The following is a 113577-nucleotide window of genomic DNA, read 5'->3' as shown; positions in this document are numbered from 1 at the left end:
TCGTTTGCGCCACCCGCCCCGTACGTCCACCCCGACCAGGTGCTGTTCGACGCGGTCGCCAAGAACGTCCTCACCGCAACCGAAGCGGAGCTGATCGGCCGGACCCGGCTGGAGCACCGCACCCTCATCCGAGGTCGCCCCAGAGCTCGGGCTCGGCATCGAGCAGGCCAAGAAGATGCGCCAGCGATGCGAGGCCCGGCTACGCCGCGCCATTGGCCGCGGACAGGTCATGGCGAGTTTGTCCCCTCAGCGTCCCCAAACCGGTCTTAGAGTCAGCGGAACGCTCGGCAAGCAGCTTCCGGGCGGGACCGGCCAACGATGACCAGCTTGGATGAAACACTGAGACTTCAGGACCACCAATGTTGCACGAAGTCAAGCAGTGGGCCGGATAGCCAGTTGACAATGAACCCGAGCAAAAACGCCAGAACCAGGAAGACGATTTGCTGTACCAGCCCTGAACGGCGATTCCCAGTAAAGTGCTGCCGCAATATCTTATTGAGCGCTTCAACCTGTTCCGGCGTTAGCGAGGCAAGCCGTTCCTGATTGTCCACCTTTTCGCTGAGCTCATTGAGTGCAGCCAGTCGCTCTTCGAGATAGAGCTCAAGCTCACGCGATACCTCTTGCGCCTCTCGGACCATGGCCTGCAACCCCATGGCTCGCTCGGTCAGTACCAGTTCACGCCTCTTCACGCGTTCCCGTCGCCGAGCTAACAGAGCAGATGCCCTCGACACAGCGCGCACCGACAAGAACCCGACCGCTACGACCCCTATCGGGAACCCCACCATCACGTATAAGAAGAACTGGTCGAGTAGCTGTCTGTACTCTGGTCCTTCCGTGGGATTGCCCGTCAGCCATGCCCCAACCAAGATGATCATCGGCACGCCGACGAAAATCCATATGGCAAGACCGCAGCCAAAGTGCCAGCCTTTTACACCCTGAGAGACGGCGGGCTCCTCACTCGGCGCATCCGGGAAAGTGGCTCCGGGCTCCTCACTCGGCGCATCCGCAGGCGGAGTGGCTGACGAACTATCAGACGGATGCGCCTCGTCCGGAGGTGAAGTCATTCCAATAGAGTGCGGCGCCTACCAGCCCTGCGACAAGCCCGCTCCGTGACATTGTCATCCAGGCGTTGTGATAGGAGATTGTCGCTGCGTTGATCAGGCGCGGACGCCTAAGATCTACGGGTGACAGGTACGCACGCTTCGCGCGGATCTCCACCTTCGACGAGGTGTCCGTGCCCGTGGCGGACATGGAGACCAGCACCGCGCGGGAGAACGGATCGGCGACCGCCACGGACGGCGTCAGGTGCAGCCACCTGAACTGCGAGCCGGGGCGGATCGCGTCGATCTCTCCCGTCACGTCGCCACCGGCGGCCAGTTCCCACGTGTCGTCGGTGACGACCGCGGCCTGCATGCGGCTGCGATCGATCCGTCGTGGTCGCCGAGCACGTCTGCGAGCAGATGGGTGAGCGCGGACTCGGCGTCGAAGCTCCAGTGCTCGGCAGCTTTTGTGGCGATGAGCTGCACCAGGTCGTCGAGGGTTGGCGCTTGAGTGGTGTTGGTCACGCTGGTAGCGCTTCCGCTATCGACTGCTAGAGGAGCTTGGCGCCCGCCGCCGGCACCTGCGGATCGAGCGCACCTGGCCCTGGGCCCATGCGTTCGTCTTGGCCTGGCAACGCGTCATCCACCTGCCGACCTCGCCTGAGGGCCGGACTCCGCCACGGCGATTCAGAAAGGAGCAGCACACCGGGCCGTGGAACCCGGCGCCCCCGCAGCGTCATGCGACGGCCCACCCCAACCACGCCGGGGACATCACAGGCAAACCGCGGACCACCCACTCAACACAACTCGCTGACAAATCGAGGATAATGGCCTGATTGCCCTCATTTTACTTGTGATAATGCCTATCAAGTGGGTGTTCAGGGAAGACTGGATATGTGAAGGTTGAGCTCTTAGCGAGACACCTTTGGGATCACAGATGAGTTGCCCAAAAACACTCCGAAAGGCAGCGATTTCATGGACACGAAACCGAATTCCATCGCAGTCACAGAGCACCTTCTCACGGCAAACGACGGTTACGACGGCGCGACAAGTCTCTCTGCGCCGACTGTACTGGAGATAGAAACGGGATATAAAGAGACGGTGGCACGCGACGGAACGCCTGGCAGCACTTTTTGGGCATTCCGCGATTTCCGGCAAAAGCGATTCTTCAGTCGCCGCTTCACCTTTGATCCAGCAGTAGTAACGGTAAACGCCTTCAGTCAAGTAGCTGCGTCACTCACCGAACTCGGTGTCGTAGGTAGCCAAGTGGTCCCGATTTCGGGAAGTGCTCACATGGTGCTCTACAATGTTACCCCGTCCACAAACGCAATAGTAGTTAAAGGAGATATAGGCTGGGAAGCCGAGCTAATGATAAGAATCAACTTCATTATAGTGAATTAGCATCACCATGAGTTCCCTGTCCACTTCGAGTGGGGAGCTACTATAGACGTGCAGGCCGACAAATCGGTTTCTGGCGGCAGAACCGTCGAGAGATTGAGTGACAAGCAGAAATGCCTCACGACGGCGCCGAGGGGATCACAGTGAGCTCTTTCAACCTGTCGCGGCAGGTCAGCATGGTGCCTTCGGGCCTGATGCCCTTGACCTGGCGCGGTAGTGGCCGCGAGTGATCGAGCCGGATCTAGAACAGGTACATCGACCCTGCTCAAGCAGTCCAACGAAGCAGGCTGAAAGGCTCAGTGAATGAAAAGATGATCTTCACAGAGCCTCCGGAGATGGCCCCCGCCTGAGGGGCGGGGGCGCGTGCGATCGGCGGCTACTGGGCTGGATGTCGGCCAGGTCCACGAGCAGGTCCACCAAAGCGGGCGAGGACACAAACGCCTCCCGGTCACGGCCCACCCGCATGTTGTCGGCCATGCTCCACATCGACGCTCACAGGCCACGGCCGTACACCTTGCCCTGGCAGAAGCCGAGCGGGAAGCCGCGTACCCACGACCTGCTGTTTCGGTGGGCGACCGACAACTTACACATCCGGCACCGCAACTACGACGAGACCGTTTGGAAGCCTGCGCTCGTCGCGGCCGGGGTGATACCGGAGCCGGTCAAAGTCGCACGGGGCCTCCGGCGGTACCTCACTACTCGACAGCAGGGCACGCACCAGCTTCGCCACTACTTCGCCAGCGTGACCCTGGCGGGTGGTGTGACGATCAAGGACTTGTACGCCAGCCCTCTGACGTGCGGAGTTTCTACCTCACGGGCAGCCCGGTAACCGCCCGCCCGATGATCAGCCGCTGGATCTCGCTGGTTCCCTCGAAGATGGTGTAGATCTTGGCGTCCCGGTGGAACCGCTCGACCGGATGGTCGCGCGTGTAGCCCGCCCCGCCCAGGATCTGGATCGCCTGCTCGGTCACCCAGACCGCCGTCTCTCCCGCGACCAGCTTGGACATCGAGCCCTCCGCCTGCTCGAACTGCCTGCCGGTCCTGGCCATCCAGGCCGCCCGCCAGGTCAGCAGCCGTGCCGTGTCGACCCGGGTCGCCATGTCGGCGAGCAGGAAGGCGATGGCCTGGTTCTCGCCGATCTTGCGGCCGAACTGCTCACGTTCGCGGGCGTAGTCCCTGGCGTACTCGTAGGCCGCGCGGGCGATGCCCACCGCCATGGCGGCGACCGAGGGGCGGGTGGTCTCGAAGGTGCGCATGGCGGCCTGCTCGCCGGCTCGTCCGCCGTTGCGGACCCTGGCCAGGCGGGCGTCCAGCTTCTCCTTGCCGCCGAGGAGGCAGGAGCCGGGGACGCGGACGTGGTCCAGGACGACTTCGGCCGTGTGGGAGGCGCGGATGCCGTGCTTCTTGAACTTCTGGCCCATGGACAGGCCCGGGGTTCCCGGCGGGATGACGAAGGTGGCCTGGCCCCGTGTTCCCAGGCCGGGGTCCACCGAGGCGACCACGACGTGGACGTTGGCGATGCCGCCGTTGGTGACCCAGGTCTTGACGCCGTTCAGGATCCAGTCGCCGTTGTCGTAGGTGGCCCGGGTGCGGATGGAGCCGATGTCGGAGCCGGCGTCGGGTTCGGAGGCGCAGAAGGCGCCCAGCTTGACGTCGTTCTCGGTGCCGAACATCTGCGGCAGCCACTCCCCCATCTGTTCGGGGGTGCCGTTGGCGGACAGGGCGGCGGCGGCCAGGCCGGTGCCGACGATCGACAGGCCGATGCCCGCGTCTCCCCAGAAGATCTCCTCGAACGCGACCGGCAGCGCCAGCCCGCTCTGTTCGAACCACTGGGTGGCGAAGAAGTCCAGCGAGTAGAGGCCGATCTTGGCGGCTTCCTGGATGACGGGCCAGGGGGTCTCCTCGCGCTCGTCCCATTCGGTGCCGGCGGGGCGGATGACGTCGCGGGCGAACGCGTGCACCCAGTCGCGCACCTCGGTCACGTCCTCGCCGAGGTCCAGGTTGAAGCCGCTCATATGGTCGCTCCCTGAAATTTCCGGTTATTGGCGGCAACCTCCCCGCCGATGGTGGCGAGCGCACACCATCATGTACGCGGCATCGCAGCTCGGAACCGTTACCAGGGGTAAAACCCTACCGGCCAGTAGCCTTGGCCGGAAGGCAGTGCAAGCGACCATCACCCTGCGGAGTGCACCATGAGCGGTCCGTCCAGGACGCCCGGGCAACGCGGCCCGTTGTTCAGCCGAGCCGGCGGCGCAGCAGGCAGAACTCATTGCCCTCCGGATCGGCCAGGACATGCCAGGACTCTTCACCGGTCTGCCCGACATCAGCGGGAACCGCCCCCACGGCCAGCAGGCGTTCGAGCTCGGCGTCCTGGTCGCGATCGGTGGCGTTGAGGTCGATGTGCAGGCGCAGCTTCTCCTTGACCTCGTCGTCGGAGGGACTGAACACCATCGTCGGCTGAAGCCCGCCGGCGCCCTCGGCGGGCCCGATCTCGACCGCCCCGTCCTCCCGGCCGAGCACGGTGAAGCCGAGCACCTCACACCAGAACGCCGCCAGGCGCTCGGGGTCGCGGCAGTCGAGCACCAGTCCAGTCATCCGGCAAGCCATGCGGATAACCTACCCGGCCCCCGGGCGGCCGCACTTCTCAGGTCGAAGTGCCTCGACCCGACACCCATACCGCCAATGCCGACAGACCCATCGCGATCGCCAGGCCGTACATGAGCGGGGTGAATGCCCCGAACGCGGCGGCGACCTGGGGGCCGACGCTGCCTCCGACCGCGAGCGCGAAGGAGAACAACGCCAGCGCGGTCCCGCGCGCCCGCCCGGCCCGGGCGGAGACGGCCTCGTTGAGGCTCGGCAGGCCGCCGGTGATCGCGGCCGCGTAGGCGGCCACCAGGAGCACCAAGCCCAGGGCGGCGGCGTCGGTGAGACCGATCGCGGCGAGGGCGAGCGCCCCGGCGGCCAGCATCGCGCCGGCGCGGATGGTCGGCGCGATGCGCCCCAGCCAGGGCATGAGCAGCGGCACGAGGACCATGGCAGGCAGCCCGGCGGCACGTAGCGCGAGCAGCTCGCCGGAGGACGGAGTGACGCCGTAGATCTGCAAACCGGTGTAAAGGGCTACGAAGCCGGTCATCAGCACGATCGTGGCCGCGTACCGGAGGAGCAGGGTGCGGTCACGCAGCAGCGCGGGCATCGCGTGGTAGGCGGCCAGGAGTCGCCAGGACCTCTTCGCCGGCGATCCGGACGCCTCCCCCCGCCCTGCCGTGAGCGGCCGCTCGGGGTCGGGCAGCATGACGGCGCGCAGGCCGAGTGCCGCCAGGGCGAGTCCGGCCGCCGACAGCAGGAACGGCCCCCGCCAGCCCGTCGCCCCCACCAGGAGCTGCGCGGCCACCTGCATCAGCAGGGCGGAGGCGAGGAACGCGCCGGTCACCGCGGAGATGGCGACGACCCGCCGTCGGGGCTCGATCCGTTCGGCGATGTACGCCAGCGCGGCGGGCGGGAACGTCGCCACCATCAGTCCCTGCAGGACTCGCGCCACCAGGGCGATCTCGGGCGAAGGGCTGGCCGCCACCAGTGCGGTGCTGACCGCCGCCAGCGGCAGGCCGAGCATCAGCAGCCGCCGGCGGCCGAACCTGTCCGACAGCGGCCCGAACACCAGGAACCCCACGCCGTATCCCACGCCGAACGCGGTCACCAGCCAGGTCAGCGTGTTCGGTCCGGCGCCCCAGCCCGCCGCCATGTCCGGCAGCAGCGGGATCACCACGTAGAGCTGGCCGCTCACCAGCACCGCGGTCAGGGTGAACGCCGCCAGCGTCCAGCCGAACGGCGCGCTCTCCGGTTCGTCGTGCCCCGGGGCGGGGGCCGCACTCCCGGCCCGCTTTGGGGTGAAACTTCGCATCGTGGTCATCATGGCCGGGACGCTACACCAACCAACTAGTTGGATGTCAACTGACTAGTTGGCTTGCAACCAACCAGTTGGTCGTAGATAGGATGAGCGGCATGCCGCCGAACGTCTCGACCGCCGCCACCCGTTCCGCCCTGCTCGCAGCCGCACGCGAGGAGTTCGCCGCGTACGGCATCGCGGGAGCGCGCGTGGACCGCATCGCCGAGCGCGCCGGCGTCAACAAGGAGCGCATCTACGGCCATTTCGGCAACAAGGAGAAGCTCTTCGACGCCGTCATCACCGAGGCGCTCGACGACCTGACGGCGCAGATCGCCCTGCCCGGCACGGATCCGGTCGACTATGTGGCCAAGCTGGCCGACTACTATCACGCCCACCCGGAGCTGGTGCGGCTGCTGATGTGGGAGGCGCTCAACTACCGGGGTCAGGAGCTGCTGCCGGGTCAGGAGCGTCGGGTCGAGCGGTGCGCCCGCAAGGCAGCCTCGATGGCCGAGCATCCCACGGCGGCGACGGCGCGGACCCTGTTCCTCCTCACCGGATTGGCCATGTTCCCGGCGATGATGCCGCAGCTCGGCCGCATCATCCTGGGCGAGGCGGCCGACTCCCCGCAGGCCCACGAGGAGATGCGCGACCACATCGCCGCCTTCGTCACCGCTTCGCTCGCCTCACGCGAGTAGGCCGACGGTGAGCATGGGCGGGCGTTCGGCGATCGAGATGTCCCGGGAGACGATCTCGGGCCCCGCGTCGGCCCGCCGGAACTGGTCGAGGCAGACCGAAGGGGCGTGACAGGAGTCGATCTTGCCCTGCCGCCTCAGGCGGGACCAGGCGGCCAGCATGATCTGACCCGCCATGCCCCCCAGGGCCTCCGTCGACTGCGGGTCGTGCTCACGGGAGCCGAGGTCCACCTGGGCGAACGCGTCCAGACCTGCCAGATCCAGCAGGTCGATGAGCAGCCCGAGCTCGACCCCGTACCCGGTGAGGAACGGCACCCGTTCCAGCGCGGAGCGGCGGCCCGCGTACTCGCCGGCGAGCGGCTGGACGAAACCGGCGAGCCGGGGCCAGTGCAGGTTGATCAGCGGGCGGGCGACCAGCTCGGTGACCCGGCCACCGCCGGTGGGCGCGCCGTCGAACGGGCGGTCGTAGCAGCCCTTGACGTAGACGACGCTGGCATCGGTGAGCAAAGGCCCAAGTACGCCACTCACCAGTGAAGAGTGAAATTTCCGGATGTCGGCATCCACGAAGGCGACGATGTCCCCGCTGGTCACGGCCAGCGACTTCCACAGCGCCTCACCCTTGCCGTCGAGCGGCTGGAGCTGCGGCAGGATCTCGTCCTGGGCGTGCACGTCGGCGCCCGCGCGCGCGGCCACGGCGGCCGTGTCGTCGGTGGAGCGGGAGTCGATGACCACGATCTCGTCCACGAGTTCGCCCAGCTCGCGCCGGATGACGCGGACGATCTCGCCGATGGTCTCGCGCTCGTCGCGCGCCGGGAGCACCACGCTGACCCTGGTGTCCCCCTTGGCGTCGACCAGTGCCTGGACCGGCCAGTCGGCGACGCGAGAGGTGCGGCGCCGCAACCAGCTATGAACTTCAGGCAGCATACGACCACCCCCGTTCATCCCGCTTTATCCCCGTTATCGGCCTCGGGTAGTCGTCAGCTCAGGGCCGCGTGCCGTTCCAGGAACGTGTAGACATCCGCCTCGTCCACGCCGGGGAACGAGCCGGGCGGGAGGGCGGCGAGCACGTGTGAGTTCGCGCGGGCCGAGGGCCAGGCGTAGCCCTCCCAGCGCTCGGCCAGCTCGGTGGGCGGGCGGCGGCAGCAGTCGCCGTTGGGGCAGCTCGACTTGGTGCGGTTGGTCGTCTCCCGGCCGCGGAACCAGCGCGACTCCTTGAACGGCACGCCCAGGGTGATCGCGAAGTCCCGCTCGCGGGAGGGATCCACGTGCGCGACGCAGAAGTAGGTGCCGGTGGGCGAGTCGGAATACTGGTAGAAGACGGAGAAGCGGTCGGGCGAGGTGAAGACCTGCCGTCCCGACCACTGCAGGCACATCCGCTGGCCCTCGATCGCGCCCTGCTCGTCGGCGGGGAAGACGATGCCGTCGTTCTCGTAGGCCTTGTAGATGATGCCGCCGGCGTCGTTGCGCACGAAGTGGCAGACGAGGTCGAGGTGGTGGGTGGCCAGGTTGGTGAAGCGGTGCGCGGCCATCTCGTAGGAGACGGCGAACACGTCGCGCAGGTCCTCCACCGACAGCGCCCGGTCCGCCTTGGCCTCCTGCAGGTAGACGGCGGCTGCCTTCTCGGGCACCAGCACCGCGGCGGCGAAGTAGTTGGCCTCGGTCCGCTGGCGCAGGAAGTCGGCGAAGTCGCGCGGCTTGCCGTGGCCCAGGGCGAGATGGCCGAGCGTCTGGAGCAGGATGGTGCGGGGGGTGTGCATGCCGAGCTGCTCGTGCTTGACGTAGATGCGGCGGTTGCGGAGGTCGGTGATGGATCGCACCGATCTCGGCAGGTCCTGGGCGGTGTGGACCGTGTAGCCGAAGTGGGTCACCAGGCTCTGGATCACGCTCTGGGACAGGGCGCCCGCCCGGTAGCCGACGGCGGCGAGCGCCTCGGCGGCGGCCTTCTCGATGTCGGGGAAGTAGTTGCCGACCTCGCGCTGCCGGCGCCGGAGCTCGGCGTTGGCCGCTCTGGCCTCCTCCGGGGTGGCGGTGCCCCTGGCCTGCCTGGCGCGCAGCTCGCCGTACAGCCCGAGCAGGTGCTCAAGCACGTCGTTGGGGACGCGGGCGGAGACCTTGAGGCGCGGCAGGCCGAGCGCGGCGTAGATGGGGTCGCGCTGCGCCTCTTCCAGGGCGATCTCGAGCTGGGCGCGCCGGTTGGGCGGCTGGCGGCGCAGCAACTCCTCGACGGGGACGCCGAGCGCCGCCGCGAGCGACTTGAGGAGCGACAGTTTCGGCTCCCGCTTGCCGTTCTCCAGCAGGGAGAGCTGGCTGGGCGCCCTGCTGACGCGCGAGCCCAGGTCCGAGAGGGTGAGGCCGCGCTGTTTGCGCAGGTGACGCAGGCGCTGCCCAAACGCGATCAGATCGAGCTCTTGCGTCAAAGACAGCGGTTCTTCGCCTAGCAAGGACGCCATACGGGCATCTTAGACGGAAATTCTGCCCATCTTCTACCCTTCGCCCGCCACCGCGGGGGCACGGAGGCGCTTTCCGGTACGTCCTCCGCGGCCGGGCCATGATCTCGCGAAGCCCAGCCGTTCACTCGTCGCATTGGTCTAGTCCAACGGGAAAACTTGCGATTTCTTCTCAGGTGAATACCGGCAGGTAGTTGGCACAAGCAGAAGAAGTTGGTTTCTTCTGCATCTGACGGGCTATGTAGGCGCGACCGCCAGGGCAGAGACTCGGCATAAGCCCCAGGGGACGACAAAGGAGTGAACAATGAACGATCGCCTCAAGGGAGCTGCTGAGCAGCTGCAGGACGAGTGGGACAACGACCCTCGCTGGGAGGGCATCGAGCGGACCTACAGCGCCGAAGACGTGATCAAGTTGCGCGGTAGCGTCCAGGAGGAGCACACGCTGGCCCGGCTCGGCGCCGAGCGGCTGTGGAAGCTCCTGCACACCGAGGACTACGTGCACTCGCTGGGTGCGCTGACCGGCAACCAGGCCGTGCAGCAGGTGAAGGCCGGCCTGCAGGCCATCTACCTGTCCGGCTGGCAGGTGGCCGCCGACGCCAACCTGGGCGGCCAGACGTACCCGGACCAGAGCCTCTACCCGGCCAACTCCGTCCCCGCCGTCGTGCGCCGCATCAACAACGCGCTGCTGCGCGCCGACCAGATCACGTGGGCGGAGGACACTCCCGACAGCCCGCACTGGCTGGCCCCGATCGTGGCCGACGCCGAGGCCGGCTTCGGCGGCGTACTGAACGCCTTCGAGCTCATGAAGGGCATGATCGCGGCCGGCGCCGCAGGCGTGCACTGGGAGGACCAGCTCGCCTCCGAGAAGAAGTGCGGCCACCTCGGCGGCAAGGTCCTCATCCCCACCGGCCAGCACATCAAGACCCTCAACGCCGCCCGCCTCGCCGCGGACGTCGCCGGAGTCCCCTCACTGATCATCGCGCGGACCGACGCCCAGGCCGCGACGCTCCTGACCAGTGACGTGGACCCACGCGACCAGGCCTTCACCACCGGCGAGCGCACCGCCGAAGGCTTCTACCGCGTCCGCAACGGCCTGGAGGCCTGCATCGCCCGCGGCCTGGCCTACGCGCCGCACTCCGAGCTGCTCTGGATGGAGACCGGCACGCCCGACCTCGACGTCGCCCGCGAGTTCGCCGAGGCGATCAAGGCGCAGTACCCGGACCAGATGCTGGCCTACAACTGCTCCCCGTCGTTCAACTGGAAGCAGCACCTCGACGACTCCACCATCGCCAAGTTCCAGCGGGAGCTGGGGCACATGGGGTACAAGTTCCAGTTCATCACGCTGGCCGGGTTCCACTCGCTGAACTACTCCATGTTCAACCTCGCCCAGGGGTACGCCACCGAGGGCATGAGCGCCTACGTGGACCTGCAGGAGGCCGAGTTCGCCGCCGAGTCCCAGGGCTACACCGCCACCCGGCACCAGCGCGAGGTCGGCACCGGCTACTTCGACCTGGTGAGCACGGCCGTGGCCCCCGACTCCTCGACGACCGCGCTCAAGGGCTCCACCGAGGAGGAGCAGTTCGCCCACTGACCCTCTCCGACACCCGCCCGCCGATCAGGCCGGGCCCAAGATCTCGCCGGACACCTCCAGGGCATGGGTAGGTTCCCCCCGGCGACGGCCGCGCCAGCCTTTCCCCCGGCCTGGCGCGGCCACTCTTTTCCGCTCGGTCCGAGACGCGCCCTGAACGGCGTGCGCGTCATGGAGACGCGGTGACCGTGGCCGTGGGGGTGGGTGGACCGGACGGCGACGGCGGGGGTGACTCGCCGGGGCCGTCCTGCGGGATCGTGCTGATGGAGACCGACGGCTGCGGGCAGTCGCGTCTGGCCGCGTTGCCGCGTCTGCTGCCGGCGGGACTCACGCAGTCCTCCGGGTCCTGGCCGCCGGGGTCGCCGTGCGGGTCGTCGTCCGCAGGAGGGATGGTGGCGCGCCGGTCCGGGCGCGGCGTCAGCACGGTGAACGGCGTCAGGGTGCGGGTCCGGGTGACCGACACCGTCGGAGTGGCCGTCACCCGGGTGCGGGCGCTCGGGATGGCGCCGGTGAGGGTGGCGGCCGGGCGCAGTGTGGAGTCGGCGGTGCCGTGCGACCGTACGACCTGCGGGTTGTCCGGCGACTGCGAGCCGCCGATGCTCAGGCCCTCGCCTCCGTACGCCGCGAACACGGTGACGGCCGCGATCGACACCGTGGCCAGCGCGGCGAAGCCGGCGTGCGACAACGGCGCCCCGCCCTTGCTCCTGCTCCCCCGCCTGGACCTGTTCGCCCTGGCTCCGGCTCCGGCCGCGCTCCCCCCTCCGGACGGGGTGCCGCCATCGCCGGCTGGGCTCCGCCCGAGCGGCTCCCGCGAGGAGAGCCGGGCCAGCGGTGAGGCCGGGTGGACGCGGTCCGCTGCCGGCGGGTGCGGGACGGGGGTCCAGGTTTCCTCCAGTACGCCGTTGACGGCCGCGCGCAGATCCCAGGGATCGCCGATCCCACCGCCCGCCAGCAGGGCGCGCAGGAGGTCGCCGGACCTGGGGCGCTCGAGTGGATCCTTGGCCAGGGCGGCCGCCACGGCGGGGCGCAGGAGGGCGGGGACGCTGTCGATGCGCGGCGGTTCCAGCAGGATGCGCCTGGCGAGCGCTTCGGGCTCACCGCCGCCGAACGGGTGGTGGCCGGTGGCGGCGAAGGCGATCAGGCAGCCCCACGCGAACACGTCCGAGGCGGGCACGGCCGGGCCACCGGTCAGGCGTTCGGGCGCCACCCAGCCGGGGCTGCCCATGACCTGGCCTGCCTGGGTGTGCGCGGCGAGCGTGTCGACGTCGCGGGCGATGCCGAAGTCGATGACCCGCGGCCCGCGCGTGGACAGCAGCACGTTGCCCGGTTTGAGGTCCCGGTGCACCAGGGCGGCGTCGTGCACGGCGACCAGTGCGGCCGCCACGCCGAGGGCGACCCCGTAGGCGAGGTCGGGGGTGAGCGGGCCGTAGGCCTGGACCACCTGCGACAGCGCGGGGCCGGGAATGTACTCCGTCACCAGGTAGGGACGGTCCCCGTCGGTGCCGTCCTCGATGACCGCCGCCGTACAGAACGGCACAACCCTCCGCGAAAAGGCCACTTCTTCTGCGAAACGGGCGCGTAGCGTGGGATCGTTGAGGTCTTCGGCATGGGGCGTCTTGAGCGCGACGATGCCGCTCCCCGGGTGTTCGGCCAGATAGACGACGCCCATGCCGCCGGCCCCGAGGCGGCCGAGCAGCAGATAGCGGCCGATCATGACCGGGTCCCCCACCGTAAGCGGTCGCACGCCTGAAGGCATGTCGCTTGCACCACGCGCCATCCGGGTTCGCCTCTCCTGTCCGGGACACTGGCCAAGCACACTGTGGCCCTCCCGATCAGGCGTTGCCGCATGACGTTCACAAGGGGTATCGGAGGTAAGGAGTTCGTTCCTTCAGGGAGAGTAAGTGGTGTGACGCAGGCGGCTTGAAGTGGTGTGCCGGTCCTGGCGTGGCGGGAGGCGACCGCGGGCCGGGCGGCGGGCCATGAACACGCCGCCGGTCACCACAGGCGGAGAGCTCAGCCGAGCTCGACGGCCTCTTCGGTCTCGACCTGACGGTTCCAGTCCTTCTTGACCGCCCGCCAGCCCTCGTCGTCCACGCCGAGCCGCCAGTAGCCGGAGATGGACAGGCGCTCCATCGGGATCCCGGACTCCACCCGCAGGTGGCGGCGCAACTGCTTGACGAAGCCCGCCTCCCCGTGGACGAACGCGTGCACCTCGCCCTCCGGGAACTTCAGCCCGCGCACCTCTTCGACCAGCCTCTCGCCGACCGGGCGGCCGTTGCGGTAGAGCCAGCTGACGTGGACGTCACCGAACGTCCTCAGCTTCAGCTCCTCTTCGGGCCCCTCCACCTCGATGAACACCTGCGCCGTCGCGCCTTCCGGCAGCGCCTCCAGAGAGGCGGCGATGGCGGGCAGCGCGCTCTCGTCGCCGACGAGCAGGTGCCAGTCGGCGGCGGGGTCCGGGGCGTAGCCGCCGCCGGGGCCGAGCATGAGCACCTCGTCGCCGGGAACGGCGCGGGCGGCCCACGGGCCGGCCAGGCCCTCGTCGCCGTGGTAGACGAAGTCGAGCGTCAGCTCGCGGCTGTCAGGGTCCCAGGCTCGCACCGTGTAGGTGCGCAGGCGTGGCCAGAATTCGCGCGGCATGGTCTCACGCACATGCTGGACGCTGAAGGGCTGCGGATAGTCGACGCCTTCGTGCGGGAAGACGACTTTCACATAGTGGTCGGTGTAGCCGGAGGTGGCGAAGTCACGCAGCCCGTCGCCCCCGACGATGACCCGGATCATGTGCGGCGAGATGCGCTCGGTGCGCAGCACCACGCCTCTATGGTGATCCCTTGGCTTCTCAGCCATGCGGACGGCTCCTTGATTAGGTATACCTAACCTACACTCTGCTTCCCCTGACTGCGGTCGCGGTGCGACAAGTCACGTTTGTCCCCCTGCCCGCGCCCTCCCGCCCGATTCCCCCGGGAGGCCTGGCGCCGCCGCCCGGCAGCCTCCACAATGATCACCCAGAGGCATCGGAGGCAGACGATGACGGCACACCCCCCACCCCAGGTCGCGGCCCGCCCCGAGCGGCGCCCGGAGCTCGACGCGCTGCGCACGCTGGTGGTGGTCGGCCTGGTGTTCTTCCACTCGTCGCTGGTGTTCGACGCGCGTGACGACTACTACGTGAAGAACGCCGAGACCACCGAGATCACCATGATCATCGCTGCTCTCTGCGTCGTCTGGGCGATGCCGCTGCTCTTCCTCGTGGCCGGCCTCGGCTCGTGGCACTCGCTGCGCCACCGGGGCGCGGGCGGGTTCGCCGTGGAGCGATTACGGCGGCTCGGCGTCCCGCTGGTCTTCGCCACCATCGTGCTGCTCCCGTTCCCGCAGTGGCTGCGACTGAAGGCGGACCCCGCCTACCAGGACTCCTACGCGCAGTTCTGGCCGCACTTCTTCGAGGTGCGGCTCGATGTCACGGAGTTCCCCTTCGTCATCCAGGGCACCTACTACGAGACCGGCCACCTGTGGTTCGTGGTGCTGCTGCTGGTGTATTCACTGCTGATCGCGGCTGCCCGGGTGCCCGGCGGGCTCGCGCCCCGGGTCCGCGACGGGCTGGGCGCCCTGGCACGACGCCGCGGCCTGGTGCTGCTGGCGCCCGCGATCCCGCTCGCGCTCATCAGCGCGCTGCTGGGGCTGGAGGAGGCCTACGCGGGCTGGAGCCGGTGGGCGTACCTGCTGTTCTTCCTGTACGGGTTCGCGCTCGCGTCCGACACGCGGCTGCGCGACGCCATGCGGCGGGACGCGATGGCGGCGGCGGTGATCGGAGGGGCGCTGATCGCGGCGGGGGTGCCGCTGTTCCTGATCGCGGGCGAGGCGCCCGGCGCGGACGCGTTCATGGACCTGTCGCCGCTGGCGACCCTGGCCCGCACGATGTACGGCGCGGCAGGCTGGTGCTGGGTGGTCGCGATCCTCGGCCTGCTCGACCGCCGCCGCCCGGCGCCGCCCTCGAACGCGCAGGACGGGCGCGGGCGGCGGGTGTACGGCTATCTGGCCGCCTCGGTGCTGCCGGTCTACATCCTGCACCAGCCGGTGGTCGTCGCCGTGGCCTACGTCGTGGTCGGCTGGAGCGCGCCCATCGCGGTGAAGTATGTGATCATCGTCGCCGCCTCGCTCGCCCTCACCTTCGTCGCCTACGACCTGCTGGTACGGCGCACGCCGGTGACCCGCTTCCTGTTCGGCATGCGCTGATCAGGCCGCCGCCTCGCCGCCCCGGGCCGGCTCGGCCACGGCCGCGAGGAAGGCGGCCATGTGGCGGAAGGCCAGGCGGGCCTCCGGCAGCACGTCGGCGAGGATCGGGAAGACGTGCGGCATCCGCCGCCACTCCTCGTAGGTGACCTGCACCCCGCCCTGCCGGGCACGGACGGCCACTCGGCGCGCCTCGTCCCTGAGCAGCTCCGTCGACCCGGTGACGATCATCAGCGGCGGCAGCCCGGTGAAGTCGCCGAGCACCGGTGACACGAGTGGATCGTGCGGATCCAGGCCTGACGTCCACCGGCGGGCCAGCCAGCGGACCCGGCCCGCCGCGAGCATGGGATCCTGCCAGCGGTTCGCGCGCCGGGGGAAGTCCGTCAGGTCGGCCCACGGCGACAGGCAGATGGCCGCCGCGGGCAGCGGCAGGCCTCGGTCACGCAGCGCCAGCAGGGTCGCCAGCGTCAGGTGGCCGCCCGCCGAGTCGCCCGCGATGATCACGTCCGCGCCATCGTACCCGCGCTTGAGCAGGCAGTCGTAGGCTTCCAGGGCGTCGCTGAGCGAGTCGGCGAGTTTGTGCACCGGGCCCTGGCGGTAGTCCAGGGCCAGCACGGGACGGCGGGCCACCACCGACAGCCGCCAGGTGATGGGCCTGTGGGTGCTGGGTGAGCACGAGAAGTACGCTCCGCCGTGCAGATAGAGCAGTACCTTGCCCTCATCCAGGCCCTCATCCGAGCCCCCGCCCAGGCCCTCGCCCGCCCGGATCCACTCGCCACCGCACGAGGAGAAGGCCGCCGGCACGATCGTCACGTGGCCGGGCGTGGCCACCGGCAGCAGCCTGACCAGCTCGCCGAGGCGGGCGGCGGCGTCGAGGGCGAGGGGATGGCGCATCAGCAGGTGCGACGCCGGCTTGAACGTGCCGTGCATGAGGCCGGTGAGCGCCCGGGCCTGCCAGCTCAGCGGGTAGTCAGGGGTGACATCCCTATCCAGGTGCATGCGAGCCCTCCGATGATCCCCTTCCCCCATAGAACATCGTTCTACCCGCGAGTAAGTAACTCCTCCCTTAAACAGATATTTCGACATTGTTCCCTCTTGGCCGATATGCCCGTTTTGGCCTGCGGCCCTTATATGCGTTGCGGAACCCCGTACGGAAAATGGATAATTTCAAGCTTCCCTTTAGGCAGGCCCGCGCCCGTGCCCGAGCCCGGGCACGTTCGGTCACCGTGCCATCACTTTCCGGAGGTGCGAGACCATGCCCCTCTACGCCCGGCTCGTCCGCTACGGCTTCCGAAAACACGCCACCTACACCGCCGCCGCGCTCGCAGGCGCCTTCACCAACAGCGTGTTCGGCATCCTGCGCGCCTACATCCTCATCGCGCTGTGGCAGGCCAGACCCGGCCTGGCCGGCTACGACGTCACCGACGCCGTCACCTTCTGCTTCATCACCCAGGCCTTCATCGGCCCGATGCAGCTCTTCGGCGGCGGCCTGACCATCCCCGAGCGCATCCGCAGCGGCGACATCGCCCTCGACCTCGTCCGCCCCGCCTCGCTGCAGCTCTGGTCGCTGGCCGAGGACCTCGGCAGGGCCGGCTACCTCCTGCTGGTCCGCGGCGTCCCGCCGATGCTGCTCGGCGCGGTCGTGTTCGGCATCGTCCTGCCCACCGCCCCGGCGCAGTGGGTGGCATTCCTCACCGGCTTCCTGCTCGCCGTCCTGGCCAGCTTCGGCTGGCGCTATCTGGTCGCGCTGTCGGCCTGCTGGCTCACCGACGACCGCGGCGTCAACGTCCTGTCCACCGTGCTCACCACGTTCTTCAGCGGCATGATGCTGCCGCTGTCGATCTTCCCCGGCTGGCTGGGCGAGCTGTCCAGAGCCCTGCCGTGGGCCGCCATGGTCCAGACCCCCGCCGACCTCTACCTGGGCAAGGCGCCGATCCTGGACACCCTGGCCTTCCAGGCGTGCTGGGCCGCGACGCTGATCGGCCTCGGCGCGCTCGCCACCGGGGCGATCCGCCACAAGGTGGTGATCCAGGGTGGTTAGGACCTACGCGCTGCTCGCCTGGACCTGGACCCGGGCCGCCGCGGCCTACCCGGCCTCGTTCGCGCTCATGGTCGTGCTCGGCTGCGTCACGGCCGCGCTGGACATCGCGGTGATCATGGTCGTCTTCGCCAACACCACGACGCTCGCCGGCTTCTCCCGTGACGAGGTGCTCTTCCTGTACGGCACCGCCGGCCTCGCCTTCACCATCTGCGACCTGCTCGTCAGCAACCTCGACCGGATCAGCCAGCACATCAGGGCGGGCACCTTCGACACGTTCCTGATCCGGCCGGTTGGCGCCTGGATCCAGATCGCCACCGACCGGTTCGTCCCCACCAGGCTGGGCCGCGTCGCACTGGCCGCGACCGTGCTCGGCTACTCGCTCGGCGCGCTGGACCTCGACTGGCGCCGGCTGTGGATGGTCCCCGTCATGGTCGCCACCGGGGTGGTCATCTTCAGCGCGCTCTGGACGCTGGCCGGGGCGCTGCAGTTCCTGCTGACCGACGCGCCCGAGGTGTCCAGCGCCTTCACCTACGGCACGCAGCAGCTCACCCAGTATCCGTTCAGCGTCTACAGCCGGGACCTGGTGCGCGGCGTCACCTACGTGCTGCCGCTGGCCTTCGTCAACTGGCAGCCGGGCCTGTACGTGCTCGGCAGGGACGATCCCTTCGGCACCCCCGGCTTCATGCGTTTCCTCGGGCCCGCCGCGGCCCTGGTCCTCGCCCTGACGGCCGGGCTCGCCTGGCGCCGGGGCATCCGCCGCTACCGATCCACGGGGAGTTGACATGATCGAGCTCGACCGCGCGGGCCGTACGTTCAAGGTGAAGCGGACCACCGTGCACGCCGTACGGGACCTGTCGTTCAGCGTCGCGCCGGGAGAGTTCGTCGGCTACCTCGGCCCCAACGGGGCCGGCAAGTCCACCACGATCAAGATGCTGTGCGGCATCCTCACCCCCAGCTCCGGCAGGGTGCGGGTGGCGGGGCTCGACCCGTCGCGCAGGCGCACGACGCTCGCCCGGCGCATCGGCGTGGTTTTCGGGCAGCGCACGACGCTGTGGTGGGATCTGCCGCTCAAGGACAGCTTCGAACTGATCCGGCTCCTTTACAAAGTAGATCACCGTACGTTCGCGGCCAGGCTGGCGGAGCTGACCGAGACGCTGGATCTGGGCGCGTTCATGCGCACCCCGGTGCGCCAGCTCAGCCTGGGGCAGCGGATGCGCGGGGATCTGGCCGCCGCGCTGCTGCACGCTCCGGACGTGCTGGTTCTCGACGAGCCGACCATCGGGCTGGACGTGGTCAGCAAGGCGAGCATCCGGGCGTTCCTCGCCCGGCTCAACGCCGAGCGGGGCACGACCGTGCTGCTGACCACGCACGACCTGGGCGACATCGAGCGCCTGTGCCGCCGGGTGATGCTGATCGACCACGGGCGGCTGGCGTTCGACGGCACGCTGGAGGAGCTGATGGCGTCGGCGCCCGGTCACGCCACGATCGAGGACGTGGTCACGCACCTCTACACGAGCGCGAGCGCCGACGGTCAGTAGTAGCTGCCCTCCGGGGCCTGCTCGTAGTCCTCGTCCTCTTCGTCGTGCCTGCGCGACCAGCGCGACGGCATCAGCACGGGGATGAACATGGCCACCCCGAGCAGGGCGAACACACCGCTGGTGAGCAGGGTCTTGTCGCCGGCGGCGGCCTCCCTGACTAGCTGGTTCACCGACGGCTCGTCCGGCAGCAGGGACAGCGCCCGGTTCACGTCCAGGGCGTAGACGACGGTCCAGGCGAGCAGCACCATCGAGGGGATGAACGTCGCCACCGGCGAGATCCGCCCCGCCACCACGAGACCCACGACCAGGCCGACAGCGGCCATCGCGCCGAGCGCGATCCACAACTGCTGCCCGCCCGCGGGGCTGCCCTGAGAGCCGGCCATGGCCTGCTGGACAGCCCAGCCACCGCCTCCCAGCAGGGCCGCGGTCACCACGACTCCAACGAGCAATCCAGCTAAGTGCCGCAACGTTCTCACCTCTATGTCGACGTGGTCGGCACCGACCCTAGCGACAAATGCCGTAAATCAACCAGCGTTGCGCAGTGTGGGCTTCCAGGTCTCCCGCGTCCCCTACCCGTGAGAACATGTGCCAGACCCATGCGCGCGCACCTGCCACTCAGACTCACCAGGACGGCGGCCTTCGCCGCCGTCTGCGTGACGCTTGCCGCGCTGGCCCACTCGCTCGGCGGCGGCACCGGGCCCGATCCCTGGGCCGCGGGGGTGGGCCTGGCCGTGGTGTTCGCGCTGGCCATGGCGCTGTCCGGCACGGAGCGCTCGACGACCACCATCAACGCCACGCTGGTCGTGACCCAGCTCGGCCTGCACGAGCTGTTCGGCGGCGACGGCAGCGCCTACGTCGCCGCGCACCAGCACGGCCGGGGGCTGGGCGACGCGCTCGGCATGCTGCTGGCGCACCTGACGGCCACCCTCGTCACCGGCTGCTGGCTGGCGCGCGGCGAGGCCGCGCTCTGGGCGATGCTGCGCCGCCTGGCCCGCCGGCTCGTGCTGCTGCGCCCGGTGGCCACCGCGCCGCTTCCGCCGGCCGCGCCGATCGCGCACGTGCGCGACGTGCCCCGCCGCCTTCTCTTCCGTCACTCCGTCGCCAGGCGCGGTCCTCCGCTTCCCGCCTGAGCTCTGACACCCCCGTCAACCCCCCTGATCACCCAAGTGGAGTTCCAGCATGTCCATCCTTCGCCGCGCGGCGACCGTGCTCGCCGCCACCACCGCTCTCACCGCCGGCCTCGCACTGCCCGCACTGGCCCATGTCACGATCAATCCGGGCACCGCCGTGCAGGGCAGCTTCACCAAGGTCGCCTTCCGGGTGCCGAACGAGCGCGACGACGCCTCGACGGTCAAGATCGAGGTCTCCTTCCCCGTCGACCACCCGCTGGCCTTCGTCTCGGTCAAGCCGGTGCCGGGCTGGAGCGTCAAGGTCACCGAGGGCAAGCTGCCCAAGCCGGTCACCACCGAGTTCGGCGAGCTCACCGAGGCCGTCACCAAGGTCGTCTGGTCCGGCGGCAAGATCGGCCAGGGCGAGTTCCAGGAGTTCGAGGTGTCCATGGGCAAGCTGCCCACGGGCGTCGACCAGCTCGCGTTCCCGACCAAGCAGACCTACTCGGGCGGTGAGGTCGTCGACTGGGCCGAGGTGCCCAAGGAGGGCGGGGCCGAGCCCGAGCACCCGGCGCCGGTGCTCAAGCTGACCGCGGCGACCGACGCGGCCGCCCCCGCCGCCACGCCGGCCACCGCCCCCGCCTCCGCGGCCGCCCCCACGGTGGCGCCGGCCGCCGCGAGCTCCGACGGCACCGCCCGCCTCCTTGGCGGCGCCGGCCTCGCCGTGGGCGTCATCGGCGTCGTGATCGCCGCCCTGGCGCTGCGCCGCCGCTCCACCTGACGCCTCCTGCCCAGCCCGTACGGGGTCGGACCCCGTACGGGCTCCTAGGAGGTGATGTCCTTGCCGGAGAAGCGCGCCCACGCGATGGACAGCGACAGCGTGATGTAGGCGCCGAACGCCAGCAGGCCGCTCGTCAGCGCGCCGGTGTCGATCGGGCTGCGCAGCACCGCGTCGAATCCGGTGAACCGGGTCGGCAGCAGGTAGGGCGCCAGGGCGTCGAGCTCCGGGATGGCCCGCAGCACCTGGCAGACGATGACCAGCACCATGGTGCCCGCGATCGCGCCGATGGACACCTCGGTGAAGACCGACAGGGCCAGCGCGACCGCGGCCAGGGCGGCCATGCCGGCACCGATGTAGCCGACGCTGATGAGGATGCGCAGGAGCCCTTCGGCCATGCTGACGGTGGTGCCCGACAGCAGCGTCACGGGCCCGGCCGGGAACAGGATCAGCCCGGTGACCAGCCCCGACAGGGCGACCACGGCGGTGACCGCGTAGCCGAAGACCACCGCGTTCAGGTATTTCACGGCCAGCAGGCGGGTGCGGCCCGCGGGCGCGGCCAGCAGGTAGCGCAGGGTGCCCGTGCCGGCCTCCCCCGCGATCGAGTCGCCCGCCACCACGCTGACCGTGATCGGCATCAGCAGCAGCACCAGGAACGAGAACGAGACGAACGTCAGCATGAGGCTGTTGCCCGCCACGTCCGCGATCATCCCGCCCACGCCGTCGTCGTCCGCGACGATCCGCAGCGTGACGCCGACGATGACGGGCACGGACGCCAGCACGGCCAGCATCACCAGGTTGCGCGGCCGCCTGAAGGTCAGCCCCAGCTCGGAGCCGAGCAGCCGCCAGAACGCCCACGGCATGCGCGCCGGCCGCACGTCCAGCCGATCCGGCTCCGGCTCCGGCGGGCGGCGCTCGGCACTGCTCAGGGTCTCGGCCACGGGCACCAGCCCCGGTGTCCGCCGGGGCCGCGCCTCGGTGGCCGAGGTCTCAGCCGTCGACATCGAATCCCTCTCCCGTCAGTCCGACGAACACGTCTTCCAGACTCGGCCGTACGACCGCGAACCCCCGCACGGCCACGCCCTCGCCCACGAGGGCGGCGTTGACCTGCTCCGGCGCGAGCCCGTCCAACTCGGCGCTCACGTCGGCGGCGACCCGCACGTCCGCCAGGCCGAGCTCGCTGAGCACCCGGGCGGCGTCGGCGACGTCGGGCGTGTCGATCCTGACGCGGGTGGCGCGGCCGCCGCTGAGCGAGGCGATCGTGCCCTGCGCGACCAGCTTGCCGGTGCGCATGATGGCGCCGTGCGTGCACATCTGCTCCACCTCGGCCAGCAGGTGCGAGGAGACGAAGACGGTGGTGCCCCCGGCGGCGATCTCCTTGACCAGCGCGCGGACCTCGCGGGTGCCCTGCGGGTCGAGCCCGTTGGTCGGCTCGTCAAGGATGAGCAGCTCGCGCGGGCCGAGCAGGGCGGCGGCGATCGCCAGCCGCTGCCTCATGCCCAGCGAGTAGTTGCGGTAGCGCTTGCCCGCGGCCGCGGTGAGCCCCACCCGCTCCAGCGCCCGCTCGATCCGCCGCGTCGCGGTGCCGGCCGGCGCGGTGGGGTCGGCGGCGTCGAAGCGCCGCAGGTTGGCCTCACCTGACAGGTAGGGGTAGAAGGCGGGCCCTTCGACCAGCGCTCCGACCCTCGGCAGGGCCTCGGCCAGCGGCAGCCCGAGCAGCGAGCACTCCCCCGCGGTGGGCGCGACCAGGCCGAGCAGCATACGGATGGTGGTGGTCTTGCCCGAGCCGTTCGGTCCCAGGAAGCCGAAGACGGACCCGCGCGGAACGGCCAGATCGAGCGTGTCGACGGCGACCTGGCCGCCGCGGAACCGCTTGGTCAGGCCCTTGGTGACAATGGCTGCGTCGGAGGGCGGGGCCGCCCCGAAGGGCGCCCCCGCTTCCTGTGTGACGGTCGTCACCTGACGCCCGCCGCCTTCGTGATCTCCTCCGGGGTGACCGCGCCGACCAGCAGGCGGCCGTCGTCGGTCAGCAGGGCGGTGGCGAGCTTGGTCTTGACCAGCTTGCCGGAGCCCCACGGCCCGCTCACCGTGGTGGCGGACTTCAGCACGCTGTCCACCAGCGCACCCGGGTCGGCGCCCTGGTCGAACGGCGACTTCTCGCCGGACGGGGTGGCGCCCTCGGTCGGCCGCGCGGTCAGGTCGCTCAGCGACGCGGGCAGCACCACGACGCTCGTCCAGCCCTCGCCGACGACCTTGATGTCACCGGCCGCCTTCCTGGCCTCCTCGGCGTGCTCCTTGCTGATCTCCTTCTGCTTCTCGCCGCCGATCACCTGCTCCTCCACCTTCGCCCCGGCGGGCGGGGTGAACGTGAAGTTCTCGGCGGCGGGCGGGGTGAAGGTCACCTGGGTGAAACCGACCTGGAAGGCCGGCTCCGCCGACCCCTTGGCGAACACCTGCACCTGCAGCGGGACGTAGTTCTCCCCGTCGATGGCCAGGCGCACCTCCTGCACCAGCGAACCCGCGGCCTTCGGCTTGAGCACGAGCTGGTAGGCCGGGCGGCCCGCCACCTCCGCGGTGTTGGTCACGCTGATCGCGGTGTGCTCGTCAGCCCGCGACAGCACCTTCTCCGCCACCGCCTGCGGGGTCAGGTCCTGCGGGCGGGGCGTGGCCAGGTCGTGCGGCCGCTCGCCCTCGTGCTGAAGCTTCACCCGGGTGGCCGTGTTGCTGGCGCTGTCCCAGTACCACGTCTGGTCGCCGTTGACGATCAGGTTGGTCTCGTTCAGCTGCGTGGGCATCGCCACTCTCAGCTTGTCCTGCGAGCCGTACCAGACCTTCACCTCGTGCGAGCCGGACACCAGGCTGAGCGGCGAGCTCGCACCGGTCTGCGGCAGCGCCGGCAGGCCGAGCGACGCCGTCTGCTGGACGGTGCCGGACATCGGCGGCAGGCCCTCGGACTTCTCGGTGGCCGCCACGGCGTCGGCCAGCAACTGCTGTGCCGACCGCTGCGGCAGCACGGGATCGCCGCTCACCGCGGCGATCACCGGGCCGGCGCCGATCGCGGCCCCGATCACGGCAGCCGCCGCGATCGGCACTCCCCACCTCACGAACGTGCCTCTGCGCATCTCACTCCTTAACGGTATGCCGGTGTGTCCGACATGTACGCAGCCTGCGTCATGCATCCTTAGGCAAGCCTGAGACAGCCTGAGACTCCTCTCAGCCTTCTCAGCTCGGTCTCAGGAGGAGAACGGGAGAATCGCCACATGAGAGTACTTGTCGTCGAGGACGAGCGGCGGATGGCCGCAGCGCTCCAGCGGGGGCTGCAGGCCGAGGGTTTCGCCGTGGACCTCGCCCACGACGGCGAACAGGGGCTGCACGAGGCCAGGCACGGCGAGTACGACGTGGTGGTGCTCGACATCATGCTGCCGAGGCTGTCGGGCTACAACGTGTGCAAGCAGCTGCGCGCGGAGGAGAACTGGGTGCCGATCCTCATGCTGTCGGCCAAGGACGGCGAGTACGACATGGCCGACGGGCTGGATCTGGGCGCGGACGACTACCTGACCAAGCCGTTCTCCTACGTGGTGCTGGTGGCCAGGCTCCGCGCGCTGCTGCGGCGCGACGCGGGGCGGCGGCCGGCCGTGCTGAGCGCCGGGGACCTGTCACTGGATCCGGCGCGGCGCAGGGTGTTGCGAGGCGAGACGCCGATCGAGCTGACGCCCCGGGAGTTCGCGCTGCTGGAATACCTGCTGCGCAGGCGCGACGAGGTGGTGTCCAAGGCGGAGATCCTGGAGCACGTGTGGGACACCTTCGACACCGACCCGAACGTGGTGGAGGTCTACGTCGGCTACCTGCGGCGCAAGGTCGACGTCCCGTTCGGCAGGAACGCGCTGCAGACCGTGCGCGGCGCGGGCTACCGGCTGGCCGGCGACGGTGGCTGACACTCCGCTGGCCTGGTGGCGGCGGCAGGGGCTGCGCTTCCGGCTGACCGCGGTCGCCGCGGCGGTGCTCGCGCTGGCCCTGGCCGTCTCGGCGTCGGTGCTGCTCACCGTGCTGGACCGGGCGCTGATCGACACCGTGGACGAGTCGACCAGGCAGCAGGCGCAGACCGTCCGCGTGCAGGCCGACGGGGGCACGCTGACCAGCCCGATCACCACCCACGACGGCACCATCGTGCAGGTCGTCGACGCGAGCGGGCGCATCACGCACGTCACCTACGGGGCCGACCGGCTGGTGCCGCTGCTGGACGCGCCGGCCAGGGAGCGGGTGCTGCGGGAGGGCGACGCCACGTTCCTGGACGGCAGGCCGCATGCGATCCCCGGGCCGCTGCGGGTGGTGGTGCTGCGCGCCGACCGCGGGCAGAGCGTGATCGCGGCCAGGCCGGTCGCGGAGATCCAGACCAGCCTGGGCACGGCGGGCCGGGTGCTGCTGGTCGGCACGCCGCTGCTGATCGTGCTGCTGGCCGTGGCGAGCTGGCTGGTGATCGGCCGGACGCTGCGGCCGATCAGCGCGCTGCGCAGGGGCGCCGCGGAGATCACGCACACCGCCAGGTCACGCAGGCTGCCGGTGCCCGAGTCGAAGGACGAGGTGCACTCGCTGGCCACCACCCTCAACGACATGCTCGCCAGGCTGGAAGAGGCCGAACAGCGGCAGCGGGCGCTGGTCTCCGACGCCTCGCACGAGCTGCGCAGCCCGCTGGCCAGCATCCGGCTGCAGCTCGAGGTGGCGCTCGGCCACCCCGAGGGCCAGGACTGGCGGGAGACGGCCGAGGGGGTGCTGGAGGACACCATGCGGCTGTCCAAGCTCGCCGAGGACCTGCTCGCGCTGGCGCGGCTGGACGAGCGCGGCGGGGTGCCCGCCAGGCGGGAGCCCGTCGACCTGGACGAGGTGGTGCGGTCGATCGCCGACCGCTACGGCGACGCGCGGCTGATCGCCTGCGAGCCGCTGGTGGTGCGCGGTGACGCGCTCGACCTGAGCCGGGTGCTGACGAACCTCGTCGACAACGCCGTCCGGCACACCACGTCGAAGATCGAGGTGGCGCTGACCGGTGACGGCACGCTGACGGTGACCGACGACGGGCCCGGCATCCCCGAGCAGGACCGGGAGCGCGTGTTCAACCGCTTCACCAGGCTCGACTCCGGCCGTGGCCGCGACGAGGGCGGGGCGGGCCTCGGCCTGGCGATCGTCCGCGAGACCGTACGGGCGCACGGCGGCACGGTGCACCTGGAGGACGCCGCCCCCGGGCTGCGGGTGGTGGTGTGGCTGCCCCGCCTGTGACGGGGTGAGGCGCGCGCATGGGTGGGGGGCACTGACCGGCGGTCGCGACCCTGGCGCGCCGTCCTTCGCCGCCACCATCACCTGCAACTGTCGGCGTACAGGTAGAAGTACAAACTTGCGTACGAGCACAGATGGGCGAGGCGTCGGTGATGTCTTCGGGTGCCGTCCATGGGCTCGTAGTGGCGGGTGTGCGGTACGGCGCTTGCGTGAACAAGATCGCATCACGGGTCAAGGAGTCCGGTGTCGTGGGCGCGGGCGACGGCCTCGGTTCGGGTGGCGACGCGGAGTTTGACGAGGATCCGCGCCACGTGTGTGGCCACGGTGTTGGCCGTGATGAACAGCTCTGTGGCGATCTGCGAATTCGACCGGCCGCGGGCGAGCACTCGCAGCACCTCGAACTCGCGGCGGGTGAGGCCGAAGTCGTTGCGCACCGGGACCTCCGTGGCGTCGCCGAGCCGGCCGCGAGCGGTGAGGTCGTCGATCTGTGCCAGCAGCGGCGCGGCGCTCAGCTCGGCGGCGAGGGCGCGGGCCTCGCGCAGCCGGGAGCGGGCGCCGGGCCGGTTGTTCGAGGCGAGCGCGAGGCGGGCGGCGCCGGTCAGGGCGAGCGCGGTCTCGTGCCGGTTGCCGAGGTCGCGCCAGGCCGTCGCGGCCGCGTCCCAGGAAGGCAGGTCGCCGGAGCCGGCCTCGGCCTGGAAAGTGAGCCGGTAGGCGGTGAGCGCAGGGGTGGCGGCGCGTACGGTGTCGGTCACGCGGGCCAGCTCCGTGAGCCGGTGGGCGCTCTCCGCGGCGACCCGCCGGTTCCGCGGTGCGGCGGCCCGCCGGGCGCGCTGGACCCGGGCTCCGAGCACCGCCAGCCGCAGCACCTCGTTCGTCGGCCAGGTGGCCGGTGCGACCGCCAAGTGCTCGCCGAGGATGCGATCGGCCGAGTCCGCCTCGCCCCGCTCAAGTGCCCAGGCGATGCGCTGCATGGCGATCTCGGCCTTCGCCTCGGCCGCCCCAACGGCGTGTCGGGCGAACTCGCTCACCTGGCGGAACAGCAGCTCGAACCGGTCGGTCTGACCCCGGCAGCGGGCGATGTCCGCGGCCAGCAGGCGCAGGAACGCCGCATACAGCGGTGGCGGCCCGCCAGCCAGGGCATCCTCGACGATCTCCACGGTCTCGTCCCACCGGCCCAGGAAGCGCAGGTGGTTCGCGCGGGCCACGGCGAGCATGCTGCCGCGGGAGCGGGCCCGGCCGAGCCGCTCGGCGGCCTGCTGGCCGACGTGGGCAAGCTCGGCGGCCTGCTCGTACTGGCCGACGGCCTCGATGAGGCCGGCCTCCCACTGGAACGTGGTCAGGAACGTGTGCTCGTCTCCGGCTGCCTCCGCGGCCCGGCGGGCTTCGGCGTACGTGCCTCTGGCCCGTTCGAACCCGCCGTCCATGCCGTCGAGCGCGGCGAGCACGAGCAGCGCGGGAGCCCGCAGGCCGTCGTCGCCGTGCCGCTCGGCCAAGGCCAGGGCCTCGGCCGCGTACCGCCGGCTCTGCTCCAGGCGGTGCGCGCCGACACCGACGAAGCCCAGCGCGGACATCAGGCTGCTGCGCAGCGCGTCCGATGAACCCGGCGGCACCAGCGCGACCGCGTGTTCCAGATCGTCCCATCCGGTGCCGTCGATGCGGTTCTGCGACTGGCCGCGCAGGCCGAGCAGCCGGGCCACCCGCAGTGGCTCCATCTCCGGGTCCAGCTGGTTCAGCGCGGCGCTGCTGTGCGCGACGCCTGCTGCGGATTTGCCGGCCGCGAAGGCCGCCGCGGCGGCCCTTTCCAGCACGGTCGTGCGGTCGGCGTGGATGAGGCGGGTTGGATCGGCGACCTCTGCCCATCGTGCCAGGATGAGTTCGAGCAGGTGGAGCTGCTCGTCGTAGGCGTTCTGCCGGCCCGCGCGCTCAGCCGCGCGCCATGCCGTGGGAAGGGCCTGCTCCAGCTGGCCGGCTGCTGTCCAATGCCCGGCCAGGGCCATGCCGTCAGGGTCGCGGGCGGCGAGCCCGGCGGCGAATCGGGCATGCGTACTCCGCCGCTGTGCTGGTAGCAGAGAGGCGTACACCGCCTCCCGGATCAGGTCGTGCCGGATCGCGTACCCCTCGTCACCCACCATCACGAGATCTCGCCCTGCCAGATCGTCGAGAGCGAGCCGGAGCCGCGTGCCCGGCATGCCGGTGACCTCGCACAAGACCTCGTCGGTCAACTCCGCGGCGGCGACGGCCAGGACCGACAGCACCTCGTGAGCCGGATCCGGCAGGTCGGTGATCCGGTCGAGCAGCAGGGTTCGCAGGTCGGCGGCCGACGCCTCGTCCGCGGTGCTCAGTGCCTCGACGAACAGCGGATTGCCGCCGCTGCGCCGGTGTATCGCGCCGCTGCGGGACCGGTCCGGCGGCCGGCCGTCAATGGCTTCCAGTAGCTCGGCCACGTGCCGGTGCTCGAGAGGGCGGAGGAGGAGCCGTACCAGATCGCGGTTGCGGCCCAGCTCGGCGAGCAGCCGCCGGTTCGGATGTCCCCTGACGAGCTCGCCGGTGCGGACAGTGCCGATCAACAGGACGGCGGCATCGGCCAGGTTGCGGACCAGGTAGGCGAACAGCTCGCGGCTGGACGCGTCGGCCCAGTGCAGATCCTCCACGATCAGGACGACCGGCCGGGCCTGCGCGACCCGGCTGATCAGGGCCAGCATCTCCTCGAGCAGCCTGGTCCGCGTATACCGCGCCGGGGGTGGACCGAGGTCGGGCAGCCAGTCACCGAGTGCGGTTTCGGCCACTGGCAGCAGCGACACCACCTGGTCACGGCCGAGCCGGCGTACGAGGTCGCGCAGGATGGCGACGAACGGTACGTACGGAGCGCCCTCCGAGCCCAGTTCAAGGCAGCCGCCCGACAGGACCAGCGGGTCGCGGGGGAGGGTGCGCACCACGGTGGTCACCAGCCGGGACTTGCCGATGCCCGCCTCACCGGAGACCAACACCGGGACCGGCCGCCCCGACCGAGCCCGCTCGTAGGCCTCCTGCAGCGCGGCCACTTCGACCTCCCGGCCGACCAGCAGCGGGCTGACGGCCGAACCCGCCATCGGCTCACCTGTCCCTTCAAACCCGGACCCGATCTCACCAAGTCTGACGACGACAGCCCGCCACCCCCGGCGACACCCTTGGTCCTGTCATCCAAACGCCTCGAACGGCTCGAAAAGGAGCCAGCAATGACCGTTCAGCAGCGTATCGTCGTCGCCAATATCTCTCTGTCCCTCGACGGACGCATCGCCGGCCCCGGCGGCGAGTACGACATGAGCTGGATCGTCCCCCATGCCGTAAGTGACGGCGCCCGCACGCACATGGTGAACGTCACCCGCACGGCCACCACGGCACTGCTAGGTCGCAAGAACTACCAGGGCTTCGCCGGCTACTGGCCCGCCGTGGCGGACGACGACAACGTCCACTCGGACGACGGCGCCTTCGCCCGTTGGCTCGACGACGTCGAGAAGATCGTCTTCTCCACCACCCTGGACCGGGTGGACTGGGACGACGCTCGCCTGGCCACCGCCGACCCCGCCACCGTCGTCAAGCAACTGCGGCAGCGAGAAGGCGGCGACATCGTCGTCCTGGCCAGCAGCACCGTCATCCGGCAACTGCTCGACGCGGGCGAGGTGGACCGGCTGAGCATCACTCTGTGCCCGGAACTCCTCGGCGGCGGTGCCCAGCTGTTCACCGAAGGCCTGGCCGCGTCCTCCTGGTCGCCCATCGCCACAAGTACGACCGCCAGCGGCGCGCTCTGCCTCCTGTACGAGCGGATCAGCGCCGGTCGTCAGCAACGAAACCATCCCTTCTCCAACCGACCCTGAACACATCCAATAGGAGGACTCCATGAGTCAGACACAGCCCGTAACCGCCGACTCGCCTACCCCGACAACCATCCGCAAGCACGCTGGAACGGTCGCTCTCTGGGTCGGGCAGGCCCTCCTCGCCATCCAGTTCGCCCCGGCCGGCATCCTCAAGGTCACGAGTGATCCGATGATGGTGGAGATGTTCGCCGCGATCGGAGCCGGACAGTGGCTCAGATACGCAGTGGGCGTCCTGGAGATCGCCGCAGCACTCGGCCTCCTGGTGCCCAGGCTGTGCGGGGCGGCCGCACTTGGCGTGGCAGCCCTGATGATCGGCGCGACCCTCACCAACATCTTCCTGCTCGCTGCCCCGCCATGGATGCCCATCGGCTTGCTGGTGGTGAGCGCGCTGATCGCCTGGGCGCGCAGAACCCAGATCAAGTCCCTTCTGTAAGACCAGACGGTCCAAGATCCCATCACTCAGGATCCGCGTCGCCTTCGTCAGCCCGGAACGCGACGACCAGATCGCCCGCCGCCCGCCGCCCGCCGCTCGGCGGGCGGCGGGCGGCGGGCGGCGGGCGCGGACGGGTGATCAACCGGCTCAGCGACCCGGTATTCCGGACAAGTCGCCTGCCACCAAGCCGAACTCACCATCGAGACGATCATCGTCTGGCTTCGATGAACTACCGGACACCTCCCAGATGACCAAGCAAAGGAGATTCGAGATGGGCAAGACGATCATGAGTTGTGCGGCGGTCTCGCTGGACGGCTTCATCGCCGACGACCACGACAAGATCGGACCGCTCTTCGACGGGTACGGCAACGGAGACGTCAGCTGGTCCTTCCCGGGCAGCGGCGACGAGTTCCGAACCACGCAGGCGACAGCCGACTTCATGCGCGCGCACTACCGGGATGTGGCCTGCGTGGTCCACGGCCGGCGGCTGTTCGACATGACGAACGGCTGGAACGGCAAACCCGCCGCAGGCGAGCACGTCTTCGTGGTCACCCACGAACCGCCCAAGAACTGGGAGTATGCCGACACGGCGCCGTTCACGTTCGTCGACGGTGTCGAGGCGGCCATCAGCGCCGCTCTGGACTACGCCGGCGATGGGATCGTCGACGTGGCCGCCGGCGAGATCGGAGGCCAGGCGCTGCGGCTCGGCCTCATCGACCAGATCGTCGTCAATGTCGTGCCCGTGGTGTTCGGCTCGGGCCGCCCGTTCTTCGCGACGGGCCCGCTGGGCGATCCGATCCTGCTCGACAACCCTTCGCAGGTCATCCGCGGGGACCGCGTGACGCACCTCGTGTACGACCTCGCGAAGAGGTGAGCAGTCCATCCGCGGCAAACCAGAATCGGCCCTCCAGGTAGCCGACTACGAAGGCTGACTACCGTACGGTGGCCGCCGCGCCCGAAGGCGGGGCCGCCGGCCACCAGTACCAGCACCACGAGCATCGGCGCTGCTGTCGGCGGACCTGATCGACCGGCTGCATCCCATGATCTTCCCCGAGATCGCCGGGGGCGGGCAGCGGCTGTTCGACGACGGCCTGCCGGCTTCGAAGTGGACGCTCGCGCAGCAGCGGGCCGGCCAACTGGGTGAGATCGCCATGGTCTACGACCGAGTCCGCTGAGCCGGCCGGCGCACTCAGCCGGCGAGGTGACCCCGGCTCGAAGCCTCGATGGTCGCGTCACGGCGGTCGCGCCGAGCTCGCCGTGAGGCGACCCTGCCAGAGCTCGTTGGGGTCCCGGACGAGATCAGCGACGTGCATCGGTACGACCACCCCGCCAAGCCGGCACGGGCGGCCGCAACCCGTGCTCGGCGAGCGCATCGAGCATCTCCACCGCCATCGTCCACTTCGGACGGTGATGCTCGCCTGCGGCATCCCGCGGCGGCGGCGCCGCGCTTCCACGCCGGGGCGGATGTCAGCCTCGACGGCTTCGCGCACGGAGAGCCCGTGCCGTCCTGGGGAAAGCCGGTGTCGTCGGCCACCCACGCCGCCGGCTCGACGAGGTCCGCTGCCCGGCGGGCCAACCTGAACCGCACCGCCTGGAACAGAGTCTCTGCTAGGCGGCGGTGCCCTTCTCGGCCGTCGCCAGGAAGTCCTGGGCGATCAGCGGGAGGCGGCGGCGGGCGTGCACCACGGCGATGACGCGCCGCACGGCGGGCTCGAGCGAGCGGACCACCAGGCCCGCCCGGCCGGCCTGCTCGGCCATGCCGCGATACCACAGCAGCGACGCCTGGCCGGTGCGCACGGCGTTCAGCCAGCCGTTGCGCTCGTCGGTTTCGAGCACCACGACGGGGCTGACCGCGTACTTGCCGAACATCGCGTCGAGCTCCCTGCGCCGGACGCTGCCGCGCGCGGGAAGGGCCAGGCGCATGCCGTCGAGCCTGCGCATCGGGACGGGGTTGGGCAGTTCGAGGCCGGGAGGGGAGATCAGCACGATCTCCTGGCGTTCGAGGGGGTGGGTGACCAGGTCGCCGGGCACCGGCAGGTCCGTCAGGCCGAGATCGGCCCGCTGGTCCCTGATGGCGCTGACGACGGCGTCACGGCCGTCACAGCGCACGATGTGCACGCGGACCCCGGGATGTTCGGCGGCGTAGGCGGGCAGGAGCCGCCCGGCGAGGCCGGGTTCGAGGCTGGGTGTGGAGGCGATGCGAAGCTCGGCCTCGCCGGCGCCGCCGTGGTTGGCCAGGCCCTCGATCTCGTGGACCGCGTCGAGCGCCTCCCTCGCCAGCTTCACCACCCGGCGGCCCTGCGCTGTCACCACTACACCGCGCCCGGAGCGAGCGAAGAGCGTCATGCCGAGCTCGCGCTCCAGATCCCGGATCGCACGAGAAAGCGCAGGTTGTGCGATGTAGAGCGACCTGGCCGCGTCGGTCATGGTGCGGTGCTCCGCAGTCGCGACCACATAGCGGAGCTGCTGGAGGTTCATGCCAAAGAAGCTAGGACAACGCCTGCCACGCGGTCCGGAACATAGCGGAGATCACCTCGAATGATTTCGGACTGTAACCGAGTACCGCTACATCCGTGACGGGTGATAAATCAGTATGCTTCTGCCCCAAATTTGGCAAAGGCGCGACGAGTGGCTCACCACGTCGCTCATTACGGACAAAACGTGTAAAGGGGCGACACGGTGACAGGCAACGGGCAGTACCCACCCCCGCCACAGGGGCCAGGACAGCCCCAGCGGCCCCCCTCGCTGCCCTGGCCCCCACCGGGGCACCACCAGCCACAGCCACAGGCGGGCGGCGGCCACCCGCCCGGTCCGGGACAGCCGGGAAATCCGTACCCGCCCGGCCCTCCGATGCCGCCGCGGGGCAACCCGTACCCGCCACCGCAGGGCCACCCCTACCCGCAGCGGCCCGCACCTCCTCCCCCGCCCCCGCGGTGGCCGCAGCAGCAGCCTCCGCCACCTCCGCCGCCTCCCCCGCCCATGCCGCCGCGGCAGGGGCCGTACGGGCAGTGGCCGCAACCGCCGCGGAAGAAGCCGGGCATGGGGGTGGCCGGCATCCTCGGCACCGTGTTCGGCTCGATCGCGGCGCTGTTCGTGCTGATCGTCATCGGCGTCGCGATGATCGGCGGGGCCAAGGAGTCGCGGACGACGACGCCGATCGCGATCCCGACACTGTCGCCCTACGACGAGCCGAGCGACCGGCCGAGCACCGACTCCAGCCGGGAGCCGACGCAGCGGCCCACCCCGACCCGGACCGAGGAGCCCGACGAGGAGCCGGACGTCGACCCGCCGGCCCGGGCGACGCTCAACACGACCCTGAAGAACAACACCGTCTACAGGGCGGGCGCGTTGCCGAGGCTGAGCTGCCGGGCGGGCAACGCGAGCATCTTCAGCCACAGCCAGCTCAAGTCGCTGATCCTCAGGACCGGCAGGTGCATGGACAGGGCCTGGGGACAGATCCTGCAGAAGCAGGGCATCCCCTTCAGCCCGCCGAACTACGCGATCGCCGCCGGACGCGGCAGGGGCGCCTGCGGCGACTACCCGGCGGCGGGGAGCATGGTGCCGTACTACTGCCCGCGCAACAACACCATCTACGCCTCGACCTCGGCCATGGCCAGGGGCAACGGCAACGCGCGCGGCTACGGCCAGATCATCTCCTGGCACGGAGGGATCATCAGCATGATGGCCCACGAATACGGCCACCACGTGCAGAACATCACCGGGCTGATGAACTCGTGGTGGGCGCAGACGCTCGACTCGACCGGCAGCAGCGGCAAGCTGGCCCTGAGCAGGCGACTTGAGCTGCAGGCCACCTGCTTCGGCGGCATGTGGATGCGGTCGGTGGCCGGCACCTATCCGATCAGCACGGGCAACCGCGGCAGGCTGTTCTGGTTCTACGGCCAGGTGGGCGACTATCCCGGCTTCCCGCGCGACCACGGCTCCCGGGTGAACAACAACCGGTGGTTCAGGCAGGGCTGGCTGAGGGGCGAGGCATACCAGTGCAACACCTGGATGGCGGCCTCCTCGACGACGTCATGACCGTCACCTGGCGTTCATCTCAGCTTAGGCACATGTCTTCGATGTCCATATATGGGGGCTAGAATCCTGGCAATCTTGTTGCCGACGGGGGGCAAACCCGCGGGTTCTGCCTGGTAGGCGTGTGAAGGAGCCGGTGTGAGCAAGCGCGATGGGGTAGACGCCGTGCCCGGTGGCAGGAAACGCCGTCCCCCTCGCCGCCCACGCCCCGCCGCGAACAAGGCGCCCGCGCCCGATCCGGGCAGCGCGGCAGCCGCCGGCAAGGCCGCAGGTGCGGGAGGCTCCGGGGTTCTCGGCCGGCTCACCGCGGCGCTGGGCGGCGGCAAGGCCGGTGACAGGGGCAGGGCCGGTCGGCCGGGAAACACCGCACCCCGCTTCACCAAGCCCGTCAACCTCGCCTCCGTCCTCGGCTGGACCGTGCTGTCGATCCTGGTCCCCGGCGCCGCGCACCTGCGTGCCGGGCATCGCCGCACCGGCCTGATCCTGGTCAGCGTCTACGCGGCGGTGCTGCTCGGCGCGCTGGCGTTCGTCCTGCTGAACCTCGACAACCTGGGCATCTTCGTACGCGGCAGCCTGCTCATGACGGTGACGGTCATGGCGGCGCTGGCCGCGCTCAGCTGGTTCGCGCTGGTGATCTCCTCCTACGTCTCCCTGCGCCCCAACAGGCTGAACCAGCAGGCCCAGATCGTCTCCGGCATCGTGGTCGGCGTCCTGTGCGTGGCGGTGATGGCGCCGTTCGCGCTGGCGGCCACCGCCCTGCAGACGACCAAGGACGCGATCGAGCAGATCTTCCCCAGCGGCAACACCGACCCGGACATCGCGCCGATCAAGGAGGAGGACCCCTGGAACGGCAAGGACCGGGTGAACTTCCTGCTCATCGGCGGTGACGCGGCGAGCAACAGGACCGGCGTGCGCACCGACAGCATGAACGTGGCCAGCGTGCACATCCCGACCGGCACCACCGTGCTGTTCAGCCTGCCGCGCAACCTGCAGCATGTGCGCTTCCCCCCGTCCTCGCCGCTGCGCAAGCAGTTCCCCAACGGATACATGGCGGAGTTGCACCAGGGCGGCCTGCTCAACGAGGTGTGGCAGTACGCCAACGACCACCCGGACCTCGCGGGCGGCAGGAACAAGGGCCCGCGCGCGCTGATGGACGCCATCGGCTACACCCTCGGCCTCAAGATCGACTACTACGCCATGATGAACATGTACGGCTTCGCCGACCTGGTGGACGCGATCGGCGGCCTCAAGATCCGGGTGGAGGAGGACGTCAAGTGGGGCGGCCTCTACGGCACCGCGGGCACGATCAAGGCGGGCTATCGGCGGCTGTCAGGTGAAGAGGCCCTCTGGTACGGCCGGTCCCGGGTGAACAGCGACGACTTCAACCGCATGGGACGCCAGCGCTGCGTCATCGGCGCGTTCGCGCAGCAGGCCACACCGGACAAGATCCTGACGAACTTCACCGACATCGCCAGGGCGACCAAACGGCTGGCGCAGACCAACATCCCGAAGGAGCTGGTCGAGCCCCTGGTGAGCCTGGCGCTGAAGGTCAAGAACGCGAAGATCAGCAGCCTGCAGTTCGTGCCGCCCGAGTACTGGCCGGGCAGCGCCGACTGGCCCAAGATCCGCCGGGCGGCGACCAAGGCCGTCCAGGACTCGCTCAAGCCGGCCCGGCGCGCCCGGACCGCGGACGTGACCGCCTCCCCGGGCGCTCCGACGGCCACGGCCTCGCCTACGGGCGCCGTCGCCGCCAAGCCGACGGCGACGCCCACCCGCAACAGCCAGAAGGCCGGTGCCAAGTCGATCGAGGAGCTCTGCGGGCTCTGACCCGGGCGGGCCGTCCAACGCCGCAGGCGGCCCGTGGGGGCCGCAGTGGGCGGAACCCGGAACGCCGCGGCGTGGGTGCGGGCAGGTGCCGGCGCGGGCGCCCTCATGCTCGAACAGGTGCGGCCCGGTCGGCGGGGTCGGCGTCCCCTCATGGAGACACGCTGACCCCCGCCGTCCGGGCCGCTGGTCCGCCGGCGTGCCCTTTCCCGGGCACGCCGGCCCTCGACCGCAGGACGGCCGTCGATCAGGTCCCGGGGATCACTTGCGGCCCAGGGCGCGCAGCTGGTCGATGGTGAGCGCGGACACGTTCTGGTCCACGGGGTTGTCGGAGTACTGGTGGATGGTCCAGGACTTCCAGTCCGCGGGCGTGCTCACGGTGCCCTTGGCCTTGCCGTAGTGGGCGACCCAGAGCGGGTACTCGCTCAGGCCCTTGCCGTACTGGTCGGCGAAGGTGTAGCCGCTGTAGAACAGCGGCTTGACGCCGGTCTTGGCCTGCACGCGCTCCAGCCACTTCTTCGCCCAGGCGTTCACGTGGGCGGTGGACTGGCCGTCGCTGGTCTCCAGGTCGAGGGCGAGCAGGTCGCCCGACTTGGCCGGCTGGCTGTTCACGGCCGACAGGAAGAAGTCGGCCTCGGCGACGGGGTCGTTGGAGGGGTGGCCGAAGTGGTAGGCGCCGCGCACCACGTTGTGCTTGTCCAGCTCCTTCCAGTGGCGGGCGAAGGTCGAGTCCTTGAAGGTCAGACCTTCGCTGGCCTTGACGATGCCGAAGTCGGCGCCGCTGGTGGCCCAGTTGTGCTGGGGCTGGAAGTTGGAGACGTCCTGACCGTAAAGGAAGTTGTCCGCGTGCGCGGGGCCGGTGAAGCCCACGGCCGCCACGGCGGTGGCCATGGCCAGCAGGGCGCCGGCGCGGAAGGTGCGCAGGGTGCTGGAGATGGTCATGCGAGATCCTCCTGGATATGGGGCATCGCGGGGCACGGTAAGCGGCCATGCGCACACGAAGAGCTACAGCGGGACACCTCGCCGGGGCACGCGGCCACGCTGGGGCAGAGGTGCTGGATGGGAGTCGCCGTGGTCGCTCGGTCACCGGAAGGAAAGTCGCGGGCCGGACTCGGGCGCTCGGATATCTACAACTGCGAGACTACCGCCATCATTCCCAAAAGGCCAGGTCAAGCGCTATGTAGCCGGGTAAAATCGAGCCCGGGTACCCGGCAGGCCCGGCCCAGCAGGGCCTCAGGCGAGCGCTCGGCGGGGCAGGAGGGCCAGCGCTCCGAGGTAGAGGACGCCCGCCACGATGAGCAGGGCCTGATAGCCGATCACCAGCGCCAGGTATTCCAGGCAGCCGCCCACCATCGCCCCCAGGAGGTTGGCTCCGAAGGAGGTCGTCGCGTCCGCCGAGTCGGCGAACCGCTTGGCGAACACCACGTTGGCCGCGAAGATCGGAAGGAAGGCGACCGTCACCGCGACGACCGCGCGCAGCGGCAGCGGCAGTGACAGCAGCCACGAATTCGGCACGAGCCAGGCCAGCACGAGTCCCGCGAACAGCACGCCGTACATGACGGGTAGCGGCGGGGTGCGGAAGCGTCGGGTCACCTCCACGGCGGCGAGCACGGCGACGAGGACCCCGGCGAAGACGATCGCGTTGACCACCCAGGTGGTGCCGAACAGCAGCGCGAAGCCCGTCACGCTCTTGGTCTCCAGGAGCAGGAACGCCACCCCGAGCAGGAACAGGTCGGCGTAGGGCCGCATCCGGCGGTAGGGGCCGGCGACGAGGCGCACGGCCAGCAGGCTGACCAGGAGGATCAGGCCGAGCGTGATGAGGTAGAGCCCCGGGATCGTCCGGTCCTTGAGGTAGAGGAACGGCCGGTCGTCACCGGCGGGCGGCGGGCTGCCGGCCGCCGCGCCCGGCCAGTCGGCGGCGCAGCGCTGCGCGGCCGGGGTCGCGCCCGCCGTGATGACCGCCTGCTGGCCGGCCGTGCTGACGACGTCCACGCACGGCTTGTGGCCGAAGGCGTTCTGCACGGTCGAGGCGAGCCGGTCGACCAGCCAGCTCTCGCGGTAGTAGTTGTACATCGAGAAGGCGCCGCCGGGCTTGAGATGCTCGCGGGCGGCCTGCATGGCCTCCTCGGTGAACAGGTAGCTCTCCAGCCGCAGCGAGCTGGCGCCGGACACCAGCGTGAGCGAGTCGGGCAGCGCGAACAGGATGAGGTCGTACTTACGATCCGTGTGCTCGAGGAAGGCCCGGCCGTCGGTGATGTGGGTGGTCACGCGGGGGTCCTGGTAGGGCTTGTCGGGGTGCATGGATGCACCGAGCTCGCGCAGCTTGGGGTCGATCTCCACGGCGTCGACGTGGCGGGCGCCCTTGGACAGCGCGATCGCCACGTCGGTCCCGCTGCCCGCGCCCACGATCAGCACCTCGTCGGGCGAGGCGACGGCCCGCTGGTAGGGCAGGCCGTACTGGGCCTCCAGCCGCAGCCGGGCGTCGGCCGGCACGGCCCGCTGGTGCGGGATGCCGTTGACGGAGATGTCGGTCACCGGCACGTCGAGCTCCACGAACTGCCTGGTGGTGACCTTGTAGTAGGGCGACCAGATGGCTCCGGCGGTGAGGGTCTCGGCCAGCAGCAGGCCGACGACGGCGAGCGAGGGGACGGTCACGAGCGCCAGGTAGTGCAGCCGCGGCCGCGGCACGAGCAGCATCCCGTACGCGATGGCGGCGATGAGCCCCCAGAAGACGGGCGGCGCGCTGAGGAACGACAGGGCGGTGAAGGCGGCGATGCCGGTGAGGCTGCCGATCAGGTCGTAGCGGTAGGCCTCCAGGCGCGGCAGCTCGGGGAAGCACCGGCCGACCAGCTCGGCGGGGCCCATGAGCACCACCGCGGCGGCGCAGAAGATCACCGGCAGGATCAGCCACGCTGGCGGGCCGGTGGTGCCGAGGCTGGTCCAGTAGAGGATGCCTTCGGTGTCACGGTCCACGGTCACCGGGAACATCGTGACGATGACCACCAGGGCGAACAGCACGATCGGCGAGTAGTAGGGCTGCCGTCTGGACCTGCCGACGCGCAGGAATCCCAGCCCGATGCCGAGGAACGAGCCGAGCAGCACGAAGTTGGTGAAGTAACTCAGGTGCACGATGTTGGATCCGGTCCACCGGATCAGCGCGAGCTCGAGGAAGAGCATGAAGGCGCTGGCGAGGATCAGTCTCGGGCGCACCGCCAGCCAGTGAGGGCTCGAGCCGCCGTCTTCGACCGCCTTCTGCTCCAAGAGCGTCATGGTGACTCACCGTATTGAGCTACTCCCCCGCTCGCAAGGGTGCCGCTCACGGTGGCCGCTTTTCCGGAATGCGCCGCCTATTTACAGCGGTGCGCAATTCGCAGGGAAATCCGCGCCGCCCGGGAACCGGACCGGGCGCGGAGTCCGCGCCGACCGCAGCGGGGGTCGCGCCGCACGCGAAACATTTGCTACTCAATTCGCGGGAGTTTATGGCGTTTTCGCAGCCCAGGTGCCTTAAGTGATGGTGGACGCGGCGGGGACGGGTGACGGAATGTTGTGAGGTTCCTTCCCTCCATATCGCCTCGGTGGTGACTCATGCGGGTCCTGATCCAGCTTCGCCCCTCCTCTGACCTGGTCGCGGCGGTCGCCGATCCCGGCCGGACGGCCACCGCGGCCGATGTCGCCGACGGCCTGCCCGGAGTCGAGCTCGACACCGGCTTCGCCCCGGTGGCCCTGCCACGCCCGGTCCCCGCGGCGGCGGGCGGAGACCCGCTGTCGCTCAACCAGCCGCTCGACTTCTCGCTGGCCGCCGAAGACGCCTCCGTCCTGGTGCGCGGCACGATCTCCGACGACGAGCCGGCCACCCGGGTGACCCTGCTGCCCACGCTCCGCCCCGACGTGGTCGGCGTGTTCGCCGACCCTGTCGTGGAGTCCGCGCTCGTCTGCGGCGGTGACGCGCCCGTGGGCTCCTGGCACGACGTCGAGCGGCTGCTCAACGTGGCCGGCCTGCACGCCGAGGGACTCGACGGCGCGGGCGTGCCGCTGGCCGTGCTCGACACCGGCATCAACACCGCCCACGTGGCCAAGCACTCCGGCAGGGACGTCACGCTCGACGCCGCCCGGAGCTGGAGCCCGGCGGGCGTGCCGAGCAGGCCGGGCGAGGCAGAGGTCGACCACGGCACGATGTGCGCCTTCGACGCGCTCATCGGGGCCCCGCGCGCGTCGCTCATCGACATCCCGCTGCTGCGCTCCACCCGCCCAGGCGGCTCGGCGCTCGACGGGCTGCTGTCCGACGCGGTGGCCGCCTTCGCGCACCTGCGCGCGGTGCTCGCCGCGCAGCCCGCCGAGTCCAGGTCCCTCGTGATCAGCAATTCGTGGGGGTCGTTCTCCCCCGAGTGGGACTTCCCCGTGGGTCACTCGGGCAACTACTCCGACAACGCGGCGCACCCGTTCAACCTGATGGTCGCGAGCCTCGACCGGGCGGGCGCCGACGTGCTGTTCGCCGCGGGCAACTGCGGACGCGACTGCGTGGACCGCCGCTGCGCCTTCCCCGACCGGCCCATCACGGGCGCCAACTCCCACCCCAGGGCGCTGTCCATCGGCGGGATCGACGTCAACGGCCGGCGGGTCGGCTACTCCTCACAGGGGCCCGGACGGCTGACCGCCCGCAAGCCGGACCTGTGTGCCTACACCCACTTCTCCGGGTCCAAGGCCTACGGTGACGACCAGCCGGACTCGGGCACCTCGGCCGCGACCCCCGTCGCCGCCGGGCTCGTGGCCGCGGTCCGCACCTTGTGGCCGTCCTCGCGGCTGTCGCCCGCCCAACTCCGCGCGCTGCTGCGCCGCACCGCCGAGGACCGCAGCGAGGTGGGATTCGACTACGACTACGGCTACGGGACGGTGGACCCCGCCGGGATCATGGCGGCGCTCCAGCGCAGGGCGGGCGCGAGTCACTAGCCGACGCCGGCGTCATCGCCCTGTCCTCGTGCACCGGCGGTCTGCCGGCAGGCCGGTGACCGAGCCGGGCCCCCTCGGCAGGGGCCCTGCCGGTGGCGTCCGGCTGCGAGTCCGGCTCGGTCACCGCCGGCCGCTAGGCGGCCTCCCGGTTGAACACCCGGGTGCCGACGGTGAGGCTGAGCGCGGCGAATCCCACGGTCACCACCACCCCGGCCAGGACCGTGCCGGTGAGGTAGTGGCCGCTGAAGAGCTCGCGCAGCGCCTCCAGGGCGTAGCGGAACGGGCTGACGTGCGAGAGCGCGTCGAGCCAGCCCGGCGCCATCGCCATCGGCAGGAAGGCGCCGGACAGCAGGACCAGTGGGATCACCGCGGTGCTCATCACCGGTGCGAACAGCTGCTCGTTCATGGTCAGCGCGATCGCGTACGACAGCGCCGCCAGGCTCACGCCGAGCACCACGATCAGCACCAGGCCGGCCAGCAGTCCGCCGACGGGGGCGCGCAGGCCGAAGGCGTAGCCGGCGGCGACCAGCAGCACGACCTGGATGATCAACGTGACCGCGTTGGCGAGCACCCGCCCGAGCAGCAGCGCCAGGCGGCTGGCCGGGGTGACGCGCATCCGCTCCAGCACCCCGGTGCGCTTCTCGAAGACCACGCCGAACCCGGCCATGCCGGTGCTCATCAGGCCGAGCTGGATGATGAGGCCGGGCACCAGCGTCTCCCAGGTGCCGATCGTGGCGAAGATGGGTCCGAACAGCACGAGGAAGAACAGCGGCTGGATGGCGCCGAAGATCAGGCCCACCTTCTGGCGCAGCGTGATGCGCAGGCTGTGGCGGAACAGCAGCCAGGTGTCGCGCAGCATCAGACCCCCGCCTCCTCGCGCAGTGACCTGCCGGTGATGTCCAGGAACGCCGCGTCGAGCGTGCGCCCGCCCGCCTTGAGCTCGGCCGGGGTGCCCTCGGCGACGATCTCGCCGTGGTCGATGATCAGCAGCCGGTCGCAGAGCGCGTCCGCCTCGTCCAGGTAGTGGGTGGTGAGGAAGACCGTCACCCCCTGCTCGTCGCGCAGTGAGCGGATGTGGTCCCACAGGTTCGCCCTGCTCTGCGGGTCGAGCCCGGTGGTCGGCTCGTCCAGGAACAGCAGCACCGGCTGGTGCAGCAGCGCGAACGCGATGTCGACGCGGCGGCGCTGGCCGCCGGAGAGCGCGCCGCCCAGCCTGGACTCCATCCCCTCCAGATCCAGCATGGCCAGCACCTGGGCGATCCTGGCCCGCGCGTCGGAGCGGCTGAGGCCGTACAGCATGCCCTGGAGCTCGAGCTCGTCGCCGAGCGGGACCGTCGGGTCGACGGCGCCGCTCTGCGAGACGTAGCCGATGCTGCGCCGTACCTGCCTGGGGTCGCCCAGCAGGTCGTGGCCGGCCACCGTGGCGGTGCCCGAGGTGGGCCGCAGCAGGGTGGTCAGCATGCGCATCGTGGTGGTCTTGCCGGCGCCGTTGGGGCCGAGGAAGCCGACGATCTCGCCGGGCTCCACCGAGATGTTCACGCTTCTGACGGCTTCGACGCCGCCCTTGTAGATCTTGCCGAGATCCGCGGTCTTGATCAATTTCATCGCCTCCAAATTTAGAGTAACTCCAATTTTGGAGTGACTGCAAGTTGGGTACGATGAGGACATGGACGAGACGCTGCGGGAGCGTAAGAAGCGCGAGACCAGAGAGCGCATCGCGGACGTCGCGATGGGGCTGTTCCTGGCACGCGGGTTCGACAACGTGACCGTGGCCGAGGTGGCGCGGGCCGCTGACGTGTCGGTCAACACGGTCTTCAACTACTTCGGCACCAAGGAGGACCTCTTCGCCGACCGGCAGGAGCTGGCGGTGGACCTGCCGCAGCAGGTGCTGCGCGAGCGGGAGCCGGGAGAGGGCGTGGTGCGGGCCTTCCGCCGTGACTTCCTCGACGCGCTGGACACGCGCCACTGGCGCTATGGCTTCAACCTGGGCGGCGACATCTTCGCCCGGCTCGTGAGCGAGAGCCCGGCACTGACCGCCAAGGTGCGCGAGCTGCACGTCGAGCGGGAGCTGGGGCTGGCGCGAGCGCTGGCCGAGGAGCTCGAGGCGGACCCCGACGACCTCGCCCCGCACGTGGTGGCGGCTCAGATACTCGACACCACCAGGATCCTGTCCGGCTACGCGTTGACCAGGATGCTCGCGGGAGAGGCGTGGGAGACGATCGCGCCCGACCTCCGGACTCAGGCCGAAACGGCGTTCGGCCTGCTGGAGTCGGGCATCGGCGGCTACTGCGTGCGGCCCCTACAGGCCGCTGGTTAGGGCCGCGCCGCCGATGATGAGGAAGACCACGGCGTAGAGTCCGACGACGGCGATCATGATGCAGGTGCTGACGATGCCGCAGATGCGCCCGGCCTGGACCATGCCGCGGTTCTCGTAGACGTAGCCGCTCTCGTCGATCTCGCGCAGCGCCTTGGTCCCCATGTTCCAGGCGAACGGCCCGAGGATCGCGCAGATCACCAGGCTCAGGATGCCCAGCACCAGGATCGTGGTGCCGTTGGGGTGGGTCTGCGGCGGCGGCCCGTAGTAGGAGGGCCCGTAGTTGGGATAGGACATCTGCGCGAGACCCCTCGTCGGCTGGCGATTAGGTGGGTTTTATACCACAGCGATCGAGAGCGTCGCAGGTGATCGGGCGCTTGCTACACTCCGCCCATGATCCGGTCACTCATGCCCTTCTTCCAGCGGCTGGCGGGGACCGACTGGTTCATGAGGGTGGGGCCGAGGCTCATGCCGAAGCTCGACCGCACGCTGCACCGGCTCACCCGGGGCAAGCTGGTCAGCAGCGGGCTGCTGCCCACCCTGGTCCTCACCAGCACCGGCGCCAGGAGCGGCCTGCCGCGCACCACCCCGCTGGCCTGCCTGGCGGAGGCGGACGGCGCGCTGCTGGTGGTCGGCAGCAACTTCGGCCTCGACCACCACCCGGCCTGGACAGCCAACCTGATCAAGACGCCGGAGGCCGCGGTGAGCTTCAGGGGGCGCGACTTCGGGGTCACCGCGGCGTTGCTGAGCGGCGACGAGCGCGCGGCCGTCTGGCCCGCGCTGATCGAGCACTGGCCGGTCTACGACCGCTACACGGAGAAGTCCGGGCGGCAATTGCGGGTCTTCAGGCTGATTCCTGCGCGTTGATCGTTTTGCGCCATCATGGACGGGCCGTCCTTCCGTCCTGAGGAGCCTGCCCCCTTGCGTGAACGCACCCGTGCCGTCCTGGCGCACCGGCGCTTTCAGCGATTCATCATCGCCGTCATCCTGGTCAACTCGGCCACCCTCGGCCTGGAGACGATCCCCTCCGTCGTCGAACGCCACGGCGCGCTGCTCACCCTCATCGACCACGTGGCGCTCTACATCTTCGTGGCCGAGCTCGCGGCCAAGGTGTACGTCGAGAGGTGGCGTTTCCCGCGCGACCCGTGGAACGTCTTCGACACCGCGATCGTCGCCATCGCGCTCGCCCCCGCCACGGGCGGGCTGTCCGTGCTGAGATCGCTGCGCATCCTGCGCGCGCTGCGCCTGCTGTCGGTGGTGCCGAGCCTGCGCAAGGTGGTCTCCGCCCTGCTGCGCGCGATGCCCGGGATGAGCTCGATCGTGCTGCTGCTCTCCCTGGTGCTCTACGTGGCCGCCGTCCTGGCCACCAAGCTGTACGGCGCGACGGCGCCGGACCGTTTCGGCAGCCTGCCCACCTCGCTCTTCACCCTCTTCCAGACGATGACGGGCGACGACTGGGGCAACATCGCCAGAGAGGTGATGACGCGGCACCCCTCCGCCTGGATCTTCTTCACCATCTTCATCCTGGTCTGCACCTTCGTGGTGCTCAACCTGTTCATGGCGGTGGTGGTGAGCGCGATGGACGAGGAGTCCGCGTCCGAGCGGGCCGAGCTGGAGGCCGAGATCGAGGACGTCTCCGCCGCCTCCACGCAGCGGATCCTCGACGAGCTGGCCGAGCTGCGCAAGGAGGTCGCGGAGCTGCGCGGGCACGTCGCGCCCGGCCGGGGGCCCGGCAAGGGGCGGCCGTCCCGGATCAAGGGGCGCACCACCGCCTGACGGCCTGGACGATCCGGGCCGCCTCCCCGGCGGTGACGTCGGTGAAGCGCTCCTGGGCGTTCTGAATCACCTCGGTGTCCGGCCTGCCGCGCACGATGTCCGAGCACGTGCCGCGTGCCCGCGGCACCGACCGGCCCTCCTCCGCCACCAGCCACGGGGCGATTCCGGTCAGCCGCGCCAGGTACGCCGAGCGCTGCTCCCGCGTCGGCGTGGGCACGCCGGCCATGCTCTGCGCGCCTCCGGCCGGGCTGGACGTGGCGGTGAGCGCGTCCGGCGGCGGCGCGTCCGTCAGGCTGCCCGCCCCTTGCGCGATGGAGGTCGCGGGCGGCGCGGCGTCGGGGGACGGCGCGAGTGTGGAGGCCGCCAGGCCTCCGGCCCCCAGCAGGGCGGTGACGCCGGCGCCGATCAGCGCCGAGGTGACAGGCCCGGGCTTGCGCGACCCGGCCGGCGCGACCGCCTGCGGACCTTCTCCGCGGGCGGCACGCGGCTGTGGAGAAGGGTGAGGTGCGTGGTGCGGCTGCGGAGGACGCATGGTGCGCACATTACGCCGCGTTCCGCATCGTTCGCCCGGTTGCACGGAGACGTGCCGCCCGAAAAGGACGGCACGCCCCATCCCAAATTCGCTAGCGCGAGTAGAACTCCACCACGAGCTGTTCGTCCACCGGGACGACGATCTGCCCGCGCTCCGGCCTGGCCGTCAGCGTGAACGTCAGGTTCGCGTGGTCCACCGAGAGGTACGGCGCGATGCGCTCGTCGGCGTGCACGCCCTCGGCGGCGGCCACGAACGGCTGCATCCTGCGCGACCGCTCCCGGACGGCGATGACCTGCCCGGGCTTGACCAGGTAGCTGGGGATGTCCACCTTGCGCCCGTCGACGGCGATGTGGCCGTGCGTGATGTACTGCCTGGCCGCGTAGATCGACGGCGCCAGACCTGAGCGCAGCACGAGCGAGGCCAGCCGGGTCTCCAGGAGCGTGACGAGCTCGGCGCCCGAGGCGCCCGGCTTGCGCACGGCCAGATCCCAGTAGCGGCGCAGCTGCCGCTCCGACACGTCGTAGTACCAGCGCAGCTTCTGCTTCTCCATTAGCCGCAACCCGTAGTCGCCACTGCTGCGGCGGTTGGTCTTGCGGCCGTGCTCGCCCGGAGGATAGGGGCGCTGCTCGAAGTAGCGGACTGCCTTCTTCGTCAGCGGCACGCCCGCGCGACGCGACAGTCGCACCTTGGGACCGGTGTAGCGCACGTTCACCTCGTGTGGTTAGGTAGTCCTTACTTAGGCGAGGCTAACCTACATTCTGATGAGATCTCAAGGAGACACCCATGCTGCCGATCCCGGAGCGGATCCGTACCCTCGCCGCGACCGCCGGTGTGGCGAGGCTCTCGGTGGACGACGCCCCGTCGCCCGCGCGCGGCGGTGTCGACGAGCGTGGCCGGCCGGTGCTGCTGGTGCGTCAGGGCGAGGCGCTGCACGGGCTGCGCGACGACGCGGTGGCGGCGGTGCACCTGACCGCGATGCGCCGCCTCGGACAGGAGGAGCACCCGCGGGGGCTGCTGGAGGTGCAGGGCTGGGTCCAGGCCGTGCCGGAGCCGGAGGCGCGTTCGGCGGCGGTGGCGGTGGCGGCGCACGACGCCGACGAGGCCCTGTTCGACGCGCTGGAGAGATACGGCGCGCCGGACGCTCCCCGGCTGCTCCGGCTGGACGTGGCCCAGGTGGTCTATCTGACCGGGCAGGAGTCGGGGGTGCTGGACGCCGACGAGTATCTCGACGCCGAGCCGGACCCGCTGGCCGAGACCGCCGAGCGGGTGCTCGCGCACGTCAACGCCGCGCATCGGCCGCAACTCGCGAACGGCGTGGCCAGGCAGCTCGGCCAGCCGGCCGCGGAGGTGTGGCTGTGGGAGCTGGACCGATTCGGGGCGACGGTGCGGGCGGACGGATCGCTGATCCGCTTTCCTTGGCCCGCCCCCGCCAGCACCGGGCTCAGCCTGGAAAGCGCGCTGAGCGGCCTGTTGTGCACATGCTGAGGGCCGGATCACAGAGCCTTACTTGATCACGATTCCCGCCAAGTTGCTCCTTCAACTGTTTCGCGTGACTATCATCGGCCTCTGTGAGACAGACGGAACGGCGCCGGCGGATGCTGCTGACCGCCGGCGCGCTGACCGGCACCCTCATGCTCGTCCTCGCGGGGGTCCTGGCGAGCGGCGGGCCGGCGAGCACCTCGCTCACCCCTGCCAGCATGCCTGACCTGGGGGAGATCGCCCGGCCGTCCAGACTGGGAGCCATCGAGTCCGCACCCACCGGCGTCCGGGCCACCGAGCCGTCACACCGCCCCCTGCCCCGCCGCGACGTCGGCGCCACCCCGCCCCCCTCCGCCTCGCCGTCGCCCTCCTCGCGCTCCCCCATGCGGTCCTCCGTACGCGCCACCGTGCGCCCCACCACGCGCCCCACCACGCGCCCCACCGTGCGCCGGTCGTCCGGGCCGCCGTCGTCCGCGCCGCACCCGTCGGGTACGCCGGAGCCGCTGGTCAAGCCCACGCGCAGCCTCACGATGACGCACGCACCGGACCCGAACACGGCGAGCCTCCTGGAAGGGCGGCCGCCCTCCGGCACCCCGGCGCCCTCCGCCGAACCGACCGCCGTCACGACCAAGCAAGGAAAAGCCGGCAAGCGCGTGCCCGGGCAGCGGTAGACACCCCGCAGGCAGGGTCACGGCCCCCTTGACCCGCCCCTACACGCAGGTTTCGGCGTAGGGCGTGTTACGCGCACGAAAATTCTTCCGAATCGCCCGCTCTGCCTGGGCATACAGAACGTGCCGACGAGCGAACGCTGCGCATTTATGGCCCGTTCCATCCGGATTTAGGCCGCATAACCCTATATTTCCGGACATGAAAAACTTGTGTGGATTGCGGCTTTCGTTACTTGCGTAACAGCTATGGTGATCACGTTCTCCGTCAGGATGCCTCAAGGAGGTCCTTTGTTATCCCATCGACGGGCGTCGCTCGCCGCCTTCGTCGCCATCGTCTGCGCCGCCACCACCGGCATGGCCGCGGCCTCGGCCTCCGTAGCGCCGGTCGACGTCTCGGTCTCCGCGGCCGACGACGTGTTCATCAGCCAGGCGGCTCCCTCCACCGTCTACAGCGACGCCGAGTGGATGTCGGTGTGCGTGAAGACGTGCAACGGCAAGACCGACGGCGAGCGCCGGGCCCTGACCTCGTTCAAGGTGGCCGGCATCCCGGCCAATGCCACGAACGTCACCATGACCCTGCAGGTGCGATCGACCAGGACGACCGACACCACGGTCTCCGCGCACAAGGTGACCGGCACCTGGTCGGAGTCCACCACCTCGTGGAACAACCGGCCGACGTTCGGCTCGGCGCTGACCACGCTCACCGGCTTCACCGCCGACAAGGTCGCGGCCTTCGACGTCTCCAAGGGGTACACCGGCAACGGCACCTACTCCTTCGGCCTGACCGCGTCCAAGGGCGTGGTGGCGGTGCTGTACTCCTCGCGCACCTCGGGCAAGGGGCCGACGCTCAAGATCAGCTACACCACGGGTACGGCCACCCCCACGGCCAGCCCCACCGGCACGCCCAAGCCGACCGCCACGGCGACCCCGACGCCGAGCGCCACCCCGACGGCGACCCCCACGACCAGTGGTGAGTGCCTGCCGTTCGACAAGCCTTCGGCGTCCGCGCTGCGCGCCTACGGCAAGAAGGTCTTCGCCTTCTACTTCCCGCCGTACCCCTTGTCGGTGGACAACAAGGACCCGGCCAAGGACCAGCACGCCTCCTGGCTCGACCCGCTCGGTTCGGGCGGCATGTACGCCGCGCAGGGCGGGCACTCGCGCGACCGGCCCCTCCCCCGGCCGATCCGCACGGGTGACTGGCGGCAGGCCGACTTCGAGGTGGAGGTGCGCCAGGCCATCGCGGCGGGCCTCGACGGCTTCATCTACGAGCACCACACCTCGGCCTCGGACCAGCGCTTCAACCAGTTCCCCAAGATGCTGGCCGCGGCCAAGGCGGTCGACCCGGGCTTCCGGATCATGCTGAGCCCTGACTTCCCGACCGCCAAGGGGGCCGCGCACGACAAGGTGATCTCCGACATCCTCATGGCCAAGGGACACCCGTCGCTCTACCACCTGCCCGACGGCACCATCCCGCTGGCGCCGTTCTACCCCGAGCGCCAGGCTCCGGCCTGGTGGGACGAGCTGCGGACGAAGCTGGCCGCGCAGGGCATGAAGACCGTCCTCGTGCCGATCTTCCTGGACTGGAGCGGCTCGGGCAAGACCGAGTGGAACAACTCGGTGGCGGGCTACTCCTCCTGGGGCGTGCGCTGGCAGAGCTCGACCGACGGCTACCGCAAGTCCGGCATCGAGGCCACCAAGCGCGGCAAGTTCTACATGGCCCCCGCGGCCCTGGAGGACGTGCGTCCGCGTGACAAGCGCTACTGGGAGCCGTCCAACAGCGGCACCCTGCGGCAGTCCTTCGTCAAGGCACAGGAGGGCGGCGCGGACATCATCTCCCTGCTCACCTGGAACGACTACGCCGAGTCCTGGCTGGCCCCCTCGGTCGAACGCGGCTACGCGCCGATGGACCTGGTCGCGTACTACACGACCTGGTTCAAGACCGGCAAGTACCCGGCCGTCGAGCGGGACGCGCTGTACTACTTCCACCGCAGCCACCACACCGACGCGCCGTTCGACAAGACGAAGCAGACCATCGGCCCGATCGCCATCCCCTACGGCGACAAGGCCACGAACGACGTCGAGCTGGTCGCGTTCCTCAAGGAGCCCGGCACCATCAGCATCAAGCAGGGCACCGACGTCCAGACCAAGGAGGTGACCACCGCCGGCATGGTGTCGTTCAAGGCGCCGCTGAAGCCCGGCACCACGCCCGTCTTCGAGCTGAAGCGGGGCGGCAAGGTCATCCAGACGGTCAAGAGCAACACGCCGATCAAGGAGAGCCTGGTCTACCAGGATCTGATCAACCACGCGGGTGGCGGCTTGTCCTGCAAGCGCCCCCTGTAAGCAGACAGCTGTAACAAGGAGAGCGGTCCTCCCGAATCCGGGAGGACCGCTCTCGTCTTACCGGGTGGCGCGCGTCGCCATGCTCTCGTCGACGGCGTCCGGTGACAGCACGTGGTCCAGGACCATCACCGCGCACCCGCTGATGCCCGCCGCCGCGCCGAGCCGGCTGGGCTCGATGCGCAGCCTCCTGGTGGCCAGGGCGGTGGAGCGGCGGTAGACGACCTCGCGGATGCTCGACACCAGCGGCCCGAACGCCTCCGCCATGTCGCCGCCGAGCACCACGACCGACGGGTTGAGGATGTTGACCGCGCCGGCCACCACCTCGCCGATCCTGCGCCCGGCCTCGCGCACCGTCGCCATCGTCTCGGCGTCACCGGCCCGCACCAGCGCCGTCACGTCGGCGATGGTCTTGACGTCCTTGCCGACGGTACGCAGGTCGCGCAGCAACGCGGTGCCGCTGGCCACGGAGTCGACGCAGTCGATGTTGCCGCAGCGGCACAGCACCCCGCCGCCGTCGCGCACCGGGATGTGCCCGATCTCGCCCGCCGCGCCGAGCGCGCCGCGCAGGATCTCGCCGCCCGCGATGACCCCCGCGCCGATGCGCGTGGAGACCTTGACGAACATCAGGTCGCCGAGCTCCGGATAGGCGCCGCGGTGCTCGCCGATGGCCAGGACGTTCACGTCGTTGTCCACGAGCACGGGGACGGGGAAGCGGGCGCGGATCAGCGGCGGGATCACCACGCCGGTCCACGAGGCCATCACCCGGGCGCTCTCGGTGCGCCCCTGCGCGAACTCGACGGTGGCGGGCACGCCCATCCCGACGCCCTTGACCGTGTCGCGCGGCCGGTCGCCGAGCAGCTCGTCCCAGGTGTCCATGACCAGCGGCAGCACCACGTCGGGGCCCTGCTCGACGTCGATCGCGAAGTCCTGCCCGGCCAGCTCGCGGCCGGCGAGGTCGCAGACGGCCACCCTGGTGCGGCTCGCGCCGAGCGCGGCCACGAGCACGACACCGCCGCCGGCGTTGAACTCCAGCCGGACCGGGGGCCTGCCACCGGTGGACGGCGCGTCGGTGCGCTCCACGACCAGGCCGCGCTCCACCAGCTCGCCGACGCGCAGCTGCACCGCGGGCCGCGACAGGCCGGTGACCCGGCCGAGGTCGCCCCGCGTCACGGCCTCACCGGTGCGGATGAGGCGCAGCACCTCGCCACTCGTGGCGAGGGTCGCGGCGGTACGTCGAGGCATCGGCTAAGTGAACCACAGGAGCTTCTGTCATGAAAAGTCACGACTTTTTCATCTCAAATGCCAAAACTCAGCTTGTGCATGACCCAAACTCTGACTAGTGTCCGTTCTGTCCCTGCTTTGGTAGATCATCGGAGTTCTTGCCGTGTCTCCCCTCTCGTCTCCCCCGGCCGCACACACCGCCGACCTCGTCGTCTTCGGCGGCACCGGCGACCTGTCCATGCGCAAGCTGCTGCCCGCGCTGTTCCACAGCGACAGGGACGGACGGCTGTCCCCCGAGACGCGCATCATCGCGCTGTCCAGGGGCGGGCTGACCGACGCCGACTTCCGCGGCAAGGTGGACGCCGAGGTACGCGACCAGGTCCCGGTCGACGATCAGGCCATGTGGGAGCGCTTTCTCGGCCGCCTGCACCACCTCACGGTCGACGTGGGCGGGCAGGACAGGTCCGGCTGGAGCCACCTCGCGCGGCTGCTGGCCGGGCACGAGGAGCGTGACCGGGTGTTCTACCTGGCCAGCCCGCCGATGACGTTCGGCCCCTTCTGCCGCGAGCTGGACGTGGCCGGCCTGGTGACGCCCAACTCGCGCGTGGTGCTGGAGAAGCCGCTCGGCCGCGACCTGCCCAGCGCGCAGCGGATCAACGACGAGGTCGGTGCCATCTTCGACGAGCGCCAGATCTTCCGCATCGACCACTACCTGGGCAAGGAGACCGTGCAGAACCTGCTCGTGCTCCGCTTCGCCAACGCCTTCCTCGAGCCGATCTGGAACTCCCTCTGGATCGACCATGTGCAGATCACCGTGGCCGAGACCGTCGGCACGCCCGGCAGGCGCGGCTACTACGACCACGCGGGCGCGCTGCGCGACATGGTGCAGAACCACCTGCTCCAGCTCCTCACCCTGACCGCGATGGAGCCGCCCGCGCGCAACGACCGCGAGGCGATCCGCGACGAGAAGGTGAAGGTGCTGCAGTCGCTGCGACCCATCACCGGCACCGAGGCCGACCGGTTCACCGTGCGCGGCCAGTACACCGAGGCCGGCGGGATGCCCGGCTATCTGGCCGAGCCCGGCTCGACCCCGCCCACCGAGGCCTCGAACCGGGTGGAGACCTTCACCGCGATCCGCGCCGAGATCCGCAACTGGCGCTGGGCCGGGGTGCCGTTCTACCTGCGGACCGGCAAGCGCCTGCCGCAGCGGCGCTCGGAGATCGTGGTGCAGTTCAAGGACGTGCCGCACTCCATCTTCCCCGGCGGCGCGCCGAACCGCCTGGTGCTGCGGCTGCAGCCGGAGGAGGGCATCGAGCTGCACATCATGGCCAAGGAGCCGGGAGCCGGCGAGGTGATGCTCAAGCCGGTGCCGATGAGCCTGAGCTTCGGCAAGACGTTCACCGCCCGGGTCCCGGAGGCGTACGAGCGGCTGCTCACCGACGTGCTGGCCGGCAACCCGACGCTGTTCATGCGCCGGGACGAGGTGGAGGCCGCCTGGCGCTGGATCGATCCCATCCTGGACGCCTGGGAGGCGTCCCCCGACCTGCCCGAGCCCTACCCGGCCGGCTCGACCGGCCCCGCGGGCGCCCACGAACTGCTCGGCCGCAGCGGTCGCGCGTGGCACGAGGAGGAAGCGTGAACCCCGTCATCCAGGAGATCACCGACCGGATCGCCGAGCGCAGCGCCGCCAGCCGTGCCGCGTACCTGGAGCGGATCCGCCGTGACGGCGAGGCCGCCCGCGCCGAGGGCCCGGCCCGCGCGCACCTCGGGTGCGCGAACCTGGCGCACGGCTTCGCCGCCGCCTCCGCAGAGGACAAGCCCCTCCTGAGGGGTACGGCCAAGCCCGGCGTGGCCATCGTGACGAGCTACAACGACATGCTGTCGGCGCACCAGCCGTACGAGACCTACCCCGGCGAGCTGAAGGCCGCCGTGCGCCGGGCCGGCGGCGTCGCGCAGGTGGCCGGCGGGGTGCCCGCGATGTGCGACGGCATCACGCAGGGCCGCGCCGGCATGGAGCTGTCCCTCTACAGCCGCGACGTGATCGCCATGTCGACCGCGATCGCGCTGTCGCACGACATGTTCGACGCCTCGCTGCTGCTGGGCGTCTGCGACAAGATCGTGCCGGGGCTGTTCATCGGCGCGCTGCACTTCGGGCACCTGCCCGCGATCTTCGTGCCGGCCGGGCCGATGGCCTCCGGCCTGCCGAACAAGGTCAAGGCGCGCACCCGCCAGCTGTTCGCCGAAGGCAAGGTGGGCAGGGCCGAGCTGCTCGACGCCGAGTCCGCGTCCTACCACTCCCCCGGCACCTGCACCTTCTACGGGACCGCCAACTCCAACCAGGCGATCATGGAGGTCATGGGCCTGCATCTGCCGGGCTCGACGTTCGTCAACCCGCACACCGAGCTGCGCCACGCGCTGACCGAGGCGGCGGGCCGCCGGGCGGTGGAGATCACCGCGCACGGCTCCGAGTACACCCCGATCGGCGAGCTGGTCGACGAGAAGTCCATCGTGAACGCCTGCGTGGCGCTGCTGGCCACCGGTGGCTCGACCAACCACACGCTGCACCTGGTCGCCATGGCCGCGGCCGCGGGCCTGGTGCTGACCTGGGACGACCTGGCGTGCCTGTCGGCGGCGGTGCCGTCGCTCACCAAGATCTACCCCAACGGCCAGGCGGACGTGAACCACTTCCGCGACGCGGGCGGCATGCAGGTGCTCATCGGCGATCTGCTGGACGAGGGGCTGCTGCACGCCGACGTGCTGACCGTGGCCGGGCCTGGCCTGGACCGCTACCGCACCGCGCCCGAGCTGCGCGACGGCGAGCTGGTCTGGGAGCCGGTGACCGGCGGCAGCGCGGACCTGGACGTGCTGCGGCCCGCGGCGGACCCGTTCTCGTCCGACGGCGGCATCCACATGGTCTCCGGCAACCTCGGCACCGCGGTGAGCAAGGTGTCGGCGGTCAAGCCCGAGCACCTGGTGATCGAGGCCCCGGCGAGGGTCTTCGACGACCAGCTCGACCTGATGCGCGCCTTCGAGGCGGGCGAGCTGGACGGGCAGGACTTCGTCGCCGTCATCCGCTACCAGGGGCCGAGCGCCAACGGCATGCCCGAGCTGCACAAGCTCACCTCGCCGCTGTCGGTGCTGCTGGACCGGGGGCAGCGGGTGGCGATCGTCACCGACGGCCGCATGTCGGGCGCCTCCGGCAAGGTGCCCGCGGCCATCCACCTGTCGCCCGAGGCGGCCGACGGCGGCCCGATCGCGCTGGTCCGCGACGGCGACGTGATCAGGCTCGACTCGGCGGCGGGCACCCTTTCGATGCTGGTTCCGGCCGAGGAGCTGGCCGGGCGGACGCCCGGGGGCCGGCCGCTGAGCGACGCGCAGTGGGTCGGCACCGGCCGCGAGCTGTTCGCCGCGTTCCGGCGGATGGCCGGGCACGCCGAGCAGGGCGCGGGCATCTTCGGCGTCAGCGGCGCCGAGTCCCCGCACCACGGCCCGGGCCTCGCCTTCCCCGCCGAGTCCGGCTACTCGCACCTGGAGACCGGCGGGGTGCCGGACACCCGGCGCGCCGGAGCCTCCAGGTGACCCCGGCGGCGGGTCGCGTTCCCCTCGGCGCGCGCGCTGCCGGAGGCGAGTCGTGAACGCCTTCGACCTGCCCTGGCTCGTCGCCGACATCGGTGGGACCAACGCCCGGTTCGGCCTGGTCACCTCGCCGGGCGCGCGGCCGTCACACGTCGCCGTCCTGGCGGGAGCCGCGTACGACACCCTCCCCGAAGCCGTAGCCGCCTACCTCGCAGAACATGCGGGCGGAGTGCGACCGGGGGCGGCGTGCCTGGCCGTGGCGGGACCGATCGACGGCGACGGCTATCGGCTGACGAACTCGGCCTGGGCCGGATCGGTCCGCGACCTCGGCGTGCCGTTCGCGGGCCTGCTCAACGACTTCGAGGCGCTGGCCGTGTCCCTGCCGCACCTGGATGGCGACGACGTGGTCTCGCTGGGCGGTCCGGAGCCGGGCCACGGCGTCAAGGCCGTGCTGGGACCCGGCACCGGGCTCGGCGTCGGCGGCCTGGTGCCCACCGGGCAGGGCTGGACGCCGATCCCCGGTGAAGGCGGTCACGTCACGCTGTCCGCCAGCGACGACAGGGAGCTGGAGATCGTCCGCGTGCTGCGGGCCGGGGGGCGGGAGCACGTGGTGGCCGAGGACGTGCTGTCCGGTCCCGGCCTGGTCCGCCTGCACCGGGCGCTGGCCCAGGTCAACGGGGTAGACGCAGCCGATCTGACGTCCTCCGGCATCGTGGCGCGGCTCGACGACCCGCTCTGTGCGGAGACGGTCGAGGTCTTCTGCGGGATGCTGGGCGGCTTCGCCGGCAACGTGGCGCTGACTCTCGGCGCCCGAGGCGGCCTCTACCTGGGCGGCGGGATCCTGCCCCGTATCGTGGACCGTGTGCGTACCAGCGACTTCCGCGCCAGATTCACCGCCAATCCCGATATGTCGGGTTATCTGTCGGCCATCGCGACCATGCTGATCGTCGCGCCGCAGCCGGCGCTGACCGGTGCGGCCGCCTGGCTGGCCCAGCGCGCCACCAAGGAACTGGCCGCCTGATGACAACCGGCCCGCGAGCGGGCCTTCGTGAGGAGAACACCGTATGAGCCTGCTCGATCTCGCCCCCGTGATCCCCGTCGTGGTGATCGAGGACGTGACGACCGCCGTTCCGCTGGCGCGGGCGCTCGCCTCCGGCGGCCTGCCCGTCATCGAGGTGACGTTGCGTACGCCGGCCGCGCTGGAGGCCATCGCCGCCATCGCGGCAGAGGTGCCCGAGGCCAAGGTGGGCGCCGGGACGATCCGGACCAGCGACGACATCGCGGCCTCGCTGTCGGCCGGCGCCACGTTCCTGGTCTCGCCGGGAACGACGCTGTCCCTGGTGGAGGCGATGGACGCGAGCGGCCTGCCGTACCTGCCGGGCGCGGCGACCGCGTCCGAGGCGATGGCGCTGGCCGAGCGGGGGATCAAGGAGCTGAAGTTCTTCCCCGCCGAGGCCGCGGGCGGCGTGCCCTACCTGAAGTCGCTGCAGGGGCCGCTGCCTGACGTGCGGTTCTGCCCGACAGGCGGCATCCGGCTCGCCACCGCGCCCGACTACCTGGCACTGCCGAACGTCGGCTGCGTCGGCGGCACCTGGCTCACCCCGGCGGACGCGGTGACGTCGGGCAACTGGTCCCAGATCGAGAAGCTCGCCGCGGAGGCTGCCGCTCTGAGGTAGTAATGGCCCGGTGGCCCTGGAAACAGCAGCCCTGGGACTGGGCAAGGCGGTCGGCGAACGCGCCCTGCGGACGGTGCTCACCTCCCGGGCGAGCGCGGAGAGCCAGAGCAAGGACCTCGTCGAGCTGATGCGGGCCCGGTTCCCCGACCACCTGGTGCGGCGCAAGGCCGAACGCCAGCTCGGGGACATCGCCGACGCGGTGACCGCGCGCGTGCTCAAGGTCTGCGCGCACGAGTTCCCCGGGCTCGGTGAGGACGATCGCCTGGTCGTGCTCGCGGAGGTGACCGGCGCGCTGACTCGCGCGGACCTCTCCGACAGCGCGCTGCTCGCCGCCGACGCCGACCCGGTACGCCTGGCGAGAGCAGTGCGGGAGAGCCTGCCCGCGCCGGAGGACCTCGGCGAGCCGGCCTCCCGGCTCTACGAGGTCGTGCTCGACGAGTGCTGCGACTGCCTGGTGCGGATCGTCCGCCACCTGCCCGAGTTCGGGCCGCGCGCGGCCGCCGAGACGCTGGCCCGCCTTTCCGGCGTGGGCGAGCAGATCGCCACCGTGCTCGAACGGCTGCCGGTGCGCACGCTGGAGGCGCCGGAGGGCACGGACCGGGACGCGGAGTTCCGGCGCCGCTACCTGGAGCACGTCTCCCAGACGCTCGACAATCTCGAACTGCTGGGCGTTCGGGTCGAGCGGTTCCGGCCGCGCACGTCGCTGAGCGTGGCCTACATCAGCCTGTCGGTGTCGGCCCTGCGTCCCAGGACCGCGCACGAGTCCTGGCACGAGGTGCCGGACGAGCCGGCGACGATGCGCGTGGAGAGCGCGCTCGGCCAGGGGCGCAGGATGCTGCTGCGGGGCGAGGCCGGCGGCGGCAAGAGCACGCTGCTGCGCTGGCTGGCGATCACGGCCGCGCGCGGCGGCTTCGAGGGCGAGCTGACCGGATGGCATGGCTGCGTGCCCTTCCTGGTGAAGCTCCGCAGCTACGCCGACCGCGACCAGTGGCGCGAGGTCGTGGTGATGGCGGCCGGGCACGCCAACGGGCCGCTCAGGGAGGAACTCCTCGGAGGCCTGCTCACCCGCATGGCGCGTGAGCCTCGATACGCGCGGCGGCTCAAGGTGCTGGTGTGCGCGTGCCTGGAGACCCTCCCGTCGGTGCCCGAGCGGCTGGGCGAGGCGGTGGACGGGTGCCTGAGCGATCTCATCCCCCCGCGCGACGTGGCCTCGGCACGGTCACTGGCGACGGCGGGACAGATCGTCCTCGACCGGCTCCCACGCGACGTCAGCGGGCTCTCTCCCGCCGCCGCCCGCGCCTGTGTCCGGACCGCGTGGCTGGTCAACGGCCCGCTGGCCCTCGACGTGCTGTCCGGGTACGCGCACGACGGCCGGGTGGAAGTCGAGCGCGAGCTGATCGAGGGCTGGCGCTACTTCGAGCCCGGCCTGTACGCCCAGCGCGTGCTCTCGTCCGTGGGGACGATCGGGGAGAGACTCGTGGTGCACACGTCCGGGCAGTTCGACGCCTTGCGCCGGCTCCCTCCGCAGAGCAGCGTCACCGTTCGCGTCCCCGCGCCGGCAGATCTCAGCCCACTGCTCGCCCATCGCGAGTCTCTCCGCCGTCTCTGGCTGAACCCCACGGTGAGCACGGCGGCGCTGCGAACTCTCCGCCACCTCACCGGCCTGACCAGCATCACTCTGCGGCAGGTGGAGGAGATCGGCTTTCTCTCCGGCCTGCGCGGCCTGGTCGAGGTGGAACTCGGCGACGCGTCCCGGCTGACGGACTTCACCCCGCTGCGGGACCTGACGGAGTTGAGGCATCTCCAGCTCCTGGAGGCGGCCCACCTGACCGGCTGGGACATGCTGCCGCCACTGGACGGCCTCCTCACGCTGCATCTCTCCGGCGCGCCGGTGGTGACCTCCGTGCGCGACATCGTCGAGCGCGCTCCCCGCCTGCTGTCGCTGGAACTGCAGGACTACGAGCGGCTCGCGGATCTCGACGCGCTCCCCCGGCTCGACCTCACCAGGCTCGTCCTGTGGGGCACCAGAGAGCTCGAGGACATCTCCCCTCTCGCGGGGTGTGTCTCGCTCGTCTCACTGGACCTCGACGGAACCCGGGTGCGCGACCTGCGCCCTCTCGTCGGCCTCGAACGGTTACAGTTCTCGATCTCCGCAACTGTCTCCAGCTGGAGGATCTCTCCCCCTTGGCTCACCTGGGCCGGCTGCGCAACCTGTGGCTGACCGACATGGCCCCGGGCATCGACCTCGCGCCGCTGGCCGGAAGTTCGCAGCTGATCGTGCACGTTCTGGCGGGGCAGGACGTGCGCAACGGTCACCTGCTCGGCAGGCGGCTCAAGCGGATCAAGGTGTGAGCGGGTGGCGGCGCCACCGGGAACGGGCGTCCCGTCCAGGCTTTCGTCGACGACCCGGCCCACGCCCTGCCCCGGGGCGGCGTCAGCTCCAGATGGACACGTGCACTGGCGGGCGGAAGCGGTTGCGGGGGATGCCGTCGTCCGGGGTGCGCATGATCTGGGTGGCCGCCGGCGTGGTGAGGAAGCCCAGGAACGTCCCGGCGGCCGCCGACCGGCTCTCGGGCTCCAGGGCGGTGGCGTACCAGTAGGCCGCCAGCGGGGTCGCCGCGGTCTCGACCGCCACCAGGTCGCCGCGCCGTAACTGGGAGGCGACGAGGTGGGCGGTGGCCGGTGCGACGCCCGCCCCCTCGGCGGCCGCCTTCCACGCGGCCGTCTGGTTGGCGAAGACCCGCACGTGCGACTCCGGCACGCGCAGCAGCCGCAGCAGCCTGCCGCTGTCGCTGGCCGGGTCGGTGCCCGACGGGCCGACCAGCCAGTGGTCGCGACGCCCGTGCGGGGCGCCGACGGCGATGAGCAGGCAGCGCAGCACCGGCCTGCTGACCAGGCCCGGGGCGCTCACCTGGGCGCCGATCGCGACGTCGGCCAGCCGGCTGGTGAGCAGCAGCGGCAGCTCCGCGGTGGCCGCCACGCCGCTGGTGGCGTCCATCGCCTTGCGCTGGTTGAACAGGCAGATCAGCGGCCCGGCGACGTGCTCGGCGAGCACGCCGTCCATCACCACGTGCAACCTGGCGGGGCCCGGCTGGACGGCGGCCATCGCCTCCGCGCCGAGCGCGACCATCTGGGAGGCGATGCCGAGCAGTCGCCTGCCACCCTCGGTGAGCACCATCCGGTCGCCGACGCGGATGAGCAGCGGGTCGCCGAGGTGCCTGCGGAGCTGGGCGAGCGACTGGGAGACGGCCGGTTCGCTCACGCCGAGGGCGCGGGCCGCGGCCTTGACGGTGCCCAGGCGGGCCACGAAGACGAAGGCGCCGAGCTGGCTCAGGGTCACCCCCTCTTCATAGATCGTCGAACCAGATTAAGGAATCCCTTATTTGCGGATTGTCGCGACAAATCGGTGACAGCACTGTGCACTCATGCAGGTTCCCGCGACGTTCGAGTACGAGAGAGCCGACAGCGTCCCGCACGCGCTCGAGCTCCTGGAAAGGTACGGCCCGGAGGCCCGGGTCGTCGCCGGCGGCCACAGCCTCATCCCGATGATGAAGCTGCGCCTGGCCCAGCCGGAGGCGTTGATCGACATCAACGGCCTGGCGGAGCTGGCGCGGCTCGCGGTCGAGGGTGACGAGCTGGTCATCGGCTCGCTGGTGCGCCATGCCGAGCTGCTGGCCAGCACCACCGCCACCGACCTTTTCCCGATATTTCGGGATGCGGAGCGGGTGATCGCCGACCCGATCGTGCGCAACCGTGGCACGGTCGGGGGCTCGCTCTGCCAGGGCGACCCGTCGGAGGACCTGGCCGCGGTGTTCGCCGCGCTGCGTGCCACCGCGGTCATCCAGGGGCCGGGCGGCACCCGTACCGTCCCGGTCAGGCAGTTCCACCAGGGACCGTACGAGACCGCCGTCGGGCCGGGCGAGCTGCTCCTGCGGCTGCGGGTGCCGATCGCGCCCGGCAGCGGGAGCGCGTACGAGAAGGTCGAACGCCGGGTCGGCGACTGGCCGGTGGCAGCGGCCGGAGCTCTGCTCCGGCTGGACGGCGGGGTGATCGCGCAGGCGGGCATCGGCCTGACCGCGGTGGGCGCCGCGCACTTCTGCGCTCCCGAGGCGGAGGAACACCTGCTCGGGAAGGCGCCCGGCGAGGAGGTGTTCGCGCAGGCGGCGCGGATCGCCGCCGAGCACTGCGACCCCCACTCCGACCAGCGCGGGCCCGCCGACTACAAGCGCCACCTGGCCGCCGAGCTCACCCGCCGAGCGCTGGCCACGGCCGCGGGAAGGATCTGACATGCGGATCACTGTCACGGTGAACGGGCAGCCGTACACCAGGGACGTGGAGCCCCGGCTGCTGCTCGTCCACTTCCTGCGCGACGAGCTGGCCCTGACCGGCACGCACTGGGGCTGCGACACCTCCAACTGCGGCGTCTGCACGGTCCAGCTCGACGGGGTGCCGGTCAAGTCGTGCACGGTGCTCGCCGTGATGGCCGACGGCCACGAGGTGACCACCGTCGAGGGCCTCGAGAAGGACGGCGAGCTCGACACCGTGCAGAAGGGCTTCGTCGAGTGCCACGGCCTGCAGTGCGGCTTCTGCACGCCGGGCATGCTGCTGACGGCGCGCTGGCTGCTCGACCAGAACCCCAACCCCGACGAGGGCCAGATCCGCGAGGCCATCTCCGGACAGCTCTGCCGGTGCACCGGCTACGAGAACATCGTTCGCTCGATCCGCTGGGCGGCGGAGGCGGACGTCCAGGAGGCGAAGCCATGAGCTACGGACGCATGCACCGCAAGGAGGACGCCCGCTTCATCCGGGGCCGCGGCAACTACGTCGACGACGTGAAACTCCCCGGCATGCTGCACGGGGCGGTGCTGCGCAGCCCGTACGCGCACGCCCGGATCGTCTCCGTCGACACCTCGGCGGCCGAAGCGCACCCCAAGGTCAAGGCCGTGATCACCGGCACCACCCTGGCCGGGCTGAACCTGGCCTGGATGCCCACCCTGTCCAACGACGTGCAGGCCGTGCTGGCCACGGACAAGGTGCGCTTCCAGGGGCAGGAGGTCGCGTTCGTGGTCGCCGAGGACCTCTACTCCGCGCGCGACGCGCTGGAGCTGATCGAGGTCGACTACGAGCCGCTCGACCCCGTCATCGACGCCAGGACCGCGCTCGATCCGGCGGCCCCGGTGATCAGGGACGACCTGGAGGGCAGGGCGGACAACCACATCTTCGACTGGGAGGCGGGCGACAGGGCGCGCACCGAGGCGATCTTCGAGCAGGCGGAGGTGACGGTCGCGCAGGACATGATCTACCCGCGCGTGCACCCCGCGCCGCTGGAGACGTGCGGCGCGCTCGCCGACTTCGACAAGGTCACCGGCAAGCTCACCGTCTGGTGCCCGACCCAGGCGCCGCACGCGCACCGCACGCTGTACGCGATGGTGGCCGGGCTGCCCGAGCACAAGATCAGGGTGATCTCGCCGGACATCGGCGGCGGCTTCGGCGGCAAGGTCGGCATCTACCCCGGCTACGTGTGCGCGATCGTCGGCTCGATCGTCACCGGCAAGCCGGTGAAGTGGATGGAGGACCGCTCGGAGAACCTGATGAGCACCGCCTTCGCCCGCGACTACCACATGCGCGGCGAGGTCGCCGCCACCCGCGACGGCAGGGTCCAGGCGATCAGGGTCAAGGTGCTGGCCGACCACGGCGCGTTCAACGGCACCGCGCAGCCGACCAAGTTCCCCGCCGGCTTCTTCCACGTCTTCACCGGCTCGTACGACATCGAGGCCGCCTACTGCGAGGTCACCGGCGTCTACACCAACAAGGCGCCCGGCGGGGTCGCCTACGCCTGTTCCTTCCGCATCACCGAGGCCGTCTACCTGGTGGAGCGGATGATGGACGTGCTGGCGGGCGAGCTCGGCATGGATCCCGCGGAGCTGCGGATGCGCAACCTGCTCAAACCCGACCAGTTCCCCTACACCTCGCCCACCGGCTGGGAGTACGACTCCGGCGACTATCCCAAGGCGCTGCGCCTGGCGATGGACATGGCGGGCTACGACAAGCTCCGCGCGGAGCAGGCCGACAAGCGGGCCAGGGGCGAGCTGATGGGCATCGGCATCAGCTTCTTCACCGAGGCGGTCGGCGCGGGCCCGCGCAAGCACATGGACATCCTCGGCCTCGGCATGGCCGACGGCGCGGAGCTGCGCGTGCATCCGACGGGCAAGGCCGTGCTGCGGGTCTCCTGCCAGTCGCAGGGGCAGGGGCACGAGACCACGTTCGCCCAGATCGTCGGGCAGGAGCTGGGCATCTCCGCCGACGACGTCGAGGTGGTGCACGGCGACACCGACCAGACGCCGTTCGGGCTGGGCACCTACGGCTCGCGCTCCACGCCCGTCTCCGGAGCCGCCACGGCGATCGTCGCGCGCAAGGTGCGCGACCGCGCCAGGCTGGTCGCCGCCGCCATGCTCGAGGCCAGCGCCGACGACCTGGAGTGGGGCGACGGCAAGTGGTCGGTGGTGGGCGACCCCGCCACCGGCAAGACGCTGGCGGAGATCGCGCTGGCCGCGCACTCCAGCCTGGAGCTGCCCGAAGGCGTGGAAGGCCACCTGGACGCGACCACCGTCTACAACCCGCCGAACCTCACCTATCCGTTCGGCGCCTACATCTGCGCCGTCGACGTCGACCCCGGCACCGGCCAGGTGAAGGTGCGCAGGTTCGTGGCCGTGGACGACTGCGGGGTGCGGATCAACCCGATGATCGTCGAGGGGCAGATCCACGGCGGCCTGGCCGACGGCATCGGCATGGCCCTCATGCAGGTGATGGCCTTCGACGAGGACGGCAACCACCTGGGGGCGTCGTTCATGGACTACCTGCTGCCGACCTCGATGGAGTGCCCGTCGTGGGAGCTCGGCGAGACCGTCACCCCCTCGCCGTTCCACCCGATCGGGGCCAAGGGCGTCGGGGAGTCCGCCACGGTCGGCTCGCCCGCAGCCGTGGTCAACGCCGTCGTGGACGCGCTCAAGCCGTACGGGGTGCGCCACGCGGACATGCCGCTCACCCCGGCGAACGTGTGGCGGACCATCAACGGCGACCCGTTCCGCACCGATCTGGCGATCCCGTGACCGAGTTCATCGGCATGCCGGCCCCCCGCCCCCGCGGGGTGCCGGCGCCGCCTCGTGATCTCCAGGCCAGGGCCGCCGAGCTGCGATCGGGGCGGGAGCCGTACGTGCTGGCCACCGTCGTGCGGGCGCAGCGGCCGGCCAGCGCGAAGGCGGGCGACCGGGCGCTGGTGCTGCCGGACGGGACCATCGAGGGGTTCGTCGGCGGGCACTGCGCCGTCGACACCGTGCGGGCGCAGAGCCTGCGCCTGCTGCGCACCGGCCAGGCCACGCTGCTGCGGATCACCCCGGAGGTGGACCAGCCGCGCGAGGAGGAAGGGCTGGTCGCGGTGGGCCAGCCGTGCCTGTCCGGCGGCACGCTGGAGATCTTCCTGGAAGCCGTCCTGCCGCCGGTACTCGTCCACGTGTACGGCGAGAGCCCGATCGCGCGCGCGTTCACCGCCATCGGCCAGGCGATGGGTCACCAGGTGGCGGCCGCGGCCGACCCGTGGGCCGCGATCGCCCCGGACACGACCGCCGTGCTGGTCGCCTCGCACGGGGTGTCGGAGGAGCCCGTCCTGCGGGCCGCGCTGGCGGCGGGCGTGCCGTACGTCGGTCTGATCGCCAGCCGCAGGCGGGGGGCGGCGGTGCTGGCGGCGGTGGAGGGCGGCGACCGGGTGCACGTGCCCGCCGGCCTGGACATCGGCGCCACCACTCCAGGGGAGGTGGCGGTCTCGGTCTACGCGCAGATCATCCGGCTCGGCGTGCGCCGGCTGCCGTAGCGCCGGCCCGCCCGGCGGGGGCGAGGCCGAGGGCGTCACGTCGCCACCGGCGCGCGCCTTCCTCCGTTAGAGTCTGGGGTGGAAAAGGGCGTGCCGGGCGGAGGATCGGCCGGTTGAGTCGACGCGACGACGACGGCGAGAGGACAGTGACGTTGGGGCAGCAGGGGCGCTCCGCTGGCACTCCGCTGACGCCAGAGGATCCACCGGCGATCGGCCGCTACGAGCTGGTCTCCCGGCTCGGGTCGGGCGGCATGGGCACCGTCTATCTGGCCAAGGGCGCCGACGGTGAGCTGGTGGCGCTCAAGGCGATCCGCCGCGACTTCACCGCCGACCCGGTCTACCGGGCGCGCTTCAACGAAGAGGTCTCCAACGCCCGCAAGGTCGCCTCGTTCTGCACCGCCCGCGTGCTGGACCACGGCGAGCACGACGGCGTCCTCTATCTCGTCACCGAATACATCGACGGCGTCTCGCTGGAGGACCACCTCATCCAGCAGGGCAGCCTGACGCCGTCGATGCTGCACTCGGCGGCCGTCGGCGTGGCGGCGGCGCTCACCGCGATCCACGCGGCCGGCCTGGTGCACCGCGACCTCAAGCCCGCCAACGTGATGCTGACCCTCGCCGGACCGCGGGTCATCGACTTCGGTCTGGCACGTTCCTCCCATGTCGGCTCGCGCCACACCAACGCCGGCATGGTGATGGGCACGCCCGGCTGGATCGCGCCCGAGCAGGTCTTCGAGGGCCGCACCAGCCCGGCGGGCGACGTGTTCGCCTGGGGTTCGCTCATCGCGTACGCGGGGCTGGGCGGGCACCCGTTCGGCGAGGGCGACGCCTACGTCATGGCGGCCCGCGCCCGCACCGCGCCACCCGACCTGCGCGGCCTGCCCGCCCCTCTCGACCGGCTGGTGGCCGCCGCCATCCATCCGGATCCGGCCCGCCGCCCCACGGCCAAGCAGCTGCTGCTGGAGCTGGTGAGCGCGACGGACGAGCCCGCCGCGCAGCTCGCCGCCACCCGCCACCTCACCGACGCCTGGAACCCGGCGGAGTTCCCCCCGCTGGCGCAGCCCCGCCCGCACCCGCAGCAGGCGCCGCCCGCGCAGGCGCCGCCCAGGGGCGTCCAGCCCGCACCCGCCTCGCGGGCCCCCGGCTCGCAGGCTCCGGCGGCCCATCACCGGCATGCCGCCCCTCCGTCCGGCCAGGCGCCGCCGCCGGGCCCGGGGCAGGCGCCTCCCGGGGCGGTGCCGCGCCCGCCCGAGGCCGTCAAGGGTCCGCGGGCGCACCGGACGGGGCAGGTGCCGCTGCCTCCTCCGGCCGTGCAGGCTCCCCTCGCCCATCAGACCGGCCAGGGTCCGCTCCCCCATCAGACCGGTCAGGGTCCGCTGCCGCCTCGCCGCGGCATCCCGCCGCGGTTCCAGCCGGCCAGACCGGCCAGAAGCGTGCTCACGGGCTGCCTGGCCGCGCTGGTGATCACGCTGGTGTTCCTGGCCCTGCTGATCGGCGTGCTCACCTGGCTGTCGCGCGGCCCCGCCATCGGCGCGGACAGCGGCCCCGTGCAGGACGGCAAGCTCGAATTCGCCGTCGCGAGCACCAAGTGCGCCAAGCCGGCCAAGTCCGCCACCACCCGCACCTGCCGGGTCACCATGAAGGTCAGCAACATCGGCCCGGAGGCCAGGGTCCTCTATCCGGGCCAGCAGATGCTGCTCGACCAGGACGACCTCCCGCACGGCGCCACCAGGCTGCTCGACAAGGAGGGCGCGGAGATCACGCCGATCAGCATCGGCCCCGGCAGGTCCTTCACCGGCGCCCTGCTGTTCGAGCTGCCCAAGGACGCCGAGCCGGCCGAGCTGGAGCTGCACGACTCCGCCCTGAGCACCGGCGTCCGGCTCGTCCTCGACTAGCACGGCGTCACAGGGAGCGCAGGAGCGCCGCCTCGGTGATCGGCGATTCGTGGGTGCCGGGGATCGTGCAGGCGTGGGCTCCGGCTGTCGCCCCGAGCCGGACGCACCGCTCCAGCGGCATGCCGTGCAGCGTGCCGTACAGGAAGCCGGAGACGAACGCGTCGCCCGCGCCGTTGCTGTCGGCGACCGGTCCGGGCAGCGGCGCGGCGGGGAAGGCGCGCACCTCGGCGTCGCGGGTCAGGACGAGACACCCGTCGGCGCCGCGGGTGCAGACGACCGTGTGAGCGCGGCCTCTGGCGAGGATGTCGCGCATCGTCGCGGCGGGGTCCCGCAGCGCGGTGGCCGAGAGGAAGACGAGGTCGGAGCGGTAGGCGAAGTCCTTGTGGTAGTCGTCGCGGCCGTCCCAGTCGTGGAGGTCGGTGGAGATCGGCATGCCGTCCAGGTCCGGGTAGGCGTGGCGGCAGAAGTCGTTGATCGACACGTGGACGTGGCGGGCTCGCACACCGGTGTAGAGCTCGCGGGGCAGACGTTCGTCCGGGGTGGCCTTGGGGTCGTGGAGGGAGGTGCGGCGGCCGTCGGGGCCCACGAGCAGGACGCTGCGCCGGGTGCCCGCCGCCGAGACGCCCCAGGCGCAGTCGACGTGGCGCATCGCGTGGCGGATCAGCGCGCCCTGGGGGTCGTCGCCGATCAGGTCGGCGAAGGTGACGTCGAGGCCGAGCGCCGCGCAGCCGAGCGTCACCCCGGACCCGGTGTTGCCGATCCGGTCGATCACCGGAGGCACGTGGTAGGTGTCCTGGTAGGGCAGGGGCAGCGCCGGGACGTAGACGGTGGTGTCCACTCCCGATCCGCCGAGCACCAGCACGTCCCGCGTCATCGGTTCACCAGGGGGCCGGAGCCGGTGGAGCCGCGGACCACCAGCTCCGGCTGGAAGACGAGCTCCACGTGTTTGGCCGGAGCGCCGTTGATCTCTTCGAGGAGGGTCTGCACGGCCGCCGACGCCATCGCGCCGATCGGCTTGCGCACGGTGGTGAGCGGCGGGTCGGTGAAGGCGATCAGCGGCGAGTCGTCGAAGCCCACCACCGACACCTCTCCCGGCACCGACAGCCCTTTCTCCCTGCAGGCGCGGATCGCGCCGAGCGCCATCAGGTCGCTCGCGCACACGATGCCGGTGCAGCCGCGGGCCAGCAGTTGCGCGGCCGCGGCCTGGCCGCCTTCGACGGAGAACAGGGAGTGCGCGACGAGGTCGTCGACGTCGGTGGCGCCGAGCAGTTGCGCCATCGCCTGCCTGTAGCCCTCGATCTTGCGGATCACCGGCACGAACCGGCGCGGGCCCAGGGCCAGCCCCACGCGCTCGTGGCCGAGGTCCACCAGATGCTGCACGGACAGGCGGGCGGCCATCCGGTCGTCGGGCGAGATGAAGGGGGCGTCGATGCGCTCGCTGTAGCCGTCGACCAGCACGATCGGCAGCCCGCGGTCGGTGAGGCGGGTGTAACGGTCCATCCGCGCGGTGGTGTCGGCGTGCAGCCCGGAGACGAACACGATGCCGCTGACCCCCCGGTCCACGAGCAGCTCGGTGAACTCGTCCTCGGGTGCGCCGCCGGGGAGCTGGGTGCACAGCACCGGGGTGTAGCCGTGCTTGGTCAGGGCCTTCTCGATGGCCTGCGCGAACGCGGGGAAGATCGGGTTGTCCAGCTCGGGGGTGACCAGGCCGATCAGCCCGTTGCTGCGCTGCCGCAGGCGGGGCGGCCGCTCGTAGCCCATGAGGTCGAGCGCGGTCATGACGGACTGCCGGGTGGCGGCCGAGACGCCCGGTTTGCCGTTGAGGACCCGGCTGACGGTGGCCTCGCTCACGCCGGCTTGGGCGGCGATGTCGGCGAGGCGGGCGTGACCATTCATGCCTGACACTTTACTTTCCGCCGTGCGGCCGAATCGGGTCCCATCACCGTTCCCATCAGCGAAGCTGCGTACGTGCCCGGGGAGGTCGCGGCGCCGTGCCGGCGGGCGCACACGCTCCGCCCCCAGGGAAGTCTCGACCATTGAAAGCCCTTGCCGCAAGTTTACGCAAGCACTTCCAGATAACACCTATTCGGAAATTTCGGCGTACGGACACCCAAAACTCCTGACCGAAACCCGGTGGATAGAGATCTTTTATGTCAAGGGTGGACACATGGTGTTAATGCACGATGTACTACCCCTCCAATCAGCCCCCGTCACAGGTGACACGCGTGCAAGGTGTGGGCCCATGAGCTCGGTCGTTCTCGACAAAGTGACCAAGGTGTATCCGGGCGGCCACCTCGCGGTCGACCGGCTCAGTCTCAAGGCCCAGGACGGCGAGTTCTTGGTCCTCTTAGGCCCTTCCGGATGTGGCAAATCCACCCTTTTACGCATGATCGCCGGGCTTGAAGAGATCACCGACGGCGAGCTCTGGCTTGACGGCCAGATGGCCAACCACCTGGCCCCGCGCGAACGTGACGTCGCCATGGTCTTCCAGAACGGCGCCCTCTATCCGCACCGGACCGTGCGCGGCAACATCGCCTTCCCCCTGGAGATCGCCAAGTCCGACCCGGCGATGGTCCGCGAGCGCGTCACCGAGCTGTCGAAGGCGCTGCACATCGACGAGACGCTCGAACGACGCCCCGGCACCCTGTCCGGCGGCCAGCGCCAGCGGGTGGCCATGGGCCGTGCGATCGTCCGCCAGCCGAAACTGTTCCTCATGGACGAGCCCCTGTCGAACCTCGACGCGGGCATGCGCACCGAGCTGCGGATGGAGATCTCCGCCCTGGTCAGATCGCTCGGCGTCACCACCATCTACGTGACGCACGACCAGGTCGAGGCCCTCACGCTGGCCGACAGGATCGCCATCCTCAACAAGGGCGTCCTGCAGGACGTCGGCACCCCCGCCCAGATTTACAACGATCCAGCCACGGCCTTCGTGGCGGCGTTCCTCAACTCGCAGCAGCTGAACCTGCTGGCCGCGACGGTGCGCACGCCGCAGAACCAGTACGTGCTGCTCGACTTCGGGCCGCACCGGCTGACGATCCCGTGGAGCGATCCGCGCGCCTACGCCATCTCGCAGCACACCGGAGGCCAGGTGCTGGTGGGCATGCGGCCCGACGGCCTGGCGCCGGTGCCGGAGTCGTACGAGGGGCCGTCGTTCTTCGGGCGGGTGCGCGCGCTGGAGTATCACGGCCACGAGTGGCTCGCCTACATCGAGTGCGGGGTCCCCGCGGTGCCGGTGCCCGAGCCGCCGGACCGGCGCCCGCTCGGTAACGGCCACCGCACCGAGGCGGGCGGCGTGAGCGCGCTGGTGCGGCGCCTGTTCCCGCAGCGCCCGGCACCCGAGGAGCAGGAGCAGGAGCAGGTCGGCCAGCACCCGGGCAGCGGCAGCGGCATCCACCGTCGCGCGGACCTGATCGTCCGGCTCGGCGGCCGCCCCGCGTGGCGCGCCGGCGACGCGGCCAAGGTCGGCGTGGACCCCAACCGCCTGATGATCTTCACTCCGGACGGCGCCCGCATCGACCCTCCGCGCCGCTGACATCCTCCTTCGACCACTGGCACGGAGACCTCCTTCAGCGCTGCCTTGACTAAGCGGACTGCGGTCCATATTGTCGAGCCAGACAAACGGACCGCGGTCCGCTATGAAGGGAACACTCATGAGCCGGTTGTTGCACGTATCCGCCTCCCCCCGCGGGGCGGAGTCCGTCTCGCTGGGCATCGCGGAGACGTTCGCCGAGGAGTACCGGGCGACCCATCCCGGCGCCGAGGTCGATCACTTCGATCTGTGGGACGGGACGCTGCCCGAGTTCGGGCCCGCCGCGGTGGCGGCGAAGATGGCCGTGATCGGCGGCGCCGAGCCCGCGGGCGAGCAGGTCGAGCCGTGGCGGGCGGCCGTGCGCACCTTCGAGCGGTTCGACTCCTACGACCGCTACCTCTTCACCGTGCCCATGTGGAACTCCGGGCTGCCGTACAAGCTCAAGCAGTTCATCGACGTGGTGAGCCAGCCCGCCATGATCTTCGACCTCGGGCCGGAGACGGGCTACCGCCCCCTGCTCACCGGCAAGCGGGCCGCCGTCGTCTACACCAGCTCGGTGTGGGGGCCCGAGGCGGGCCCGGCGTTCGGCAGCGACTTCCAGTCCACGTACTTCGGAGACTGGCTGAGGTGGACCGGCATCACCGACATCCAGGAGATCCGCCACCACCCGACGCTGACCGGGGACTACGCGCTCGAGCGCAAGCGCGCCGGCGAGCGCGCCCGCCAGGTCGCCCGCACCTTCTGAAACCCGTCCGGAGGACGGTGCACGCCGCAGGCCGGCAGCCAGGCCGGCACGGCGGCTTCGCCCGCGAGCTGACGTCACCGCGCCGTTCACCGGCTCTCTGTGCAATCTGCATGTTCGGCCGGTGCGAACGCCAGCCGTACCGGTGCATGAGGCACTGTCCGCCCGGATCGTCACGGACGAAGCTGGTGCATGTCAGCACCGAACCAGAAGGAATCTCGTGAGCGACGAATGATCAAGCCGTTCCGTATCGACATCCCGCAGGCCGACCTGGACCACCTGCGGGACCGGCTGGCTCGCACCCGATGGGCGGACGAGCTGCCTGAGGCGGAGGTGACCGACGGCGTCCAGAACGGCCGCTTCCTCAGGCCGCTTCTACTACGAGAACCACCACGCCGAGCGGGCCACCGAGCCGACCACGTTCCCGATCGGCCTGGCCTCCTTCGCCTACGACTTCCGCCCGTTGCGCCGCTTCGCCGAACGCGACCACCACAACATCGTCCGGTGGAGCGAGTTCGACCGGGGCAGCCACTGGGCCGCCCATGACGCCGCCGACCTGCTCGTCGACGACATCCGCGCCTTCTTCGGCAGGCTCTCCTGATCCGGCCCCCGGCCCAGGGGTACGGCAAGGGCGGTCACCGTCCCTGCCACAGCCGAGATCACATCGGCAGGACGCGCACCTCATGAGCCGGGGCGTCGGCGGCGGCGAAGTCCAGCAGGCGCGCTCCCTCCCGCTCCAGCTCCGCGGTGGCGGCCGAAGGGACGGGCCGGAACGTGCGGATGGTCAGAACCGCGCTGTCGCCCTGCCGGTCGATCGTCCATTCGCCGCTGGTGAAGCCGTCCACCAGGACGAACCCGGGGACCGGCCGGCGTTTGAGGTAGTTCTGCGCGAGATGCTCCTGGGTGATGACCCGTCCGCGGTCGGCGAAGGACAGCAGCAGGTTGTCGAAGTCGTACAGCAGCCTGACCGGGGCCGGGACGTCGGGGGCCGGCCGGGGCGCGTCGGGCAGGTCGAACAGCTCCTGGCCGTCCTCACCGGTGAACCTGGCCAGGCGGGGCCGGATCCCCTCCACGACCTCGCGTAGCCGGGTCAGGCCCGACCACGTCTGCACGTCCTTCACCGTGGCCGGTCCGAACGCGGCCAGGTAGCGCACGACCATCGTCTCCAAAGAGGCGTCAGCCGCCAGCGGAACGCCCAGCCACGCCTGCGCCGTCGTGTGCGCGATGGCGCCACCGGCCCCCCACACGCCGCGCGGCGGAACCTGCACCAACGCCATCCGGTTGCGGGCGGCGTAGGCCAGCGACGCGGGCGCGCGTTCACCCCACCCGGCGGCGCGGCCATGCTCGGCCAGCAGCGCGCCGAGCTCCTTCGACGTGCGGGGCTTCTCCTCCAGCAGCGGCCGGGCGGCCTCCACCAACTCGTCCATGTCCAGCCCCTCGACGGGCTTCCTGTGGGTGAAGTTGGAGAACAGATCGCGATCCAGCACCGGCTGGACGAGCGGACGCAGCCACTGGCAATCACGAGCGCTGACCAGATGGATGGTCGACCGCATCAGCGCGATGCGCACGACCTCACGCCGCACCAGCAGGTCCGCCACCTCCTCGGGCCGGACATCCTCCAGCCGCGCCGCGAGTCCCGCGTACCACGAATGCGGCGTCTGCGCCTGGAGCCCTACCAGATGCTCCACCGCCGCCACGACCGGCATCCGTGCCCGCCTGAGCAGCAGTTGCCGCTCCAACGTCGCACGGTTGAGCTCGCGCCTGCTCAGCACTGTCATCGTTCCTCCAGGGATCGCCAGGCGACATCGTACGGCCGGCCGATCCGGCCACCGCCATCGCCGCCGGGGGCCGGATCCCCGGGGTGTGGCCGGTTACGGCCCGCGACGCCTGGCCGGTCTCCGGGCGCCTGCCGCATCCGAGAGCGGCGGATCAGCAGGGCGGGGCGGTGGTCCAGCGAGGGCCGTCGGGGGTGTCCTCCACCGCGACCCCGCCCGCCAGGAGCGCCGCGCGCAGCGCGTCCGCCACCTCGTAGCGGCCCTGGGCGCGCAGCTCGCCGCGCAGCGACAGCAGCGGGCCCATCAGCGAATGGAGCCCGGCCGTGGCGGCGAGCTCGCCGAGCTGGGCGATCAGCAGCCGCATCAGCTCCCTGGCCTCGTCGACGCCGCCCGCGTCCTCCTCGGTGTCGGCCGCCCATTTGACGACCTCCGCCTCCAGGTCGAGCACCACGCGGGCGGCCGTCACCATGTCGGCCCGGGCCGCCGCCTCGCCGAAAGCCCGCTCGCACGCGTGGGCGGTCTCCTCCAGCGTGACCTGGGCCGGCACCGGGGACTTGGGGCGCGGCGGCGCCGGGGTGCCGGTGCGGCCCTCGGCGAGGCGGCGCAGCTCGGGCAGGTCGATGCGACTGCCCGCGGGCAGGACCGTGCGCGAGCCGGGCCGCCGGACGGTCACGCCGCCGCGACCGGCCACCTCGACTGCCTCGCTCTCCAGATCGACGACGAGCGCGGTGTGCTCGTCGACGCCGAGGACGGCGGTCCCCGGCGGCAGCTCCTTCTCCATGCGCGACAGCCGCCGCTCGCCGAGGTAGCAGTAACGGGTGTCGTGGGTGCCGCCCTCGGCGTTGTCGAAGTGCGGGATCAGCACGGCGCGCAGCCCGAGCGCCTCCAGCACGTCGATGCCCTCGCGCCAGTGGGGCTCGGCACCCACCTTGTAGATCTCGTAGACGGGCACGGTCGCCAGGCCGGCCGTGCAGGCGGCGGCGGAGGCGAGCACGGTCACCCCGCTGCGCGCCCGCACGCGGGCGCGCAGGTCGCCCGACACCCCGGAGTCCGCCCACCGGTCGAGGGCGTACGTGGGGCTGCCGGGACCGGAGAACACCCAGTCGGCCCCCGCCACACCGGGCGCCACCTCGACATCCAGCCCGACGCTGTGGGCGAAGTATCGGCGGGCCCGGGCGGAGATGTCGGCCGTGTTCTCCTGGAACGCGTACGGCGTGTCGAGCAGGACGGCCCGCGCACCGGCCCGCAGGCTGCGCGCCGCGGAGCGGTGTACCTCCACCATGGTCGGGCTCGTCTCGCCCGACCCCATCAGCACCAGCATTCCGGGCATGGCTGTCCGCCTCTCTCGCACGCCCTCGACTACAGCCACGCGCGGCCCGTTCCCTCAAGAGCGAGAACACACATGCGAGAAGAATGTTTCTGCACACAAGTGGCAGTAAGCTGCTGGCGGTGACGGGAAGACACGTGGTCTCGATCGAAACGCTCATGCTACGGGCGGGCAGCGACAACCGCTGGTCCTACCGGCGTGTCGTCGCCTCCCCCGATCCGGGCCAGAGCCCGGACGAGGCTGCGCGCCTGGCGTGCGGGATCGCCGCCGACGAGCCGTCCACCGTCGTGCACTCCACGAGCTGGCGCCACCGTCCCGGCGAGATCGTGCTCACCTACGCGGTCTGTCCCGATCCCGAGCCGTGGCGGGCCGCCACCGAGCTGACCGACCTGGAGCCGGCCAGAGGGGCCGCGCCCGCCACCCCGGCGCCCGAGCGGATCGAGGTGGCGCACGTGGCGGCGCACGCCATCCGGCACCTGGCGTTCCTCATGGCCGAGGACCCGGTGGTGCGCGCGGCGCTCCGGCGCCATCCCGAGGTCGCCGGTGCGCTGGAGGCTACGGGCGCGAACGGGCGAGACGGTGACCGAGCGACTGCATGGGCCGCTCCACCCAGCGGTAGGTCAGCGCGCTGACCGCCAGCACCACGGCCGTGGCCAGGACCGCCATCGCGAGCTGGAGCGGCACCGGCGCGCGACGCAGGTCGCCGGTGAGCTCGGTCAGGTATTTGAGCAGCGGGTGGTGCACCAGGTAGAGGGAGTAGCTGATCAGCCCGAGCCAGGCCAGCAGCCGTGGCACGCGCCGTTCGCGCAGCGCCATGCCGCCCGCGAACGTGGCGGCGGCCAGCGCGACCGTGATGATCCACACGTCGGGCCGCACCCACCACCAACCGGCCATGATCGCCCAGATGGGCGCGAGCACCACGAGCACCGCGGTGACCGCGACCGGCCACAGGGCGCCCTCGCCTCGCTCCCACCGGTAGATCGCGGTCCCGGCGAACATCAGCGCCACCACGGCCACGCCCAGCCACGGCACCCGGCTGTTGAGCACCAGCAGCGCCAGCGCCATCAGCCCGAGCGCGCACGCGGCGGTCCGGCGGAACCTGCCGGTGATCAGGCAGGCCAGCCCGGCGGCGAACATCGCGCACGAGACGTACGCCACCCAGTCGCCGCTCAGCGCCACCCGGCTCATCACCAGCCCCACCACGACCGAACCGGCCGCGAACAGCATGGCCAGCAGGCCGCTGCGGTCGTGCAGCCGGAGCACGAACAGGGCGGTGACCAGCAGGTAGAAGACCATCTCGTAGGAGAGCGTCCACATCGTGTCGGCCACGCCCGCGACCCCGGCCACGTCGAGCAGCATCGTCGCGTGCCCCGCGACCGCCGCCCCGTCGCGTGACACCTCCGGCCGCACCGGCACCCACCAGGACAGCGCCAGCACGGCGGCGGCCACGGCGAGATAGAGCGGATAGAGGCGGAAGACCCGGCTCACCCAGAACGCCCGCACGTCGCCGTGCCGCTCCAGAGATGCCGGGATGATGTAACCGCTGACCAGGAAGAAGACGAAGATGCCGTAGACGCCGAGGCTGAACCAGTAGGGCCGCGCCCAGGGCAGATACCACGGCAGCAGGTGCTCGGCCACCACCGCCAGCGCTCCGATGCCGCGTAGCGCGTCCAGCCACGCCAGCCTGGGCCGGCCTGCCCGGACGGATGCCGTCGTGGTGGAGGTGGTGGGGGCGATCGACACCCGCCCCAACCTACCCTGACTCGCCCGGGAAATGCCCTGATGTCACCGATGCGTGGACAGCGGAGCGTGATGATCGGCGTCCGCGGGACCGTACGGGTCGGTGTGCACCGTGGCGGCGCGCAGCCGCGGCAGCTTGTGGATGAGCCGGTGCTCGGCCTGCACCGCGACCGCGTGCGCGGCCACGACCGTGAGGTCGTGCCTGACGAGGATCTCCACCTCGGCGTGCAGCGCGTGGCCGATCCAGCGCATCCGCACCGAGCCGACGCGCTCGACGCCGCCGACGGTGCCCAGGATCTGCTCGGCCTCGTCCACGAGGCCGGGGTCCACCGCGTCCATCAGCCGGTGGTAGATCTCCCTCGCGGCGTCGCGCAGCACGAACAGGATCGCGACCGTGATGAGCAGGCCGACGATCGGGTCGGCGATCGGGAAGCCGAGCGCGGCGCCGCCCGCGCCGAGGAGCACGGCCAGCGAGGTGAAGCCGTCGGTCCTGGCGTGCAGGCCGTCGGCGACCAGCGCGGCCGAGCCGATCTCGCGTCCGACCTTGATCCGGTAGCGGGCCACCCATTCGTTGCCGAGGAAGCCGACCACCCCCGCCGCGGCCACCCAGCCCACCGCCCTGATGTCCTGCGGGTCGAGCAGGCGCTTGACCGCCTCGTAACCGCCCAGCGCCGCCGAGGCGGCGATGATCAGCACGATGACGATGCCGGCGAGATCCTCGGCCCTGCCGTAGCCGTAGGTGAACCGCCTGGTGGCGGCGCGCCGGCCGACGGAGAAGGCGATCGCCAGCGGCACCGCGGTGAGCGCGTCGGCGAGGTTGTGCAGGGTGTCGCCGAGCAGCGCGACAGAGCCCGACAGCGCGACGATGACCGCCTGGACGGCGAAGGTGGCCATGAGCACGGCGAAGGAGACGGCGAGCACCCGCATGCCGCGGCTGCTGCTCTCCAGCGCCGCGTCGATCTTGTCGCCGCTGTCGTGGCTGTGCGGCGCGACGGCGTGCCGGATGCGGGCGAACACCCGCCGCCGGCCGTGCCCGTGCCCGTGCCCGTGCTCGTGCTCGTGGTAGCTGCTGTGTTCAGGCTCGCCCGCCATGACGCTCTCCGCTCGCGCGACCGGCCGCCACCGGCGTGCTCACCAGCCCACCCTGCCCTTGCCGGAGATGAGCGCCCGGGCGATGACCAGCCGCTGCACGTCGTTGGTGCCCTCGCCGATCGCCATCAGCGGCGCGTCCCGGTAGAGCCGCTCGACCACGAACTCCTGGGAGTAGCCGTAGCCGCCGTGGATCCGCATGGCCTCCAGCGACGCCTTCAACGCCACCTCGGAGGCGAAGTACTTGGCCATGCCCGCCTCCATGTCCACCCGCTTGCCGCCGTCGGCCTGCGAGGCGGCCCAGTAGGTCAGCAGCCGGGCCGCCTGGATCTCGGTCGCCAGGTCGGCCAGCTTGAGCTGGATGGCCTGGAACTCGGCGATCGGCTGGCCGAACGCGGTGCGCTCGCGGGCGTAGCTCAGGGCCGCGTCGTAGGCGGCCTGGGCGACACCGACGGCGCGGGCGGCGATGTTGACGCGGCCGATCTCCAGCCCGCCGAGCACCTGCTGCATGCCACGCCCCTCGACACCGCCGAGCAGGGCGTCCGCGGGCACACGCACGCCGTCGAGCACCACCTCGCACGTCTCCGTGCCCTTGTAGCCGAGCTTGGGCAGGTCGCGGCTGACCGAGAACCCCTCGGCCGACGGGTCGACGAGCAGCACCGACATGCCCTGGTGCGCCGGCTCGGTGATCGAGGTCTTGACCAGCACGGGGAGCGGGTCGGCGTGGCGGGCGTTGGTGATCCAGGTCTTGGTGCCGGTGACGACGTAGTGGTCACCGTCGCGGACGGCGCGGGTCGAGATGCCCTGCAGGTCGGTGCCCGCGCCCGGCTCGGTGAGCGCGATCCCGGTACGGCGCGCGCCGGTGGCCAGGTCGGGCAGGTGGCGGCGCTTCTGCTCGTCGGTGCCGTGGCGGGCGATCATCCAGCAGGCCAGCGAGTGGGAGCCGATCGTGCCTGCCACCCCCATCCAGCCCCGGGCGATCTCCTCGAAGACCAGCGCGAAGGAGACCATGTCGGCTTCCAGCCCGCCGTACTCCTCCGGCACGCTGAGCCCGAACAGGCCCATCTGCTTCATCTTCTCGACGATCTCGGTCGGATAGCGGCCGGAGTGCTCCCACTCGGTGGCGACGGGCACGATCTCCTTGTCCACGAAGGCGCGCAGCGTCTCCCTGAAAGCCCTCTGCTCGTCGGTCAGCTCGAAGTCCATCGCTCACGCCTCCTGGGGGCCGGCCGTCAGGGGACCGGCCTTGGCCTGCGGGAAGTAACCCTTGTCGTGCGGGGCGTCGCGCCGGTAGACCATCACGGTCCGCGTCCACGACATGATCTCGTCGCCGTCCTGGTTGAGCCCGCGGGTGCGGCAGGTGACGATGCCCGCGTACGGGCGCGACTTCGACTCGCGCTTGGCCGTGACGACGGACTCGGCGTAGACGGTGTCGCCGACGAACACCGGGTGCGTGAGCTTGATCTCCTCCCAGCCGAGGTTCATCAGCGCCGTCTGGCTCACGTCCATCACCGACAGCCCGAGGACGATCGCGACCGTCAGGCCCGAGTTCACGATGATCTTGCCAACCGGGGCCTTCGCGGCGAAGTGGGCGTTGAAGTGGTTCTGGTTGGTGTTCATCGTCAGCAGCGTGAACCACGTGTTGTCGGCCTCGCTGATCGTGCGGCCCAGCGGATGCTGGTAGACGTCGCCGATCACGAAGTCCTCGTAGTAGCGGCCGATGCTGGCTTCGTGAACGGTCACGGGCGGCTCCTTCAAGCGCTGCTCAGACCGCTCACGTTAATCAGCTGGAGTTTTGCCGGTCAATGATCGGCGATCACGCGCGGGCGGCCAGCGTCGAGACCACGTCCACGATGCGCACGGCGCGCTCCAGCTCGGCCCGGTGGAACACCGGCCCGTCGGCCCGCGCGACGAGCACGTACAGCTTCTGCGCGGCCACCGGCAGCAGCATCAGGCGCAGCTTCTCCGTGTCGAGGGTGGCGGCCCTCGGAGGCGGCTCCGGCAGGTCGATGTAGTCGGGCGCGGCCATCGAGGCGTGCCGTACGGCGCCGTCGGCGTAGGCGACCGACCACTCGGCCCCGCACAGCATCGGCAGCGCGTCCACCAGCGTCGCCAGGCCCCGTGCCGGTTCGGCGGCGACGTGCATGAGCAGGTCGTAGTCGGGCGCCGAGCCGGGCATCTCCCGCGTCGGCCACACGCCCTCGACCTTCACGCCGGGTATGGCGGTGAAGCGCTCGCGCACCTCGCCCGTGCTCGCCGGGCCCGGCCAGGAGACGATGAAGTCGTCCACCGCCCTGCCGCCCTCGCGTTCGAGCACGGTCACCTGCAAGATGTCGGCGCCCAGCGTGCCGAGCACCTTCGCCACCCCGCCCAGTCCACCGGGCCGGTCCGGCAGCGACACCCTCAGTCGCAGCAGCATTGCCGCCCCCTTTCCAGACGCTCTCACAGTGCCGTGGAAAGGTTTCCAGCATGTTCCACGGACATGTCACAAATGCTGCGGTATTTCCCAGCATGGATTGACAAATCCGACTTGTCGACCAGTGCACGGCAAGCACTACCTGCGGTTTCTCCCTGAAGTCCCCGCGAACCATCTTCCCTCCCGCGAACACGCTCAAGCGGAAACCCGGCGAGATGTCGATTTCGCTCCCATCTGTACGACACGTCACCGAGAGGGTCTGCCGAAGAAGGCTTCCTGATGAGCACGGTCGTCTTCAGAACCAGCGGGTCGCCGGACGGGTTCATGGCCGCGGCCGGCGCCGGGACGGACGCGCCGACGGGCGCCGACGGGAATGGACGGGCGTCACCCACGAGCCCCCGGCCGGTCACGACCCCGGCGTCCACACCTTCGTCACCGGCGGCGTGCACGCCGCGCCACCGGCAGACCGTGGCTCCGGCAGGCCAGGGCGACGGCCGGAGACAGGGCTGTGACCGGCGGTGGGAGCACGGTCCTGGCCACCCGGCTGCGCCCCCCGGGTGATCCGCTGACGCCGTCAGGCGAACACGTCCTGCTGGTAGCGGCCGCTCGCCTCCAGCTCCGCCAGCCAGGCGGCGCCGTCCTCGCCCGTGCGCTCGTGGTGCATGGCCAGCAGGACCCGCCGTACCGCCGGCGCCATGCGCAGGCCGTCGCCGCACACGTACACGTGCGCGCCGTGCTCCAGCAGCTCCCACACCGTGTCGGCCTCGGCCGCGAGCGCGTCCTGCACGAACCGGTGCGGATGGCCGGGTACGGCGGAGCAGGCGGTGTGCACGCGGGTGTTCGCGGCCCGCGCCCAGCCCTCCACGTCCTCGCGGTACAACCAGTCGTGCTCGGGATGGCGGCAGCCGGCGAACACCTCGGCCCGCCCGGTGGCGCCGGTCAGCGCCCGTTCCTCCAGGAAGCCGCGGAGCGGCGCGAAGCCGGTGCCGGGCCCGACGAGGATCACCGGCGTGCCCGGGTCTGCCGGCAGCCGGAACGGCGGCGCGGGCTCCCGGATGTAGCCGTAGAACACCTCGCCCTCGGTCAGCCCGCCGAGGTAGGCGGAGCACATGCCGCGGTACTCGCCGCTGCCCGACCACGCGGGCCCCTCCACCAGCCCGACGGTGATCCTGACGAGGCCGGGATCGGCGAGCGGCGAGGAGGAGACGGAGTAGTAGCGCGGCTTGATCGGCCCGGCCAGCTCCAGGAAGGCGGGCAGCGGCAGCTCGATCGCCGGGAACCGGTCCAGGAGCGCCAGGGGTGACAGCCGCTTGGCCAGGACCTCGTCGGCGTAGTCGGCGGCCAGGGTGGCGAGCTGACCGCTGGTCCACGGGCAGCCCGTGTGCGCGGCCAGCGTCTCCAGGTCCGCCCGGGTGGCGACCTCCTGCAGCTCGGCGAACTCCGTCAGCAGCAGCCCCGCGGTGACCGGCGTGTCCACCGGCAGGTGGGTGCCGCCGCGGGCGCGGAGCCGTACCACCTGGTCTCTCGGCACGCGCAGCAGGCGCAGTGCCCACTCCACCAGCTCGGGGTCGTTCTTGGCGAAGACGGCCAGGTGGTCGCCCGCCGAGTAGGTGACGCCCTCGGGCAACGTCGCCACGATCGAGCGCACGCCGGGGCGCGGCGGCTCCAGCGAGAAGTCCCACAGCCCGGCCGGGTCGCCGGTCAGCTCCTCGCTGGACACCACGGTCAGCGGGAAGGCGCGCGCGGACACGACGGCGGGCCTGACCTCGGCCTCGCTGAGGACCTCCAGCTCGTAGCGGGGCCCCGCGTCCTCGGCGGAGGCGCTGTAGACCTCCGCCACGGCCGCCCACAGCTTCGCCGTCCAGGCGGTGACGTCGCCGTCGAAGTCTCCGTCGGCGTCGGCCTCGCCGCGCTCGACCAGCGGCGCCGCTCCCGCGGCGACCAGCTTGTCGTACGCGCGGCGCGGGAAGTCCTGGTAGGTGGGCCACTGGGTGTTGCCGCAGCCGAGGACGGCCAGCCGCACGCCCGTCAGGTCCGGCAGGCTCTCCAGGGCGTCGAAGCGCTGGGCGTTGTCGGGCGCTCTGCCGTTGTAGGAGGAGGCGACCACGACGAGCAGCCCGCCGGCGGGCGGGTCCAGCTCGTCCAGGGGCGTCAGCCTCGTGGCGAAGCCCGCGCGCCCGGCCCGCTCGGCGAGCCGCTCGGCGATGTCGGCGCAGGTGCCGAGGTTGGAGCCGTAGGCGACGGTGAGGGCGACGCCGGTGACGGCGATGTCGTGCTGCTCCGCCTCGGGCGCCGGCTGCTCGATCGTCGTGCCGCGCTCGTGCGGCCGGCGCTCGCGCACCCGGACGGTGAAGCCCTCGGGCTTGACCGTGAGCGTCTGCTTGATCTTCATCCGGTAGACGGCGGTGTCGGAGACGGCGAAGCGGCGCAGGATCATGGCGAGCGCCAGCCGGGCCTCGGTCAGCGCGAACTGGCGGCCGATGCAGGCCCGCTCCCCGTTGCCGAACGGCTTGTAGGCGCCCGGGTGGTGGTGCTTGCGCCTTTCCGGCAGCCAGCGGTCGATGTCGAACTCGTCCGGCCGCTCCCACGCCTTCGCGTCGCGGTGCAGCGGCCCGAGCAGGACGGCGAGCTTGGTGCCCGCGGGAATGTCGTAGTCGCCGATCGTGGTGTCGCGCATCGCGCTGACGCCGAACACCGGGATCGGCGACCACAGCCGCAGCGTCTCGTCGAGGATGCGCGGGATCACGTCCAACTTCATGATCGTCTCGTAGGTGGGCGGCTCGCCGCCCGGCAGCAGCCTGTCGACCTCGTCGTACGCCCTGGCCAGGACGTGCGGCTCGCGGAGCAGGTTGTACAGGGCGAAGGAGAGCAGCCCGCTGGTGGTCTCATGGCCGGCGATCAGAAAGGTGATCACCTGGTCGCGGATGTTCTCGTCCGACAGTCGCTCGCCGGTCCGCGGGTCCGACGCCTCCAGCATGAGGCCGAGCAGGTCGCCGGAACCGCCGCCGTCCCCGCCGCGGCGCTGCCTGATCACCTCGTCGACCAGCTCCCGCATGACGCGGATGTCGTGCTGGTAGGCCTCCTCGTGCCTGCGCTTGAGCTTGGTGACCAGGGGGAGCTGCCGGCTGCGCAGCATGGCCTCGGTCAGCGCGCCGCCCATGGCCCGCAGGAACGGGTGGAGCTCGGCGGAGGCGAAGGAGTCGAACCGGTAGCCGAACCCGGTCAGCGAGATGGTGTCGAGGGTGAGCCGGGTCATGTCGTCGGCCACCGGCAGGTCCTCGCCCTGGCGGCCGGCCCACGACTCGGCGAGCCGGTCGGCGACCTCCAGCATCTGCGGGAAGTACGCCTTCATCGAGCGCTGGCCGAACGCCGGCATCAGGATCCGGTGCGCCTGCCCCCAGACGGGGTCGTCGAGTTCGGCGGTGAACAGGCCGTCGCCGGCGAAGTCGCGGACGATCGACAGCGGAGGGTCGATGGTCTTGACGAAGCGCGTCTCGTCGCACACCTCGGCCACCAGGTCGGGGTCGTAGACGAAGACGACCTTCCGCCCGACGATGTCGAGCCGGAAGAGGCCCTGTTCGTAGCGGCCGGCGAGCTCCCCGAAGTACTGCGTGGGCGAGTGCGAGGGAATCTGCAGCGTGTTGCCGACGATCGGCATGCCCTGGGGGGCCGGGATCTCCGTCATGAGCGCTCCCATGAATCTAGCCATACACCGTATGGCGAGTAACATACAGCGTATGGCCACCGGTGCGCGCAGAGGGACTCCGCTGACTCCCGAAGAGATCTACTCGACAGCCCTGCGCCTGGTGGACGAGGGCGGCGTCGATGCCCTGTCGATGCGCAAGCTCGCCGCGGAGCTGAAGGTCAACCCGATGTCGCTCTACCACCACGTCGACAGCAAGGAGGCGCTGATCACCCAGATCTGCGTCACCATGGCCGACCGCCTGGAGCTCCCCCCGGACGACGGCGCGCCCTGGCAGGACCAGCTCAGGATGCTCGCGCTGGCCTACCACACGCTCGCGCGCACCTACCCCACCCTCTACGCCTACATCCACGCCCACCATGAGGTCATCGCCGACCGCAGCGTGGGCATCTGGGTGGTGCTCTACCGCATCCTGCGGGCGGCCTCCATCCCCGAGCCGGACCTCAAGCGCACCAGCGACGTCCTGCACGCCTTCGTCTCGGGCTTCGTGGTGGCCGAGGCCCAGGGCCAGGTCGGCGACGCGGCCGACCCCGCTGAGGCCGACCGCGCCTTCGACACGGCCATCGACATGATCATCCACGGCCTGGCCGGCCGCTGACCGTCAGGCCCGCTCCTGGAGGACCCACCCGTTGCCGTCCAGGTCGTTGAAGAACACGAACGCGTTCCAGCGGCCCCCCTTCCCCTCGGCCAGGCCGCCGTCCTTGTCGTAGTGCTTGACCGTGCTGACCTCGACGCCCCGCTCGGCCAGCCGTTCCCGCGCGGCGTCGATGTCGTCCACCACGATCTGCACCCCCCGCACCGAGCCCGGAGGCATGCCGGTGGAAGCGCCGAGCACGATCGAGCAGCCGGAACCCGGCGGTGTCAGCTGCACGATCCGCGTTTCCTCGCTCACCCGCGTGTCATGGTCCACCACGAACCCCATCCGCTCGCTGTAGAACACCTTCGCCTGCTCCACGTCGGTCACCGGAACGGGGATCACTTCGATCTTCCAGTCCATGGATCCGCCTCCTGTCGTCATCTGGACGTCGTACGGGAAGCCGGGGGATCGACAACCCTGCCTGAAGTCATTTTCGGAAGATTTTTCGGACCAAGCATGTCGTTGGCCCGATCCGCCGCTCGTCGCTGACAAATACGCAATCATTGATCCCGGCTACGGAGGGTGGCCGACGGGAAGACGTGCAGAGAGCGCGGTGTGGTGAGGCGCAGCAGAAGATGGCCCGGCTGGCTGCATGTCGGTGTCCTGGAGCACCGGCTGACCCGGATGTGGGAGCCCGGCACCTTCCCGCCCGCCGAGTCGCTCCTGGCCATCATGACCCTCGCGGCCGTTCCCCGCGCCGTCGGCCTGCGCCTGGCCGACCACCTCAGCGGCGGCCTCGTCGTCGGCCCCGGCGCCGTGCCCGACCTGCCCGACTTCGAGAAGCTCCGGGCCATCCCGCTCCCCCAGCAGGACGGCACCTGGGAGCGCAGCGCCGGCGTCTACGACCCCACCCTGCGGCGGATCGCCGTCGGCAGCGTCCCCTCGCCGTCGGTCAGCGTCTGCGGGCACGAACTCGGTCACGCCATCGACGACTGCGACGGGCGCCCCTCCGCGGACCAGTGGTGGATCATCCTGCACGCGCTGCGCCGCCCCCACCTCGCTCCCCCGTACCAGCAGGACGTCTCGGAGCTGTTCGCGGAGAGCTTCGCCTGTGTCCTGACCCGGCGGGCCACCCGCCTGATCCGCCTGCTCGGCGACGAGCACACCGCCCGGCAGGTCTACCAGTGGATGGCCCACCGCTACGGGATCGGCTGACCGCGACCCGTCTTCCGCACCGGCGGCTATGCTGGCAGGCGAGCCATGGCCGACGCGCAGAAGGGAACGCCCATGAACGTGCTCATGCTCCCGGGCGGCACCCTGCGCGTCCCCACTGTCACCGTCCTGGACGACGGCACCCGCGTCCACGGCACCCGCGACGTGCCGCCCGACACGGGCGACTACGACCGGTGGCTGCCGTTCGCCGACGACGAGGAGCGGACCTGGCATGCCGGCCTCGACGACGAGGCCATCCTCTCCCGCTGGCAGTCGGCCTGACCCCTTGCGGGTGCGCGTTCCCGGCCGGGGAGGTCGGGCACGGCGGAGCCGCGTGTGGTGCCGGTCAGCCCTGGTACGCCCCCGCGTGCGGTGCCGCGGGCAGGGGCTTGCCCGTGAAGTCCTTGGCGAGGGCGGCGCCGCCGAACCACGCGGGCGTCAGGCGGACCGCGCGTCCCCGGGCCGGGGAGCCGGGCCGCAGGCGCAGGTTGGTGCGGGAGACGAACTGCGGGTCGGCCATGACGGACCTGGCGCCGAGCCTGAACTTGGCGGTGCGCGCCCGGTAGACGCTGCTCGCCTCGTCGGCGCCCTTGCCGTCCGCGTAGCCCGCTTCGCCGCCCACGACGATCACGTTGTTGCGCAGCCTCAGGATCGACGGGGAGCAGCCGTCGTGGCAGGACCAGCCGATCGTCTTCCTGGCCGGCATGTAGACGGAGTTGTGCACGGCGACGGTGCCCTTGACGGGGCCGACGATGTGCTTGGGGCCCCGGGTGACGAGGAAGGAGCCGATCTTGAGCGAGGAGGTGACGACGTTGAAGGCGAACAGGTTGCCGGTGGCGGTGTCGCCCTTCTTGGCGCCGAGCTCGGAGAAGGTGTTGTTGTTGTGCGACTTGTTGTGGGTGACGCGGTTGCGGTTGCCGCTGAAGATCTCGATGGCGGCGCCGTCGATGCCGTAGTCGGAGCTCTTGGCGTGGCTGCCGGTGATGGTGTTGCGGGTGACGAGGTTGTCGTCTCCGTTCAGCAGGATGCCGAAGGCGCCGGAGTCGTTGTCGCCGCCGGCGTCGTTGACGCTCATCCGGTTGTTGTCGGCGAGCGTGCTGCCCTTGATGGTGTTGCGGGAGCCGGTGGGGGTGACGGTCACGCCGGAGATGTTGTGGTCGGCCTGCACGTCGGACAGGACGTTGTTGTCACCGGCGAGCTCGAAACCGGACCACTGGCAGTTGGAGGCGCGCAGGCCGCTGATGCGCCAGTGGTTGCCGTTGACGACGACGCAGCCGGAGTCGCGGCCGCTGATCTTGGCGTGCGGGCCCTTGCCGTAAGCCTGGATGACGATGGGCTTGGCGGCCGTGCCGCTGGCCGACAGCGTGAGCGAGCCGGTGAAGGAGCTGCCGCGCTTGAAGCTGACGGCGTCGCCCGGCTTGATGTCCGCCGCGTTGACGGCGTCGAGCGACTTCCACGGCTTGGTGGCGCTGGTGCCCTCGGCCGCGTCGTCTCCCGCCTTGGAGTCGACGTAGTAGGTGGTGCCGGCCTGCGCCGCGGCCTCCAGCGGTACGGCGACGGGCAGGAGCGAGGCCATGACGGCGACTGACAGGAACCTCATGCGTGACACCACTATCTAGTTGAATCTGGAATCGGGAGACGCCAACCGTAGCGTGATCAGCCGTTGAGACGCCAGATGCCGAACGCGGGTCCGTCGCCGGGCAGCACGTCCCCGTCCAGGGCGTTGTAGAGACCCTCGGCGGGCCGGTCGAGCCGCAGTGGTGTGCCGGGGGCGCGGCGGGCGCACACCAGCAGCGACTCCCGCTCGGTCTCCCGGGCGAACACCAGGCAGTCGGCGTCGGCGTGCAGCCAGCGCAGGCCCCCGTGGCGCAGGGCGGGCTCGGCGCGGCGCAGCCCGAGCAGGTCGCGGTAGCCGGCCAGGGTGGCGAGGTCCTGGTCGGCGGGGCGGTTCCAGGGCATCGGGGTGCGCGAGTGCTCGCCGTTGATCCCGGTCAGCCCGAACTCGCTGCCGGCGAAGACCATGGGCGTGCCCGGCAGGGTGGCCTGCAGGCCGAGCGCCACCAGATGGCGCTCGCGGGAGCCGGTGACGGTGCGGATGCGCGGGGAGTCGTGCGAGTCCAGGAGCTGCCAGGAGTGCACGAACGAGCGCCACGACATGTGCGAGGCGAACGAGCGGAACGTCGCCAGCGTGCCCGGGCCGTCGCGGAGCGGGACGCCGCCGGGCACCCCGAGGAAGTGGTCCAGGTCCAGGTCGTCACCGCGCAGCCAGGCCCAGACGGGACGGGTGAAGCCGCCGTAGTTCATGGTGCCGTGCCAGCCGTCACGGTCCAGGTCGAGCGAGGCGTCGTGGTTGTGCTCGGCGATGAAGGCGGCCGAGGCCGGCAGCGCGCGCCGCAGCATGGCGGCGGCCTCGTGGTTGTGGTCGCCGGCGCCGAGCCTGCCGGTCATGTTGGCCACGTCCACCCGCCAGCCGTCGAACGGCGGGAGCCATCCGGTCAGCACGGCGCGCATCCGCCTTCGGACGAGATCGCTGCCCCAGTTGAGCTTGGGCAGCGTCTTGACGCCCCACCACGCCTCGTAGTCGCCGGTGTCGGGGTCGAAGTGGTACATCTCCCGCTCGGGCGCGTGCACGTCGGACACCGCGGCGGTGAACCACGGGCAGGAGTCGCCGGTGTGGTTGGTGGTGACGTCGCCGAGCAGTCGCATGCCGCGCGCGTGCAGGGCGCCGGAGAGCCGGTGCAGCGCCTCGTCGCCGCCGAGCAGCGGGTCGATCCGGTCGAAGCCGGCGGCGTCGTAGCGGTGGTTGGACCGGCCGGGGAAGACCGGCGTCAGGTAGACGGTGTCGGCGCCGAGGCTCCGCACGTGGTCCAGGCGCGCGGTGATGCCGTCGAGGTCGCCGCCGTAGAACTGCTCGGAGGTGCCGGGCCCGCTGGGGATGACGGGGTCGTGGTCCCAATCGCGCGGCAGCGCCCAGTCGGGCACCTCGCGCACGACTCCTGACCTGGCGAAGCGGTCGGGGAAGATCTGGTAGACGATCGAGTCCCGCATCCACGCGGGCGGCGCCTCGTGGCACACGAGCCGGAAGTCGCTCGCGTCGGTCAGGTCGTGCGCCGCCAGGCCGGCCGCGGTCAGCCACACCTGGCCGCGCGGGGTGGTCAGCAGGAAGCGGTAGCGGGTGACCGGATTGACGGCGATGATCTCGGCCTGCCACCACACGTCCGTCCGGCCGTACCCGCCGGTGGGCCGGGAGGTCCTGACGGGGTCGACGCTCGCGGGCGCGTAGCGCGGCTCTCCGTCGTGTACGGCGCGTACGAGCACGCCGGTGACTCCGGCTGCCAGCGGGGCGCGCAGCCGGAGGGTCACCGGCGAGCCGAGCGCGGGCGTCTGCGTGGAGACGTAGAGGGCGGAGCCGTCGTGGTGCGGCTCGTCCAGGAAGCGCAATGAACCTATCCCTTGACAGCTCCGGCGGTGAGTCCGGAGACGATGTACTTCTGCAGCCAGAGGAAGACGCCGACGGTCGGGATCGCGGTGAGCAGCGTCCCCGCGGCGAACATGCCGAAGTTGGCGTTGCGCTGGTCTCCCGCGATCATCCCGTACATGCCCACGGCGAGCGTCTTGCTCTCCGGATCACGCAGGAACACGCTGGCCATGATGAACTCGCTCATGATCCCGATGAACGCCAGCAGCGCGGTGACCGCGAGGATCGGCGTGACCAGCGGCATGATGACCCGCCAGAAGATCTGCGCGTGCGTGGCGCCGTCGACGGTGGCGGCCTCGTCGAGCTCCTTCGGCACGGTGTCGAGGAAGCCCTTCATCAGCCAGGTGTTCACGCCCAGGGCGCCGCCGAGGTAGAGCAGCATGAGCCCCCAGGCGGTGTCGAAGCCGAAGGCCGGGTAGAGCTCGGTCACCCTGGTGAAGATCATGAAGATCGTCACGATGGCCAGGAACTGCGGGAACATCTGGATCAGCAGCAGCGCCAGCAGCCCCACGCGGCGCCCGGCGAAGCGCATCCGGCTGAAGGCGTAGGCGGCGAACATCGACAGCAGCAGGCTGGCGAAGGACGACAGCAGCGCGATGAACACCGAGTTGAAGAACCATTTGGGGAACGGGTAGACGTCGGAGGTGAACAGGTCGCCGAAGTTGGCCAGGCTCGCCCCGTTGGGCAGCAGTTCGGTGGAGGCGAGGGTGCCCAGCGGGTTGATCGCCGCGGAGATCACGAAGAGGATGGGGATCAGCGCGAACGCGCAGACGACCAGCACGAACACGTGCCTCAGTGCGAGTCTCACGCGTACACCTCTTCCTGCTTGCGCGTCCGCCTGAAGGCCACGGCCGAGATGACGGCCACGATGGCGAAGATGAACACCGAGACCGCGGCGGCGAACCCGTACTGCGCCCCGCCGGTGCCGAAGGCCAGCCTGAACGTGTAGGTGATGAGCAGGTCGGTCGCTCCCACCTGCGGGTTCTCGGCCGGGAACGGGCCGCCCTCGCTGGTGAGCGCGATGGCGTTGAAGTTGTTGAAGTTGAACGCGAACGACGAGATGAGCAGCGGCGTCAGCGCGACCAGCAACAGCGGCAGCGTCACCCGGCGAAACCCCTGCGACGCGGTGGCGCCGTCGATGGAGGCGGCCTCGGTCAGCTCGCGCGGGATCGCCTGCAGCGCGCCGGTGGTGACCAGGAACATGTACGGGAAGCCCAGCCAGAGGTTGACCAGGATCACCGCGAGCCTGGCGGTGAACGGCTGGCCCAGCCAGTCGACCTCCAGCCCGAAGAACTGGTTGATCAGCCCGAAGTCGCGGTTGAACATGTCCCGCCAGACCAGCAGCATCGCGAACGAGGGCATGGCGTAGGGCAGGACGATCGCGATCCGGTAGAACCTGGTGCCGCGCATCCGGGGATGGTGCAGGGCCAGCGCCACGGCCATGCCGAGGGCGAACGTGCCGACGACGGAGGCCAGCGCGAACACCGCGTTCCAGCCGAACACCCCGAGGAAGTAGCCGGAGATGGTGGGGTTGGTCAGCACCCGGGCGAAGTTGTCGACGCCGACGTTCACCTGCCAGCCCTGGGCCAGCACCTCGCCCGAGGCGTTGACGAAGTAGCCCTGGCCCGGGTCGGCCGTCCAGGTCTGCCCGTCGCCGCGCACGCAGTCGCATCCGGAGTCGTAGACGAGCGCCGCCTTGCCCTCGACCGCGCGGCTCAGCCCGTTGGCCTTGATCGCTCCGTCGGCGGTGGGCACCGACAGGGCGGAGATCTCCTCACCGCGGGCGGCCGCCTGGGGAGCGGTGAGCACCGTGAGGCCGGGCGCCCGCAGCACCTTGCCGGTCACTCCGACCTGCGCGCCGGGCAGCGGCGACAGGCTCTCGGCGGTGCCGAGCCGGACCTGCTTGGTGTCCGGGTCGACGAGCAGGAACACCAGTTCCTGCCCGCGCAGGGCGACGGTCAGGTTGTACTCGGGCGAGCCGGGCGCCTGCCGTACCGAGCCCGTCTCGATGGCGGAGATGGCCGCCTGCTTGTCGCTCCGGTGGCCGTCGCCGAAGTTGGTGAAGGCGGTGCTCACCGTGTAGAGCACGGGGAAGATCTGGAAGGCGATGAGGAAGACGGTGCCGGGGATGAGGTACTTGGCCGGGATGAAGCGGCGCGTCAGGTAGAGGTAGCCGATGGCCGCGGTGGTGACGGCGAGCACCCCGAGCCCCGTCCAGGACCGGGCGGCGATCAGCGGCGGCGCCGCGTAGAGCAGGAGTGCGCCCGCCACGGCGAGCACCGCGATCCTGCTCACGACGAAGGCGGTGGTGATGTTGCGGCGTGGCCGCGGAGCCTTGACGCTCTCCGCGGCCTCGCGCACGTCCAGAGCCATGACGGGTCAGTTCTTGAGCGAGCCGTCGATGGCCTTCTGCGCGGCTTCGGCTGCCTTGGCGGCGTCGCCGCCCTTCACGACCGCCGTCTCCGCGATGCCGAACGGCTCCCAGACGGCCTGCATCTCGGGGATGGCGGGCATCGGGAAGCCGTCCTTGCCGGCGTCCATGAACTTGCCCGCGTCGGCGTCGGCCGCCTTGACCTCTTCGAGGGCCTCGGTCAGCGCCGGAGGCCGCGGGTCGGCGTCGTACAGCGCCTTGGCCACGTCCTTGTTGGTGACGTAGTTGGTGACGAACTCCTGAGCCAGGGCCTTGCTCTTGCCCTTGGAGGCGACGAAGAACGACTGCACGCCGACGAACGGGGTGGCGGGCTTGCCGTCCTTGAACGACGGGACGGGCGTGATGTCGTAGCCGAACCCGCCCTTCTTCACGTCGCCCATCGCCCACGGGCCGGAGATCAGGAACGCGCACTTCTTGTCGGCGAAGCTGGCGACGTAGTTCTCGTTGGTGATGGACGTCTTGAGCGCGCCGTCCCCCTTCTCCCCCAGGTCCTTCAGCTTGCCGAAGGCCTTGACGGAGTCGGCGGAGCCGAGCAGCACCTGCTTCGGGTCGGGGTCGCCGCCGGCCGTGGTGCCGAACAGCGAGCCGCCACCCGCGGCGAAGATCGGGTAGGCGTGGAAGGCGTCGCCCTTCTGCCCGACCGGCAGGCAGAGCACCTCCTTGACCTTGCCCGCCTTCTTCAGCTCGGCGCCCTTGGCGACCATGTCTTCGAGCGTCGCGGGCGCGTCGGGCGCGAGGTCGGTGTTGCGGATCAGCGCGATGTTCTCCACCGCGTACGGCGCGGCGTACACCTGGCCGTCGAACGTGACGGCCTTCATGGCGATCTCGGGGAAGGCCGCCTTCTGCGCCTCGGTGAGGTTGACCGGGTCGATGGCGCCGTTCTGCACCAGGTTGCCGATCCAGTCGTGCGCGCCGATCATGACGTCCGGGCCGCTGCCCTGCTGGGAGGCGGTGAGGAAGGTCTGCTGGTTGTCCTTGCTGATCTCCTTCACCTCGACGGTCACGCCGTTCTCGGTGCCGAACTGGTCAGCGAAGGGCTTGAGCGCCTTGACCCGGTTGGGGTCGGCCCAGATGACGAGCTTGCCGCTGCCCTTGTCGGCTGCGGGGGCCGAAGCCGATCCGCTGGGCGCCGCCGAGGGCGCCGCGGGGTCGGAGCCGCCACAGGCCGTGGCGGCGAAAGCCAGAGTCGCGAGAGCGGCCACACCCAGAGCTCGCTTGCGCATGAGACCTCCTGAGGTCACGGAGGGAGCGGCGCCGCACGCGCCACCGCCAAAAGATCCAATCCTGACCGCTTTCGCGGCTTATGTTTCCGGGACGTTAGCGAGTCTTTGCAAGAATTGGAAGAACTTGCAAAGAGCGTTACCCGATCCTCACCGTGCGGGCGTGCTGGAGGAGTTACTCGCCTGCAACAGGGGGATCTGCAAGTTTCCGCAACTTCCACTTGACCTCTCGCAAGAGCTCACGCGATCCTGCACCAGACATCACGGACATCCCGGGGGAAGGACAACCATGCTCGAGAACGACGACTGGTGGCGGGACGCCGTCGTTTACCAGGTCTATCCGCGCAGCTTCGCCGACTCCGACGGCGACGGCGTCGGAGACCTGGCAGGTGTGCGTGACAAGCTGGCCTATCTGGGCGAGCTCGGCGTCGACGCCATCTGGCTGAGCCCCTTCTACACCTCGCCGATGGCCGACGGCGGCTACGACGTCGCCGACTACCGCGCCGTCGACCCCATGTTCGGCGAGCTCGCCGACTTCGACGCGCTGATCGCCGACGCCCACGCGCTCGGCATCCGGGTGATCGTGGACCTCGTCCCGAACCACTCCTCCGACCAGCACCCCTGGTTCCAGGCGGATCTGCGTGACCGCTACATCTTCCGCGACCGGCCCAACGACTGGGAGTCGATCTTCGGCGGGCCGGCCTGGACCCAGGTCGCCGACGGGCAGTGGTACCTGCACCTGTTCGCGCCCGAGCAGCCGGACCTCAACTGGGAGAACCCCGAGGTGCGCGCCGAGTTCCGCGACATCCTGCGGTTCTGGCTGGACCGCGGGGTCGACGGGTTCCGGATCGACGTGGCGCACGGCATGATCAAGGCGGACGGGCTGCCCGACGTCGGGCCGAAGGAGGGCCGCCAGGCCGAGATGCTCGGCGACGAGCAGCTGCCCTACTTCGACCAGGACGGCGTGCACGACATCTACCGCGAGTGGCGGCCGATCCTCGACTCCTACCCCGGCGGCCGGATGGCGGTGGCCGAGGCCTGGGTGACCTCCCCCGAGCGGCTGGCCCGCTACGTCGGGCCGGACGAGCTGCACCAGGCGTTCTCGTTCGAGTTCATGATGGCCGACTTCCACGCCAAGTCCTTCCGTACGGTCATCGAGAAGGCGCTGGCCGAAGCCGAGATGGTGGGCTCGCCCACCACCTGGGTGCTGTCGAACCACGACAAGCCACGCCACGTCACCCGGCACGGCGGGCCGGCCCGCGCCCGGGCGGCCACGCTGCTCATGCTCGCCCTGCCCGGCTCCGCCTACCTCTACAACGGCGAGGAGCTCGGCCTGCCCGACGTCCTCGACCTGCCCGACGAGCTGCGGCAGGACCCGGCGTTCAGGCGCAGCGGCGAGAGCCGCGACGGCTGCCGGGTGCCGCTGCCGTGGACCGCCTCGCCCGGATGCGGCTGGCAGGACCCGTGGCTGCCGATCCCCGACTCCTGGCGGCTGCTGTCGGCCGAGGCGCAGCAGGACGACCCCGACTCCACGCTGAACCTCTACCGGGCCGCGCTGCGCATCCGCAGGGAGCACCCGGCGCTCGGCGGCGGCACGCTGAGCTGGCTGGACTCCGCCAAGGACGTGCTGGCCATCGAGCGCTCCCCCGGCCTGGTCGTGGTGCTGAACACCGGCGAGGAGCCGGTGCTCCCCGAGTACGGCGGCCGGGTGCTGCTGTCCAGCGGCCCGCTGGGCGCCGACGGCGCGATCCCGCCGGACACCGCGGTCTGGCTGCAACGGTGATCAGGTGACAGCATGGGGCAAACTTTCCCTGCATGCGGCATATGGCGGTGACACCGGTTAGTAGCCTCGGTGCGTGTCACGCCTGTGGGCCCGCTCTCTGCGCGGACGCGTCACCCTCGTCGCCACGGCCGTAGCCGCCCTGGTGCTGACGCCCGTGGCGATCGGCGGGGTGATCGTCGGCAGGGCCCTGGTGGCGAGCACCGTCTGGAGCGACACCCGCCAGGTCGCGGAGGCCATCGGCGCCGAGGCGCGCGAAGGCAGGCTGCCGTCGCGGGACGCGCTGCCCATGACCAACGCCTCCGTCGACCTGATCCAGCTCGTCGCCCCCGGCGGGAAGGTCCTGGCGGCCAGTGACGCCGCCAGGAACCTGCCGCCTCTGAGTCATGTGCAGCCGGCTCCGTACGACGGCATCATCGACACCACGAACTGCCTGCCTGACATGTGCGTGCACCTGACGGCGGTGCGGGTGTCGCCCGCCCCCGACTCTTCCGTGGTCTACGCGGGACGCCGCACGCCGTCGGTGCTGTCCACCCGGATCATGGAGATCATCATCTTCTCCCAGCTCCTGGCGCTCGTCGTGCTCGCCGCCTGGGCCACCTGGGTGGTCACCGGCCGGGCGCTGCGCCCGGTGGCGGCCATGCGCGGCGAGCTGGACGACGTCAACGCCAGCGACCTGAGCCGCCGGGTGACCCAGCCGCCGGGCGACGACGAGGTGGCGCAGCTCGCCCGTTCGGTCAACGGCACCCTGGCACGCCTGGAGCGCTCGGCGCTGCAGCAGCGGCAGTTCGCCTCCGACGCCTCGCACGAGCTGCGCACCCCCATCGCCGGGCTGCGCGCCCAGCTGGAGAGCGCCCAGCTCTACCCCGACGACACCGACCTCCCGACGCTGGTGGAAGGCGCCCTGCGCGACACCGACCGGCTGGAGGCCATCATGACCGACCTGCTTCTGCTGGCCAGGATCGGCTCGCGGGTGGACGTGGCCATGGAGCCGGTGGACCTGGCCGAGCTGGTCCGCCAGGAGCTCGCCGCGCGCAAGGACAAGCTCCCCGTGCGATTGGAACTGGCCGACGACGTGGTGGTCCAGGGGGTCAGGATGCAGCTCGCCAGGGTGCTGACGAACCTGCTGGACAACGCCCAGCGGCACGCCGACAGCGAGGTGCGGGTGACGGTGTCCGAGGAGGGCGACCAGGCGGTGCTGGCCGTCGAGAACGACGGCTCGCACATCCCCGAGGAGGACCGGGAGCGCGTCTTCGAGCGCTTCACCCGCCTGGACGCCGCCCGCAGCCGGGATCAGGGAGGCGTCGGGCTGGGGCTGGCCATCGCCCGCGATGTGGCGATCGCGCACCGGGGGACGATCCGCGTGGAGGACTGCCCCGACTGCACCCGCTTCGTCCTGCGACTCCCGGCCCTGTGATCCCGCCGGCCGTCCGGAGTCGCTCCACCTGATCCCTCCGGAAAGCGGATCCCCCCGGAAAGTTAATGACGGGGACGCTGCCAGTTCAACCGGTCCCTCTAGCTTCTGGATGCAACCCGGAGCACTAGAGGAGTCACGTTGCGAGTCCTGGCCGTAGTTCCCGCCCGTGGAGGTTCGGCGGGCGTACCACTGAAGAACCTCGCGCCTGTCGGAGGCATCCCGCTGGTGGCCCGCGCGGTGCGCGCCTGCCTGAGGGCCGAGCTGGTGGACGAGGTGGTGGTCAGCACCGACCACGCGGGCATCGCCGAGGCCGCCGCGCAGGCGGGGGCGCGGGTGGTGGACCGCCCGGCGGAGCTGAGCGGCGCGACGGCCTCCAGCGAGTCGGCGGTGCTGCACGCTCTCGACGAGCTCGGCGACGACCCCGAGGTCGTCGTGCTGGTGCAGTGCACGAGCGCGTTCATCAATCCGGACGACCTGTCCGCGGCCGTGCGCACGGTGCTGGACGGACAGGCCGACGCGGTCTTCTCCGGCCTGCCGACGCACGAGTTCCTGTGGACCACGACCGGCGCCGGGATCAACCACGACCCGTCGCTGCGCCCGCGCAGACAGGACCTGGAAGCCCAGGTGAGGGAGACGGGCGCGTTCTACGTGATGCGCACGGCCGGGCTGCGCGAGCACGGACACCGCTTCTTCGGCGAGGTGGCCGTGCAGGAGGTGCCGTCGCGGCACGCCGTCGAGGTGGACACGCCCGAGGACCTGGAGATCGTGCGGGCGCTCGCCCCGTTCGTCGACGTGCCCGAGCCGATCGACGTGGACGCCGTCATCACCGACTTCGACGGGGTGCACACCGACGACCGCGCGTACATCGACTCCGACGGCCGCGAGATGGTGCTGGTCAGCCGCTCCGACGGGATGGGCGTGTCGCTGCTGAGGCGCTCCGGGGTGAAGGTGCTGGTCATGTCCACCGAGCACAACCCGGTGGTGGCCGCCCGCGCCCGCAAGCTGGGCGTGCCGGTGCTGCAGGGGCTGGCCGAGAAGCGGACCGTGCTGCGCGACTGGCTGACCATCGAGGGCCTCGACCCGGCCCGCGTCGCCTACGTCGGCAACGACGTCAACGACCTGGGCCCGATGGCCGAGGTCGGCTGGCCGATCGCGACGCCCGACGCGCACCCGCGCGTGCGCGCCGCCGCCCGGGTGGTGCTGACCAGGCCGGGCGGATCCGGCGCGGTGCGCGAGCTGTGCGACCGCGTCGTGGCCGCGCGTCCCGAGCAGCCCGTCGCCGAGACCCGGGCGCGGCCCAGGCTCGGCCCGGTGGCGATCGGCGACGTGCTGGTCGGCGACGGCGAGCCCGTCTACGTGATCGGCGAGATCGGCATCAACCACAACGGCGACCTCGACCTCGCCCGCCGCCTCATCGACGTGGCGGCCGGCGCGGGCTGCCAGGCGGTCAAGTTCCAGAAGCGCACCCCGGCGATCTGCGTGCCCGAAGAGCAGAAGGGCCAGATCAGGCAGACGCCGTGGGGCGAGATGACGTACCTGGAGTACAAGGAGCGCACCGAGTTCGGCCGCGACGAGTACCGGCAGATCGCCAAGTACTGCGACGAGCGCGGCCTGCACTGGTTCGCCTCGCCGTGGGACGTGCCGTCGGTGGACTTCCTGGAAGAGATGGACGTGGCGGTGCACAAGGTGGCCTCGGCCGGCGTCGCCGACCACGAGCTGCTGCGCGCCCTGGCCGCCACCGGCAAGCCGATCATCCTGTCGACCGGCATGTCCACGCTGTCGGAGATCGACCGGGCCGTGGAGATCCTCGGCACCGACAACCTGATCATGATGCACGCCACCTCCACCTATCCCCTCCCGCCGGAGGAGGCCAACCTGCGGACGATCACCACGCTCAAGGAGCGGTACGGCGTGCCGGTCGGCTACTCCGGGCACGAGCGCGGCCTGCAGATCTCGCTGGCCGCGGTCACGCTCGGCGCGGTCTGCGTGGAGCGGCACATCACGCTCGACCGCACCATGTGGGGCTCGGACCACGCGGCCTCCCTGGAGCCCGCCGGGTTGGAGCACCTGGTGCGGGACATCCGCGTCATCGAGCAGGCCATGGGCGACGGCGTCAAGCGCGTCTTCCCCGGCGAGGAGGCCCCCAAGGCCCGCCTGCGCCGCGTGACCGTCTGACCGACCCCGGCCTGTGCGGGCCCGTCCCGCACGTGGAGACCCACATTGATCACTCTCTCGGTCGTCGTGCCGGTGCGCGACGGCGAGCGGTTCCTCGCGGACGCGCTCGCCTCGCTCTGCCGCAACGCCCGGCACGACTTCGAGTTCATCGTGGTGGACGACGGGTCGGTGGACGCGACCGGCGACATCGCCGAGGACTTCCGCGCCGACCTGCCCGGCCTGGCCGTGCTCCGCAACCCGGCGCCACTGGGGCTGGCGGACGCGCGCAACGCCGGGCTGTCGGCCGCGTCCGGCCGGTACGTCACGTTCATGGACGGCGACGACTGGCTCGCCCCCGGCTATCTGGCACGGCTCGTCGAGGCTGTCGACGGGCTCGGCTGCGACTTCGTACGCGCCGACCACGTACAGGTCGAGGGGCGCAAGCGGGTCGTGCACCGGGCCCCGCTGGCGCGGCGGGGCGCGGTGCACGACCCCCGGTCGGCGATCCTGCCGGCCGGGGTGCGGACCATGGTGGACTACCCGTACGCGTGGGCGGGCGTCTACCGCCGCTCGCTGGGCGACCTGCTGCGCTTTCCCGGCTCGCTGCACACGGCGGAGGACCGGCCGTGGATCTGGCGGCTGCACCGGGAGGCGGCGTCGTTCGCGGTGGTGTCGCTGGCCGGGGTGTTCTACCGGCGGCAGGTGTCCGGCTCGCTCACGCAGGTCGGCGACGAGCGGCAGCTGCATTTCTTCGACGCCTTCGACCTGGTGTTCAAGGATCTGGAAGAGGAGTTCCTGCCCAAGGCGGTGCGGAACTTCTGCGCGCTGCTGGCCCACCACCTGGAGATCGCCGACCGGTTCACGCCGGCGCTCCGGGCCCGCTTCGAGGAGCGCGGCGCCCAGACGGCGGGCGCGCTGCCGGCCGAGCTCGTGACCGAGGCGGTGTCGGGGATGTCCCCCGAACGCGAGGCCGTGCTGCGGGCGCTGCTGCCGAGCCTGCCCGGGGACTCCCGCAGGCACCGCGTCCGGGAGGACACATGACGACCGTCTTCTACGCCTCGACCCTGTTCGGCGCCATGTCGCTGGCGGCGGCCATCGACGACGGCGCCTTCGGCGAGGGCCGCAGGGTCCTGCTGGTGTCGAACAACGCGGTGATCCCGGAGGTGGCGGTGCCGCTCGACGGCGCCCCCGGCTTCTCGGCGCTGCGCTCCCGCTTCGACGAGGTGCACTCCTGGAATGACCTGATCGCCCCGCTGCACCCGTCGGACTGGCGGGCCCGGGTGATCGAGGTGCCGATGCTGGAGCGCCTCGTCAACGCCCGGCTCGGGCTCGGCGCGGTGGACGAGCTGGTGCTGGAGTCGATCGCGGTCCCGCCGGCCCGCACCATCGCGGGCCTGGTGCGCGACTGTCCCATCACCGTCTACTCCGACGGCCTGATGAGCTACGGCCCGACCCGCGACCCGCTGCCCGCCGAGATCTTCCGCCGGATCACCCGCCTGCTGCACCTGGACCTCGTTCCCGGCCTGACGCCCCTGCTGCTCAGCGAGTACGGCGTCCCGGCGGCGACGATCTCCGAGGCGGCCTTCCTGGCGGTGGTGGCCGAGGTCACGGCGACCGCCCCCGACATGCTCGCGGCGGAGGCGATGATCCTCGGCCAGTATCTGTCGGCGCTGGAGATCGTCACCCCCGAGGAGGAGGCGGCGCTGCACGAGTCGATGCTGCGCGGCCTGGCGGCCCGCGGCCACCGGACCGTCGTCTTCAAACCGCATCCGGCGGCGGGCCGCGGGCACGCCCGGCTCCTCCGGGCCGCGGCCGCCCCTCTCGGCGTGCGCCTGCTGGTGGCCGGGGAGAGCGTGCCCGCCGAGGCCTGCTTCGCTGCGCTCCGCCCCGAGCTGGTGGTCGGCTGCTTCTCCACCGCGCTGGTCACGGCCGGCCGCTACTTCGGCCTCCAGGTCGCCACCCACGGCACGGACCTGGTCCTGGAACGCCTGACGCCGTACGAGAACAGCAACAGGATCCCGGTCACCATCGTCGACGCCCTCCTGCCCCGCCTGTCGGCCGACGGCCCCGTCGACCGGCCGTCGGAGCCGGACATCCAGGCCCTCGTCAGTACCGTCGGCTACTGCATGCAGGCGGACGCCTACCCCGGCCTGCGCCCGGACGCGATCGACTTCGACCCGCGCTACTTCAAGCGCAAGCGCCTGGAAGCCCTGGACCTGCTGCCGAAACCGACGGCGCTGAGCCGCTTCCGCAAGCGGCTCAGGTCGGCCCTCTAGGTGAGCACCTTCAGGTAGCGGCGGACCCGCCGGCCCGCGCGGAGCATGGTGGGCGGGATCTCCACGCGCAGCCGGGCCCGGCGGCGGGCGGCGGCGTGCTCGGGCCCGTCGAGCAGCGACCTGGCGGGAATCCGGGGCCGGGAGATCGTCAGCCCGGCCAGCAGCCCGGCCCAGTCGTTCCGCGCGGCGGGATGGAAGTAGTTCGCGGCGCACCACGCCGGCTCGGCCTCGCGGAAGCCGCCCACGGCCAGCTCGTCGAGGGTGCCGAGCAGGCCGCTGCCCTCGAACACCAGGTTGATCATCTCGGCGCTGACGCCGAAGTCGCTCAGCACCAGCAGCGGCACGTCCTGAGCGATGGCCTCCAGCGCCGCGGTGGAGCTGACGGTGACGAACCCGGCCGCCTTCGACAGGTGCTCGCGCATCGAGCCCGCCTCGAACCGCAGCCTGCCCGGCTCCCCCAGCTCGCGCCAGAGCCGCTGGTAGTGGTGGCGCTCGCGGTGGGTCTGCTGCTCGTCCTCCAGGGCGCGCAGCTTCACCACCACGTCCAGGTCGGGCCTGCGCTCGGCCAGCTCGGCCAGCGAGCGCAGGATGCGCTCGCGGTCGTCGCGGGCGCGCGGCACCTTGGCCTGGGTGGCGAACACCACCCGGTCGCCGTCGGCCCGCTCCGCGCCGGGGCGCAGGAACGGCAGCCTGGCCAGTCCGATCGTCCCTCCGCCGCCCAGCCGGGAGGCGATGGCGGCGAACTCGGCCACCTCCCGCTCGCTGTGCACCACGAACAGGTCACAGCCGCTGCGGAACAGCCACGCCTTCTCGGTGGCGGGCACCGAGATGCCGGGCAGCCCGGTCACGAACACCGGCCTGGGCCGCAGCCCCTCGAGCACCTCGGCCACCAGCACGTCCACCACGGGCCCGGTACAGGCCACCAGGATCACGTCCGGCCTGGACCGTTCGGCCGCGCGGCGCACCGCCCGCGCCGACAGCACGGGCGGTACGGGCCGGCCGCCCACGGCGGCGGCGATCTGCGCCGCCGACGGGGCGATCGGGGTGCGCACCACCAGGAGCTCGCTCTCGCAGCCCTCCGGCAGGTCGCCCAGCAGGCAGGCCGCCCATTTCAGATACGAGTCGGAGTCGGCGACCGCCAGCACTCTCACCCCGTCACTCCTGTCATCCGTGTCACTTGCGTGAGATGTGAGCGCAGCGCGGGAGCCGCCCTGCTGGTCCACCAGTCATCGGGGACGTCGACGGGCTCCACCGCGACGCCGCGCGGGCCGAGCAGCACCCGCAGCGAGGAGATCGCGGTGGAGGGCAGGCTGACCACCCGCTGGCCGGGGTCGAGCCCGCGCAGTCTCAGCTCGGCGGGCACGCCCGCGTCGTGCACGGTGATGCCGGGACGCTCCCGGATCAGCGCCACGTCCACCGGGTCCTCGCGGCGGTGCGGATAGTAGGCGAGCGGCTCCCGCGAGGCGAGCTCCATCAGCCAGGACAGGTAGCGGTCGCGGCGCACCAGGCCGTTCCTGACCAGCGAGGTGCCGAGCACGACGGTCCGCTCGGCGGGGCCCGGCTCGCCGAGCGGCTGCCCGCGCAGCCAGGTGAAGTCGTGGCGCACCAGCTCGACGCCGGCTTTCCGGACGGCGTCGGCCAGGTCGCCGGGCACGGGCAGGGCGGTGAACACCGTGACGCTCCCGGCGCGCAGCCTGACGGCCGCGGCCAGTCCCAGCGCCGCCCGGAGCGCTCCGGGCTCGGCCCGCGCGCGCAGCAGCGGCCGGTACGGTCCCGACGCCAGCAGCTCCAGCAGCCGGATCGTGGCCAGCCCGTCGTCCACGACCACGATGCGGCCGGGCAGGGCGGTGAGCCAGCGCAGCTGGACCTTGCCGGAGAAGGCGTCGCCGACGGCTCGGAGCCGGTGTGGCATGCGTTCGCACGGTTCGGCCAGCTCAAGCCCCTCGGGCAGGGCGAGGCGGCTCAGCTCCCGCCGGGTCGCCTTCAACGCGCGCAGCTTCGCCCGCGGCACCACGGCGGTGGCAGGCCCCATCAGCCCCGCGTGGTGGGCCTCGACGGCGCACAGCATCTGGAGCGGGGACTCCACCCAGGCCGACGCCTGTTTGACCACTTGTTCTCCCAGCCAGGTGATGGCCCGTTCAGGACCGCTTCAAGCTAGCCCGGGCTGCTTAAGCCGCTCGGAACGGGACGTGAACAATGGAGGGTATGAACTCGCTACGGCTTTACAGAGACGGCGTAGAGATCCCTCAGCTCGGCTTCGGCGTCTGGCAGGTGTCCGGCGCCGAGACCGAGCGGGTGGTGAAGACCGCGCTGGACATCGGCTACCGCCACATCGACACCGCGACGATCTACGGCAACGAGGAGGGCGTGGGGCGGGCGGTGCGCGCGTCGGATATCCCGCGGAGGAAGGTCTTCGTCACCACCAAGCTGTGGAACGACGACCACGGCCGGGTGCGGGGGGCCTTCGACGAGAGCCTGGCGAGGCTCGGCCTGGACTACGTCGACCTCTACCTGATCCATTGGCCGGCGCCGAAGCAGGACAGGTACGTGCAGGCCTGGCGCGAGGTGGAGAAGATCTACCGGGACGGCCAGGCCAAGGCCATCGGCGTGTCCAACTTCACGATCGACACGCTGACGCGGCTCATGGACGAGACCGACATCATCCCCTGCGTCAACCAGATCGAGCTGCACCCCTACTTCCAGCAGAAGCAGATGCGCGAGTTCCATGACAAGAACGGCATCCTCACCGAGGCGTGGGGTCCGCTGGGCCAGGGCAAGGGGCTGCTGGAGGACCCCGCGCTCACGGTGCTGTCGGAGAAGCACGGCAGGACGCCCGCCCAGATCGTGCTGCGCTGGCACATCCAGCTCGGCAACGTGGCCATCCCGAAGTCCGTCACCCCGTCGCGGATCAAGGAGAACTTCGAGGTGTTCGACTTCACGCTCGACCATGAGGACATGGCGGCCATCGGGGCGCTGAACCGCGGGCGGCGGCTCGGCGCCGACCCCGACCAGTTCGGGTGAATCGGTCAGATACCGCATGAGCGGATATATCAGTACGATCTCCGCGTGCGAGATCTGACGTGGGGCATAGCGGCAACAGGTGGCATCGCTCGGACCGTGGGCGCGGCGATCGTGGCCGAACCCGGGATGCGGGTGGCCGCCGTCGGCTCCCGCGACCTCGGCAGGGCCGAGGCGCTGGCCGCGACGCTGGGCGCCGAGTCCGCCTACGGCTCCTACGCCGAACTGTGCGCCGACCCCGCGGTCGACGCCGTCTACGTGGCCACCCCGCACGCCCAGCACCTCGAGGTGGCCGAGGCCGCGATCGCGGCGGGCAAGGCGGTGCTGTGCGAGAAGCCGCTCGCCGCCACCGTGGCCGACGCCGAGCGCATGGTGCGCCTGGCCCGCGAGGCCGGGGTGTTCCTGATGGAAGCGATGTGGATGCGGTTCAACCCGCTCATCCAGATGCTGGCCGCCGACCCCCGTTTCGGCGAGATCCGCTCGGTGCACGCCTCGTTCGGGTTCGCGCTGCCCTACGATCCCGCGCACCGGCTCTGGGCGCCGGAGCTTGGCGGGGGCGCGCTGCTCGACCTGGGGATCTACCCGCTCGGGCTGGCTCAGCTCCTGCTCGGCATGCCGTCGGGCATGCACCTGACGGGTTCGCTGGCGCCCTCGGGGGTGGACGCGGAGGCGGCCGGGGTGCTGCTCTACCCGGGTGGCAGGCGCGCCCTGGTGGACGTCTCGCTGCTCGGCCACTACCCCAACTCCGCCAGCGTGGTGGGCACCGAGATGCGCGCCGACATCGACGCCCCGTTCTGGGCGCCGCGGCGGGTGGTGCTCAGCGGGCCGTCGATGGAGCCGGAGGAGCACGTGCTCGATCCCGCGGACAACGGCTACGCCGGAGAGCTGCGCGAGGTCAGGGCCTGTTTGGTAAAGAATCGGACGGAGAGCGCGATCATGCCTCTTGACGAAACCCTTGCCATGATGGGACTTCTGGCCGACGCTCGCGGGCAAGTCCCCTAACTGGCGGTTTATGCGCTTGTAATCCTCTTGCCGTGTGTATTACCTTGTGGGGCATTCGAGGCATACGTCCGGTTTATCCGTTCGTTGCCAAACCATCGCAATGTACGCATCACAGGATCCCCCTGTGACCGCTGAATCCGCCATGTGCGGAACCGGGGACCCACGTCCTTTGGGGTGAATCGGCACCATCGGTGCCGTAGGGCAGCTTCCACGCCCGAACCCGTCAGCTAACCCGGTAAGCGGCATGGAAGCAAGGAGTTAACCCCCTCGATGGCGAAGCACCGTCTTGCTCGTGCCCTGAAGTCAGACCACCTGCGCGCCGCCCTCGGCGCGACCATCATCGCCACCGCGCTGGGCACCGCCGCCGTTCCGGCCTACGCGACCCCCGCCGTGCAGGATAACGTTTCCAAGCAGAACAAGCCCGACGACGCGAACAAGATCAATGTGACCGCCTCACAGGTCCTGGAACTGGCCAGGCAGCAGGTCGGCACGTCCGAGAACGCCCGCGGCGGCGGCACCAAGTTCCAGCAGTGGTACGCCCGGTCCCCCCGCGCCATGGAGACCGTCCGGCGCGACGGGGGCGACCCCACCGCCTACCTGAACGCCGCCTGGTGCGCGATGTTCGTCTCCTGGGTCGGCGAGCAGACCGGCGCCCGTCCCCAGGTCGGCTGGGACGCCTACACCGTGACGCATGCCAGGTGGTTCAAGAACAACAACCGCTGGGGCACCGTCGCCAAGCCCGGAGCCGTCGTCTTCTTCTCCTGGAACGGCGGCAAGAGCATCGACTCCATCCAGCACGTCGGCTTCGTCGTCAAGGACAACCGGAACGGCACGATCTCCACGATCGAAGGCAACACCGGCAACGGCAAGGTCGAGGAGCGCGTCCGTCCCAAGTCGCAGGTCGTCGGCTACGGCTACCCGCGGTACGCCGCCTGATAGCGGCCACTTCACCCCGCAGTACTTTGCCCCGTCGAGAGCGCGCATCCCGGTTGCGGATGCGCGCTCTCCACGTTTCCGGAAAAATCTCCACACGTGTGTCGATCCGGCCGCCGGTGGTTCGACGCGTCGATGAGGGCCCCGCAGGGAGCCGTCCGGACGAGAGGGAGATCGCACCGTGAAGTTCATGATCGTGGGCAAGGCCAGCGAGGAGACCGAGGCCGGCGTGATGCCCAGCCAGGAGCTGGTCGACAACATGATGGCCTACAACGAGGCCCTGGTGAAGGCGGGCGTGCTGCTGGCGGCCGAGGGGCTCTACCCGAGCTCGCAGGGGGCGCAGATCGCCTACAGCGGCGGCAAGGCCAAGGTGATCGACGGCCCGTTCGCCGAGGCCAAGGAGCTCATCGCCGGGTTCTGGCTGATCCAGGTCAAGTCCCGGGAGGAGGCTCTCGAATGGGCGCTGCGCGTTCCGGTGCCGCCGGGACATGACGGCATCGGACTCGACGTCTGGCAGGTCTTCGACGCGACGGACATGCCCGAATCGTCGCTGAGCCCCGAGACGGCCCAGCGCGAGGCGGCACTGCGCGAGACCCTGGAGGACAGGCAGGAGTCCTGAGCGACCTCCGCGGAGCACGGCGCAGCTGAACGCGCCGTCCCCCCGCGATGCCCGGCGTGGCGGCCAGTGTGGCGGCCGGCGTGGCGCGCGAGTTGCGCCGGGCGGCGCGGGCTGTTGTCATGGGCCGGTGACTGCTTCCGAGACGCATCAGGCGATCGAGGCGGTGTGGCGGATCGAGGCCGCCAGGCTCATCGCCGGGCTGACCCGGCTGGTGCGCGACATCGGCCTGGCGGAGGAGCTCGCGCAGGACGCGCTGGTCGCGGCGCTGGAGCAGTGGCCCGAGTCCGGGGTGCCACGCAATCCGGGCGCGTGGCTGATGGCCGTGTCGAAGAGGCGGGCCATCGACATGATCCGCCGCCAGGAGCGGTTCGAGCGCAAGCTGGTCGAGCTCGGCCGCGCCGAGTTGGCCGAGCTCGGCGACGAGGGCCACCAGCCCGAGGTGGACGAGATCGAGGACGACCTGCTGCGGCTGGTGTTCATCGCCTGCCATCCGGTGCTGTCGACCGAGGCGCGGGTGGCGCTCACCCTGCGGGTGCTGGGCGGGCTGTCCACCGACGAGATCGCCCGGGCGTTCCTGGTGCCGGAGCCGACGGTCGCGCAGCGCATCGTGCGGGCCAAGCGGACGCTGACCGCCCAGCAGGTGCCGTTCGAGGTGCCCCAGGGCGAGGAGCTCGCCCGCCGGCTCTCGTCCGTGCTGGAGGTCATCTACCTGATCTTCAACGAGGGCTACGCCGCGACGGCCGGCGACGACTGGATGCGGCCCGGGCTCTGCGAGGACGCGCTGCGGCTCGGCCGGGTGCTGGCCGGGCTGATGCCGAAGGAGCCCGAGGTGCACGGGCTGGTGGCGCTGATGGAGATCCAGGCCTCGCGCTCCGCCGCGCGCGTCGGCCCGTCCGGCGAGCCCGTCCTGCTGCTGGAGCAGAACCGGGCCCGCTGGGACCGGCTGCTCATCCGCCGCGGCCTGGCCGCGCTCGATCGGGTGGAGGGCCTCGGCGGCGCCATGGGCCCCTACGCGCTGCAGGCCGCCATCGCCGCCTGCCACGCGCGGGCGTTCACCGCGGCGGAGACCGACTGGCCGCGCATCGCGGCGCTGTACGAGTCGCTGGCGAGGATCTCGCGCTCGCCGGTGGTCGAGCTCAACCGCGCGGTCGCGCTGAGCATGGCCTACGGCCCCGCCGCCGGGCTGGCGCTGATCGACCAGATCGTGGACGATCCGGCGCTGAAGGGCTACCACCTGCTGCCGAGCGTGCGTGGTGACCTGCTGTTCAAGCTGGGCCGCACGGCCGATGCCAGGGCCGAGTTCGAGCGGGCGGCCACCCTGACGCGCAACGAGCGCGAGCGCGCCCTCCTGCGGGAGCGCGCCGCCGCCTGCGACTGACACCGGCCCGAATGGCTGGGGTTCGACCGGAGTGGGGCAGAAACGGTGCGCATGGGATGGGAGCGCTCCCAAATAGCTCTATGGGCGATTCTCGCCCGGAAATCCGCTTCTCGGACACCAAATCACCACCCAGGTAACGGTTGAGTTTCGGGACGTTGACGCCCGGACGCCGTACGGGCACTCTTTGTGGGAGCGCTCCCAAACGACCTCCTAATCGCGGGACTGTCGCGATGCACCTCCCACGATCCACACCCAAAAGGGGTACGGAATGACGAACCACAAGCGCTTTTTTGTGACCGGAGTCGTGGTCACCGCGCTGGCCGCCATGACAGCCGCGTGCGGTGGCGACCCGGCGACGCCGGCCTCCACGGCCGGCGCGACGGCGGCGGCCGAGCCGGTCACGATCAACGTGCACACCTTCGGCGCCGGCGAGAACTTCGGCTATGACGAAGCCGTCAAGAAGTGGAACGCCGAACACCCGAACATCCAGGTCAAGTACTCCAACCTGACCGACAGATTCGAGGACGTCTACCTGCCGCAGCTGCTTCAGCGCCTTCAGGCCGGCAGCGGCGCCGGCGACATCGTCGGCATCGACGAGGGTGCGATGGGCCTCCTGGCCGCCCGCCCGCAGTTCTTCACCGACCTCGGCGAGCACGGCCTGCAGGACCGCAAGGCCGACTTCCCCGCCGCCAAGTGGGAGACGGGCGTCAACGCCGACGGCAAGCTGTTCGCCCTCGGCACCGACATCGGCGGCATGACGATGTGCTACCGCAAGGACCTGTTCGAGAAGGCCGGCCTGCCGACCGAACGCGAAGAGGTCGCCAAGCTGTGGCCCGACTGGAACGCCTACCTGGAGACCGGCAAGAAGTTCCAGGCCGCCACCAAGGACGCCAAGTGGATGGACGGCCCGAACACGATCTACAACGTGATCCTGTCGCAGGAGGCGCCGAAGAACGGCAACATCTCCTACTTCGACAAGAGCAACCAGCTCGTGATCGAGACCAACCCGGCCGTCAAGACGGCCTTCGACTGGGTCCAGAAGTTCAGCCAGGAAGGCATGACCGCCAAGCTGCAGGCCTTCAGCCCGCCGTGGACCAAGGCCATCAAGGGCGGCGACTTCGCCACCATGGGCTGCCCGTCGTGGATGCTCGGCGTCATCTCCGGCGCCGCCGGTGAAAGCAACAAGGGCAACTGGGACGTCGCGGCCGTGCCCGGCGGCACCGGCAACTGGGGCGGCTCCTGGCTCGCCGTCCCCAAGCAGACCAAGCACCCGAAGGAAGCCGCCGAGGTGCTGAACTACCTCACGGGCAAGGAAGGCCACATCGCGGCCTTCAAGGAGGCGGGCGCCTTCCCGAGCTCCATCCCCGCCCAGCAGGACCCTGAGGTCGCCGGCCTGAAGAACGAGTACTTCAACGACGTGCCGACCGGGGAGATCTTCTCCACCTCGGTGAAGGACCTGCAGCCGGTCTTCCTGGGCGAGAAGCACGCCCAGGTGAAGACCTCGGTGGAGAAGGTGATCGAAGGCATGGACCAGGGCGCGGTGAGCTACGCGGAGGCCTGGTCGAAGTTCACGGCCGCGGGCGTCAAGGCAGCGGGCTGACCGCTCGCCGCCCTCTGGAACGGGTGGCGCCTCCCCATCCCCCCGGGTGGGCGCCACCTCCTCCCGAACCGGCTCGAAAGGCTTCCATGACTCTCCAACTAGCGCCCCCGCGGCATGCGTCCGGGAAGCGGACGGCGCCGCGCCGGCGGATGGCGCGCTTCGACGTCAGGGGTATGCCCTACCTCCTGGTGTCCCCCTATTTCCTCCTCTTCGCCATCTTCGGGATCTTCCCCCTCGGGTACACCCTCTGGCTCTCCCTGCACGACTGGGAGCTCGCCGGGGACAAGAGCTTCACCGGCCTGTCGAACTACACCGAGCTCATCGCGGACGCCGAGTTCTGGAACGCGGTGTTCAACACGGTCGGCATGTTCGTCATGTCCACCATTCCCCAGATCGTGCTCGCACTGCTGCTGGCCAACGCGCTCAACAAGCGGCTGCGCGGCAGGCTGCTGCTCCGCCTGGGCGTGCTGCTGCCGCTGGTGACCTCGGTCGTGGCCGTGGCGGTCATCTTCAGCGGGCTGTTCGCCCGCGACTACGGCCTGTTCAACTGGATGCTCGGCCTGGTCGGCATCGAGCCGATCGCCTGGCAGAACGAGAAGTGGTCGTCCTGGGTCGCCATCTCCACCATGATCGACTGGCGGTGGACGGGCTACAACGCCATCATCCTGCTGGCCGCCATGCAGACGATCCCCAAGGATCTCTACGAGGCCGCGGCGCTCGACGGCGCGTCCGCGCGCAGGCAGTTCTGGCAGATCACCATTCCGATGCTGCGGCCGACCATCGTGTTCGTCGTCTTCATCTCCACCATCGGCGGCCTGACGCTCTTCACCGAACCGGTGATGTTCGAGGGCAACCCGCAGATGACGGGCGGCACCACCGGCCAGTACCAGACGGTGGCGATGTTCGTGGTCGAGGCCGCCTTCCGCAACTACGAGATGGGTTACGCCTCGGCGGCCGCCTGGCTGCTGTTCGTGCTGATCCTGATCGGGACCGCGGCCAACTACTGGTTCACACGTCGTATCGGGGGTTCGCGATGACGACCGTCCAGTCCGGAAGCCGCATGTGGGACGCAGGGGCTCTCACGAAGGCGGTGCTGGCACTGGCTCTGCTGCTGTCGGCCTTCCCGATCTACTACATGTTCATCATGGCCACCCGGTCCAACGAGGAGGCGCTCGACGTGCCTCCGCCGCTGCTGCCCGGGGGCGAGCTCGGCGAGAACGTCCGCCGGCTGCTGGCGACCGAGGACGCCTACTTCGTGACGGGCCTGGTCAACTCCGCGATCGTGTCGGTGACCGTGACCGTGTCGGTGGTGCTCATCTCGACGCTGGCCGGCTTCGCCTTCTCCAAGCTGCGTTTCCGCGGCTCCAAGATCCTGCTGGGACTGATCCTGGTGACGATGATGGTGCCGCTGCAGCAGATGGGCGTGGTGCCGCTGTACGAGCTCATGGTGACGCTCGGCTGGACCGGGCAGCTCCAGGCGGTGATCCTGCCGTTCCTGGTGAACGGGTTCGGCGTGTTCATGATGACGCAGTACGCCTCCCAGGCGGTGCCCGACGAACTGGTGGAGGCGGCCAGGGTCGACGGCGCCACCACGATGGGCATCTACCGCAAGGTCATCCTGCCCGCTCTGCGGCCGGGCATGGCGGTGCTGGCACTGCTGGTGTTCATGCAGACGTGGAACGAGTTCATGTGGCCGCTGATCGTGCTGCTGCCGGAGAACCCGGTGGTGCAGACGTCGATCGCGGCGCTCAACCAGGCCCACGGCACCGACTACGTGATGCTGTACACCGGCACCGCCGCCTCGGTTCTCCCTCTCTTCGTGGTTTTCGTGCTGTTCGGCCGCCAGATCGTCGGCGGCCTGATGGAAGGTGCGGTCAAGGCGTGACGACTCAGGAGGAGCAGACCCGCTCCCAGCTGCGATTCCCTACCGGGTTCTCGTGGGGTGCGGCCACCTCGGCCTACCAGATCGAGGGCGCGGTGACGGCCGACGGCCGTGGCACGTCGATCTGGGACACGTTCACCAGAACGCCTGGCAGGGTGGTCGGCGGCGAGCACGCGGAGGTGGCCATCGACCACTACCACCGTTACCGGGACGATGTCCGGATCATGGCGGACCTGGGCCTGAGCGCCTACCGCTTCTCGGTGTCCTGGCCGCGCGTCCAGCCGGACGGGTCCGGGCCGGTCAACCACAAGGGCCTCGACTTCTACAAGCGCCTCACCGACGAGCTCCTGTCGCACGGCATCGACCCGTGGCTGACCCTCTACCACTGGGACCTGCCGCAGTCCCTGGAGGACGCCGGCGGCTGGCCGAACAGGGACACCGCGCTGCGCTTCGCCGACTACGCGGCGGCGGTGCACGAGGCGCTGCACGACAGGGTGCACACGTGGAGCACCGTCAATGAGCCGTGGTGCGCGGCCTTTCTGGGTTACGCCTCGGGCGAGCACGCACCGGGACGCCGCGAGCCCGAGAACGCGATCCGGGCCGCGCACCACTTGAACCTCGCCCATGGCCTGGCCGTACAGGCCATGGACGCGCGGCGGGTGGGGGGCTGCGTGAACCTGTACGCGGTCACCCCGGCCACCACGAGCGAGGCGGACCTGGACGCGGCGCGCCGCATCGACGGGCTGCAGAACAGGTTCTTCCTCGACGCGCTGCTGACCGGCCGCTATCCCGAGGACGTGCTCGACGACCTCGGGATGGACATGTCCTTCGTCGAGGACGGCGACCTCAAGACCATCAACGCGCCGATCGACCTGCTGCTGGTGAACTACTACAGCCGCTTCACCGTCTCGGGCGCGCCCGGCGACGGGCGGGCGTCCGCCGCCGCGGCGCCGGTCGAGACGGGCTCGCCGTGGGTCGGCAGCGAGCACGTGTCGTTCGTGGAAGGGGGCCGCCCGGTCACCGCCATGGGCTGGGAGATCGACGAGAGCGGCCTGGTCGAGGTGCTGCGGACGGTGGCGCGCGAGTACCCGCCGATCCCGCTGGTGGTCTCGGAGAACGGCGCGGCCTTCGAGGACGTGCTGGAGGACGGCCAGGTGCACGACGCCGAGCGGCGCGCCTACTTCGACGCCCACCTGCGCGCCTGCAAGACCGCGATCGATTCCGGCGTTCCGCTGGAGGGCTACTTCGCCTGGTCGTTGATGGACAACTTCGAGTGGGCCTGGGGTTACGGCAAGCGGTTCGGGCTCGTGCGGGTCGACTACGAGACCCAGGAGCGCCTGCTGAAGGACAGCGCGATCTGGTATGCCGAGATCATCCGGCAGAATAGGCGCCATGAACCGACCGACTCTTGAGGCAGTCGCAGCTCGGGCCGGGGTCGGCCGAGGCACGGTGTCGAGAGTCATCAACGGCTCGCCGAACGTCAGCGAGAAGGCCCGCGAAGCCGTGCAGCAGGCGATCCAGGAGCTGGGTTACGTCCCCAACCGGGCCGCGCGGGCGCTGGTCACCCGCCGCACCGACACGGTCGCGCTGGTCGTGTCGGAGTCGGAGGGCCGGCTGTTCGACGAGCCCTACTTCGCGGGCACCATCCGGGGCATCGGCTCGGCGCTCACGGAGACGGGCCTGCAGCTGATCCTGGCCATGGCGCGCTCCCGCGCGGAGCACGCCCGGCTGGAGCACTACCTGACGGGGCAGCACGTCGACGGCGTGCTGCTGCTGTCGCTGCACGGCGCCGACCCGCTGCCGGGCAGGCTGGAGGCGATGGGCGTGCCGACCGTGCTGGGCGGCAGGCCCGTCGGCCTCACCCCTTACAGCTACGTGGACATGGACAACAGGGCGGGGGCGCGGCAGGCGGTCAAACACCTGCTGGGCCTCGGCCGTTCCCGGATCGCGGTCATCGCCGGCTCCCAGGACATGGGCGTGGGCGTCGACCGGCTCGCGGGCTACCGCGACGCGGTGCTTCCCTCCGGCCTGCCCGAGCTGGTGGCCTACGGCGACTTCTCCGAGGAGAGCGGCGCGTCGGCGATGGCCGAGCTGCTGGCCGCCCATCCCGACCTCGACGCGGTCTTCGCCGCCTCCGACCCGATGGCGCTGGGCGCGATGCGGGTGCTCAAGGCGGCGGGCAGGGCCATCCCCGAGGACGTCGCGGTGATCGGCTTCGACGACTCGAAGGCGGCGCTGCACGCCGACCCGCCGCTGACCACGGTCCACCAGCCGACCGAGGCGATGGGCCGCCAGATGGCGCTGCTGCTGGTGGCCCGGATCAACGGCGAGGAGCTGCGCCAGCCCGTGGTGATACTCGACACTCACCTGGTGCGCCGCGAATCCGCGTGACCTGGACGATCGGTGCTGCCCGGCAGCACAATCAGATCCCGTGGACAGCAGGACGAAACGCCGTTTATCCCCCGCCGAACTCGACGCTCTCGCCCGCCGCGCCCTCGGCGCGGGCGTGGCGGGCCACACCGAGCTGACCGACGGCTACGCCAACGCGGTCTGGCGGCTGCGCCTGGACGACGGCCGCGAGGTGGTGTGCAAACTGTCGCCGCCGCCCGAGCTCGAGCAGCTCAGCTACGAGCGCAACCTGCTGCGGATGGAGGCGTCGGCGTACGAGCTGGCGGCGGGCGCGGGAGTGCCGGTGGCGAGGCTGCTGCGAGCCGGGTTCGACGATCCGGTGCTGGGCGGCGACTACCTGATGCTCGGCGCGCTCGACGGCGTGTCCTGGAACGACGTCAAGCCCACCGGTGAGGACGAGCTCCGCCGCGAGCTGGGCCGGCTCCTGGCGCGGTTCAACGCGGTGACCGGCGAGGTGTTCGGCTACCCGCACGCCGGGATCACCGGCTCCACCTGGCGGGAGGCGTTCCTCGCCATGGTGGGCGCGCTGCTCGGTGACACCGAGCGCTACCCGACCCCGCTGCCGGAGCCGCCGGCGCGCATCCGCGCCGTGCTGGAGGCGGCCTCCCCCGCGCTCGACGAGGTGACCACGCCGCACCTGGTGCACTTCGACATCTGGCCGGGCAACGTCTTCCTGGACCTGACGGGCGTCCCGCGGATCCAGGCGATCATCGACCACGAGCGGGCCTTCTGGGGCGACCCGCTGGCCGAGTTCGTCACGCCGACCATCTTCGGCGAGCTGCGCGAGGACGACCCGCTGCTGACCGGCTACCGCGAGGTGACCCCGCTGGAGCTCACCCCGGCCGCGCGTGTCCGGCTCGACCTCTACCGCGCCTATCTCTACCTGATCCTGCTGGTGGAGAACGGGCCGCGGCAGTATCCCGAGTCGGAGTACGCGCGGGTCCGCGATCAGGCCTTCACCTCACTGGGGGATGTTCTGGACCGCCTCGTACGCCTTGCCCCTGGGGCCGTCGGGTAGCTCGCGGCACTGCCCGCCGCTCGCGCCGGTGACCTCGTTCGGCACGCCCAGGTCGGCGGGCGCGGGCGTGTTGCCGGTGCAGGCCAGCGCGCCCCTGACGGTGGTGCCCGACACGATCGGGGCGGTGTTGCCGGTGAGCAGCGCCGCGCCGCGCACTTCGGCGCCCACGATGGCGAGCGTTCCGGTGCGGTCGACGGCGAGCGCGCCGTCGAGGCGGGCGCCGAGCAGGTGCACGGCGGCGGCTCTCGAGGCGGTGAGCGGGCCGGAGACCCGCCCGCCGGTGACGACGAGCGACGCGCCGGCGCGCACGGTGACCGGTCCGGTGACGTGCGCTCCGGCCAGGCAGGTGACGCCGCCGGTGACGGTCAGCGGGCCGCGGTGGGTGCCGGTGACCGTCCGGGTG

General features: G+C 70.8%; 103 protein-coding genes, 1 pseudogene and 1 riboswitch (2 of these 105 only partly in view). Of the genes and pseudogenes, 60 read left to right on the top strand and 44 right to left on the bottom strand.

Features of this window, described 5'->3' with window-relative positions; genetic code table 11:
• Window positions 1-270, top strand: partial view of a hypothetical protein gene (locus V5E28_RS49435; protein ID WP_442945773.1) — the 3' portion only. 897 nt of this gene lie to the left of the window's left edge; the window shows 270 of its 1167 coding nt (coding positions 898-1167); its start codon lies off the left edge, out of view; it ends in the stop codon at window positions 268-270.
• Between the two features lie 77 nt (window positions 271-347).
• On the opposite strand, the gene V5E28_RS05360 is transcribed toward V5E28_RS49435, so the two are convergent.
• Window positions 348-1064: a hypothetical protein gene (locus tag V5E28_RS05360; protein WP_336205235.1), complete on the bottom strand. Its 717-nt coding sequence runs from the start codon at window positions 1062-1064 to the stop codon at window positions 348-350.
• Window positions 1030-1413 (bottom strand): hypothetical protein, encoded by a 384-nt coding sequence (locus tag V5E28_RS05355; RefSeq protein WP_336205234.1) that lies wholly within the window; start codon window positions 1411-1413, stop codon window positions 1030-1032. The genes V5E28_RS05360 and V5E28_RS05355 overlap by 35 nt, the downstream gene beginning before the upstream one ends.
• 602 nt (window positions 1414-2015) lie before the next feature.
• Between V5E28_RS05355 and V5E28_RS05350 the strand changes: the two genes are divergently transcribed.
• On the top strand, window positions 2016-2441 hold the full coding sequence (locus tag V5E28_RS05350; RefSeq protein ID WP_336205233.1) for a hypothetical protein: 426 nt from the start codon (window positions 2016-2018) through the stop codon (window positions 2439-2441).
• 803 nt (window positions 2442-3244) lie between these two features.
• On the opposite strand, the gene V5E28_RS05345 is transcribed toward V5E28_RS05350, so the two are convergent.
• The 3 genes from V5E28_RS05345 to V5E28_RS05335 form a co-directional block, all read right to left on the bottom strand.
• Window positions 3245-4453, bottom strand: coding sequence for an acyl-CoA dehydrogenase family protein (locus V5E28_RS05345; protein ID WP_336205232.1), 1209 nt, complete (start codon window positions 4451-4453; stop codon window positions 3245-3247).
• 220 nt (window positions 4454-4673) lie between these two features.
• Window positions 4674-5045, bottom strand: a complete 372-nt coding sequence (locus V5E28_RS05340; protein WP_336205231.1) for a VOC family protein — start codon at window positions 5043-5045, stop codon at window positions 4674-4676.
• A 37-nt stretch (window positions 5046-5082) separates the two neighbouring features.
• The gene (locus V5E28_RS05335) at window positions 5083-6336 is read right to left on the bottom strand and encodes an MFS transporter (RefSeq protein WP_336205230.1); all 1254 of its coding nucleotides are present in this window, start codon (window positions 6334-6336) and stop codon (window positions 5083-5085) included.
• 101 nt (window positions 6337-6437) lie between these two features.
• Here V5E28_RS05335 and V5E28_RS05330 point away from each other — a divergent pair, with 101 nt between their 5' ends.
• Window positions 6438-7016, top strand: a complete 579-nt coding sequence (locus tag V5E28_RS05330; RefSeq protein ID WP_336205229.1) for a TetR/AcrR family transcriptional regulator — start codon at window positions 6438-6440, stop codon at window positions 7014-7016.
• Here V5E28_RS05330 and V5E28_RS05325 read toward each other — a convergent pair.
• Both V5E28_RS05325 and V5E28_RS05320 read right to left on the bottom strand, forming a co-directional pair.
• The gene (locus V5E28_RS05325) at window positions 7005-7937 is read right to left on the bottom strand and encodes a glucosyl-3-phosphoglycerate synthase (RefSeq protein ID WP_336205228.1); all 933 of its coding nucleotides are present in this window, start codon (window positions 7935-7937) and stop codon (window positions 7005-7007) included. The two genes, V5E28_RS05330 and V5E28_RS05325, sit on opposite strands and share 12 nt — an antisense overlap.
• A 53-nt stretch (window positions 7938-7990) precedes the next feature.
• A complete protein-coding gene (locus V5E28_RS05320; protein WP_442945772.1) occupies window positions 7991-9463 on the bottom strand; it encodes a helix-turn-helix domain-containing protein in 1473 nt (490 codons plus the stop codon).
• 301 nt (window positions 9464-9764) lie between these two features.
• Between V5E28_RS05320 and aceA the strand changes: the two genes are divergently transcribed.
• The gene (gene aceA / locus V5E28_RS05315; RefSeq protein WP_336205226.1) at window positions 9765-11051 is read left to right on the top strand and encodes an isocitrate lyase; all 1287 of its coding nucleotides are present in this window, start codon (window positions 9765-9767) and stop codon (window positions 11049-11051) included.
• A gap of 166 nt (window positions 11052-11217) precedes the next feature.
• On the opposite strand, the gene V5E28_RS05310 is transcribed toward aceA, so the two are convergent.
• Together V5E28_RS05310 and V5E28_RS05305 are read right to left on the bottom strand one after the other, a co-directional pair.
• The gene (locus V5E28_RS05310; RefSeq protein WP_336205225.1) at window positions 11218-12792 is read right to left on the bottom strand and encodes a serine/threonine-protein kinase; all 1575 of its coding nucleotides are present in this window, start codon (window positions 12790-12792) and stop codon (window positions 11218-11220) included.
• Window positions 12793-13061: 269 nt separating this feature from the next.
• Window positions 13062-13895, bottom strand: a complete 834-nt coding sequence (locus tag V5E28_RS05305; RefSeq protein ID WP_336205224.1) for a siderophore-interacting protein — start codon at window positions 13893-13895, stop codon at window positions 13062-13064.
• A 180-nt stretch (window positions 13896-14075) separates the two neighbouring features.
• Between V5E28_RS05305 and V5E28_RS05300 the strand changes: the two genes are divergently transcribed.
• Window positions 14076-15278 (top strand): acyltransferase family protein, encoded by a 1203-nt coding sequence (locus V5E28_RS05300; protein ID WP_336205223.1) that lies wholly within the window; start codon window positions 14076-14078, stop codon window positions 15276-15278.
• Here the strand turns inward: V5E28_RS05300 and V5E28_RS05295 are convergent, their stop codons facing one another.
• Window positions 15279-16274, bottom strand: coding sequence for an alpha/beta hydrolase (locus V5E28_RS05295; RefSeq protein ID WP_336205222.1), 996 nt, complete (start codon window positions 16272-16274; stop codon window positions 15279-15281).
• A gap of 256 nt (window positions 16275-16530) precedes the next feature.
• Between V5E28_RS05295 and V5E28_RS05290 the strand changes: the two genes are divergently transcribed.
• From V5E28_RS05290 to V5E28_RS05280, 3 genes are read left to right on the top strand one after another with little or no spacing between them, the layout of a single operon-like run.
• Window positions 16531-17316 carry an ABC transporter permease gene (locus V5E28_RS05290; RefSeq protein ID WP_336205221.1) on the top strand — a complete coding sequence of 262 codons (786 nt, stop codon included), beginning with the start codon at window positions 16531-16533 and terminating at the stop codon, window positions 17314-17316.
• Entirely contained in the window at window positions 17309-18097 is a 789-nt protein-coding gene (locus V5E28_RS05285) for an ABC transporter permease (RefSeq protein ID WP_336205220.1), read from the top strand. The genes V5E28_RS05290 and V5E28_RS05285 overlap by 8 nt, the downstream gene beginning before the upstream one ends.
• Window position 18098: 1 nt before the next feature.
• Window positions 18099-18854: an ABC transporter ATP-binding protein gene (locus V5E28_RS05280; RefSeq protein WP_336205219.1), complete on the top strand. Its 756-nt coding sequence runs from the start codon at window positions 18099-18101 to the stop codon at window positions 18852-18854.
• On the opposite strand, the gene V5E28_RS05275 is transcribed toward V5E28_RS05280, so the two are convergent.
• A complete protein-coding gene (locus V5E28_RS05275; RefSeq protein ID WP_336205218.1) occupies window positions 18848-19285 on the bottom strand; it encodes a hypothetical protein in 438 nt (145 codons plus the stop codon). The two genes, V5E28_RS05280 and V5E28_RS05275, sit on opposite strands and share 7 nt — an antisense overlap.
• Window positions 19286-19450: 165 nt before the next feature.
• On the opposite strand from V5E28_RS05275, the gene V5E28_RS05270 reads away from it, so the two are divergent.
• Window positions 19451-19984, top strand: coding sequence for an MFS transporter (locus tag V5E28_RS05270; protein ID WP_336205217.1), 534 nt, complete (start codon window positions 19451-19453; stop codon window positions 19982-19984).
• 49 nt (window positions 19985-20033) lie between these two features.
• Window positions 20034-20744, top strand: coding sequence for a YcnI family copper-binding membrane protein (locus tag V5E28_RS05265; protein WP_336205216.1), 711 nt, complete (start codon window positions 20034-20036; stop codon window positions 20742-20744).
• A gap of 44 nt (window positions 20745-20788) precedes the next feature.
• On the opposite strand, the gene V5E28_RS05260 is transcribed toward V5E28_RS05265, so the two are convergent.
• From V5E28_RS05260 to V5E28_RS05250, 3 genes are read right to left on the bottom strand one after another with little or no spacing between them, the layout of a single operon-like run.
• Window positions 20789-21745, bottom strand: coding sequence for an ABC transporter permease (locus V5E28_RS05260; RefSeq protein ID WP_336205215.1), 957 nt, complete (start codon window positions 21743-21745; stop codon window positions 20789-20791).
• Window positions 21732-22700 carry an ABC transporter ATP-binding protein gene (locus V5E28_RS05255; protein WP_336205214.1) on the bottom strand — a complete coding sequence of 323 codons (969 nt, stop codon included), beginning with the start codon at window positions 22698-22700 and terminating at the stop codon, window positions 21732-21734. The genes V5E28_RS05260 and V5E28_RS05255 overlap by 14 nt, the downstream gene beginning before the upstream one ends.
• On the bottom strand, window positions 22697-23863 hold the full coding sequence (locus tag V5E28_RS05250; RefSeq protein WP_336205213.1) for a LolA family protein: 1167 nt from the start codon (window positions 23861-23863) through the stop codon (window positions 22697-22699). Before V5E28_RS05250 ends, V5E28_RS05255 begins: the two co-directional genes overlap by 4 nt.
• 138 nt (window positions 23864-24001) lie before the next feature.
• Here V5E28_RS05250 and V5E28_RS05245 point away from each other — a divergent pair, with 138 nt between their 5' ends.
• Together V5E28_RS05245 and V5E28_RS05240 are read left to right on the top strand one after the other, a co-directional pair.
• A complete protein-coding gene (locus V5E28_RS05245; protein ID WP_336205212.1) occupies window positions 24002-24676 on the top strand; it encodes a response regulator transcription factor in 675 nt (224 codons plus the stop codon).
• Entirely contained in the window at window positions 24669-26012 is a 1344-nt protein-coding gene (locus V5E28_RS05240; protein WP_336205211.1) for a sensor histidine kinase, read from the top strand. Before V5E28_RS05245 ends, V5E28_RS05240 begins: the two co-directional genes overlap by 8 nt.
• A 221-nt stretch (window positions 26013-26233) precedes the next feature.
• Here the strand turns inward: V5E28_RS05240 and V5E28_RS05235 are convergent, their stop codons facing one another.
• On the bottom strand, window positions 26234-29098 hold the full coding sequence (locus V5E28_RS05235) for an ATP-binding protein (protein ID WP_336205210.1): 2865 nt from the start codon (window positions 29096-29098) through the stop codon (window positions 26234-26236).
• A 126-nt stretch (window positions 29099-29224) separates the two neighbouring features.
• On the opposite strand from V5E28_RS05235, the gene V5E28_RS05230 reads away from it, so the two are divergent.
• From V5E28_RS05230 to V5E28_RS05215, 4 genes are all read left to right on the top strand, one after another.
• Window positions 29225-29863, top strand: a complete 639-nt coding sequence (locus V5E28_RS05230) for a dihydrofolate reductase family protein (protein ID WP_336205207.1) — start codon at window positions 29225-29227, stop codon at window positions 29861-29863.
• A gap of 22 nt (window positions 29864-29885) precedes the next feature.
• Window positions 29886-30296: a DoxX family protein gene (locus V5E28_RS05225; protein ID WP_336205206.1), complete on the top strand. Its 411-nt coding sequence runs from the start codon at window positions 29886-29888 to the stop codon at window positions 30294-30296.
• 271 nt (window positions 30297-30567) lie between these two features.
• A complete protein-coding gene (locus tag V5E28_RS05220; RefSeq protein ID WP_336205205.1) occupies window positions 30568-31170 on the top strand; it encodes a dihydrofolate reductase family protein in 603 nt (200 codons plus the stop codon).
• 130 nt (window positions 31171-31300) lie between these two features.
• A complete protein-coding gene (locus V5E28_RS05215) occupies window positions 31301-31471 on the top strand; it encodes a hypothetical protein (RefSeq protein WP_336205425.1) in 171 nt (56 codons plus the stop codon).
• A 433-nt stretch (window positions 31472-31904) separates the two neighbouring features.
• Here V5E28_RS05215 and V5E28_RS05210 read toward each other — a convergent pair whose 3' ends face one another.
• The gene (locus V5E28_RS05210) at window positions 31905-32774 is read right to left on the bottom strand and encodes a LysR family transcriptional regulator (protein WP_336205204.1); all 870 of its coding nucleotides are present in this window, start codon (window positions 32772-32774) and stop codon (window positions 31905-31907) included.
• 561 nt (window positions 32775-33335) lie between these two features.
• Here V5E28_RS05210 and V5E28_RS05205 point away from each other — a divergent pair.
• Both V5E28_RS05205 and V5E28_RS05200 read left to right on the top strand, forming a co-directional pair.
• Entirely contained in the window at window positions 33336-34334 is a 999-nt protein-coding gene (locus tag V5E28_RS05205; protein WP_336205203.1) for a neutral zinc metallopeptidase, read from the top strand.
• A gap of 135 nt (window positions 34335-34469) precedes the next feature.
• Window positions 34470-36158, top strand: a complete 1689-nt coding sequence (locus V5E28_RS05200) for an LCP family protein (protein ID WP_336205202.1) — start codon at window positions 34470-34472, stop codon at window positions 36156-36158.
• Window positions 36159-36416: 258 nt separating this feature from the next.
• Here V5E28_RS05200 and V5E28_RS05195 read toward each other — a convergent pair whose 3' ends face one another.
• Together V5E28_RS05195 and V5E28_RS05190 are read right to left on the bottom strand one after the other, a co-directional pair.
• Window positions 36417-37097, bottom strand: coding sequence for a glycoside hydrolase family 25 protein (locus V5E28_RS05195; protein WP_336205201.1), 681 nt, complete (start codon window positions 37095-37097; stop codon window positions 36417-36419).
• Between the two features lie 291 nt (window positions 37098-37388).
• Entirely contained in the window at window positions 37389-39425 is a 2037-nt protein-coding gene (locus V5E28_RS05190; RefSeq protein ID WP_336205200.1) for a spermidine synthase, read from the bottom strand.
• Between the two features lie 315 nt (window positions 39426-39740).
• On the opposite strand from V5E28_RS05190, the gene V5E28_RS05185 reads away from it, so the two are divergent.
• Complete coding sequence (locus V5E28_RS05185) at window positions 39741-41102, top strand: S8 family peptidase (protein WP_336205199.1); 1362 nt, start codon at window positions 39741-39743, stop codon at window positions 41100-41102.
• Window positions 41103-41235: 133 nt separating this feature from the next.
• Here V5E28_RS05185 and V5E28_RS05180 read toward each other — a convergent pair whose 3' ends face one another.
• Window positions 41236-41961: an ABC transporter permease gene (locus V5E28_RS05180; RefSeq protein WP_336205198.1), complete on the bottom strand. Its 726-nt coding sequence runs from the start codon at window positions 41959-41961 to the stop codon at window positions 41236-41238.
• A complete protein-coding gene (locus V5E28_RS05175; protein WP_336205196.1) occupies window positions 41961-42707 on the bottom strand; it encodes an ABC transporter ATP-binding protein in 747 nt (248 codons plus the stop codon). Before V5E28_RS05175 ends, V5E28_RS05180 begins: the two co-directional genes overlap by 1 nt.
• A gap of 61 nt (window positions 42708-42768) precedes the next feature.
• Between V5E28_RS05175 and V5E28_RS05170 the strand changes: the two genes are divergently transcribed.
• Window positions 42769-43419, top strand: a complete 651-nt coding sequence (locus V5E28_RS05170) for a TetR/AcrR family transcriptional regulator (RefSeq protein WP_336205195.1) — start codon at window positions 42769-42771, stop codon at window positions 43417-43419.
• Here the strand turns inward: V5E28_RS05170 and V5E28_RS05165 are convergent.
• Window positions 43402-43713 carry a DUF4190 domain-containing protein gene (locus V5E28_RS05165; protein ID WP_336205194.1) on the bottom strand — a complete coding sequence of 104 codons (312 nt, stop codon included), beginning with the start codon at window positions 43711-43713 and terminating at the stop codon, window positions 43402-43404. The genes V5E28_RS05170 and V5E28_RS05165 overlap by 18 nt on opposite strands.
• A gap of 96 nt (window positions 43714-43809) precedes the next feature.
• Between V5E28_RS05165 and V5E28_RS05160 the strand changes: the two genes are divergently transcribed.
• Both V5E28_RS05160 and V5E28_RS05155 read left to right on the top strand, forming a co-directional pair.
• Window positions 43810-44283, top strand: a complete 474-nt coding sequence (locus tag V5E28_RS05160) for a nitroreductase family deazaflavin-dependent oxidoreductase (RefSeq protein ID WP_336205193.1) — start codon at window positions 43810-43812, stop codon at window positions 44281-44283.
• 54 nt (window positions 44284-44337) lie between these two features.
• Entirely contained in the window at window positions 44338-45192 is an 855-nt protein-coding gene (locus tag V5E28_RS05155) for an ion transporter (protein ID WP_336205192.1), read from the top strand.
• On the opposite strand, the gene V5E28_RS05150 is transcribed toward V5E28_RS05155, so the two are convergent.
• Window positions 45170-45724: a DUF732 domain-containing protein gene (locus V5E28_RS05150; protein ID WP_336205191.1), complete on the bottom strand. Its 555-nt coding sequence runs from the start codon at window positions 45722-45724 to the stop codon at window positions 45170-45172. The two genes, V5E28_RS05155 and V5E28_RS05150, sit on opposite strands and share 23 nt — an antisense overlap.
• A 91-nt stretch (window positions 45725-45815) precedes the next feature.
• Window positions 45816-46430 carry a 30S ribosomal protein S4 gene (gene rpsD / locus V5E28_RS05145; protein WP_336205424.1) on the bottom strand — a complete coding sequence of 205 codons (615 nt, stop codon included), beginning with the start codon at window positions 46428-46430 and terminating at the stop codon, window positions 45816-45818.
• Window positions 46431-46507: 77 nt separating this feature from the next.
• On the opposite strand from rpsD, the gene V5E28_RS05140 reads away from it, so the two are divergent.
• The 3 genes from V5E28_RS05140 (at window position 46508) to V5E28_RS05130 (ending at window position 50211) form a co-directional block, all read left to right on the top strand.
• Window positions 46508-47209 (top strand): DUF2470 domain-containing protein, encoded by a 702-nt coding sequence (locus tag V5E28_RS05140; protein WP_336205190.1) that lies wholly within the window; start codon window positions 46508-46510, stop codon window positions 47207-47209.
• Window positions 47210-47292: 83 nt separating this feature from the next.
• Window positions 47293-47874, top strand: a complete 582-nt coding sequence (locus tag V5E28_RS05135; RefSeq protein WP_336205189.1) for a hypothetical protein — start codon at window positions 47293-47295, stop codon at window positions 47872-47874.
• Between the two features lie 285 nt (window positions 47875-48159).
• Window positions 48160-50211, top strand: coding sequence for an endo-1,3-alpha-glucanase family glycosylhydrolase (locus V5E28_RS05130; RefSeq protein WP_336205187.1), 2052 nt, complete (start codon window positions 48160-48162; stop codon window positions 50209-50211).
• Window positions 50212-50268: 57 nt separating this feature from the next.
• Here V5E28_RS05130 and V5E28_RS05125 read toward each other — a convergent pair whose 3' ends face one another.
• Window positions 50269-51453 (bottom strand): ROK family transcriptional regulator, encoded by a 1185-nt coding sequence (locus tag V5E28_RS05125; RefSeq protein WP_336205185.1) that lies wholly within the window; start codon window positions 51451-51453, stop codon window positions 50269-50271.
• Window positions 51454-51595: 142 nt separating this feature from the next.
• Between V5E28_RS05125 and zwf the strand changes: the two genes are divergently transcribed.
• The 6 genes from zwf to V5E28_RS05095 are packed head-to-tail and all read left to right on the top strand — an operon-like array spanning window position 51596 to window position 59036.
• Window positions 51596-53071: a glucose-6-phosphate dehydrogenase gene (zwf, locus tag V5E28_RS05120; RefSeq protein WP_336205184.1), complete on the top strand. Its 1476-nt coding sequence runs from the start codon at window positions 51596-51598 to the stop codon at window positions 53069-53071.
• Window positions 53068-55011 (top strand): phosphogluconate dehydratase, encoded by a 1944-nt coding sequence (gene edd / locus V5E28_RS05115; RefSeq protein WP_336205183.1) that lies wholly within the window; start codon window positions 53068-53070, stop codon window positions 55009-55011. The genes zwf and edd overlap by 4 nt, the downstream gene beginning before the upstream one ends.
• A 52-nt stretch (window positions 55012-55063) precedes the next feature.
• Window positions 55064-56029, top strand: coding sequence for a glucokinase (glk, locus tag V5E28_RS05110; RefSeq protein ID WP_336205182.1), 966 nt, complete (start codon window positions 55064-55066; stop codon window positions 56027-56029).
• Window positions 56030-56072: 43 nt separating this feature from the next.
• Window positions 56073-56684 (top strand): bifunctional 4-hydroxy-2-oxoglutarate aldolase/2-dehydro-3-deoxy-phosphogluconate aldolase, encoded by a 612-nt coding sequence (eda, locus tag V5E28_RS05105; protein WP_336205181.1) that lies wholly within the window; start codon window positions 56073-56075, stop codon window positions 56682-56684.
• Between the two features lie 10 nt (window positions 56685-56694).
• Window positions 56695-58905 (top strand): NACHT N-terminal Helical domain 1-containing protein, encoded by a 2211-nt coding sequence (locus tag V5E28_RS05100; protein ID WP_336205180.1) that lies wholly within the window; start codon window positions 56695-56697, stop codon window positions 58903-58905.
• Entirely contained in the window at window positions 58869-59036 is a 168-nt protein-coding gene (locus V5E28_RS05095) for a hypothetical protein (RefSeq protein ID WP_336205179.1), read from the top strand. Before V5E28_RS05100 ends, V5E28_RS05095 begins: the two co-directional genes overlap by 37 nt.
• An 82-nt stretch (window positions 59037-59118) precedes the next feature.
• Here the strand turns inward: V5E28_RS05095 and V5E28_RS05090 are convergent, their stop codons facing one another.
• Window positions 59119-60024: a LysR family transcriptional regulator gene (locus V5E28_RS05090; protein WP_336205178.1), complete on the bottom strand. Its 906-nt coding sequence runs from the start codon at window positions 60022-60024 to the stop codon at window positions 59119-59121.
• A gap of 85 nt (window positions 60025-60109) precedes the next feature.
• Here V5E28_RS05090 and V5E28_RS05085 point away from each other — a divergent pair, with 85 nt between their 5' ends.
• The 5 genes from V5E28_RS05085 (at window position 60110) to V5E28_RS05065 (ending at window position 66446) form a co-directional block, all read left to right on the top strand.
• The gene (locus V5E28_RS05085) at window positions 60110-60970 is read left to right on the top strand and encodes an FAD binding domain-containing protein (protein ID WP_336205177.1); all 861 of its coding nucleotides are present in this window, start codon (window positions 60110-60112) and stop codon (window positions 60968-60970) included.
• Between the two features lies 1 nt (window position 60971).
• Window positions 60972-61448: a (2Fe-2S)-binding protein gene (locus tag V5E28_RS05080; RefSeq protein ID WP_336205176.1), complete on the top strand. Its 477-nt coding sequence runs from the start codon at window positions 60972-60974 to the stop codon at window positions 61446-61448.
• Window positions 61445-63793 (top strand): aerobic carbon-monoxide dehydrogenase large subunit, encoded by a 2349-nt coding sequence (locus V5E28_RS05075; RefSeq protein ID WP_336205175.1) that lies wholly within the window; start codon window positions 61445-61447, stop codon window positions 63791-63793. Before V5E28_RS05080 ends, V5E28_RS05075 begins: the two co-directional genes overlap by 4 nt.
• Window positions 63790-64551 (top strand): XdhC family protein, encoded by a 762-nt coding sequence (locus tag V5E28_RS05070; RefSeq protein WP_336205174.1) that lies wholly within the window; start codon window positions 63790-63792, stop codon window positions 64549-64551. The genes V5E28_RS05075 and V5E28_RS05070 overlap by 4 nt, the downstream gene beginning before the upstream one ends.
• 113 nt (window positions 64552-64664) lie before the next feature.
• Complete coding sequence (locus tag V5E28_RS05065) at window positions 64665-66446, top strand: serine/threonine-protein kinase (protein ID WP_336205173.1); 1782 nt, start codon at window positions 64665-64667, stop codon at window positions 66444-66446.
• A 7-nt stretch (window positions 66447-66453) separates the two neighbouring features.
• Here the strand turns inward: V5E28_RS05065 and V5E28_RS05060 are convergent, their stop codons facing one another.
• Both V5E28_RS05060 and V5E28_RS05055 read right to left on the bottom strand, forming a co-directional pair.
• Window positions 66454-67320, bottom strand: coding sequence for a carbohydrate kinase family protein (locus V5E28_RS05060; RefSeq protein WP_336205172.1), 867 nt, complete (start codon window positions 67318-67320; stop codon window positions 66454-66456).
• On the bottom strand, window positions 67317-68342 hold the full coding sequence (locus V5E28_RS05055) for a LacI family DNA-binding transcriptional regulator (RefSeq protein WP_336205171.1): 1026 nt from the start codon (window positions 68340-68342) through the stop codon (window positions 67317-67319). The genes V5E28_RS05060 and V5E28_RS05055 overlap by 4 nt, the downstream gene beginning before the upstream one ends.
• A gap of 346 nt (window positions 68343-68688) precedes the next feature.
• On the opposite strand from V5E28_RS05055, the gene V5E28_RS05050 reads away from it, so the two are divergent.
• The 4 genes and pseudogenes from V5E28_RS05050 to V5E28_RS05035 all read left to right on the top strand — a co-directional run bounded on the left by V5E28_RS05050 (window position 68689) and on the right by V5E28_RS05035 (window position 71321).
• A complete protein-coding gene (locus V5E28_RS05050; RefSeq protein WP_336205170.1) occupies window positions 68689-69981 on the top strand; it encodes an ABC transporter ATP-binding protein in 1293 nt (430 codons plus the stop codon).
• A gap of 118 nt (window positions 69982-70099) precedes the next feature.
• Window positions 70100-70723, top strand: coding sequence for an FMN-dependent NADH-azoreductase (locus V5E28_RS05045; protein ID WP_336205169.1), 624 nt, complete (start codon window positions 70100-70102; stop codon window positions 70721-70723).
• A 189-nt stretch (window positions 70724-70912) separates the two neighbouring features.
• Window positions 70913-71020, top strand: a pseudogene (locus V5E28_RS05040) (hypothetical protein); the annotation flags it as partial.
• A 163-nt stretch (window positions 71021-71183) separates the two neighbouring features.
• Window positions 71184-71321, top strand: a complete 138-nt coding sequence (locus tag V5E28_RS05035; RefSeq protein ID WP_336205431.1) for a hypothetical protein — start codon at window positions 71184-71186, stop codon at window positions 71319-71321.
• A 58-nt stretch (window positions 71322-71379) separates the two neighbouring features.
• Here V5E28_RS05035 and V5E28_RS05030 read toward each other — a convergent pair whose 3' ends face one another.
• Together V5E28_RS05030 and V5E28_RS05025 are read right to left on the bottom strand one after the other, a co-directional pair.
• Window positions 71380-72498 (bottom strand): winged helix DNA-binding domain-containing protein, encoded by a 1119-nt coding sequence (locus V5E28_RS05030; protein WP_336205168.1) that lies wholly within the window; start codon window positions 72496-72498, stop codon window positions 71380-71382.
• Between the two features lie 151 nt (window positions 72499-72649).
• Window positions 72650-73825 (bottom strand): hypothetical protein, encoded by a 1176-nt coding sequence (locus V5E28_RS05025; protein ID WP_336205167.1) that lies wholly within the window; start codon window positions 73823-73825, stop codon window positions 72650-72652.
• A gap of 119 nt (window positions 73826-73944) precedes the next feature.
• Here V5E28_RS05025 and V5E28_RS05020 point away from each other — a divergent pair, with 119 nt between their 5' ends.
• Window positions 73945-74454, top strand: a complete 510-nt coding sequence (locus tag V5E28_RS05020) for a hypothetical protein (protein ID WP_336205166.1) — start codon at window positions 73945-73947, stop codon at window positions 74452-74454.
• Here V5E28_RS05020 and V5E28_RS05015 read toward each other — a convergent pair.
• The 6 genes from V5E28_RS05015 to V5E28_RS04990 form a co-directional block, all read right to left on the bottom strand.
• Entirely contained in the window at window positions 74378-75565 is a 1188-nt protein-coding gene (locus V5E28_RS05015) for an acyltransferase family protein (protein ID WP_336205165.1), read from the bottom strand. The genes V5E28_RS05020 and V5E28_RS05015 overlap by 77 nt on opposite strands.
• A gap of 42 nt (window positions 75566-75607) precedes the next feature.
• The gene (locus V5E28_RS05010) at window positions 75608-76654 is read right to left on the bottom strand and encodes a cation diffusion facilitator family transporter (RefSeq protein ID WP_336205164.1); all 1047 of its coding nucleotides are present in this window, start codon (window positions 76652-76654) and stop codon (window positions 75608-75610) included.
• Between the two features lie 39 nt (window positions 76655-76693).
• A complete protein-coding gene (locus V5E28_RS05005; protein WP_336205163.1) occupies window positions 76694-77857 on the bottom strand; it encodes an acyl-CoA dehydrogenase family protein in 1164 nt (387 codons plus the stop codon).
• A gap of 3 nt (window positions 77858-77860) precedes the next feature.
• Window positions 77861-78394: a MaoC family dehydratase gene (locus V5E28_RS05000; RefSeq protein WP_336205162.1), complete on the bottom strand. Its 534-nt coding sequence runs from the start codon at window positions 78392-78394 to the stop codon at window positions 77861-77863.
• A gap of 73 nt (window positions 78395-78467) precedes the next feature.
• Window positions 78468-79070 (bottom strand): amino acid-binding protein, encoded by a 603-nt coding sequence (locus V5E28_RS04995; protein ID WP_336205161.1) that lies wholly within the window; start codon window positions 79068-79070, stop codon window positions 78468-78470.
• Between the two features lie 571 nt (window positions 79071-79641).
• Entirely contained in the window at window positions 79642-82752 is a 3111-nt protein-coding gene (locus V5E28_RS04990; RefSeq protein ID WP_336205160.1) for a bifunctional cytochrome P450/NADPH--P450 reductase, read from the bottom strand.
• Between the two features lie 52 nt (window positions 82753-82804).
• Between V5E28_RS04990 and V5E28_RS04985 the strand changes: the two genes are divergently transcribed.
• The gene (locus V5E28_RS04985) at window positions 82805-83368 is read left to right on the top strand and encodes a TetR/AcrR family transcriptional regulator (RefSeq protein ID WP_336205159.1); all 564 of its coding nucleotides are present in this window, start codon (window positions 82805-82807) and stop codon (window positions 83366-83368) included.
• 3 nt (window positions 83369-83371) lie between these two features.
• Here the strand turns inward: V5E28_RS04985 and V5E28_RS04980 are convergent, their stop codons facing one another.
• On the bottom strand, window positions 83372-83767 hold the full coding sequence (locus V5E28_RS04980; RefSeq protein WP_336205158.1) for a VOC family protein: 396 nt from the start codon (window positions 83765-83767) through the stop codon (window positions 83372-83374).
• Between the two features lie 198 nt (window positions 83768-83965).
• Here V5E28_RS04980 and V5E28_RS04975 point away from each other — a divergent pair, with 198 nt between their 5' ends.
• Both V5E28_RS04975 and V5E28_RS04970 read left to right on the top strand, forming a co-directional pair.
• Window positions 83966-84562, top strand: coding sequence for a hypothetical protein (locus tag V5E28_RS04975; protein ID WP_336205157.1), 597 nt, complete (start codon window positions 83966-83968; stop codon window positions 84560-84562).
• Window positions 84563-84634: 72 nt separating this feature from the next.
• Entirely contained in the window at window positions 84635-84841 is a 207-nt protein-coding gene (locus V5E28_RS04970; protein ID WP_336205156.1) for a hypothetical protein, read from the top strand.
• A 64-nt stretch (window positions 84842-84905) separates the two neighbouring features.
• Here the strand turns inward: V5E28_RS04970 and V5E28_RS04965 are convergent, their stop codons facing one another.
• The 5 genes from V5E28_RS04965 to V5E28_RS04945 are packed head-to-tail and all read right to left on the bottom strand — an operon-like array spanning window position 84906 to window position 91691.
• Window positions 84906-86159 (bottom strand): hypothetical protein, encoded by a 1254-nt coding sequence (locus V5E28_RS04965; protein ID WP_336205155.1) that lies wholly within the window; start codon window positions 86157-86159, stop codon window positions 84906-84908.
• A gap of 56 nt (window positions 86160-86215) precedes the next feature.
• Entirely contained in the window at window positions 86216-88000 is a 1785-nt protein-coding gene (locus V5E28_RS04960; protein WP_336205154.1) for a glycoside hydrolase family 13 protein, read from the bottom strand.
• Window positions 88001-88005: 5 nt separating this feature from the next.
• Window positions 88006-88845, bottom strand: a complete 840-nt coding sequence (locus V5E28_RS04955; protein ID WP_336205153.1) for a sugar ABC transporter permease — start codon at window positions 88843-88845, stop codon at window positions 88006-88008.
• On the bottom strand, window positions 88842-90410 hold the full coding sequence (locus V5E28_RS04950) for an ABC transporter permease subunit (protein ID WP_336205152.1): 1569 nt from the start codon (window positions 90408-90410) through the stop codon (window positions 88842-88844). Before V5E28_RS04950 ends, V5E28_RS04955 begins: the two co-directional genes overlap by 4 nt.
• Window positions 90411-90416: 6 nt before the next feature.
• Window positions 90417-91691 carry a sugar ABC transporter substrate-binding protein gene (locus V5E28_RS04945; protein ID WP_336205151.1) on the bottom strand — a complete coding sequence of 425 codons (1275 nt, stop codon included), beginning with the start codon at window positions 91689-91691 and terminating at the stop codon, window positions 90417-90419.
• 286 nt (window positions 91692-91977) lie between these two features.
• Here V5E28_RS04945 and V5E28_RS04940 point away from each other — a divergent pair, with 286 nt between their 5' ends.
• The 5 genes from V5E28_RS04940 to V5E28_RS04920 all read left to right on the top strand — a co-directional run bounded on the left by V5E28_RS04940 (window position 91978) and on the right by V5E28_RS04920 (window position 99315).
• On the top strand, window positions 91978-93471 hold the full coding sequence (locus V5E28_RS04940; RefSeq protein WP_336205150.1) for a glycoside hydrolase family 13 protein: 1494 nt from the start codon (window positions 91978-91980) through the stop codon (window positions 93469-93471).
• 73 nt (window positions 93472-93544) lie between these two features.
• Window positions 93545-94885, top strand: coding sequence for a sensor histidine kinase (locus V5E28_RS04935; RefSeq protein ID WP_336205149.1), 1341 nt, complete (start codon window positions 93545-93547; stop codon window positions 94883-94885).
• A gap of 138 nt (window positions 94886-95023) precedes the next feature.
• The gene (locus V5E28_RS04930) at window positions 95024-97060 is read left to right on the top strand and encodes an N-acetylneuraminate synthase family protein (protein ID WP_336205148.1); all 2037 of its coding nucleotides are present in this window, start codon (window positions 95024-95026) and stop codon (window positions 97058-97060) included.
• Between the two features lie 45 nt (window positions 97061-97105).
• Window positions 97106-98080: a glycosyltransferase family 2 protein gene (locus V5E28_RS04925; RefSeq protein ID WP_336205147.1), complete on the top strand. Its 975-nt coding sequence runs from the start codon at window positions 97106-97108 to the stop codon at window positions 98078-98080.
• Window positions 98077-99315, top strand: a complete 1239-nt coding sequence (locus V5E28_RS04920; RefSeq protein WP_336205146.1) for a polysialyltransferase family glycosyltransferase — start codon at window positions 98077-98079, stop codon at window positions 99313-99315. Before V5E28_RS04925 ends, V5E28_RS04920 begins: the two co-directional genes overlap by 4 nt.
• Here the strand turns inward: V5E28_RS04920 and V5E28_RS04915 are convergent.
• Complete coding sequence (locus V5E28_RS04915) at window positions 99312-100466, bottom strand: DUF6716 putative glycosyltransferase (protein WP_336205145.1); 1155 nt, start codon at window positions 100464-100466, stop codon at window positions 99312-99314. The genes V5E28_RS04920 and V5E28_RS04915 overlap by 4 nt on opposite strands.
• Complete coding sequence (locus tag V5E28_RS04910) at window positions 100463-101425, bottom strand: hypothetical protein (RefSeq protein WP_336205144.1); 963 nt, start codon at window positions 101423-101425, stop codon at window positions 100463-100465. Before V5E28_RS04910 ends, V5E28_RS04915 begins: the two co-directional genes overlap by 4 nt.
• Window positions 101426-101520: 95 nt before the next feature.
• Between V5E28_RS04910 and V5E28_RS04905 the strand changes: the two genes are divergently transcribed.
• The 11 genes from V5E28_RS04905 (at window position 101521) to V5E28_RS04855 (ending at window position 113174) form a co-directional block, all read left to right on the top strand.
• A complete protein-coding gene (locus tag V5E28_RS04905) occupies window positions 101521-102336 on the top strand; it encodes an aldo/keto reductase (RefSeq protein ID WP_336205143.1) in 816 nt (271 codons plus the stop codon).
• Window positions 102337-102381: 45 nt separating this feature from the next.
• Window positions 102382-103335 carry a Gfo/Idh/MocA family protein gene (locus V5E28_RS04900; RefSeq protein ID WP_336205142.1) on the top strand — a complete coding sequence of 318 codons (954 nt, stop codon included), beginning with the start codon at window positions 102382-102384 and terminating at the stop codon, window positions 103333-103335.
• Between the two features lie 119 nt (window positions 103336-103454).
• Window positions 103455-103592, top strand: a riboswitch (cyclic di-AMP (ydaO/yuaA leader).
• A gap of 13 nt (window positions 103593-103605) precedes the next feature.
• Entirely contained in the window at window positions 103606-104271 is a 666-nt protein-coding gene (locus V5E28_RS04895) for a CHAP domain-containing protein (protein WP_336205141.1), read from the top strand.
• Between the two features lie 187 nt (window positions 104272-104458).
• Entirely contained in the window at window positions 104459-104887 is a 429-nt protein-coding gene (locus tag V5E28_RS04890) for a YciI family protein (RefSeq protein ID WP_336205423.1), read from the top strand.
• Between the two features lie 127 nt (window positions 104888-105014).
• On the top strand, window positions 105015-106265 hold the full coding sequence (locus V5E28_RS04885; protein WP_336205140.1) for an RNA polymerase sigma factor: 1251 nt from the start codon (window positions 105015-105017) through the stop codon (window positions 106263-106265).
• A gap of 268 nt (window positions 106266-106533) precedes the next feature.
• A complete protein-coding gene (locus V5E28_RS04880; RefSeq protein WP_336205139.1) occupies window positions 106534-107865 on the top strand; it encodes an ABC transporter substrate-binding protein in 1332 nt (443 codons plus the stop codon).
• Window positions 107866-107951: 86 nt separating this feature from the next.
• On the top strand, window positions 107952-108902 hold the full coding sequence (locus V5E28_RS04875) for a carbohydrate ABC transporter permease (RefSeq protein WP_442945771.1): 951 nt from the start codon (window positions 107952-107954) through the stop codon (window positions 108900-108902).
• Window positions 108899-109750 (top strand): carbohydrate ABC transporter permease, encoded by an 852-nt coding sequence (locus tag V5E28_RS04870; protein ID WP_336205137.1) that lies wholly within the window; start codon window positions 108899-108901, stop codon window positions 109748-109750. Before V5E28_RS04875 ends, V5E28_RS04870 begins: the two co-directional genes overlap by 4 nt.
• Complete coding sequence (locus V5E28_RS04865; RefSeq protein WP_336205136.1) at window positions 109747-111159, top strand: GH1 family beta-glucosidase; 1413 nt, start codon at window positions 109747-109749, stop codon at window positions 111157-111159. The genes V5E28_RS04870 and V5E28_RS04865 overlap by 4 nt, the downstream gene beginning before the upstream one ends.
• Window positions 111140-112138, top strand: a complete 999-nt coding sequence (locus V5E28_RS04860) for a LacI family DNA-binding transcriptional regulator (protein ID WP_336205135.1) — start codon at window positions 111140-111142, stop codon at window positions 112136-112138. The genes V5E28_RS04865 and V5E28_RS04860 overlap by 20 nt, the downstream gene beginning before the upstream one ends.
• A gap of 40 nt (window positions 112139-112178) precedes the next feature.
• Entirely contained in the window at window positions 112179-113174 is a 996-nt protein-coding gene (locus V5E28_RS04855; protein ID WP_336205134.1) for a phosphotransferase family protein, read from the top strand.
• On the opposite strand, the gene V5E28_RS04850 is transcribed toward V5E28_RS04855, so the two are convergent.
• Window positions 113118-113577, bottom strand: partial view of a M64 family metallopeptidase gene (locus V5E28_RS04850; protein ID WP_336205133.1) — the end only. Its footprint extends 1784 nt past the window's final position; the window shows 460 of its 2244 coding nt (coding positions 1785-2244); its start codon lies off the right edge, out of view — the gene reads right to left on this strand; its stop codon occupies window positions 113118-113120. The genes V5E28_RS04855 and V5E28_RS04850 overlap by 57 nt on opposite strands.

Source organism: Nonomuraea sp. LPB2021202275-12-8 (assembly GCF_037044575.1).
Classification (GTDB): Bacteria; Actinomycetota; Actinomycetes; order Streptosporangiales; family Streptosporangiaceae; genus Nonomuraea.
Note: the sequence above shows the minus strand (reverse complement) of the source record. Positions and strands in the feature narration are given on the sequence as shown.

What these genes read in the sequence shown, in the direction of transcription:
- V5E28_RS04860 (WP_336205135.1), top strand. Translation starts at nt 111,140, where the DNA reads ATGAACCGACCGACTCTTGAGGCAGTCGCAGCTCGGGCCGGGGTCGGC.
- V5E28_RS04880 (WP_336205139.1), top strand. Translation starts at nt 106,534, where the DNA reads ATGACGAACCACAAGCGCTTTTTTGTGACCGGAGTCGTGGTCACCGCG.
- V5E28_RS05260 (WP_336205215.1), bottom strand. Translation starts at nt 21,745, where the DNA reads ATGTCGACGGCTGAGACCTCGGCCACCGAGGCGCGGCCCCGGCGGACA.
- V5E28_RS05170 (WP_336205195.1), top strand. Translation starts at nt 42,769, where the DNA reads ATGGACGAGACGCTGCGGGAGCGTAAGAAGCGCGAGACCAGAGAGCGC.
- V5E28_RS05190 (WP_336205200.1), bottom strand. Translation starts at nt 39,425, where the DNA reads ATGACGCTCTTGGAGCAGAAGGCGGTCGAAGACGGCGGCTCGAGCCCT.
- V5E28_RS04950 (WP_336205152.1), bottom strand. Translation starts at nt 90,410, where the DNA reads ATGGCTCTGGACGTGCGCGAGGCCGCGGAGAGCGTCAAGGCTCCGCGG.
- V5E28_RS05245 (WP_336205212.1), top strand. Translation starts at nt 24,002, where the DNA reads ATGAGAGTACTTGTCGTCGAGGACGAGCGGCGGATGGCCGCAGCGCTC.
- V5E28_RS05305 (WP_336205224.1), bottom strand. Translation starts at nt 13,895, where the DNA reads ATGGCTGAGAAGCCAAGGGATCACCATAGAGGCGTGGTGCTGCGCACC.
- V5E28_RS05325 (WP_336205228.1), bottom strand. Translation starts at nt 7,937, where the DNA reads ATGCTGCCTGAAGTTCATAGCTGGTTGCGGCGCCGCACCTCTCGCGTC.
- V5E28_RS05050 (WP_336205170.1), top strand. Translation starts at nt 68,689, where the DNA reads ATGAGCTCGGTCGTTCTCGACAAAGTGACCAAGGTGTATCCGGGCGGC.
- V5E28_RS05330 (WP_336205229.1), top strand. Translation starts at nt 6,438, where the DNA reads ATGCCGCCGAACGTCTCGACCGCCGCCACCCGTTCCGCCCTGCTCGCA.
- V5E28_RS05210 (WP_336205204.1), bottom strand. Translation starts at nt 32,774, where the DNA reads ATGAACCTCCAGCAGCTCCGCTATGTGGTCGCGACTGCGGAGCACCGC.
- V5E28_RS05030 (WP_336205168.1), bottom strand. Translation starts at nt 72,498, where the DNA reads ATGACAGTGCTGAGCAGGCGCGAGCTCAACCGTGCGACGTTGGAGCGG.
- V5E28_RS04920 (WP_336205146.1), top strand. Translation starts at nt 98,077, where the DNA reads ATGACGACCGTCTTCTACGCCTCGACCCTGTTCGGCGCCATGTCGCTG.
- V5E28_RS05140 (WP_336205190.1), top strand. Translation starts at nt 46,508, where the DNA reads ATGCTGCCGATCCCGGAGCGGATCCGTACCCTCGCCGCGACCGCCGGT.
- aceA (WP_336205226.1), top strand. Translation starts at nt 9,765, where the DNA reads ATGAACGATCGCCTCAAGGGAGCTGCTGAGCAGCTGCAGGACGAGTGG.
- V5E28_RS05205 (WP_336205203.1), top strand. Translation starts at nt 33,336, where the DNA reads ATGGGGGTGGCCGGCATCCTCGGCACCGTGTTCGGCTCGATCGCGGCG.
- V5E28_RS05270 (WP_336205217.1), top strand. Translation starts at nt 19,451, where the DNA reads ATGCGCGCGCACCTGCCACTCAGACTCACCAGGACGGCGGCCTTCGCC.
- V5E28_RS05085 (WP_336205177.1), top strand. Translation starts at nt 60,110, where the DNA reads ATGCAGGTTCCCGCGACGTTCGAGTACGAGAGAGCCGACAGCGTCCCG.
- V5E28_RS05175 (WP_336205196.1), bottom strand. Translation starts at nt 42,707, where the DNA reads ATGAAATTGATCAAGACCGCGGATCTCGGCAAGATCTACAAGGGCGGC.
- V5E28_RS04970 (WP_336205156.1), top strand. Translation starts at nt 84,635, where the DNA reads ATGAACGTGCTCATGCTCCCGGGCGGCACCCTGCGCGTCCCCACTGTC.
- V5E28_RS04990 (WP_336205160.1), bottom strand. Translation starts at nt 82,752, where the DNA reads ATGACGGAGATCCCGGCCCCCCAGGGCATGCCGATCGTCGGCAACACG.
- V5E28_RS05180 (WP_336205198.1), bottom strand. Translation starts at nt 41,961, where the DNA reads ATGCTGCGCGACACCTGGCTGCTGTTCCGCCACAGCCTGCGCATCACG.
- V5E28_RS04890 (WP_336205423.1), top strand. Translation starts at nt 104,459, where the DNA reads ATGATCGTGGGCAAGGCCAGCGAGGAGACCGAGGCCGGCGTGATGCCC.
- V5E28_RS05345 (WP_336205232.1), bottom strand. Translation starts at nt 4,453, where the DNA reads ATGAGCGGCTTCAACCTGGACCTCGGCGAGGACGTGACCGAGGTGCGC.
- V5E28_RS05360 (WP_336205235.1), bottom strand. Translation starts at nt 1,064, where the DNA reads ATGACTTCACCTCCGGACGAGGCGCATCCGTCTGATAGTTCGTCAGCC.
- V5E28_RS04965 (WP_336205155.1), bottom strand. Translation starts at nt 86,159, where the DNA reads ATGAGGTTCCTGTCAGTCGCCGTCATGGCCTCGCTCCTGCCCGTCGCC.
- V5E28_RS05080 (WP_336205176.1), top strand. Translation starts at nt 60,972, where the DNA reads ATGCGGATCACTGTCACGGTGAACGGGCAGCCGTACACCAGGGACGTG.
- V5E28_RS05335 (WP_336205230.1), bottom strand. Translation starts at nt 6,336, where the DNA reads ATGCGAAGTTTCACCCCAAAGCGGGCCGGGAGTGCGGCCCCCGCCCCG.
- V5E28_RS05005 (WP_336205163.1), bottom strand. Translation starts at nt 77,857, where the DNA reads ATGGACTTCGAGCTGACCGACGAGCAGAGGGCTTTCAGGGAGACGCTG.
- V5E28_RS05075 (WP_336205175.1), top strand. Translation starts at nt 61,445, where the DNA reads ATGAGCTACGGACGCATGCACCGCAAGGAGGACGCCCGCTTCATCCGG.
- V5E28_RS05300 (WP_336205223.1), top strand. Translation starts at nt 14,076, where the DNA reads ATGACGGCACACCCCCCACCCCAGGTCGCGGCCCGCCCCGAGCGGCGC.
- V5E28_RS05340 (WP_336205231.1), bottom strand. Translation starts at nt 5,045, where the DNA reads ATGGCTTGCCGGATGACTGGACTGGTGCTCGACTGCCGCGACCCCGAG.
- V5E28_RS05195 (WP_336205201.1), bottom strand. Translation starts at nt 37,097, where the DNA reads ATGACCATCTCCAGCACCCTGCGCACCTTCCGCGCCGGCGCCCTGCTG.
- V5E28_RS05350 (WP_336205233.1), top strand. Translation starts at nt 2,016, where the DNA reads ATGGACACGAAACCGAATTCCATCGCAGTCACAGAGCACCTTCTCACG.
- V5E28_RS05125 (WP_336205185.1), bottom strand. Translation starts at nt 51,453, where the DNA reads ATGCCTCGACGTACCGCCGCGACCCTCGCCACGAGTGGCGAGGTGCTG.
- V5E28_RS05355 (WP_336205234.1), bottom strand. Translation starts at nt 1,413, where the DNA reads ATGCAGGCCGCGGTCGTCACCGACGACACGTGGGAACTGGCCGCCGGT.
- V5E28_RS05230 (WP_336205207.1), top strand. Translation starts at nt 29,225, where the DNA reads ATGACCGTTCAGCAGCGTATCGTCGTCGCCAATATCTCTCTGTCCCTC.
- V5E28_RS05150 (WP_336205191.1), bottom strand. Translation starts at nt 45,724, where the DNA reads ATGCGTCCTCCGCAGCCGCACCACGCACCTCACCCTTCTCCACAGCCG.
- V5E28_RS05250 (WP_336205213.1), bottom strand. Translation starts at nt 23,863, where the DNA reads ATGCGCAGAGGCACGTTCGTGAGGTGGGGAGTGCCGATCGCGGCGGCT.
- V5E28_RS05225 (WP_336205206.1), top strand. Translation starts at nt 29,886, where the DNA reads ATGAGTCAGACACAGCCCGTAACCGCCGACTCGCCTACCCCGACAACC.
- V5E28_RS04945 (WP_336205151.1), bottom strand. Translation starts at nt 91,691, where the DNA reads ATGCGCAAGCGAGCTCTGGGTGTGGCCGCTCTCGCGACTCTGGCTTTC.
- V5E28_RS05235 (WP_336205210.1), bottom strand. Translation starts at nt 29,098, where the DNA reads ATGGCGGGTTCGGCCGTCAGCCCGCTGCTGGTCGGCCGGGAGGTCGAA.
- V5E28_RS04940 (WP_336205150.1), top strand. Translation starts at nt 91,978, where the DNA reads ATGCTCGAGAACGACGACTGGTGGCGGGACGCCGTCGTTTACCAGGTC.
- V5E28_RS05165 (WP_336205194.1), bottom strand. Translation starts at nt 43,713, where the DNA reads ATGTCCTATCCCAACTACGGGCCCTCCTACTACGGGCCGCCGCCGCAG.
- V5E28_RS05290 (WP_336205221.1), top strand. Translation starts at nt 16,531, where the DNA reads ATGCCCCTCTACGCCCGGCTCGTCCGCTACGGCTTCCGAAAACACGCC.
- eda (WP_336205181.1), top strand. Translation starts at nt 56,073, where the DNA reads ATGAGCCTGCTCGATCTCGCCCCCGTGATCCCCGTCGTGGTGATCGAG.
- V5E28_RS04985 (WP_336205159.1), top strand. Translation starts at nt 82,805, where the DNA reads ATGGCCACCGGTGCGCGCAGAGGGACTCCGCTGACTCCCGAAGAGATC.
- V5E28_RS05025 (WP_336205167.1), bottom strand. Translation starts at nt 73,825, where the DNA reads ATGCCCGGAATGCTGGTGCTGATGGGGTCGGGCGAGACGAGCCCGACC.
- V5E28_RS04995 (WP_336205161.1), bottom strand. Translation starts at nt 79,070, where the DNA reads ATGCTGCTGCGACTGAGGGTGTCGCTGCCGGACCGGCCCGGTGGACTG.
- V5E28_RS05010 (WP_336205164.1), bottom strand. Translation starts at nt 76,654, where the DNA reads ATGGCGGGCGAGCCTGAACACAGCAGCTACCACGAGCACGAGCACGGG.
- V5E28_RS04895 (WP_336205141.1), top strand. Translation starts at nt 103,606, where the DNA reads ATGGCGAAGCACCGTCTTGCTCGTGCCCTGAAGTCAGACCACCTGCGC.
- V5E28_RS05295 (WP_336205222.1), bottom strand. Translation starts at nt 16,274, where the DNA reads ATGCACCTGGATAGGGATGTCACCCCTGACTACCCGCTGAGCTGGCAG.
- V5E28_RS04870 (WP_336205137.1), top strand. Translation starts at nt 108,899, where the DNA reads ATGACGACCGTCCAGTCCGGAAGCCGCATGTGGGACGCAGGGGCTCTC.
- V5E28_RS04905 (WP_336205143.1), top strand. Translation starts at nt 101,521, where the DNA reads ATGAACTCGCTACGGCTTTACAGAGACGGCGTAGAGATCCCTCAGCTC.
- V5E28_RS05320 (WP_442945772.1), bottom strand. Translation starts at nt 9,463, where the DNA reads ATGGCGTCCTTGCTAGGCGAAGAACCGCTGTCTTTGACGCAAGAGCTC.
- V5E28_RS05055 (WP_336205171.1), bottom strand. Translation starts at nt 68,342, where the DNA reads ATGAATGGTCACGCCCGCCTCGCCGACATCGCCGCCCAAGCCGGCGTG.
- V5E28_RS04980 (WP_336205158.1), bottom strand. Translation starts at nt 83,767, where the DNA reads ATGGACTGGAAGATCGAAGTGATCCCCGTTCCGGTGACCGACGTGGAG.
- V5E28_RS05265 (WP_336205216.1), top strand. Translation starts at nt 20,034, where the DNA reads ATGTCCATCCTTCGCCGCGCGGCGACCGTGCTCGCCGCCACCACCGCT.
- V5E28_RS05185 (WP_336205199.1), top strand. Translation starts at nt 39,741, where the DNA reads ATGCGGGTCCTGATCCAGCTTCGCCCCTCCTCTGACCTGGTCGCGGCG.
- V5E28_RS05280 (WP_336205219.1), top strand. Translation starts at nt 18,099, where the DNA reads ATGATCGAGCTCGACCGCGCGGGCCGTACGTTCAAGGTGAAGCGGACC.
- V5E28_RS05045 (WP_336205169.1), top strand. Translation starts at nt 70,100, where the DNA reads ATGAGCCGGTTGTTGCACGTATCCGCCTCCCCCCGCGGGGCGGAGTCC.
- V5E28_RS05220 (WP_336205205.1), top strand. Translation starts at nt 30,568, where the DNA reads ATGGGCAAGACGATCATGAGTTGTGCGGCGGTCTCGCTGGACGGCTTC.
- V5E28_RS05160 (WP_336205193.1), top strand. Translation starts at nt 43,810, where the DNA reads ATGATCCGGTCACTCATGCCCTTCTTCCAGCGGCTGGCGGGGACCGAC.
- V5E28_RS05060 (WP_336205172.1), bottom strand. Translation starts at nt 67,320, where the DNA reads ATGACGCGGGACGTGCTGGTGCTCGGCGGATCGGGAGTGGACACCACC.
- V5E28_RS04875 (WP_442945771.1), top strand. Translation starts at nt 107,952, where the DNA reads ATGACTCTCCAACTAGCGCCCCCGCGGCATGCGTCCGGGAAGCGGACG.